General features: G+C 71.0%; 109 protein-coding genes and 1 tRNA gene (1 of these 110 only partly in view). 43 read left to right on the top strand and 67 right to left on the bottom strand.

The genetic code is table 11. The features are described from left to right. The 4 genes in view from J5Y10_RS02920 to aepX are tightly spaced (each overlapping or abutting the next) and all read right to left on the bottom strand, a layout consistent with a single transcriptional unit that may run on beyond the window. Positions 1–762: the 5' portion of a 2-aminoethylphosphonate--pyruvate transaminase gene (locus tag J5Y10_RS02920; protein ID WP_209370531.1), read on the bottom strand. The gene continues 324 nt to the left of window position 1, outside the view; only the first 762 of its 1,086 coding nucleotides appear in the window; it begins with the start codon at positions 760–762; its stop codon lies off the left edge, out of view. Continuing rightward, positions 759–1,748, bottom strand: coding sequence for a lysylphosphatidylglycerol synthase domain-containing protein (locus tag J5Y10_RS02915; RefSeq protein ID WP_209370529.1), 990 nt, complete (start codon positions 1,746–1,748; stop codon positions 759–761). Before J5Y10_RS02915 ends, J5Y10_RS02920 begins: the two co-directional genes overlap by 4 nt. After that, positions 1,745–2,881: a phosphonopyruvate decarboxylase gene (aepY, locus tag J5Y10_RS02910; protein WP_209370527.1), complete on the bottom strand. Its 1,137-nt coding sequence runs from the start codon at positions 2,879–2,881 to the stop codon at positions 1,745–1,747. Before aepY ends, J5Y10_RS02915 begins: the two co-directional genes overlap by 4 nt. Beyond that, a complete protein-coding gene (aepX, locus tag J5Y10_RS02905) occupies positions 2,878–4,524 on the bottom strand; it encodes a phosphoenolpyruvate mutase (protein ID WP_245214265.1) in 1,647 nt (548 codons plus the stop codon). The genes aepY and aepX overlap by 4 nt, the downstream gene beginning before the upstream one ends. 113 nt (positions 4,525–4,637) lie before the next feature. Here aepX and J5Y10_RS02900 point away from each other — a divergent pair, with 113 nt between their 5' ends. The 3 genes from J5Y10_RS02900 to J5Y10_RS02890 all read left to right on the top strand — a co-directional run bounded on the left by J5Y10_RS02900 (position 4,638) and on the right by J5Y10_RS02890 (position 8,850). After that, entirely contained in the window at positions 4,638–5,396 is a 759-nt protein-coding gene (locus tag J5Y10_RS02900; protein ID WP_209370525.1) for a phosphocholine cytidylyltransferase family protein, read from the top strand. A 35-nt stretch (positions 5,397–5,431) separates the two neighbouring features. Beyond that, positions 5,432–8,032 carry a hopanoid transporter HpnN gene (hpnN, locus tag J5Y10_RS02895; protein ID WP_209370523.1) on the top strand — a complete coding sequence of 867 codons (2,601 nt, stop codon included), beginning with the start codon at positions 5,432–5,434 and terminating at the stop codon, positions 8,030–8,032. A 74-nt stretch (positions 8,033–8,106) separates the two neighbouring features. Continuing rightward, a complete protein-coding gene (locus J5Y10_RS02890) occupies positions 8,107–8,850 on the top strand; it encodes an MlaA family lipoprotein (protein ID WP_209370521.1) in 744 nt (247 codons plus the stop codon). Positions 8,851–8,863: 13 nt separating this feature from the next. Here J5Y10_RS02890 and J5Y10_RS02885 read toward each other — a convergent pair whose 3' ends face one another. Next, a complete protein-coding gene (locus J5Y10_RS02885) occupies positions 8,864–9,478 on the bottom strand; it encodes an ABC transporter substrate-binding protein (RefSeq protein WP_209370520.1) in 615 nt (204 codons plus the stop codon). A 52-nt stretch (positions 9,479–9,530) separates the two neighbouring features. Beyond that, complete coding sequence (locus J5Y10_RS02880) at positions 9,531–10,496, bottom strand: Bug family tripartite tricarboxylate transporter substrate binding protein (RefSeq protein ID WP_209370518.1); 966 nt, start codon at positions 10,494–10,496, stop codon at positions 9,531–9,533. A gap of 137 nt (positions 10,497–10,633) precedes the next feature. Here J5Y10_RS02880 and J5Y10_RS02875 point away from each other — a divergent pair, with 137 nt between their 5' ends. Continuing rightward, positions 10,634–11,605 (top strand): Bug family tripartite tricarboxylate transporter substrate binding protein, encoded by a 972-nt coding sequence (locus J5Y10_RS02875; protein WP_209370516.1) that lies wholly within the window; start codon positions 10,634–10,636, stop codon positions 11,603–11,605. 8 nt (positions 11,606–11,613) lie between these two features. Here J5Y10_RS02875 and J5Y10_RS02870 read toward each other — a convergent pair whose 3' ends face one another. The 3 genes from J5Y10_RS02870 to tcuA form a co-directional block, all read right to left on the bottom strand. Further along, positions 11,614–12,405, bottom strand: a complete 792-nt coding sequence (locus tag J5Y10_RS02870) for a class II aldolase/adducin family protein (RefSeq protein ID WP_245214264.1) — start codon at positions 12,403–12,405, stop codon at positions 11,614–11,616. Between the two features lie 80 nt (positions 12,406–12,485). Continuing rightward, complete coding sequence (gene tcuB / locus J5Y10_RS02865; RefSeq protein ID WP_209370515.1) at positions 12,486–13,631, bottom strand: tricarballylate utilization 4Fe-4S protein TcuB; 1,146 nt, start codon at positions 13,629–13,631, stop codon at positions 12,486–12,488. After that, a complete protein-coding gene (gene tcuA / locus J5Y10_RS02860) occupies positions 13,618–15,015 on the bottom strand; it encodes an FAD-dependent tricarballylate dehydrogenase TcuA (protein WP_209370513.1) in 1,398 nt (465 codons plus the stop codon). Before tcuA ends, tcuB begins: the two co-directional genes overlap by 14 nt. Before the next feature lie 138 nt (positions 15,016–15,153). Between tcuA and J5Y10_RS28690 the strand changes: the two genes are divergently transcribed. Then, the gene (locus J5Y10_RS28690) at positions 15,154–15,507 is read left to right on the top strand and encodes a DUF1428 domain-containing protein (protein ID WP_342452820.1); all 354 of its coding nucleotides are present in this window, start codon (positions 15,154–15,156) and stop codon (positions 15,505–15,507) included. 21 nt (positions 15,508–15,528) lie between these two features. Here the strand turns inward: J5Y10_RS28690 and J5Y10_RS02850 are convergent, their stop codons facing one another. Genes J5Y10_RS02850 through J5Y10_RS02835 form a run of 4 tightly spaced genes read right to left on the bottom strand, consistent with a single transcriptional unit; the run spans position 15,529 to position 19,121 of the window. Next, positions 15,529–16,191 (bottom strand): GntR family transcriptional regulator, encoded by a 663-nt coding sequence (locus tag J5Y10_RS02850; protein WP_342452819.1) that lies wholly within the window; start codon positions 16,189–16,191, stop codon positions 15,529–15,531. Then, entirely contained in the window at positions 16,188–16,943 is a 756-nt protein-coding gene (locus J5Y10_RS02845) for an ABC transporter ATP-binding protein (RefSeq protein WP_209370511.1), read from the bottom strand. The genes J5Y10_RS02850 and J5Y10_RS02845 overlap by 4 nt, the downstream gene beginning before the upstream one ends. A 43-nt stretch (positions 16,944–16,986) precedes the next feature. Continuing rightward, positions 16,987–18,201 carry a hypothetical protein gene (locus J5Y10_RS28315; RefSeq protein WP_209370509.1) on the bottom strand — a complete coding sequence of 405 codons (1,215 nt, stop codon included), beginning with the start codon at positions 18,199–18,201 and terminating at the stop codon, positions 16,987–16,989. Continuing rightward, entirely contained in the window at positions 18,198–19,121 is a 924-nt protein-coding gene (locus tag J5Y10_RS02835; RefSeq protein ID WP_209370507.1) for a hypothetical protein, read from the bottom strand. The genes J5Y10_RS28315 and J5Y10_RS02835 overlap by 4 nt, the downstream gene beginning before the upstream one ends. A gap of 145 nt (positions 19,122–19,266) precedes the next feature. On the opposite strand from J5Y10_RS02835, the gene J5Y10_RS02830 reads away from it, so the two are divergent. Next, positions 19,267–20,724 (top strand): PfkB family carbohydrate kinase, encoded by a 1,458-nt coding sequence (locus J5Y10_RS02830; RefSeq protein WP_245214305.1) that lies wholly within the window; start codon positions 19,267–19,269, stop codon positions 20,722–20,724. Positions 20,725–20,798: 74 nt separating this feature from the next. Here J5Y10_RS02830 and J5Y10_RS02825 read toward each other — a convergent pair whose 3' ends face one another. Together J5Y10_RS02825 and J5Y10_RS02820 are read right to left on the bottom strand one after the other, a co-directional pair. Beyond that, entirely contained in the window at positions 20,799–21,341 is a 543-nt protein-coding gene (locus J5Y10_RS02825; protein ID WP_209370504.1) for a DUF4142 domain-containing protein, read from the bottom strand. A 95-nt stretch (positions 21,342–21,436) separates the two neighbouring features. Further along, entirely contained in the window at positions 21,437–21,910 is a 474-nt protein-coding gene (locus J5Y10_RS02820; RefSeq protein WP_209370502.1) for an MmcB family DNA repair protein, read from the bottom strand. Positions 21,911–21,983: 73 nt separating this feature from the next. On the opposite strand from J5Y10_RS02820, the gene J5Y10_RS02815 reads away from it, so the two are divergent. Genes J5Y10_RS02815 through J5Y10_RS02805 form a run of 3 tightly spaced genes read left to right on the top strand, consistent with a single transcriptional unit; the run spans position 21,984 to position 23,777 of the window. Next, entirely contained in the window at positions 21,984–22,502 is a 519-nt protein-coding gene (locus tag J5Y10_RS02815) for a YcgN family cysteine cluster protein (RefSeq protein WP_209370500.1), read from the top strand. Next, the gene (locus J5Y10_RS02810) at positions 22,499–23,443 is read left to right on the top strand and encodes a dihydrodipicolinate synthase family protein (RefSeq protein WP_209370498.1); all 945 of its coding nucleotides are present in this window, start codon (positions 22,499–22,501) and stop codon (positions 23,441–23,443) included. The genes J5Y10_RS02815 and J5Y10_RS02810 overlap by 4 nt, the downstream gene beginning before the upstream one ends. 19 nt (positions 23,444–23,462) lie before the next feature. Beyond that, entirely contained in the window at positions 23,463–23,777 is a 315-nt protein-coding gene (locus J5Y10_RS02805) for a cupin domain-containing protein (protein WP_209370497.1), read from the top strand. A 4-nt stretch (positions 23,778–23,781) separates the two neighbouring features. Here J5Y10_RS02805 and J5Y10_RS28685 read toward each other — a convergent pair whose 3' ends face one another. From J5Y10_RS28685 to J5Y10_RS02790, 3 genes are read right to left on the bottom strand one after another with little or no spacing between them, the layout of a single operon-like run. Then, the gene (locus tag J5Y10_RS28685) at positions 23,782–24,231 is read right to left on the bottom strand and encodes a DUF421 domain-containing protein (RefSeq protein ID WP_209370495.1); all 450 of its coding nucleotides are present in this window, start codon (positions 24,229–24,231) and stop codon (positions 23,782–23,784) included. After that, a complete protein-coding gene (locus J5Y10_RS02795) occupies positions 24,228–24,734 on the bottom strand; it encodes a hypothetical protein (protein ID WP_209370493.1) in 507 nt (168 codons plus the stop codon). Before J5Y10_RS02795 ends, J5Y10_RS28685 begins: the two co-directional genes overlap by 4 nt. 43 nt (positions 24,735–24,777) lie before the next feature. After that, complete coding sequence (locus J5Y10_RS02790; protein ID WP_209370491.1) at positions 24,778–25,872, bottom strand: acyltransferase family protein; 1,095 nt, start codon at positions 25,870–25,872, stop codon at positions 24,778–24,780. A 103-nt stretch (positions 25,873–25,975) separates the two neighbouring features. Between J5Y10_RS02790 and J5Y10_RS02785 the strand changes: the two genes are divergently transcribed. The 3 genes from J5Y10_RS02785 to J5Y10_RS02775 all read left to right on the top strand — a co-directional run bounded on the left by J5Y10_RS02785 (position 25,976) and on the right by J5Y10_RS02775 (position 29,767). After that, complete coding sequence (locus tag J5Y10_RS02785; RefSeq protein WP_209370490.1) at positions 25,976–26,695, top strand: M48 family metallopeptidase; 720 nt, start codon at positions 25,976–25,978, stop codon at positions 26,693–26,695. Between the two features lie 128 nt (positions 26,696–26,823). Beyond that, positions 26,824–28,080, top strand: a complete 1,257-nt coding sequence (locus tag J5Y10_RS02780; RefSeq protein ID WP_245214262.1) for a dicarboxylate/amino acid:cation symporter — start codon at positions 26,824–26,826, stop codon at positions 28,078–28,080. A 97-nt stretch (positions 28,081–28,177) separates the two neighbouring features. Then, on the top strand, positions 28,178–29,767 hold the full coding sequence (locus J5Y10_RS02775) for a Na+/H+ antiporter (RefSeq protein ID WP_209370487.1): 1,590 nt from the start codon (positions 28,178–28,180) through the stop codon (positions 29,765–29,767). Positions 29,768–29,770: 3 nt separating this feature from the next. Here J5Y10_RS02775 and J5Y10_RS02770 read toward each other — a convergent pair whose 3' ends face one another. The 3 genes from J5Y10_RS02770 to J5Y10_RS02760 all read right to left on the bottom strand — a co-directional run bounded on the left by J5Y10_RS02770 (position 29,771) and on the right by J5Y10_RS02760 (position 32,873). Then, on the bottom strand, positions 29,771–30,751 hold the full coding sequence (locus J5Y10_RS02770) for a Bug family tripartite tricarboxylate transporter substrate binding protein (protein WP_209370485.1): 981 nt from the start codon (positions 30,749–30,751) through the stop codon (positions 29,771–29,773). 71 nt (positions 30,752–30,822) lie between these two features. Next, on the bottom strand, positions 30,823–31,638 hold the full coding sequence (locus J5Y10_RS02765; RefSeq protein ID WP_209370477.1) for an enoyl-CoA hydratase: 816 nt from the start codon (positions 31,636–31,638) through the stop codon (positions 30,823–30,825). 23 nt (positions 31,639–31,661) lie between these two features. Then, on the bottom strand, positions 31,662–32,873 hold the full coding sequence (locus tag J5Y10_RS02760) for a CaiB/BaiF CoA transferase family protein (RefSeq protein ID WP_209370475.1): 1,212 nt from the start codon (positions 32,871–32,873) through the stop codon (positions 31,662–31,664). Between the two features lie 92 nt (positions 32,874–32,965). Between J5Y10_RS02760 and J5Y10_RS02755 the strand changes: the two genes are divergently transcribed. Beyond that, the gene (locus J5Y10_RS02755; protein ID WP_209370473.1) at positions 32,966–33,655 is read left to right on the top strand and encodes a GntR family transcriptional regulator; all 690 of its coding nucleotides are present in this window, start codon (positions 32,966–32,968) and stop codon (positions 33,653–33,655) included. 43 nt (positions 33,656–33,698) lie between these two features. Here the strand turns inward: J5Y10_RS02755 and J5Y10_RS02750 are convergent, their stop codons facing one another. Further along, complete coding sequence (locus J5Y10_RS02750) at positions 33,699–34,454, bottom strand: substrate-binding periplasmic protein (RefSeq protein WP_209370471.1); 756 nt, start codon at positions 34,452–34,454, stop codon at positions 33,699–33,701. Between the two features lie 142 nt (positions 34,455–34,596). Between J5Y10_RS02750 and J5Y10_RS02745 the strand changes: the two genes are divergently transcribed. Then, positions 34,597–37,212 (top strand): hybrid sensor histidine kinase/response regulator, encoded by a 2,616-nt coding sequence (locus J5Y10_RS02745; RefSeq protein WP_209370469.1) that lies wholly within the window; start codon positions 34,597–34,599, stop codon positions 37,210–37,212. Between the two features lie 30 nt (positions 37,213–37,242). Here J5Y10_RS02745 and J5Y10_RS28305 read toward each other — a convergent pair whose 3' ends face one another. Then, the gene (locus tag J5Y10_RS28305; protein ID WP_209370467.1) at positions 37,243–37,584 is read right to left on the bottom strand and encodes an Hpt domain-containing protein; all 342 of its coding nucleotides are present in this window, start codon (positions 37,582–37,584) and stop codon (positions 37,243–37,245) included. A gap of 237 nt (positions 37,585–37,821) precedes the next feature. Between J5Y10_RS28305 and J5Y10_RS02735 the strand changes: the two genes are divergently transcribed. Together J5Y10_RS02735 and J5Y10_RS02730 are read left to right on the top strand one after the other, a co-directional pair. After that, positions 37,822–38,886 carry a family 8 glycosyl hydrolase gene (locus J5Y10_RS02735; RefSeq protein ID WP_209370465.1) on the top strand — a complete coding sequence of 355 codons (1,065 nt, stop codon included), beginning with the start codon at positions 37,822–37,824 and terminating at the stop codon, positions 38,884–38,886. 84 nt (positions 38,887–38,970) lie between these two features. Continuing rightward, a complete protein-coding gene (locus J5Y10_RS02730) occupies positions 38,971–39,183 on the top strand; it encodes a hypothetical protein (RefSeq protein WP_209370463.1) in 213 nt (70 codons plus the stop codon). A 263-nt stretch (positions 39,184–39,446) separates the two neighbouring features. Here the strand turns inward: J5Y10_RS02730 and J5Y10_RS02725 are convergent, their stop codons facing one another. After that, positions 39,447–40,304, bottom strand: a complete 858-nt coding sequence (locus tag J5Y10_RS02725) for a TIGR01459 family HAD-type hydrolase (protein ID WP_209370461.1) — start codon at positions 40,302–40,304, stop codon at positions 39,447–39,449. Next, a complete protein-coding gene (locus tag J5Y10_RS02720; RefSeq protein ID WP_209370459.1) occupies positions 40,304–41,362 on the bottom strand; it encodes a quinone-dependent dihydroorotate dehydrogenase in 1,059 nt (352 codons plus the stop codon). Before J5Y10_RS02720 ends, J5Y10_RS02725 begins: the two co-directional genes overlap by 1 nt. A gap of 121 nt (positions 41,363–41,483) precedes the next feature. Here J5Y10_RS02720 and J5Y10_RS02715 point away from each other — a divergent pair, with 121 nt between their 5' ends. After that, on the top strand, positions 41,484–42,329 hold the full coding sequence (locus tag J5Y10_RS02715; RefSeq protein ID WP_245214261.1) for a DMT family transporter: 846 nt from the start codon (positions 41,484–41,486) through the stop codon (positions 42,327–42,329). 6 nt (positions 42,330–42,335) lie between these two features. On the opposite strand, the gene J5Y10_RS02710 is transcribed toward J5Y10_RS02715, so the two are convergent. From J5Y10_RS02710 to J5Y10_RS02700, 3 genes are read right to left on the bottom strand one after another with little or no spacing between them, the layout of a single operon-like run. Then, complete coding sequence (locus tag J5Y10_RS02710) at positions 42,336–42,704, bottom strand: DUF952 domain-containing protein (protein ID WP_209370457.1); 369 nt, start codon at positions 42,702–42,704, stop codon at positions 42,336–42,338. A 38-nt stretch (positions 42,705–42,742) separates the two neighbouring features. Next, complete coding sequence (locus J5Y10_RS02705) at positions 42,743–43,249, bottom strand: cell wall hydrolase (protein WP_209370455.1); 507 nt, start codon at positions 43,247–43,249, stop codon at positions 42,743–42,745. A gap of 4 nt (positions 43,250–43,253) precedes the next feature. Next, a complete protein-coding gene (locus J5Y10_RS02700) occupies positions 43,254–43,634 on the bottom strand; it encodes a hypothetical protein (RefSeq protein WP_209370453.1) in 381 nt (126 codons plus the stop codon). A gap of 99 nt (positions 43,635–43,733) precedes the next feature. Here J5Y10_RS02700 and J5Y10_RS02695 point away from each other — a divergent pair, with 99 nt between their 5' ends. Continuing rightward, positions 43,734–43,955 (top strand): hypothetical protein, encoded by a 222-nt coding sequence (locus J5Y10_RS02695; protein ID WP_209371216.1) that lies wholly within the window; start codon positions 43,734–43,736, stop codon positions 43,953–43,955. A gap of 7 nt (positions 43,956–43,962) precedes the next feature. On the opposite strand, the gene terL is transcribed toward J5Y10_RS02695, so the two are convergent. The 11 genes from terL to J5Y10_RS02640 form a co-directional block, all read right to left on the bottom strand. Next, positions 43,963–45,408, bottom strand: a complete 1,446-nt coding sequence (gene terL, locus J5Y10_RS02690) for a phage terminase large subunit (protein ID WP_209370451.1) — start codon at positions 45,406–45,408, stop codon at positions 43,963–43,965. Then, a complete protein-coding gene (locus J5Y10_RS02685) occupies positions 45,392–45,697 on the bottom strand; it encodes a hypothetical protein (protein ID WP_209370449.1) in 306 nt (101 codons plus the stop codon). Before J5Y10_RS02685 ends, terL begins: the two co-directional genes overlap by 17 nt. Next, the gene (locus tag J5Y10_RS02680; RefSeq protein ID WP_209370447.1) at positions 45,694–47,976 is read right to left on the bottom strand and encodes a hydrolase; all 2,283 of its coding nucleotides are present in this window, start codon (positions 47,974–47,976) and stop codon (positions 45,694–45,696) included. The genes J5Y10_RS02685 and J5Y10_RS02680 overlap by 4 nt, the downstream gene beginning before the upstream one ends. Positions 47,977–48,013: 37 nt before the next feature. After that, the gene (locus tag J5Y10_RS02675) at positions 48,014–48,454 is read right to left on the bottom strand and encodes a hypothetical protein (protein WP_209370445.1); all 441 of its coding nucleotides are present in this window, start codon (positions 48,452–48,454) and stop codon (positions 48,014–48,016) included. Further along, positions 48,454–50,334: a phage tail protein gene (locus J5Y10_RS02670; RefSeq protein WP_209370443.1), complete on the bottom strand. Its 1,881-nt coding sequence runs from the start codon at positions 50,332–50,334 to the stop codon at positions 48,454–48,456. Before J5Y10_RS02670 ends, J5Y10_RS02675 begins: the two co-directional genes overlap by 1 nt. A gap of 6 nt (positions 50,335–50,340) precedes the next feature. After that, on the bottom strand, positions 50,341–50,907 hold the full coding sequence (locus J5Y10_RS02665) for a phage connector family protein (protein ID WP_209370441.1): 567 nt from the start codon (positions 50,905–50,907) through the stop codon (positions 50,341–50,343). 241 nt (positions 50,908–51,148) lie between these two features. After that, on the bottom strand, positions 51,149–51,982 hold the full coding sequence (locus tag J5Y10_RS02660; protein ID WP_209370439.1) for a phage capsid protein: 834 nt from the start codon (positions 51,980–51,982) through the stop codon (positions 51,149–51,151). Between the two features lie 419 nt (positions 51,983–52,401). After that, complete coding sequence (locus J5Y10_RS02655) at positions 52,402–53,148, bottom strand: capsid assembly protein (protein ID WP_209370437.1); 747 nt, start codon at positions 53,146–53,148, stop codon at positions 52,402–52,404. Then, entirely contained in the window at positions 53,145–54,563 is a 1,419-nt protein-coding gene (locus J5Y10_RS02650; protein WP_209370430.1) for a portal protein, read from the bottom strand. Before J5Y10_RS02650 ends, J5Y10_RS02655 begins: the two co-directional genes overlap by 4 nt. Before the next feature lie 193 nt (positions 54,564–54,756). Further along, on the bottom strand, positions 54,757–55,287 hold the full coding sequence (locus J5Y10_RS02645) for a hypothetical protein (RefSeq protein WP_209370428.1): 531 nt from the start codon (positions 55,285–55,287) through the stop codon (positions 54,757–54,759). 7 nt (positions 55,288–55,294) lie between these two features. Then, positions 55,295–55,729 carry a hypothetical protein gene (locus J5Y10_RS02640; RefSeq protein ID WP_209370426.1) on the bottom strand — a complete coding sequence of 145 codons (435 nt, stop codon included), beginning with the start codon at positions 55,727–55,729 and terminating at the stop codon, positions 55,295–55,297. 125 nt (positions 55,730–55,854) lie between these two features. Here J5Y10_RS02640 and J5Y10_RS02635 point away from each other — a divergent pair, with 125 nt between their 5' ends. Beyond that, positions 55,855–56,490: a S24 family peptidase gene (locus J5Y10_RS02635; protein ID WP_209370424.1), complete on the top strand. Its 636-nt coding sequence runs from the start codon at positions 55,855–55,857 to the stop codon at positions 56,488–56,490. Positions 56,491–56,625: 135 nt separating this feature from the next. Here J5Y10_RS02635 and J5Y10_RS02630 read toward each other — a convergent pair whose 3' ends face one another. Next, positions 56,626–58,557, bottom strand: a complete 1,932-nt coding sequence (locus J5Y10_RS02630) for a lysylphosphatidylglycerol synthase domain-containing protein (RefSeq protein ID WP_209370422.1) — start codon at positions 58,555–58,557, stop codon at positions 56,626–56,628. Then, positions 58,554–60,185, bottom strand: a complete 1,632-nt coding sequence (locus J5Y10_RS02625; protein WP_209370414.1) for a lysine--tRNA ligase — start codon at positions 60,183–60,185, stop codon at positions 58,554–58,556. The genes J5Y10_RS02630 and J5Y10_RS02625 overlap by 4 nt, the downstream gene beginning before the upstream one ends. 210 nt (positions 60,186–60,395) lie before the next feature. Between J5Y10_RS02625 and J5Y10_RS02620 the strand changes: the two genes are divergently transcribed. Both J5Y10_RS02620 and J5Y10_RS02615 read left to right on the top strand, forming a co-directional pair. Next, the gene (locus tag J5Y10_RS02620; RefSeq protein ID WP_209370412.1) at positions 60,396–61,403 is read left to right on the top strand and encodes an aspartate-semialdehyde dehydrogenase; all 1,008 of its coding nucleotides are present in this window, start codon (positions 60,396–60,398) and stop codon (positions 61,401–61,403) included. A gap of 128 nt (positions 61,404–61,531) precedes the next feature. Continuing rightward, the gene (locus tag J5Y10_RS02615) at positions 61,532–62,299 is read left to right on the top strand and encodes a phosphatase PAP2 family protein (RefSeq protein ID WP_245214260.1); all 768 of its coding nucleotides are present in this window, start codon (positions 61,532–61,534) and stop codon (positions 62,297–62,299) included. Here the strand turns inward: J5Y10_RS02615 and J5Y10_RS02610 are convergent. Next, complete coding sequence (locus J5Y10_RS02610; RefSeq protein ID WP_245214259.1) at positions 62,265–63,197, bottom strand: lipid kinase; 933 nt, start codon at positions 63,195–63,197, stop codon at positions 62,265–62,267. The genes J5Y10_RS02615 and J5Y10_RS02610 overlap by 35 nt on opposite strands. A 138-nt stretch (positions 63,198–63,335) precedes the next feature. On the opposite strand from J5Y10_RS02610, the gene J5Y10_RS02605 reads away from it, so the two are divergent. Further along, complete coding sequence (locus tag J5Y10_RS02605) at positions 63,336–64,172, top strand: DUF1206 domain-containing protein (protein WP_209370404.1); 837 nt, start codon at positions 63,336–63,338, stop codon at positions 64,170–64,172. 61 nt (positions 64,173–64,233) lie between these two features. On the opposite strand, the gene J5Y10_RS02600 is transcribed toward J5Y10_RS02605, so the two are convergent. Both J5Y10_RS02600 and fbaA read right to left on the bottom strand, forming a co-directional pair. Beyond that, complete coding sequence (locus J5Y10_RS02600) at positions 64,234–65,736, bottom strand: catalase (RefSeq protein WP_209370403.1); 1,503 nt, start codon at positions 65,734–65,736, stop codon at positions 64,234–64,236. A gap of 169 nt (positions 65,737–65,905) precedes the next feature. Continuing rightward, positions 65,906–67,003, bottom strand: a complete 1,098-nt coding sequence (fbaA, locus tag J5Y10_RS02595; protein ID WP_209370401.1) for a class II fructose-bisphosphate aldolase — start codon at positions 67,001–67,003, stop codon at positions 65,906–65,908. Between the two features lie 146 nt (positions 67,004–67,149). On the opposite strand from fbaA, the gene J5Y10_RS02590 reads away from it, so the two are divergent. The 3 genes from J5Y10_RS02590 (at position 67,150) to J5Y10_RS02580 (ending at position 71,052) form a co-directional block, all read left to right on the top strand. Next, positions 67,150–69,990: an ATP-dependent DNA helicase gene (locus J5Y10_RS02590; protein ID WP_209370399.1), complete on the top strand. Its 2,841-nt coding sequence runs from the start codon at positions 67,150–67,152 to the stop codon at positions 69,988–69,990. 36 nt (positions 69,991–70,026) lie between these two features. Then, on the top strand, positions 70,027–70,476 hold the full coding sequence (locus tag J5Y10_RS02585; protein WP_245214258.1) for a tellurite resistance TerB family protein: 450 nt from the start codon (positions 70,027–70,029) through the stop codon (positions 70,474–70,476). An 84-nt stretch (positions 70,477–70,560) separates the two neighbouring features. Next, entirely contained in the window at positions 70,561–71,052 is a 492-nt protein-coding gene (locus J5Y10_RS02580) for a hypothetical protein (RefSeq protein WP_209370398.1), read from the top strand. Positions 71,053–71,056: 4 nt separating this feature from the next. Here J5Y10_RS02580 and J5Y10_RS02575 read toward each other — a convergent pair whose 3' ends face one another. The 3 genes from J5Y10_RS02575 to groES all read right to left on the bottom strand — a co-directional run bounded on the left by J5Y10_RS02575 (position 71,057) and on the right by groES (position 73,412). Then, entirely contained in the window at positions 71,057–71,266 is a 210-nt protein-coding gene (locus J5Y10_RS02575) for a cold-shock protein (protein WP_209370396.1), read from the bottom strand. 146 nt (positions 71,267–71,412) lie between these two features. Further along, positions 71,413–73,059 carry a chaperonin GroEL gene (gene groL / locus J5Y10_RS02570; RefSeq protein ID WP_209370395.1) on the bottom strand — a complete coding sequence of 549 codons (1,647 nt, stop codon included), beginning with the start codon at positions 73,057–73,059 and terminating at the stop codon, positions 71,413–71,415. Positions 73,060–73,112: 53 nt separating this feature from the next. Next, the gene (gene groES / locus J5Y10_RS02565; RefSeq protein ID WP_209370393.1) at positions 73,113–73,412 is read right to left on the bottom strand and encodes a co-chaperone GroES; all 300 of its coding nucleotides are present in this window, start codon (positions 73,410–73,412) and stop codon (positions 73,113–73,115) included. A 242-nt stretch (positions 73,413–73,654) separates the two neighbouring features. Between groES and J5Y10_RS02560 the strand changes: the two genes are divergently transcribed. Then, positions 73,655–73,930: an usg protein gene (locus J5Y10_RS02560; protein WP_209370392.1), complete on the top strand. Its 276-nt coding sequence runs from the start codon at positions 73,655–73,657 to the stop codon at positions 73,928–73,930. On the opposite strand, the gene J5Y10_RS28680 is transcribed toward J5Y10_RS02560, so the two are convergent. Genes J5Y10_RS28680 through J5Y10_RS02545 form a run of 3 tightly spaced genes read right to left on the bottom strand, consistent with a single transcriptional unit; the run spans position 73,927 to position 76,384 of the window. Further along, positions 73,927–74,859, bottom strand: coding sequence for an AEC family transporter (locus J5Y10_RS28680; RefSeq protein ID WP_209370390.1), 933 nt, complete (start codon positions 74,857–74,859; stop codon positions 73,927–73,929). The genes J5Y10_RS02560 and J5Y10_RS28680 overlap by 4 nt on opposite strands. Beyond that, positions 74,859–75,473, bottom strand: coding sequence for a guanylate kinase (gmk, locus tag J5Y10_RS02550; protein ID WP_245214257.1), 615 nt, complete (start codon positions 75,471–75,473; stop codon positions 74,859–74,861). Before gmk ends, J5Y10_RS28680 begins: the two co-directional genes overlap by 1 nt. A gap of 17 nt (positions 75,474–75,490) precedes the next feature. After that, a complete protein-coding gene (locus tag J5Y10_RS02545) occupies positions 75,491–76,384 on the bottom strand; it encodes a YicC/YloC family endoribonuclease (RefSeq protein WP_209370387.1) in 894 nt (297 codons plus the stop codon). Positions 76,385–76,411: 27 nt separating this feature from the next. On the opposite strand from J5Y10_RS02545, the gene J5Y10_RS02540 reads away from it, so the two are divergent. Then, positions 76,412–77,227, top strand: coding sequence for an SDR family NAD(P)-dependent oxidoreductase (locus J5Y10_RS02540; protein WP_342452817.1), 816 nt, complete (start codon positions 76,412–76,414; stop codon positions 77,225–77,227). Here the strand turns inward: J5Y10_RS02540 and J5Y10_RS02535 are convergent. Beyond that, positions 77,166–77,984, bottom strand: a complete 819-nt coding sequence (locus J5Y10_RS02535; protein ID WP_209370386.1) for a TerC family protein — start codon at positions 77,982–77,984, stop codon at positions 77,166–77,168. The genes J5Y10_RS02540 and J5Y10_RS02535 overlap by 62 nt on opposite strands. A 196-nt stretch (positions 77,985–78,180) precedes the next feature. Between J5Y10_RS02535 and rutA the strand changes: the two genes are divergently transcribed. Beyond that, complete coding sequence (rutA, locus tag J5Y10_RS02530; protein ID WP_209370384.1) at positions 78,181–79,266, top strand: pyrimidine utilization protein A; 1,086 nt, start codon at positions 78,181–78,183, stop codon at positions 79,264–79,266. A gap of 40 nt (positions 79,267–79,306) precedes the next feature. Here rutA and J5Y10_RS02525 read toward each other — a convergent pair whose 3' ends face one another. From J5Y10_RS02525 to J5Y10_RS02490, 8 genes are all read right to left on the bottom strand, one after another. Continuing rightward, positions 79,307–80,191 (bottom strand): DMT family transporter, encoded by an 885-nt coding sequence (locus tag J5Y10_RS02525; protein ID WP_209370383.1) that lies wholly within the window; start codon positions 80,189–80,191, stop codon positions 79,307–79,309. Positions 80,192–80,227: 36 nt separating this feature from the next. After that, positions 80,228–81,262 (bottom strand): endolytic transglycosylase MltG, encoded by a 1,035-nt coding sequence (mltG, locus tag J5Y10_RS02520; protein ID WP_209370381.1) that lies wholly within the window; start codon positions 81,260–81,262, stop codon positions 80,228–80,230. 36 nt (positions 81,263–81,298) lie between these two features. Next, complete coding sequence (fabF, locus tag J5Y10_RS02515; protein ID WP_209370379.1) at positions 81,299–82,582, bottom strand: beta-ketoacyl-ACP synthase II; 1,284 nt, start codon at positions 82,580–82,582, stop codon at positions 81,299–81,301. A gap of 148 nt (positions 82,583–82,730) precedes the next feature. Next, the gene (locus J5Y10_RS02510; RefSeq protein WP_043830727.1) at positions 82,731–82,970 is read right to left on the bottom strand and encodes an acyl carrier protein; all 240 of its coding nucleotides are present in this window, start codon (positions 82,968–82,970) and stop codon (positions 82,731–82,733) included. Positions 82,971–83,174: 204 nt separating this feature from the next. Further along, entirely contained in the window at positions 83,175–83,912 is a 738-nt protein-coding gene (gene fabG / locus J5Y10_RS02505; protein ID WP_209370377.1) for a 3-oxoacyl-[acyl-carrier-protein] reductase, read from the bottom strand. Beyond that, positions 83,912–84,367, bottom strand: a complete 456-nt coding sequence (locus J5Y10_RS02500) for a GNAT family N-acetyltransferase (RefSeq protein WP_209370370.1) — start codon at positions 84,365–84,367, stop codon at positions 83,912–83,914. Before J5Y10_RS02500 ends, fabG begins: the two co-directional genes overlap by 1 nt. A gap of 8 nt (positions 84,368–84,375) precedes the next feature. Next, a complete protein-coding gene (gene fabD, locus J5Y10_RS02495) occupies positions 84,376–85,335 on the bottom strand; it encodes an ACP S-malonyltransferase (RefSeq protein ID WP_209370369.1) in 960 nt (319 codons plus the stop codon). Positions 85,336–85,449: 114 nt separating this feature from the next. After that, positions 85,450–85,713: a hypothetical protein gene (locus J5Y10_RS02490; protein ID WP_209370367.1), complete on the bottom strand. Its 264-nt coding sequence runs from the start codon at positions 85,711–85,713 to the stop codon at positions 85,450–85,452. 296 nt (positions 85,714–86,009) lie between these two features. Here J5Y10_RS02490 and J5Y10_RS02485 point away from each other — a divergent pair, with 296 nt between their 5' ends. The 12 genes from J5Y10_RS02485 to J5Y10_RS02430 all read left to right on the top strand — a co-directional run bounded on the left by J5Y10_RS02485 (position 86,010) and on the right by J5Y10_RS02430 (position 98,960). Next, complete coding sequence (locus J5Y10_RS02485; RefSeq protein WP_245214256.1) at positions 86,010–88,268, top strand: TonB-dependent receptor; 2,259 nt, start codon at positions 86,010–86,012, stop codon at positions 88,266–88,268. Positions 88,269–88,447: 179 nt separating this feature from the next. After that, the gene (locus J5Y10_RS02480) at positions 88,448–90,706 is read left to right on the top strand and encodes a TonB-dependent receptor (RefSeq protein WP_209370365.1); all 2,259 of its coding nucleotides are present in this window, start codon (positions 88,448–88,450) and stop codon (positions 90,704–90,706) included. A 112-nt stretch (positions 90,707–90,818) separates the two neighbouring features. Beyond that, entirely contained in the window at positions 90,819–91,502 is a 684-nt protein-coding gene (locus J5Y10_RS02475; protein WP_209370363.1) for a Fe2+-dependent dioxygenase, read from the top strand. A gap of 67 nt (positions 91,503–91,569) precedes the next feature. Continuing rightward, on the top strand, positions 91,570–91,782 hold the full coding sequence (locus J5Y10_RS02470; RefSeq protein WP_209370361.1) for a hypothetical protein: 213 nt from the start codon (positions 91,570–91,572) through the stop codon (positions 91,780–91,782). Between the two features lie 164 nt (positions 91,783–91,946). Beyond that, on the top strand, positions 91,947–92,426 hold the full coding sequence (gene rpsF, locus J5Y10_RS02465) for a 30S ribosomal protein S6 (RefSeq protein WP_209370359.1): 480 nt from the start codon (positions 91,947–91,949) through the stop codon (positions 92,424–92,426). 6 nt (positions 92,427–92,432) lie between these two features. After that, positions 92,433–92,711 (top strand): 30S ribosomal protein S18, encoded by a 279-nt coding sequence (gene rpsR / locus J5Y10_RS02460; protein WP_043830720.1) that lies wholly within the window; start codon positions 92,433–92,435, stop codon positions 92,709–92,711. A 15-nt stretch (positions 92,712–92,726) separates the two neighbouring features. Next, positions 92,727–93,293, top strand: coding sequence for a 50S ribosomal protein L9 (gene rplI / locus J5Y10_RS02455; protein WP_209370357.1), 567 nt, complete (start codon positions 92,727–92,729; stop codon positions 93,291–93,293). A gap of 154 nt (positions 93,294–93,447) precedes the next feature. Then, positions 93,448–94,746, top strand: coding sequence for an SAM-dependent methyltransferase (locus J5Y10_RS02450; RefSeq protein WP_245214255.1), 1,299 nt, complete (start codon positions 93,448–93,450; stop codon positions 94,744–94,746). Positions 94,747–94,755: 9 nt separating this feature from the next. Beyond that, on the top strand, positions 94,756–96,288 hold the full coding sequence (locus tag J5Y10_RS02445; protein ID WP_209370354.1) for a replicative DNA helicase: 1,533 nt from the start codon (positions 94,756–94,758) through the stop codon (positions 96,286–96,288). Next, positions 96,285–97,367 (top strand): alanine racemase, encoded by a 1,083-nt coding sequence (gene alr / locus J5Y10_RS02440; protein WP_209370352.1) that lies wholly within the window; start codon positions 96,285–96,287, stop codon positions 97,365–97,367. Before J5Y10_RS02445 ends, alr begins: the two co-directional genes overlap by 4 nt. A 10-nt stretch (positions 97,368–97,377) precedes the next feature. Then, positions 97,378–98,184: an MlaE family ABC transporter permease gene (locus J5Y10_RS02435; RefSeq protein ID WP_342452816.1), complete on the top strand. Its 807-nt coding sequence runs from the start codon at positions 97,378–97,380 to the stop codon at positions 98,182–98,184. Further along, positions 98,181–98,960, top strand: coding sequence for an ABC transporter ATP-binding protein (locus tag J5Y10_RS02430; RefSeq protein ID WP_209370350.1), 780 nt, complete (start codon positions 98,181–98,183; stop codon positions 98,958–98,960). The genes J5Y10_RS02435 and J5Y10_RS02430 overlap by 4 nt, the downstream gene beginning before the upstream one ends. Positions 98,961–99,235: 275 nt before the next feature. Here J5Y10_RS02430 and J5Y10_RS02425 read toward each other — a convergent pair whose 3' ends face one another. Beyond that, entirely contained in the window at positions 99,236–100,201 is a 966-nt protein-coding gene (locus J5Y10_RS02425; protein WP_245214254.1) for a pirin family protein, read from the bottom strand. A 241-nt stretch (positions 100,202–100,442) separates the two neighbouring features. Between J5Y10_RS02425 and J5Y10_RS02420 the strand changes: the two genes are divergently transcribed. Next, complete coding sequence (locus J5Y10_RS02420; protein WP_209370348.1) at positions 100,443–100,646, top strand: hypothetical protein; 204 nt, start codon at positions 100,443–100,445, stop codon at positions 100,644–100,646. A gap of 15 nt (positions 100,647–100,661) precedes the next feature. On the opposite strand, the gene J5Y10_RS02415 is transcribed toward J5Y10_RS02420, so the two are convergent. From J5Y10_RS02415 to J5Y10_RS02385, 7 genes are all read right to left on the bottom strand, one after another. Further along, positions 100,662–101,657 (bottom strand): Bug family tripartite tricarboxylate transporter substrate binding protein, encoded by a 996-nt coding sequence (locus J5Y10_RS02415; RefSeq protein WP_209370346.1) that lies wholly within the window; start codon positions 101,655–101,657, stop codon positions 100,662–100,664. Then, positions 101,657–102,622 (bottom strand): MBL fold metallo-hydrolase, encoded by a 966-nt coding sequence (locus J5Y10_RS02410; protein ID WP_209370345.1) that lies wholly within the window; start codon positions 102,620–102,622, stop codon positions 101,657–101,659. The genes J5Y10_RS02415 and J5Y10_RS02410 overlap by 1 nt, the downstream gene beginning before the upstream one ends. A 22-nt stretch (positions 102,623–102,644) precedes the next feature. Further along, on the bottom strand, positions 102,645–103,658 hold the full coding sequence (locus J5Y10_RS02405; protein ID WP_245214253.1) for a Bug family tripartite tricarboxylate transporter substrate binding protein: 1,014 nt from the start codon (positions 103,656–103,658) through the stop codon (positions 102,645–102,647). A 135-nt stretch (positions 103,659–103,793) separates the two neighbouring features. Further along, a complete protein-coding gene (locus J5Y10_RS02400) occupies positions 103,794–104,768 on the bottom strand; it encodes a Bug family tripartite tricarboxylate transporter substrate binding protein (RefSeq protein ID WP_209370343.1) in 975 nt (324 codons plus the stop codon). A 90-nt stretch (positions 104,769–104,858) separates the two neighbouring features. After that, the gene (locus tag J5Y10_RS02395) at positions 104,859–105,848 is read right to left on the bottom strand and encodes a Bug family tripartite tricarboxylate transporter substrate binding protein (protein ID WP_209370341.1); all 990 of its coding nucleotides are present in this window, start codon (positions 105,846–105,848) and stop codon (positions 104,859–104,861) included. A 153-nt stretch (positions 105,849–106,001) separates the two neighbouring features. Beyond that, positions 106,002–106,769 (bottom strand): DUF3891 family protein, encoded by a 768-nt coding sequence (locus J5Y10_RS02390; protein WP_209370339.1) that lies wholly within the window; start codon positions 106,767–106,769, stop codon positions 106,002–106,004. Between the two features lie 170 nt (positions 106,770–106,939). Then, positions 106,940–107,013, bottom strand: a tRNA-Arg gene (locus J5Y10_RS02385). Positions 107,014–107,118: 105 nt separating this feature from the next. Between J5Y10_RS02385 and J5Y10_RS02380 the strand changes: the two genes are divergently transcribed. Together J5Y10_RS02380 and J5Y10_RS02375 are read left to right on the top strand one after the other, a co-directional pair. Next, positions 107,119–108,423: a tyrosine-type recombinase/integrase gene (locus tag J5Y10_RS02380; protein WP_209370338.1), complete on the top strand. Its 1,305-nt coding sequence runs from the start codon at positions 107,119–107,121 to the stop codon at positions 108,421–108,423. 424 nt (positions 108,424–108,847) lie between these two features. Further along, positions 108,848–109,381 carry a hypothetical protein gene (locus J5Y10_RS02375; RefSeq protein WP_209370336.1) on the top strand — a complete coding sequence of 178 codons (534 nt, stop codon included), beginning with the start codon at positions 108,848–108,850 and terminating at the stop codon, positions 109,379–109,381. Positions 109,382–109,464 lie beyond the last annotated feature (83 nt).

Raw genomic sequence — 109,464 nt, 5'->3', positions numbered from 1 at the left:
CCGCAGCGCCTCCACCAGGGCCGCCACCACCTGCACGGGCGGGGTGAAGCGCCACTGGCCGTCCTTCTCGAAGCCCTTCCACTGGGCGTGCAGGTCGAAGGAGAGCAAGGGGCTCCTCCCCGCCGCCGCCTCCAGCGCCGCGGGCGTGACAAGCGCGAAGCCGATCCCCGGCACCCCCTCCAGGCACTTGTTCGAGGAGGCGAGGACGGCGGTGACGGGCGTGGCCGAGAGATCGAGCGGCAAGGCCCCGAAGCTGCTCATCGCGTCCAGCAGGAAGGCGCGCCCGGCCTCGGCGACGGCGGCCGCCACGTCCTCCACCGGGTTCAGCAGGCCCGTCGTCGTCTCGCAATGCACCAGCGCGACATGGGTGATGGAGGGATCGGCCCGCAGCGCCTCCGCCACGCGCGCCGCCTCCACGGGGCGGTCCTCCGGCCAGCGCAGCGCCTCCACGGCGCGGCCCATCCGCTTGGCGATGGTCACCATCCGCTCGCCATAGGCGCCGTTTATCAGCACCAGCAGCTTGTCCTGCGGCCCGACCAGGGTGGCGATCGCCGCCTCCACGATGAAGGTGCCGGAACCCTGGAGCGGCACGGCGACGTGCGTCCCCTCCCCCTTCGCCACGCGCAGCAGCCCGGCGCGCAGTTCCGCGGTGAGTGCGATGAAAGCCGGATCGCGCGATCCCCAGTCCCGCAGCATGGCGCGGCGGGTCTCGATGGCAGTCGTCAGCGGCCCGGGGGTGAGGAGGATGGGGCTGTCGCTCATGTCGCGCCTCTCGCTTCGGCCGCGGGCCGCGCGCCCGCCACGCTCAGGCGCCAGGCGATCACGCCCGGCACGCCGAGGATGATGTCGCGAATCCGCCGGATCAGCACCAGCGCGATCGCCTTGTCCGGCGGGATGCCGAAGAGGGCGCAGATCAGCACGTAGCCGCCCTCCTGCACGCCCAGCGCGCCGGGGATGAAGAAGCCGGCGCTGCGCACGGCCTGGCCGAGGCTCTCGATCACCAGCGCCTCCGCCAGCCCGGCCTCGATGCCCACGGCCCGCATCGCCGCCCAGGTCTCCACCACGCCGATCAGCCAGGAGACCATGTGCCACCCCCCGCTGCGCCAGAGCCGCCCGGGCTGGGCATAGAGGTGCTGCACCGTGTCGTTCAGCCCGGAGAGCTCGCCGAGGGAGGTCCAGCCCACCCGCGCCGCCAGCTTCGGCAGCATCGTCTCCACCACCTTGAACAGCCCCCAGCGCTGGGCGGCGATGAAGAAGCCCGTCACCCCCGCCCCCAGCGCCGTGCCAGCCACCGCCCAGAAAGTGGCGGAGGTGCCGGCGGCGTGCGGGATCAGCAGCAGCGCCGCCAGCCCCATGAGGGAAAAGACGATCTGGGAGGCCATCTCCGTGCCCAGGTCGATGGCGAGGCTGGCGATCACGCGCACCTTCGCCACGCCCATCCGCACGAGAAGCTGCGCCCGGATCAGCTCCCCCATCGCCTGCACGATCGGCAGCAGCGCGTTGGTGGAGACACGGATCCAGCGCAGGAAGGCCAGTCCCATCACCCCCGGCCTCCGCGGATCCTCGATCAGCGGTCCCCAGCCGAGGCCGGAGGCGAAGATCTGGGCCACGTTCAGCCCCAGCACCGCCGCCATCCACCAGCCGGTCTGCAGGATCAGGTGCAGGATCGCGTGCGGGTCATTGGTCGCGATCAGCGCGACGGCGATGGCCAGGCCGATGAGCAGGCTGACAATGGTGGAGAGGATCACGCCGTGACGAAGTCCCGGAACCGCCGCGCGACATCCGCCGGCTTCACCGTCGGCCGCCCCAGCACCTTCATGGAGCCGGGCGCGATCCGCAAATGGATCATCGCCGGGCCGCCGGCCGCCAGGGCCGTGCGGAAGGCGGCCTCGAAACCGTCCAGTGAGGAGGCGGAGGCGGCGTAGCGGTAGCCGCAGGCGAGCGCAATGGCCGCGAAGTCCACGGAAGGCGAGACGGTGGCCTGCCCGCCCGTGGAGTCATGCACGCCATTGTCCAGCAGCACATGCACCAGCCGGCGCGGGCCATAGGCGCCGACGGTGGCGAAGGTGCCGAGCTTCATCAGCGCCGCGCCGTCGCCATCCAGCACCACCACGGGCTTGTCCGTGTTCAGCGCCACGCCGAGGCCCATGCCGCTGGCGCCGCCCATGGAGCCGACCTGGTAGAGGTGCTGCTTCCGGTCTGCCAGCGTGAAGAGTTCCCGCCCGCACTTGCCGGTGGTGGCGATCACCGCCGCCTCCTCCGGCACGACCGAGAGGAACCGCTCCAGAACCGCCGCGCGGGCCGGGCGCTCACCGGAGGCCGGGAAGTCCTCGCGCCGCCCCGGCGACGACAGGGCGCGCGGGGCCTGGTCCAGATCCCGCTCCTCCACGTCGTCCTTCCGCACCACGAAGGCGTAGGGCAGGCCCGTCTCCTCCATCCGCGCGGCGGCATGGTCCAGCGCCGGGCCCAGCGCCTGCCGCGCCTGCGGGAAGGGCGCCTGCTCCAGCCGCATCAGCGCGATCAGGTCCTGGGTGATCTGCCCCATGATCTCGTGCTGCGGCTCGTCGGGGATGCCGGGCTCGCCGCGCCAGGTCGTCAGGAACAGGGTGGGGATGCGGAAGGGGTGGTTGAGCGAGGTCAGCGGGTTGACCGCGTTCCCCAGCCCCGAGTTCTGGCACATCACCACCGTCCGCCGCCCAGCCAGCCAGGCGCCGGAGGCGATGGCCACCGCCTCCCCCTCGCTCGCCGCGCCCACGTAGTTCAGCGCGGGCGTGGAGAGCACGCCGTTGATGAGCGGCGTCAGGAAGCTGCAGGGCACGCCCGTGTAGAAGTCGAAGCCGGCGCGCCCCGCTTCCTCGATGAAGTCGTCAGCCTTGATCATGTGAAGTTACGGGCTTCCGCCAGGTCCGTCAGGGTGTCCACGTCCAGCCAGTGGCCGGTGAAGTACTTCACGCGCACCGGGTGCTTGGCCGCGATGCGGGTGAGCAGCAGCGGCATGTCCGCCCCTTCCAGCACCCCCTCGGCCTCCATCGCCGCGATTTCCTCCTGCAGCCATCCCGCCCCGCGCGCGGTGAAGCGGGCCAGGCCCATCCACTCGCCGTGGCACTCCGCGGCCGGCACGTCGCCGGCCAGCCGCACCAGGTGCGCGGGCCGGTCGTCCAGGTAGTCGCCGGAGAAGCGGCGGTCCGCCGTCACAAGGTCGCGGTTCCCCGGGCGGGGCTGCGCACCCAGCGTGTCCACGGCCACCACCACGTCGGCGCTGCTCGTCAGCAGGCTGTCCAGGATGTAGCGGCGGAACAGCACGTCGCCATAGGCCACCACCGTCTCACCCTTGATCGCATCCCGCGCGCAGGCCAGCGACATGGCCTCCCCCGTGCTGGCGTGGCGGTCGTTGTCGACCATCCGCACGCCCTGCAGCGTCACGGCCTCCTTGTGCTGGCCGCGCACCACGGAGACGTCGCGAACCCCGCTCTCGCGCAGCGTGCCCACCAGCCGCTGCAGCAGGGACTGGCCGCGGATGTCCAGCATGCATTTCGGCTGGTCCGTCGTCATCCCGCCCAGCTCGCCGCCGCCGGCGGCCAGCACCACGGCGGAGGGCGCGGGCTTGCTCGGCAGGTAGCGGCGCTCGGCCTCCTCCAGCTCGGCATTGCCCATCAGCCGGAAGATGTCCTTCACGGTGGAGACGCTGCCCTCCACGCGCATCAGGGACTCGTCCTCGTGGATGCGCGCCGCCGTCTCCCGCATCGCGGCCATGGAGGCGCGCAGCAGGTGGTTGGCCCAGATGATGGTGGAGATGCCGGCCTGCCGATACAGGTCCGTCGGCGTGGCGTAGTACATGGTCGGCACGATCACCAGCGGAGCGCGATTGCCCCAGCGCTCCGCGAAGGTGAAGATCTCGTCCGCGTTGGACTTCTTGGAGTGGATGAGGATCGCATCGGCGCCTGCCGCATGATAGGCCTCCGCGCGCCGCAGCGCCTCCTCCATGGAATGGCCGGAGATGAGAGCCTCCACGCGGGCCACCAGCACGAAGTCATCGTCCGTCTGGCTGTCCTTGCCCGCCTTGATGCGGCCGCAGAACTCGTCCACGTCGGCCAGCGGCTGCGCCTCCCCGATGAAGGAGTTGGTCTTGGGGAAGAGCTTGTCCTCGATGCAGACGCCGGCGATGCCGCGCTCGCAGAGCTTGCGGACGAAGCGGCGGACATTGTTGAAGTTGCCGTGCCCCGTGTCGCCATCCACCAGGATGGGCAGGGTGGTGGCGTCCGCCATGTATTCCAGCACCTCCAGCACCTGGGTCCAGGACGCCTCGTTGCTGTCGCGCAGGCCAAGCGCCGCGGAGGTGGTCAGGCCGGAGGCCCAGACGCCGCGGAAGCCCGCCTCCTGCACGATCTTGGCGGAGAGCCCGTCATGCGCCTCCATCAGGAAGGAGAGGGAGGAGGAGGTGATCTCGCGCCGGAGCGCGGCGAAGCGGGTGGACGCGGCAGGTGCATCCCCGGGGCGTGTGCCCGGCAGGCTGGCGTGACTCAAAGCGTGTTCCCCCTCGGAAGGCACGATCGGAAAGCCCGAAAATGGCCGCCCTTGTCGGGCTTCCCTAGTAACTTTACCTTCACACAGGTAGGCCGCCTATCGGGAACCCTGTCTTGCACGTCCATGCTCCCGCCCCGACCGCGATCATCCTGGCTGCGGGGGTAGGGCGCCGGCTCGGCACGGCGCATGACGGGCCAAAGATCCTGCTGGAGTTCGGCGGCCGCACCCTCCTCCACCGCCATCTGGACGCGCTGGCGGCGAACGGCATCCGCCAGGTCAGCATGACCGTCGGATACGAGCACGGGCTGATCGAGGCGGAGGTGGCCCGGATCGGCTGGGCGGACCGTGTCTCCTTCATCGAGAACCCCCATTTCAGGCAGGGCAGCCTCGTCTCTCTCGCGGTGCAGGACGCGGTGCTGCGCGCGGGCAACCCCGTGCTGCTCATGGACGGGGACGTGCTCTACGACTCCCGCATGATCGGTGCCCTGCTCGACGCGCCCGGTGAGAACATCCTGCTGTTGGACCGGGAAATCGAGCCGGGCGACGAGCCCGTGAAGATCTGCTTCAGGGATGGCACCATCGTGGACTTTCGCAAAGTTCCGGAGCACGCGCATGACCGGCACGGCGAGTCCGTAGGCTTCTTCCGCTTCTCCGCCGAGACCGCCACCGCCCTGGCCGATCGCTGCCGCTTCCACGTCGCGGCCGAACACACGAAGCTGGAATACGAGGAGGCGATCCGGGACCTGATCCTGGCCGAGCCCGCCCGCTTCCAGGCGCATGACATCACCGCCCTGCCCTGGGTCGAGATCGATTTCGAGGAGGATATCCTCCGCGCACGGCGCGATATCCTGCCGCAGCTCAACGCCGCCTGATTTCCTGGGGCGGCCAACCCCGCTAAGGGGGAGGCGTGACACCCCGCTCCTCCCTCACCGGGCGCATCGTTGCCCTCAGCGCCGCGCGCCCCTGGGCAGTCCTCCTCCTCGGGCTGATCCTGGCCGCGAGCGCCATGCACTACGCCGCCCGGCACTTCGCCATGACCACGGACACGGCGGAGCTGATCTCCACCGACCTTGTCTGGCGCCAGCGGGAGATCGCCTACGACAAGGCCTTTCCCGGGCAGGAGGACCTGATCGTCGCCGTGGTGGACGGCGCCACGCCCGAAATCGCCGAGAGCGCCGCCGCCCGGCTGGCCGAGGCCCTCTCCACCAGCCCCGACCGCTTCCGCAGTGTCCGCCGCCCCGATGGCGGCCCCTTCTTCGACCGGAACGGCCTCCTCCTCCTGCCGCTGGAAGAGGTGCAGGCGAATACGGAGGGCCTGATCCGCGCCCAGCCCTTCCTCGGCCCGCTGGCGGCCGACCCCAGCCTGCGCGGCGTGGCCGGCGCCCTGTCCACCGTGCTGGAAGGCGTGGCGCGCGGCCAGGCGGGGCTGGCCGACATCCAGCCCGCCGCCACCGCCCTGGCCGCGACCTTCGAGTCGGTGCTCGCCGGCCGCCCCGCCTTCTTCTCCTGGCGGGCCCTGTTTGCGGGAACCCCGCCCGGCCCGCGGGAACTCCGCCGGTTCGTGCTTGTGCAGCCGGTGATGGACTACACCGCCCTCCAGCCCGGGCAGGCCGGCAGCCGCGCCCTACGGGAGACGGCGGCGCGGCTGGGCTTGGACCCCGCCCATGGCGTGACGGTTCGCCTGACCGGCCCCGTTCCCCTCGCGGACGAGGAATTCGCCAGCCTCGCGGAGGACGCGGACGTTGTGGCCGCCGCGATGGTGCTGGCGCTGGTGGGCATCGTCTGGTTCGCCGTGCGCTCTGCCCGCTTCATGGTGGCCATCCTGCTCACCACCCTTATCGGCCTCGTCATCACCGCCGGGGTGGGGCTGCTGGCCATCGGGCGCTTCAACCTCATCTCCGTCGCCTTCATCCCCCTTTTCGTGGGGCTGGGCGTGGATTTCAGCATCCAGCTCTCCATGCGCACCCTGGCGGAGCGGCTGCACCACCCCGACCTGCGGGACGCCCTGGCCGAGGCCGGGCGCGGCGTCGGGCGCGGGCTGGCCCTGGCCGCGGCCGCCATCGCGGCGGGGTTCTTCGCCTTCCTCCCCACTTCCTATGTCGGCGTGGCGGAATTGGGCGCCATCGCCGGGCTGGGCATGGGGATCGCCTTCCTGCTCACCGTCACCCTGCTGCCGGCGCTGCTGGTGCTGCTGCGCCCCCCGGCCGGCGGGCGGGCGGAGCTCGGCTACGCCGCCCTGGCCCCGGTGGAGCGCCTGCTGGAGCGGGAGCGCCGGCCCGTCCTGATCGGCGCCGCGGCCGTGGCCCTGGCCTGCCTGGCGACGCTGCCCTTCGTGCATTTCGACTTCAACCCGCTGCACCTGCGCAACCCGCGCGCGGAATCCATGGTCACCCTGCGGGACATCTCGGCCGATGCGGACCGCACGCCGAACACGATCAGCGTCCTCCTTCCCGCCCGGGCGGAGGCGGAGGCGATGGCGAAGCGGCTGGAAGCCCTGCCGGAAGTTCTGCGGACGGTCAGCCTCGCCACGTTCATCCCGACCGGCCAGGAAGAAAAGCTGGCCTTCGTGCAGGACGCCGCCGGCCTCCTCGGCCCCGTGCTGGAAGGGGTGCAGCCCCTGCCCCCGCCGGACGACGCGGCGCGCATCCGCGCCCTCGGCGCCACCGCGGAGGCCCTGCGCCGCGCGGCGGGGGACGCGGGGGATCTTTCCGCCGTGACCGCCCGCCGGCTGGCGGATGCCATGGCCCGCCTGGCCGGCGGCAGTCCGGACGGGCGCGCCGCGGCGGACGAGGCTGTCTCCGCCCCGCTCCGCGTGCTGCTCGGGCAGATCCGCGCCCTCCTGTCCGCGGGGCCGGTGACGGAAGCCGACCTGCCGCGCGACCTCGTCGCGGACTGGCGCACCGTCGATGGCCGCTGGCGGGTGGAGGCCTATCCGCGCGGCAACCCCAACGACAACGACAACCTCGTCCGCTTCTCCGACGCCGTGCTGGCGGTGGCGCCGGAGGCGGTGGGCCCGCCCATCTCCATCCAGGCGGCGGGCGGCATGGTCGTCTCCGCCTTTATCCAGGCCGGACTCCTCTCCTTCGTCGCGGTCACCGCCCTGCTGGCCCTGGTGCTGCGCCGCGTGCGGGACGTGGTGCTGACGATGCTGCCAGTGCTGCTCAGCGGTCTCCTCACCCTCGCCACCTGCGCCGCGCTGGGCCTGCCCCTGAACTTCGCCAACATCATCGCCCTGCCCCTGCTGTTCGGCATCGGCGTGGCCTTCAACGTCTACTTCGTCGTCGCCTGGCGTTCGGGGGAGCACCACCTGCTGCAATCCAGCCTCATGCGGGCGGTGGTCTTCAGCGCGCTGACCACGGCCACAGCCTTCGGCGCCCTCTGGCTTTCCACCCATCCCGGCACCGCCAGCATGGGGCGGCTGCTGATGATCTCCCTGGGGTGGGAGCTGTTCGTCACCCTTCTCATCCGCCCGGCCCTGCTGGCCCGGCCACCCGAGGGGGCCTCCTAGGGCCGCCTGATTTCACAGGCTCGTGCTGGAATCGGCGCTGGGCGGCCATGGCCGGCGCCGCCTATGCTTCCACGATGTTTCAAGCCTCGATTCGCGTCCTGGTCTGCCTGGGCGCCCTCTCCCTAGGCGCCTGCGCCTCCCGGAACGCCGATCTCCAGGCCTCCGCCACCCCGGGCGACCCCTGGGAGGCGACGAACCGCGACGTGCTGGACGCCAACCTGGCGGTGGACGACGCCGTGCTGAAGCCGGTGGCCCAGGGCTACCGCGCGGTGGTGCCGGAGCCCATCCGCACCGGCGTCCGCAACGTGCTGGACAATATCCAGGAGCCGCGGATCTTCGTGAACAACGTCCTCCAGGGCCGCTTCCTGGATGCCGGGCATACGACGATGCGCTTCTTCTTCAATTCCACGGTCGGGCTGGGCGGCATCTTCGACGTGGCGACCGATTTCGGCATCGCCCGCCGCACCGGCGACTTCGGCCAGACCCTTTACTCCTGGGGGCTGGATGACGGCCCCTTCGTGATGCTTCCCCTCGCCGGCCCTTCCAACGTGCGGGACACGGTCGGGCTCGTGGCGGACGGCTTCACCAACCCGCTCACCTACCTCATTCCTTTCGAGGGCAACGTGGCCCGCGCGGTGGTCGGCGGCGTGGACCTGCGCGAGCAGAATATCGAGAACCTGGACGCTCTCCGCAGCGGCTCGCTGGACTTCTACGCGCGGCTGCGCAGCGTGTGGCAGCAGCGCCGCGATGCGGAGCTGGGCCGCAGCGGCGCCGTGGGTGACCGGCTCGACGTGCTGGAGGATCCGGGGGCGAAGTAGCCCCCGGTTCTCCTTATCCCTGCAGCATCGTCGCCGTGCGGCGCTGCAGGTCGGACACCAGCCTCTCCGCCCCGCCATCCCGCAGCAGCGCCGTGAACTCGGAGCGGCGGGAGGCAAGCTCGCTGATCGTGCCCGTCAGGTACACGTCCACGACGCGGTACCCCGCGCTTCCCTGCCGCATGAGGTAGTTCAGCTGCACCGGCGCGTCGCTCACGCGGTTCAGCACCGTCCGCACCAGCCGGTCCCCGTTCTGCAGGGTCTGCTCGCCCTGGGTGGCGAAGCTCTCGCCTGAGTAGCCCTTGAACTGGCTGGCGTAGTTGGCCGTCGTCCAGTCGGAGAAGGCCTGCACCAACTTCGCCTGCTGGTCGGGCGCGATCCCGCTCCAGGCCGGGCCAACCGCGATGCGGGTCATGGCCGGCAGGTCGAAGGTGGCTTCCATGGCCGGGCGCAGCCGCTCGTAGCGCCCGCGCACGCCGAGTTGGCCGGCGTTGCGCATCATCTCGATCAGCGTGGCGTGGAAGCGCTCCACCACCGCGCGCGGGTCGGCCGCCTGGGCAAGGGCGACGCCCGGCGCGGCAGCGGCCAGGGCACCGAGGAGCAGGCGGCGGGAAGGGCGGAAATCGTGCATGGCTGGAATCATAGCACGGCCCCTGCCCGCCCCGCCCATCAACGCCGCGCTATCATTGCGCGGTCACCTTCGCCGCCCGGATCACGGGCGTCCAGAGGTCGAACTCCGCCCGCACAAAGCGGTCCAGCTCATCGGGCGCGGAAGGCTCGGCCTCCGTCCCCAGTTCCGCCAGTCGTGCCTTCACGCCGGCATCGCCCAGGATCTCCCGCAGCGCCGCGTTGAAGCGCGCCACGATCTCCGGCGCGGTCGCGCGCGGGGCGAAGGCGGCGGTCCAGGACCGCACGGCAAAGCCGGGCACGCCGGATTCCGCCACCGTGGGGATGTCCGGCTTCAGGGCGGACCGCTTCTCCCCCGCCACCGCCAGGATCCGCACCGTCCCGGCCTCGCCCTGCGGCAGCGCCGTGGGCAGGTTCAGGAAGGCCATGGAGACCTGCCCCGCCACGAGGTCGTTCAGCGCCGGCCCGCCGCCGCGATAGGGCACGTGGTCGATGTCCACGCCCGCCGTCATCTTGAACAGCTCCCCCGCCAGATGCTGCGACCCGCCGACGCCGGAGGAGGCGAAGGAGTGCTTGCCCGGCTCGCGCTTCAGCAGGGCCAGAAGCCCGCGCAGGTCGTTCACGCCCAGCCGGTTCGCCACCGTCAGCGCCAGCGGCACGTCCACCAGCATGGAGACGCCGGAAAAGGCCTCGCGCGGGTCAGGCACCGTGCCGGGCGCGACGATCGGGTACATCACGTGGTTGCTGGCGGAGGAGATGAGGAACAGCGTGCCGTCCGACGCCCCGCGCGCAACGGCCGCCATGCCGATCGATCCGCCCGCGCCCGTGCGGTTCTCCACCACGAAGGATTGGCCGAGCGCCGCCTGCAGTTTCGGCGCCAGCAGCCGCGCCACCACGTCGTTGGAGCCGCCCGCGGCATAGGGCACCAGCAGCGTCACCGGACGATCCGGCCAGCCGCGCTGCGCGATCGCGGGCGCCGCCAGCACAACGGTGGATGTGGCCAGAAGGCCACGACGCGACATCTCTCTCATCTGTTTCCTCCACTCGGGTTTCTTCAAATCATCCGCTTCCGCCGGGTGATCCGGTCTTGCGCCGCCGGCCCCGTGCTTGTCACGATGCCCGCAAGACGCCGCCACGATGCGGCGGAACGGAGGACTCCATGAAAGCAACGCGCCGCGGCCTCCTGGCCGCGCCTCTTCTCACCATCCCTGCGCTGCGCACGGCCCGTGCGGCGGGATGGCCGGATCGCCCCGTGCGCATCGTCGTCTCCTTCACTGCGGGCGGCACCACGGACATCATCGCCCGCCTCGTCGGCGCGCGCCTGTCGGAGCTCTGGGGCCAGCCCGTGGTGATCGAGAACCGGCCGGGCGCGGGCGGCAATATCGGCACGGAATACGTCGCGCGTTCCACGCCGGACGGCTACACGTTGCTCGTCGCCTCCGTGGGCCCGCTCGCGGTCAACATGTCGCTCTACAAGACCATGCCTTACGACTCCCGCAAGGACCTGGCGGCGGTCACGCTGCTGGCGGGCGTGCCGAACATCCTCGTCGTCGCACCGGACTTTCCGGCCCGCAGCGTGGCGGATCTGGTGGCGCTGGCGAAGGCCAAGCCCAACGGCCTCTCCTACGGCTCCACCGGCGTCGGCACATCGTCCCACCTCTCGGGTGCGCTGATGGACCAGATGGCCGGCGTCCAGACCACCCACGTGCCCTATCGCGGCGCGGTGGCGCTGAACGACCTGCTGACGGGGCGCATCGACTTCATGTTCGCCACCATCCCCAGCGTGATCGAGCAGATCCGCGCGGGCAAGCTGCGGGCCATGGCCGTCTCCAGCCTGCACCGCTCCCGCTCGGCGCCCGATGTGCCAGCCATGGCGGAGCTGGGCTTCCCCGGCTTTGACGCCTCCTCCTGGTTCGGCATGGTGGCTCCGGCGGGCACGCCGCCGGATCTCGTGCGGAAGATCTCCGCCGACGCCGCCTCCATCCTGAAGCGCCCGGACATCGAGCGGCAGATGGTGGACCAGGGCGCGGACCCGGTGGGCAACAGCCCCGCCGAGTTCGCCACCTTCATCAGCGCCGAGATCGATCGCTGGGCCGAGGTCGTCCGCCGCTCCGGCGCATCGCCGGAGTAGCACGCGCCCTACTCGGCGTAGGTGGGGTCCAGCCGGTCCAGCATCCGCAGCAGGGCCGGCCACTCCATCACGCCATAGGGGCGCCGCACGTTGGGCTGGTAGTTCTGGAAGGTCTCGTCCAGCACCTTCTGCGGCACGGGGTGCAGCGGCGTGTTGCAGGACATGGCCGCGATCTGCGCCTTGCAGGACAGTTCCAGCCGGTGCAGCGCGTTGAAAGCCTCGCCGACCGTGCGGCCCACCGTCAGCAGCCCGTGGTTGCGCAGGATCATCGCGTTGTTGTCGCCGAGATTGGCGAGAAGCCGCGCCTGCTCATCCGTGTTCAACACCACGCCCTCGTACTCGTGGTAGCTGATCCGGGTGAAGCGCATGGCCGTCTGCGTCATCGGCAGCAGCCCGCACTCCAGGGAGGAGATCGCCATGCCCGGCCAGGTATGGGTGTGGATCACGCACTCGATCTCGGGCTTGGCGTGGTGCACCGCGGAGTGGATCACGTAGCCCGCGCGGTTGATGCCGAAATCGAAGTCGCCGTAATCCGGCTTGCCCAGGATGTTCCCCTCGATATCGACCTTGATGAGGGCAGAGGCCGTCATTTCCTCGTACATCATGCCATAGGGGTTGATGAGGAAGCTCTCCTCCCCCGGCACGCGAACGGAGATGTGGTTCGCCATCATGTCGGCCATGCCGTAATGCGCGACGAGGCGGTAGCAGGCCGCGCAGTCGATCCGCGCCTGCCACTCGGCCGGCGAGACCTTGTCCTGCATGGAACTGATCCGCAGCGTCTTCCTGGATTTTTCCAGCATCACCGATCCTCCTGCACCCAGGGCGGCTTATCCGCCGCCTCCGGCATGTTCCGCCCCCGAACCGCGCCGGGCCAGCGCTTTTACGCGGCCGAGCCGAGCGCCCGGTCGGATGGCTTGTTCCCAGGCGGCGGCGTGGGCCGGCGCTCCAGCGCGTGGCGGAACAGCGCCGCCGAACGGTAAACGCCGTGCACCATCTTCGAGTAGGGAATCACCGCGAAGAGGGTGAAGATCACGCCCAGGTGAACCGCCAGCAGCACGCCCATGGCCCCAGTGTCCCGCAGGCCCAGCAGCAGCAGGCCCGTGGCCGCCGCCATCAGCAGCAGGACCAGCAGGGCGTAGTCCGAGCCCAGCAGGTTGCGCGCGGCGGGCGCGGGATCGGAGACGATCTTCGTCCAGATCAGCCCGGCCGTGCCGATCACCATGCCCACGCCGCCCCAGAAGCCGAGCTGCACGGGCAGGCTCAGGAAGGGATAGGGCGCCTCATGCCCGAGGAAGTGGTCATAGAAGGTGGCCGAGGTGGTTGAGGCGAAGCAGAGCAGAAAGCCGTAGAACATGAAGTGGTGGAAGCGCCGCCGGACCTGGGAGAAACCCTCGTCCACGTCGTTGCAGCCGCCGCCCCCGCCGCCGAGGTTCTTCAGCGTGAGGATGTCGTGCAGCGCGACGGCCAGCGGACGCCCCGGCCGCAACTCGTCCGCCCGCCCGCCCGTGTCGCGCCAGAAGTTCCGGAAACCCATCACCAGCGCCAGCACGGCGAAGAGCGAGGTGCCGCCGGCCAGCGTCACCATCAGCCACCAGGGGATCACGCGGTAGAAGGCACCCGGCCCCTGCTGCGGGGTGTAGAGGATGCTGGGGTCCACCAGCGCCATGGTCAGGATCAGCGCCAGCGCGATCCCCGCGATCATGGCCAGCGACACGATGGTGCCATTCCGCTTGAATAGCCCGGCCAGCGGGCCCGGCCAGGCGTATTCCTCGTAGGTCTCGGCCCGCACCTGGGCCAGCACCTGCGGCACGTTGATGTTCCAGGGGTGCGGCGGCGCGTACTGGCAGGAGTAGTAGCAGCCCCGGCAGTTGTGGCAGAGATTGGCAAGGTAGCTCAGGTCGCCGGATGTGAATTCCCGGCGCAGCGTCATCGCGGGGAAGACGGCGCAGAAGCCCTCGCAGTAGCGGCAGGCGTTGCAGACCTCGAGCGCGCGACGGGCGTCGGCGGTGGCCTCAGTTTCGCGCATTCTTCGCGGCCTCCCTGCCCGCGATCCGTCCGAAGACGGAGCCGATCGCCATCCCGAAGCCGGCCAGGTAGCCCTTGCCGAGGATGGAGCCGGCCATGATCTCGCCCGAGGCGAAAAGGTTCGCGCTCGGCCTGCCATCGTCCATGCGGACGCGGGCGTTCTCGTCCACCTTCACGCCGAGATAGGTGAAGGTGATCCCCGGCCGCAGCGGATAGCCGATGAAGGGCGCCTCCGTGATCGGACGCGCCCAGTGCGTCTTCGGTGGGGTCAGCCCCTCCGTCCGGCAGCCGTCCAGGCGGGTGGAGTTGAACTCGCCGGGCACGCAGGCCGCGTTGAACTCGGCGACCGTCGCCTCGACCTTCGCGGGGTCCAGGCCCAGCTTCACGGCCAGCTCCCCGACCGTGTCCGCCTTGATGGCGGGGAACACGCTCGGCATGAACAGCTTCTCGCTCTTGGCATCAATGATGGCGTAGCCCACCTGGTCCGGCTGCTGCGCCACCAGGCGGCCCCAGATGGCGTAGCGCTTGGGCCAGACATCCTCGCCCTCGTCGTAGAAGCGCTCGCCGTCCTTGTTCACCACGATGGAGAAGGGCACGCAGTCCAGCCGCGTCGCGATGCCCCCGTCGAACTTCGGGGCGCGGCCATCGATTGCAACCGCGTGGCACTGGGTGGGATCGCCCACGGAGGCCACGCCCTGGTCCAGCAGGTTCCGCAGCACCACGCCCTTCGCGTAGGGCGTACCGCGGATGAGGAAGTTGCGCGCCGCCGGCCCCCAGCCCTTCTCCAGCCAGTCCAGGTCGGCCTGGAAACCGCCGGAGGAGGCCACCACCGTCTTGGCACGCACCGTCTCGGGGAAGCCGCGATGCGTGATCGCCACTTCCCGGACGAAGCCGTCATCCATCTTCAGGTCCACCGCCTCGGTGTCGTAGAGGATGTCGATCCCCAGGCGCTCGGCCAGCGCGAAATAGGCATTCACCAGCGCCTTGCCCCCGCCAAGGAAGAAGGCATTGGTGCGGGAGAGGCTGAGCGTGCCGGAGAGGGAGGGCTGGAACCGCACCCCGCTCGCCTCCATGAAGCGCAGCGCGTCCGTGGTCAGCCGGATCGTCATCCGCGCCAGGTGCTCGTCCGTCTGCCCGCCCGTCACGCGCAGCAGGTCGTCCCAGTACTCATCCTCGAGATAGGCCTCGGTCAGCACCGAGGTCGGCTCGGGGTGCATCGTCCGCATGTTGCGGGTGTGGCGGGAATTGCCGCCCCGGAAAGCCTTGGGCGCGCTCTCGATGAGCAGGACGGAGCACCCGGCCTGCCGCGCGGTCACGGCGGCGCAGAGGGCCGCGTTGCCGCCCCCGATCACCAGCACGTCCCATACCCGCGAGAAGTCCGGCATCGCTCGCGCCACCCTCCAGAACTGTATACGGCGGGATACGATTATCCTGCGTTCCGCACAAGGGAAGCGGTGCCGGAGCCTCCCGTGCAAGATGCCAGAACGTTCATCATCGAAGGGGAAACACAGGAGGACCGGTCCGTGCCCTACGTGGACAGCTTCGTGCTCGCCGTGCCGAAGGCGGGGATGGAGGAATACAAGGCCCTGGCCCGCCTCGGTGCCGAGGTCTGGAAGGAGCATGGCGCCCTCTCCTACGTGGAGTGCGTCGCGGACGACGTGCCCTACGGCACCCTCACCTCCTTCCCCCGCGCTGTCATGGCGACGGAGGAGGAAACGGTCGTCCTCTCCTGGATCACCTATGAAAGCCGCGCGGCCCGGGACGCCGCCATGGCGAAGGTCATGGCCGACCCCCGCCTGAAGGCGGCCATGGCGAATGCCCCCTTCGATGGGAAGCGGATGATCTTCGGCGGGTTCCAGATCCTGGTCGAGGCCTGAGCGCCGCCAGGGCAGCGGGGTTCAGCCCTCGCTGCCGGCGTGCTCCAGCCGGATGCGCGCCTTAAAGGCGTTCCGCATGTGGCGCCGCGCGGCCTCCTCGGCCCGCGCGGCATCCCGCGCCTCGATCGCGTCCACGATCGCCGCGTGCTCCTCCACGGATTCCGCCCCGCGCCGCGGCGCTGCCAGCGTGGTCCGCGCCAGCAGCGCGAGGGAGATGCGCATGGTCTCCAGGGACGTGTTCAGGAAGCGGTTCCGGGCGGAGAGGCGAATCTGCCGGTGGAAGGCGCGGTTGGTCGCCGCCAGCGCCGCCGGGTCCTCCAGAAGTCCCCGGTCCCGCTCCACCATCTCCCGCAGGATCTCCATTTCCGTCCCCGTCGCATGCGTCGCGGCAAGTCCGGCGGCGGTGCCCTCCAGCACCTCCCGCATGTGGTACAATTCCGTCATCTGCCCGTAGTCCAGGCTCGCCACCACCGCGCCGTGGTGTGGCTCGTGCAGCACCAGCCCCTGCGCCTCAAGCCGCTTCAAGGCCTCCCGCACAGGGGTGCGGCTGATGCCGAAGCGCTCCGCCAGCTCCGCTTCCCGCAGCCGCGTTCCCGCCGGGAGGGCGCCGGCCTCCATGGCCTCCAGCAGCAGCTCGTAGGCCCCGGCGCCGGAGGACCGGCCCGGTCGCATCCCCTCGCTCACGGCGCCCGCCGATCCCGGGCGATGTCCAGGAACACCTCCTCCAGATCGTCCCGGCCGTAGCGCTCCAGCAGGTCGGCCGGGGAGCCGCTGTCTACCAGCCGCCCCCTCTTCAGCATGAGGACATGGCCACAGAGCCGCTCCACCTCCGCCATGTTGTGGGAGGCCAGGAGGATGGCGCAGCCGCTCTCCTCCCGGTAGCGCTCCAGCCAGCCTCGGACGAAATCGGCGGTGTCCGGGTCCAGGCTCGCCGTCGGCTCGTCCAGCAGCAGCACGTCCGGGCGATTGATGAGGGACTTGGCCAGGGCCACCCGCGTCTTCTGCCCGGCCGAGAGGTCGCCCGCCGGCCGGTCCAGCAGCTCGCCGAGGCTCAGCTGCTCGGCCAGTTCCGCGATCCGCCCCTCCCCGTCCGGCACGTCGTAGAGATGGGCGTAGACGCGCAGGTTCTCCGCCACGCTCAGCCGGTGCGGCAGGGCGATGTAGGGGGAGGAGAAGTTGGCCCGCGCCAGCGCCGTGAAGCGGTCCCGCGCCATGTCGTGCCCCAGCACCCGCACCCGCCCGGCGCTGGGGATCAGCAGCCCCAGCATCATGGCGATGGTCGTGCTCTTCCCCGCCCCGTTGCCGCCGAGCAGCCCGAAGGTGGCCCCGCGCGGCAGGGTGAAGCTGAGGGAATCCACCGCCACCACCAAGCCGTAGCGCTTGGTCAGGCCCTCGGCCGCGATGGCGGGGGCGTCGGGATCCGGGGCGGCGCGCATGACAGGGGAATATAGGTCGCCGCGCCGCGCCGCCAGGGAAGGGTCAGCGACGCAGATGCCGGTCCGTGGCACGCCCCTGGAACAGGGTGATCCCGTTCTCCCATCCCCAGGCGATGGCGGCGCTGCGGTCCGCCCCCGTTAGCACCACCGCAACCCCGGCACCGGCCAGCGTGGCTACCGGCCCGGGATCGGCCGGCAGCGCCTCGGACCAGGCGAGCCGCACCATGCCCGCCCCGATCCGCGCCGGCGGCAGGAGGGCGAGCGCCGGGCCGCCCGGCGCCTCCAACGCCAGGGCGTATCCACGGCTGGCCGCCAGGTCCCGCCCCAGGGCGAAGCCCGCCGGGTCCGCCAGCACCTCCGCCGCGGGCACCCCCAGTGTCAGCATCGGCCGCACCGCCCCTGGCAGCCGCCCATCCAGCGCGAGAAAGGCCTCAGAGGTTAGGGAGGCGACGGAGAGCGACAGGTGCAGCGGCCAGGGCGAGGCCAGCCATTCCGGCCACGCGACGCCCGCCAGCATCCGCAGCTCCAGGGCGAGCCGCAGCCGCGCCGCCAGCGCCGGCACCGCCTCCAGCCCGCGCCCCGGCAGAAGCCGGTCCCGCAGCGCCCCGGGCATGGGAGCGATGGATTCCGCCTCCACGGCGGACTCTCCCTCCGGCGTCAGGCGCAGGACGGGCTGGCGGCGCAGATAGGGGGCGGGATCGGCCCGCGTCAGGGCGGGCAGCACGGCGGCCAGGGCCTCCGCCTCCAGCGGAGGCAGCGCGGGGCCGGCGGGCGGGGTCGGTGGGGCGAGGCCGAGGCTCTCCTCCAGCCCCGCCAGCAACGCGCCCGCCTCCTCCGGCAGGCGCAGGCCGCGCACCACCTCCGCGATCGCGGCCTCCTCCACCGCGCCGTCCAGTACGCGCAGCACGGCGGGACGCAGCGTATCCGGCGGGGCTGTGGCCACGGCCATGTCGCCGTCCGGCAGGTGGAAGACCCTCGCGCGGCGGGCGTGCTGTGGCAGGGCCAGCGCCTCCCGCAGCAGGCGGCGGTGATGGGGCCGGTCCAGCCCCCTCGGCAGGCGGGAGAGCCGGAGCCAGAGGATGTCCCGCACGGAGCCGGAGGCAAGGCAGAGCCGCACCAGCGCCGCCAGATCCGCCACGGTCCCGTCCGGCCCGGTCAGCGCCGGTGGATCGACCAGCCCGGCCGCGTCGCGCGCCGCCTCAGGCCGGATGGCGCGCAGCGCCGGCCTTCCAGGGCCGGGATCCGGCGCGGCCCTCATCCGCGGGCCCGCCGCAGCGCGGCCAGCAATCCGTCCACCTTGGGCCCAGCAAAGCGCCCGATGCCGCGCGCCAGACCCCATTCCAGCCCGGCGGTGTCCGTCACCCCCTCCAACACCACGCGGCCGGGTCCGATCGCCCCCCAGAAGCCTGCCGGCAGAAGGGTCAGCGCCGGATCCCAGGCCAGGTGCAGCGCCGCGCCGGGCAGCGCGGCCGGGTCGAGCAGCGCCAGCACCGCCTGCGACGGCCCGTCCACGCCGAAGCGGCAGCCCGGCGGGCTGGCAAGCGCGGGGGGCGGCAGGACGGGCAGGCGCCAGGAGAGGGACTCGGCCGGCAGCGCCTCCGGCGGCAGGTCGAGGTGGAGAAGGCCCTCCGCCGGTTCCGGCAGGACCAGGGCGCGGCGGGCGACCAGGCCCCATCCATGCGCCTGCCACGGCGCCCCCGCCCATCGCGGCCCGAGCGCGGCCGCGATGGCGGGGGCGGAGGGCCGCACCCGCATCCCGGCCGGGCGCGGCGCCCCGCCGCGGCCGAAGCCCAGGATATCCCGCCGCTCAATCAGGGTTTCCAACGGCAGGGCGGAAAGGATCGCCTCCGGCCCTGTCCCGGCCGGGACCGGCGCGGCCGGGACCGGGGCCGCCAGCGCCTCCGTCACCAGCACCGCATCCCGCCCGTTCAGCACGGCCGAGAGCGCGCGCCGCGCCATCTCCAGCGCCGGCGGCGCGGCCACCAGCCGCCAGGTGCCGTCCTCGGCCGAGGAGACGCGGCCGCCGCGGTTGCGCGCCGCGTCCTCCAGCAGGGCGCGGGCGACCCGGTGCGCCTCCGGCGCCAGGCCGGGGCCGGGACGGAACAGCAAGGCCCCCGGCGCGGGGCCGGGAAGCGGAAGGGAGAACCCATCTTGGGCCGGATGCGTGACGGCGATCATCGCGCTCCCCGAATCTGCATCCCTAATGTCACGGCAGGGGGTTAACCCTCCGTCACCAGCGGAAACGCCCGGTTGCCACCCGCACCATTCAGGGGCTACGCGGGGAAGGATGACCGGCCCCGTGCCCGAAACACCCGCTCCCCCTATGGGCCCTGCCGACCTGGCGGAGGCCGTCCGGGCCCTCCGGCGCGCCTCCGTGCTCGTGGTGGGCGACGCCATGCTGGACCGCACGGTCTACGGCCGCGTCTCCCGGATCTCGCCCGAGGCACCCGTGCCCGTGCTGGCGGTGGACCGGGAGGTGGCCATGCCCGGCGGCGCGGGAAACGTGGTGCGGAACCTCACCGCGCTCGGCACCTCCGTCGCCTTCCTCTCGGTCGTGGGGGACGATCAGGCCGGCTCCGACCTCACCGGCCTCATCGGCGGGCAGCCGGGGGTGGAGCCCTGGCTGCTGGTGCAGGGCGGCCGCGCCACCACCACCAAGACCCGCTTCATCGCCTCCGGCCAGCAGCTGCTGCGGGCGGACCACGAGGTGGCGCAGCCCATCCATCCGCGCCTGGCGGACCGGATGATCCGCATCGCGCAGGATACGGTGGCCGCCACGAAGGTCATGGTCCTCTCGGACTATCGAAAGGGCGTGCTGGCGGGGGATGTCTCGCCCCGCCTGATCGCCGCCGCCCATGCCGCCGGCCGGCGCGTGGTGGTGGATCCCAAGGGCGAGGACTTCGCCATGTATGCCGGCGCCGACCTGATCGTGCCGAACCGGGCGGAGCTGCACCGGGCGACCGGCATGGACGTGGACGGGGAGGCCGCGGTGGTCGCCGCCGCCCGCGTCCTGCGGGACCGCCACGGCTTCGGCGCCGTGCTCGTCACGCGCGGGCAGCACGGCATGGCGCTGCTGGACGGCGACGGGCTGCACCATTTCCCGGCCGAGGCGGCGGAGGTGGCGGACATCTCCGGCGCCGGGGACACGGTGGTGGCGGTGGTGGCGGCAGCCCTGGCCGCCGGACTTCCCATGCCGGTCGCGGCGCGGCTCTCGAACGTCGCGGCGGGGCTTGTGGTCGGCAAGCTCGGCACGGCGGTGGCCCAGGACACGGAACTGCTCGAGGCGCTTGGCGGACGGCACGGCGCGCTGCGCAAGATCGTCTCCCGCGGGCACGCGGCCGAGCAGGCGGAGCGCTGGCGCCGCCGCGGCTGGCGCGTGGGCTTCACCGACGGGCATTTCGACCTGCTGCATCCCGGCCACCTCCATCTGCTGGAGCAGGCGCGGCGCTGGTGCGACCGGCTGGTGGTGGGCGTCCATGTGGACGACGCGGTTCGCCGGATGAAGGGCCCCACCCGCCCGGTGCAGGCGGAGGCGACGCGGGCGGCCGTCCTCGCCTCCCTTCCCTCCGTGGATCTCGTGACCTTCTTCGAGGAGGACACGCCGCTCGCCCTCATCGAGGCCCTGCGCCCGGACGTGCTGGTCAAGGGCGCGGACAACCGGGTGGACCAGATCCCCGGGGGGCTGCTGCTGCAGGAATGGGGCGGCGTCGTGCGCCTGGCAGACCTGCTGCCGGATGCGGACGCCACGGTGGCGCGGCTGGGTCTCGGCCTGAAAGGCTGACAGAGGCGGCGGCCCGGGGCCGTCCCCCTCTGAAGGAGGGCCACGGCGGCCCGAAGACCGCCGTGGCAAGGGGCTTAGCGGCGGCCCATCATCTGCCCGATCAGGATCAGGTGCTCCTTGATCTGGCCGTTCGCCAGCAGGGCCGTGATCTTGTCCGGCGCCGGGGCCGTGCTGTTCATCAGGGCCGTGGTCAGGCTCAGCAGCTCCTGATGGCCCTGCTCCTGCACCTGCAGGAACATGCGGTCGAACTCGGCGCCGCTGGCCGCCTGCAGCTTCTGCAGCGCCTGCGCCTTCTCGCCGGCCGGGGCATGGTCGGGAAAGTTGTGGCCGGCCAGCTTCATGGCCTGGGCCACGCCCTCCTGCTCCGTCACCTCGAAGTTGGCGAAGCGCTTCACGTCGGGGTTCGTGGCCTTCTCCACGCCGATCCGGGCCGTCATGAGGGAGAAGGAGCCGGCCTCATGCGTCTGCAGGGCCAGCTGGTCGGGCGACATCCCGGCCATGCGGGACGGCGCGGTGCCGGCCTGCGGGTTGGCACTGCCCATGGGGGCCTGCGCGCGGGCCATGGCGGGGATGAGTGCGGCGCCCGCGAGGGCGAGGGGAATATGGCGGCGGAACATGGCTGGTCTTTCTCCCGTTGGCGCCCCTTGGGGCACGCCGGGGAAGAACGGCGGAAGCGGGGGAGGGTTCCGCCCGACGAAATGTTACACCCATCCTACTCGCAGAGCAGCGCGGCCCGCATCTCCTGTGCCCCCACCGGATCGCAGGCGGCGGCCAGGCGCCCCGCCGCCAGCACGGCGTAGCGGTGCATCAGGGATTTCCGCCTTGCCCCGGCCAGGGCCTTGTGGGCCGTGTCCCGCACCATCACCGCATCGAAGCCATCGGAGACGATGAGCCCCACCTCCTCCGGGATCAGATCCTGCGGGAAATCGATGTCGACGGCGAAGTAGAGCCGGTCGCACCAGTCCCGGTACTCGTGCCACTTGTTGTCGGAGAGGAAGTCGCGCGGGCCGGACTTCACCTCGATCGCGTAGAGGCAGCCCTCGGGGGTCAAGGCCATGATGTCCAGGCGCCGGCCGCAGGGGATGGGCATCTCGGCCAGGGGCGCCCAGCGGTTGCGGGCGCAGAAGCGCATGGCGGCGCGGCAGGTGGTGGCCGTGCGCTCGGGGATGGTCAGGTCCAAAGGCATCGGCCGGATTCACGCCGAGTCGGGAAGCAGGTCAAGCTTCCAGTTGGCCCGCCCGGGGGTGTAGAGGAGCGCCGTGTCCGACCCCATCCCCTTCTGGAAGCGCAAGTCCCTCTCCGCCATGACGCGCGCGGAGTGGGAAAGCCTGTGCGACGGCTGCGGCCGCTGCTGCCTGCACAAGATCCGCAACGACGAGACGGAGGAGATCCACTTCACCAACGTCGCCTGCCGGATGCTCGACACGCAGGGCTGCGGCTGCCGCGACTACGTGAACCGGCGGGACCACGTGCCGGACTGCGTGCAGCTGAAGGCGAAGATGCTGCCTGCGCTGGACTGGCTGCCGCCCACCTGCGCCTACCACCTCCTCGCCCGCGGCGAGGACCTGCCGGAGTGGCACCCGCTGGTCTCGGGCGATCCGGACAGCGTCCACCGCGCCGGCATTTCCGTGCGCGGCCGCGTGATCCCGGAGCGGGAGGCGGGCGCGCTGGAGGACCATGTGGTGGAATGGCCGGGTCGCTGGCCCGCGGCGTCCCGCAAGGGACGCGTGCCGCGCGCGGCGGCCGCGGCACGGAAACGGGAGAGGAAGACGGGATGACGGGCGCTCTCTACGCCGGCGTGAACGCGGCGCTGATCACGGCGGTGAAGGCGGACCTCTCGCCGGACCACGCCCGCACGGTCCGGCTCGCGAAGTGGCTGCTCTCGCATGGCTGCAACGGGCTCGGCGTGCTCGGCACCACGGGGGAAGCGGCCTCCTTCGGCCTTTCCGAACGGCGCGGCGTGCTGGAGGCGCTGGTGGGCGCCGGCGTCCCCGCGGCGCGGCTGATGCCCGGCACCGGCCTGCCGAACATCAGGGACACGGTGGAGCTCTCCCGCCACGCGCGGGAGGTGGGCTGCCCCGGCGTGCTCGTGCTGCCGCCCTACTACTACAAGGCCCCGACCGATGACGGCCTCTTCGCCTACTATGCCGAGGTGATCGAGCGGACCGGCCCCGGCCTGGCCTTCTATCTCTACCACTTCCCCGCCCAGTCGGCCGTGCCGCTCTCCGTGGATCTGGTGGGGCGGCTGATCGAGGCCTTCCCCGGAACCATGCGCGGCATCAAGGACAGCACGGGGGATGCGGCGCAGGCCGAGGCCTATCTCCGCGCCTTCGCCGCGGGCGGCTTCGAGGTCTATCCGGGCGGGGACAGCCTGTTCCAGCGGATGCTGGGCCTCGGGGCGGCCGGCTGCATCACGGCGGCCACGAACCTGAGCTGCGGCTTCGCGCAGACCGTCTATTCCCGGCGCACGGGGCCGGAGGCGGACGCGGCCCAGGCCATGATGAACGCCTGCCGCGCCGCGGCCGCCACCGTGCCGCTGATCCCCGGCCTGCGGGAGATCATCGCCCGCAGCACGGGCGACGAGGGCTGGCGCCACATCCGCCCGCCGCACACGCCGCTGACGGCGGAGGAAGGCGACCGCGCCTGGGCCGCCTGGACGGCCACCGGCGCCCTGCCCCTGCCGGGGCTGGCCGAGATCGGCATGGCGCTCGCGGCCTGAGGCTTGCAAGCTGACATCCATGTCCGAACCGCTCCGCTGCCGCATCCCCGCCACCGCCACCGTCCAGGCCGATGACGCCATCGCCCGCGTCACCCGCTGGGACTTCCCGCCGGGGGCGGAGACGGGCTGGCACCGCCATGGCTGGGCCTATCTCGTCGTGCCCGTGACGGACGGGACCATGACGCTGGAGGAGCCGGGCGGCGCGACCCGCCAGGCCAGCATCACCGCCGGCGTCTCCTACACCCGCCCGCCGGGGGTGGAGCACAACGTGATCAATGAGGGCACCGTGCCGTTCTCCTTCGTGGAGATCGAGTTCAAGGCCCATCCGGGCTGAGGCGTCAGCCCTTTGCGGCGGGGATGATGCTGATCTCCCCGCCGGTTTCCAGCACGGCGAAGCGCACCTCCCGCAGTTCCACCAGGCCGTTCCGCCGCGCCGCCTCCATCACCTCGTCCATGCCGACCCGGGCGGCCCGCATCTGCGCCTCGTCCGGCACGCCGTTCCGCACCAGCACCGTGGGCACGCCCTCCACCGCGCGCACCAGCCGCGGCCAGCGGGACTTCGCCCCGGCATAGCCGACAATCAGCAGCAGCAGCGTCACCACCACGACGAAGCCGCTGGTCATGCTGAAATCCTCGCCAAGCAGGCTCTGCTGGATCATGTCGCCCATGATGAGCAGCACGACGAAGTCCACAGGGCTCATCTCGCCGAGGGTGCGGCGGCCGGAGAGGCGGATCAGGACCACCAGCCCCAGCCAGGCCAGGGCGGTGCGGAGGATTGTCTCCGTCACGGCCAGACCGCGGCGCTGACGGGCAGGGGCGCGCGGCCCGGGCGGTAGATGGCGCCTTCCATGCCGAAGCCGCTCGTCCGCGGCGCGGCCCAGAGGCGCAGCACCGCCGGGCGCACCGCCGGGTCCGCCAGGAAATGGCCGCACAGGTCCTCGCCCCGCGCCTCCTCGCGGTCGGGGGCCGGCTCGAAGCGCGAGATCCGCCACTCCTTCAGGAAGGGGCGATCGAAGCACAGCACAACCTCCCCCCCCTCCCCCGGATCGTCGAGCACAAGGGTGAAGAGGTTCACGGCGTCGGCGCGCTGGAAACGGTCGTAGCGCAGGTGGAGGGAGGCGTCGGGGGCGCTCGCCTCCGCCTCCGCGATCGTCCCGTCCCCGAAGAGCCCGGCGGCGCCGAGGAGCAGCGCGGCGGCCATGGCCGCCCAGGCAATGCGGGAGGCGAGCCAGATCCGCCTCTGGACAGCGGCCTCGGCGTCGATCTCCTGGATCGGGGGCGGGATGTCCATGGTTCGGGGAACGTGGCCCGGCCCGCCCCGTTGCGGCGCGGCGCTACCGCCCGAGCCGGTGCGCCGCACGCTGGGTCGGGCGTTCCACCAGCCGGTGCAGCAGCCAGGCCGCCAGGAAAGCCAGGGCCGTGGCGGCGAGGATGGCGGCGCCCGGCCCCCACCCCGCCTCCAGCAGCAGCCGCATCACGGCGAAGCCCGCCACCCCGTGCACGACGTAGAGCGGGTAGCTGATCCGGGCGAGCGCATCGAGCGGCCCCGGCACCCGCCGGATGCGGTGCCGCGCGGCAAAGAGGGCCGCGAAGAGGCCCAGCGCCGCCGCGTAGGAGAGCAGGCCCGGCACCAGCGCATCCCGCATCCCGCCCACGGCCCATTGCGCGGCAAAAAGCGCCAGCAGGACCGCCCCGGCGGCCAGGAGGGCCCGCCGCGCCTCCGTGCCGCGGTGCCAGGCGTGGAAGACGGTGCCGACGAGCATGAAGGTGATCATCTGCGCGCTGATGGCCAGTTCCGTCAGCGCCACCAGCCCGCCTTCTGACAGGGGCAGCGCGGAGACCGCCCCGATCGTGCCGGGCATGACGAGCCCGGCCGTGACCAGCGGCGCCACCCGTCCCGCCCGCAGCGCCGGGGCGAGGAGAAGGCAGAGGAGGTAGAACCGCACCTCCACCTCCAGCGTCCAGACGATGCCGTCGATGGAAGGAAGCCCCAGCAGGTCCCGGATGAAGAGGAGCTGGGTGGCCCATTGCGCCACGCCGAAGGGCACGGGCTGGCCGAAATGCCGGGCACAGGCCAGGACCGCCAGCATGGTGACGGAGAGCCCCGCCGCGTAGGTCGGCAGGATCCGTAGCACCCTTCCCAGGGCGAAGGTGCCCCGCCCCCGGTCCAGCAGGGAGAAGGGAATGACGAAGCCGCTGATGAGGAAGAACAAGGCCACCCCGAAATGCCCGGCAAAACCCTCCGGCAGCCAGCGGTGGACCTCCAGCACGGCCGGGGCCGGGCCCGTCCAGTTCGGCAGGCCCAGGAAGTTGGCGGCCGTGCCGCGACGGTCCCAGAAGAACTGGGTGTAGTGGCTCAGCAGCACGGAAAGCGCGGCCAGGCCGCGCAGGCCCTGGGCGAAGGCGATCCTTCCTGAATCCACCGGCACTGGGCTGTTCTCGTGTCCTTTGTGCACCGCATCCACCACGGGATCATCCCCGCCCCTGTCAAGCCGTTGAACCGGACCCCGCCGCGGGTCCATTCTCCCGTCCATGGAACAGAACGAGACCGAGAGCGTTCCCCTCCGCGCCCACCCGCTGGCTCTCCCGACACCGACGCCGGTGCGCTGGAACCGCTCCGCCCGGGCGCGCCGGGTCTCGCTGCGGATCGATCCGCGGGCCGGAGAGGTGGTGGTGACCCTGCCGCCGCGCTCAGGCCGGAAGGCGGGCATGGCGCTGCTGAACACCCATGCGACCTGGGTGAAGGAACGCCTCAGCAGCCTCTCCCCCGCTATCCCCTTCCGGGAGGGGGAGCGTATCCCCCTGGGCGGCATTCCCCATGCCATCCGCCACGACCCTACGGCGCGCGGCCCGGCCATCCTGTGGAATGGGGAAATCGTGGTGGCGGGGGACGCCGCCTTCCTCACGCGCCGCGTGGGCGACTTCATGAAGGCGGAGGCGAAGCGCCGGATCGCCGTGCTGGCGGCGGGGCATGCGGTCACGCTCGGCGTGAAGGTCCGCCGCATCACGCTGAAGGACACGCGTTCCCGCTGGGGAAGCTGCGCCCCGGACGGCACCCTTGCCTTCTCCTGGCGGCTGGTGATGGCCCCGGATTGGGTGCTGGACTACGTGGTGGCGCATGAGGTGGCCCATCTGCGGGAACTGAACCATTCCGACCGCTTCTGGGCCCATGTGTCCCGCCTGACCCCGCACCGGGAGGCCGCGCAGGACTGGCTGCGGCGGCATGGGCCGACCCTGCTGCGCGTGGGATAGCACGCCGCACCGCCACCCCGCGCCTGGGCCGCTCATAACGGCAACTTAACTGACGTATTGCGGGCGATGCATGCAACCTGCTGGCACCCATCGCCATGCAGAGGCCCGTTTTCATGAAATCAAGCCGGATGACCACTTACATCCTGATCGCTATGCTGCTGGGGATCGGGGCCGGCGCGCTGATCCACAACACGGTCGCGGACCCCGCCACTCAGAAGCAGATCGCCGGCTACGTCTCCATCGGCAGCACGATCTTCCTGCGGCTGATCAAGATGATCATCGCCCCGCTCGTCTTCTCCACCCTTGTCGCGGGCATCGGGCACATGGCGGATGCGGGAACGGTCGGCCGCGTGGGCGGCAAGGCGATGCTGTGGTTCGTCTGCGCCTCCCTCGTCTCCCTCACCCTCGGCCTTGTGCTGGTGAACCTGTTCGAGCCGGGGGTGGGTATCCACAAGGTCGCCACCGGCGCCAGCTCTGGCATCAACGCCAACGCCATGTCGGTGGCGGGCTTCGTCACCCACGTCTTCCCGGATTCCGCCATCCGCCCGATGGTGGAGAACGAGATCCTCCAGATCGTTGTCTTCTCCCTCTTCTTCGGCGTCGCCTGCGCCTCCATGGGGGAACGGGCGCGCGCGGTGGTGGAGAGCATCGAGAGCCTGTCCCACATCATCCTGCGCGTCACGGGCTACGTGATGAAGCTGGCCCCGCTCGCCGTGCTCTGCGCAATGACATCCACGATCGCCACCAACGGGCTGAGCATCCTGGTGAACTACGCGAAGTTCATGGGCGAATTCTACTTCGGCCTCGTCTGCCTCTGGCTCGTGCTGGTGCTGGCGGGCTTCCTTATCCTCGGGCCGAGCATCACGCGGCTGGTCGGTCTGGTGCGGGAGCCCTTCCTGATTGCTTTCTCCACCGCGAGCTCGGAGGCCGCCTACCCGAAGATGCTGGAGCAGCTGGCGAAGTTCCCGATCGCCCGCCGGATCTCCTCCTTCGTGCTGCCGCTGGGCTACTCCTTCAACCTCGACGGCACGATGATGTACTGCACCTTCGCCTCCGTCTTCATCGCCCAGGCCTACGACATCCCGCTGGGCTTCGGCACGCAGGTGGCGATGCTGCTGACGCTGATGCTCACCAGCAAGGGCGTGGCGGGCGTGCCGCGCGCCTCCCTCGTCGTCATCGCCGCCACGCTGTCGCAGTTCAGCCTGCCGGAGGAAGGGCTGCTGCTGATCCTCGGCATCGACACCTTCCTCGACATGGGCCGCTCCGCCACCAACGTCATCGGCAATTCCCTCGCCACCGCCGTGGTGGCGAAGTGGGAAGGGCAGCTGGTAGCCGACGAGGAAACGCGGGAGATGATCGAGGAGGTGGAGCTGGAGCCGGTCTGAGCCGCCGGCCCGCATCGCCGGCAAGACCCGCCGGGCCGCCATCCCGGCCCGGCAGGCTTGATGCTAGGTTGGTCCCTCGCGCCAGCCCGGGGGATGCATGTCACCGACCGCCCAGTTCGAGTTCATCCTGCTCCTCCTCGTCGCGGTGGTGTGCCTGGAGGCACTTGCGCGATGGCTGCGCCTGCCGCCCGCCACGGCGCTCATCCTCGGCGGCGGCGTCCTCACCTTCATCCCCGGCATGCCCGCGCTGAGCCTGGACCCGGAGCTGGTCCTGCTGCTCTTCCTCCCGCCCCTCCTCATGGCCAGTGCCTACTTCACCCCCTGGCGGGAGTTCCGGGCTCAGCTGGACGGCATCCTGGCGCTGGCGGTCGGCGCGGTGCTCTTCACCACCCTCGCGGTCGGGGTCGTCGTGCGCTGGGCGGTGCCGGAGCTGCCCTGGGCCGCCTGCTTCGCCCTCGGCGCGGTCGTCTCCCCGCCCGATGCGGTGGCGGCGAAAGCGGTGCTGCAACGGGTCCGCCTGCCCCGCCGCACGATGATGCTGCTGGAGGGAGAGAGCCTGCTGAACGACGCGGCGGGGATCGTGCTGTTCCGCTTCGCGGTGGCGGCGGCGCTGACCGGGACCTTCAGCCTGTGGGACGCGACCGTCAGCTTCGCCGTCCTCTCCGTCGGCGGGATCGTCGCCGGGCTGGCGGTCGGGGCGGCGGGCGTGCGGCTGCTGGGGCTGTTCCGGTCCATGGAGCTGGGGATCATCACCACCCTGCTCATGCCCTGGGCCGCCTATATCCTGGCGGAGGAGCTTCACGCCTCCGGCGTGATCGCCGCCGTCGTCGCGGGAATGGTGCTGGGCTGGTACCAGCACGAGATCTTCACGGCCGCCGGGCGCCGCACCGGCACCGCGGTGTGGGAAATCATGACCCACCTGCTGGAAGCCCTGGTCTTCGTCCTCATCGGCCTGTCGCTGCGCGGCGTGCTGCTGCGGCTGGGCGGCGCGGAGGACGCGGTGCAGAACCTGGGAGGGCCGGTGCTGGCGGTCATCGTCGCCGTGATCCTCTCGCGCTTCGCCTTCGTCTTCGGCTCCGGCCTCCTCGTGCGCGGACTGGACCGGCTGCGCGGGCACGAGGCGCCGAGGCTGGATGCCCGCGCCTCAGCCGTGATCGGCTGGGCGGGGATGCGCGGTGTGGTGACGCTGGCCGTGGCCCTCTCCGTGCCGGAGGAGATGGCCGGGCGCGACCTGATCCTCGTCAGCGCCTTCGCCGTCATCCTCGTCACCGTTCTGGTCCAGGGCACCACGCTGGGGTGGGTGATCCGGCTGCTCGGCCTGGGAATGCAGGAGGAGGAGGGCGGCACGCAGCTCACGCATCACCAGGCCGAGGCGCTGGTGGCCGAGACCCAGCTCGCCACGGTGGAGGCGCTCGCCCGCGCCCCGGACGGGACGATCCGCCATCCCCGCCTGCTGGAGCAGTACGGCTACCGCGCCCGCGCCGCCGCCCGTTTCAGCGAGGCCTCGGAGGAGCTGCAGGGCGCCCGGGACGATCATTTCAACGTGGTGCTGGCGGCCGTGGCCGCCGGCCGGGCGGAGGTCCTGCGCCTCCACCGGGCCGGGTGCCTGCAGGACGAGGTGCTGCACGCGCTGGAGCACGACCTCGACCTGCAGGAGCTGATGGCCGGGCGCCTGCGCGGGGGCTGATACCTATTCCGGCTTCGCGCCCGTCGCCTTCACGATGGGGGCCCACTTCGCCGTCTCCTCGCGGATGAAGCGGGCCAGGTCCTCGGGCGAGCTGGGCAGGGGCTCCACCCCCTGCCCTTCCAGCGAGGCGGAGACCTGCGGGTCGGCCAGGGCCTCCCGCATCACGGCGTTCATCTTCGCCACGATCTCCGGCGGCAGGCCCTTCGGCCCGACCAGCGCGTACCAGTTCTGCACCTCGTAGCCCGGCAGGGTCTCCGCCACCGCCGGCGTGTCCGGCATCGAACGGATCCGGCGGGCGGTGGGAACGGCCAGCAGCCGCAGCCGGCCGGACTGCACCTGGGGCAGCGCCGTGGGCGCGGTGGAGAAGGCGTAGTCCACCTTGCCGCCGATCAGGTCCGTCATCATCGGCCCGCCGCCGCGATAGGGCACGTGGACCGTCTTGTTCCCCGTCATCTGGTCCATCAGCGCGCCCGCCAGGTGCCCCGCGCCGCCGACGCCGGAGGAACCGTAGGTGATGGTGTCCGGCCGCGCCTTCGCCGCCGCGATCAGGTCCGCCACGCTCCGCCAGGGCCGGTCCGCGGGCACGACGAGGACGTTCAGCACGTTCCCCGCCATGGCGACGGGGACGAGATCGGTCTGCGGGTCGAAGTTGAGGTTGCTGTAGAGGCTGGGATTGATCGCCAGCGCGCCGATCGTGCCCATCAGGAAGGTGCTGCCATCCGGCTGAGCGTGCACGACGAGGTCGGTGGCGAGGTTGCCGCCCGCGCCGGGGCGGTTGTCGATCACCACGGGCTGGCCGAGCAGCGCGGTGAGCTTGGGCTGCATCACCCGCGTGCTGATGTCGGTGGCGCCGCCGGCGGCGAAGCCCACGACGATTCGGATGGGCTTGCTCGGCCAGGACTCCTGGGCGGCGGCGCGGATCGCCGGAAGGGACAGGGCGCAGCCCGCCATCCCGGCGCCCAGCAGGACGCGACGGTGGATCATCTCGGACTCCTCTCCTGCGGCGCCCCGGGGCCCGTCTGTCGCGGGTCTCTCCGGGGGCCGGATCGTCGGGCTTAGCGGCCTTTGAACTGCGGCGGCCGCTTCTCCATGAAGGCGCGGCGGCCCTCGATGTAGTCCTCGCTGGCGAAGCACCCGGCCACCAGACGGTCGCACAGCGCCTCGTCGGGCTCGGCCTTCAGCGCCTCGCCGACGATGGCCTTCACGGAGCCGACGGTCAGCGGCGCATTACCGGCGATGGTGCCCGCGTAGTCGGTGATCGTGGCTTCCAGCGCGTCATCGGCCACCACGCGGTTCACCAGCCCCATGATCCGGGCGTCCTCCGCGGAAAACCGCTTGGCGGTGAAGAAGAGCTCCTTCGCGAAGGAGGGGCCGACGAGGTGCACCAGCCGCCGGATGCCCTTCAGCGGATAGCCCAGGCCGAGCTTGGCGGCCGGGATGCCGAAGGAGGACTTCTCCGTGCAGATCCGCAGGTCGCAGCAGACCGCCAGCGCGGAGCCGCCGCCAATGCAGTGGCCGCGGATCGCGGCGATGGTCGGCTTCGGAAAGTCCGAGAGGGCGTCGTAGACCTTCGCCGTCTGCGCCTGGTAGGCGTCCACCGCCTCCTTGCTGCTGCGCTCGCTCTCGAACTTCGAGATGTCGGCGCCGGAGACGAAGGCCTTGCCGCCCGCGCCCGTGACGACCACGACGCGGACCTCTGGATCGGCCTGGAAGTCGGCCAGGATCTTTTCCGCCGCCTCCCACATCTCCATGGAGACGGCGTTGTGGCGCTCGGGGTTGTTGAAGATCATCCAGCCGACGCCGCCCTCCTTGCGGGAGAGCATCTTGTCGGTGCCGAGGGCAGGGTTCGCCGGGGGAAGCGCGTCGGGCATGTCTGGTCCTAGATCGCTCGTTCTCAGATCACTTGGCGGGACTTGAGGCCCGCGATCTCGTCTTCGGGGACACCCATCTCCGCCATAATTTCCGCCGAGTGCTGGCCGATGGCGGGCGGGTGGCTGGTGATGCGGCTGGGCGTGCGGGAAAGGGTGAATGGCTGGCCGACATAGGTCTGGCTCTTCGTCCCGTCATCCAGGGTCGTCGCGATGCCCAGGTGCTTCACCTGCACGTCACCGAACATCTGGTCGATGGAGTAGATCGGGCCCGCCGGCACGCCGGCCTCGTTCAGCGCCGTCACCCACTCCTCGCTCGTGCGCTCGGCGATCTTGGCGTCGATCAGCGCGTTCAGCGCATCACGGTTCTCCGAGCGGGAGGCGGAGTCCTTGAAGCGCGGGTCCTCCAGCCATTCCGGTGCGCCAGCAGCGATGGCGAAGCGCTTCCAGATCGCGTTGCCGGTGGCGGCGATGTTGATGTGCCCGTCCTTCGTCTTGAAGACGCCGGTGGGGATGGAGGTCGGGTGGTTGTTGCCGGCCTGCTTCGGCACCTCGCCGGCCTGGAGCCAGCGCGCGGCCTGGAAGTCCAGCATGAAGGCCTGGGCCTGCAGCAGGGAGGTCTGCACCCACTGGCCCTTGCCCGAGACCTCGCGCTCCAGCAGGGCCACCATGATGCCCTGGGCGGCAAACAGCCCGGCGCAAAGATCGGCGATGGGGATGCCCACACGCACCGGGCCCTGGCCGGGCAGGCCGGTGATGGACATCAGCCCGCCCATGCCCTGGGCGATCTGGTCGAAGCCCGGTCGGCCGGCATAGGGGCCGTCCTGCCCGAAGCCGGAGATGGAGGCGTAGACGAGGCGCGGGTTCACCGCTGCCAGGTCCTCGTAGCCGATGCCCAGCCGGTCCTTCACATCCGGGCGGAAGTTCTCCACCACCACATCGGCCTCGGCGGCGAGCTTCTTCAGGATCGCCACGCCCTCGGGCGACTTCAGGTTCAGCGTCAGCCCGCGCTTGTTGCGGTGCAGGTTCTGGAAGTCCGGGCCGCCGCGCGGGCCGCCCATCGGGTCGCCCTGGTCCAGCCCCTCCGGCATCTCGATCTTAATCACCTTCGCGCCCCAGTCCGCCAGCTGGCGGACGCAGGTGGGGCCGGAGCGGACGCGGGTGAGGTCCAGCACGGTGAAGCGGGAGAGGGCGCCGGCAGAGGTCCCTGTCTCGGCAGGGTTCGTGGCATCGAGCATGGCAAGTCCTCCTGCGGCGCAGGCTGATCCGGGCGGGCCGCCCTGTCAACAGGCTGTTGACAGGCCACGCGCGGCCGTGATGCCCTCCGCCCATGGATCTGCCACCCCCGCCGGCCCCGCCTTCCGCCCTGTTGGCCGAGCGTGCCCGCGCCGGGCTGGAGGAACTCATCCTCTCCGGCGAGCTGGCGCCGGGAGCCCGGCTGAACGAGGTGGCGCTGGCCGCGCGCCTCGGCCTCTCCCGCGGGCCGCTGCGGGAGGCGCTGCGCGGGTTAGAGCGGGAGGGGCTTGTGGCGGCCGGGCCCGCCGGCCAGGGCATGAGCGTTCGGCGGCTGGAACCCGAGGAAGTGGCCGAGCTCTACGACATGCGCGCCCTGCTCCAGGGCTTCGTGCTCGGCCGCATCGCGGAACGGGCGGCGGCGGGCACGCTGCCGCCCGGCACGATGGAAGGGCTCCGGGCGCAGGTCGCGGCGATGGAGGCCGATGCCGGCGCGGGTGAAGCCGCCGGCTACTACGCCGGCAACCTCGCCTTCCACGAGGCGCTGCTGGAGGCGGCCGGGCACCGCCGCGCGGCGGGCCTCTACGGTTCCCTGTTGAAGGAGAGCCACCTCGCCCGCCAGCGCTCGCTCGCCCGGCCGGCGGCCATGCGGGAGAGCAACGCGGAGCACGCGGCGATGCTGGACGCGGCGGCGGCCGGCGACGCCCCCCGTGCCCGCGCCCTGGGGGAGGCCCATGTGGCCGGGGGCGGCAAGCGGCGCTGGCTGGAGACGCTGGGCGGGATCTAGGTCACCTGGACGACTGCCCTGGGGCAGATCGCCGCCCGGCCGCCTAGTTCACCAGCACGTCGCGCAGGGCCCAGCGCTCGGCCGCCCGCGCCAGCGTGCCGTCCCCCTTCAGCGCCGAGAGGAAGCGGTTCAGTTCCGCCAGCCAGGCCACGTCACCCTTCGGCACGGCGTAGGCGTAGAGCGTCTCCCCCACCGTGCGCGGCGCGTCGGTGACGCGCCAGGCATCGTCCTCCCGCAGCCGGCGGGCGTCGGCGTAGTCCGTCACGAAGACATCCGCCCGGCCGGCGCCGGTCTCCTGCTCCGGGTTCAGCGGCGGGGAGACCGAGAAGAGCTCCGCCTGGCGCAGCCGCTGGCGCATCACCTCCTCCGCCACGGAGCCGGCGAGCACGGCCACGACCACCCCTTCGCGGTCCATCTCCCGCCAGCCCGGCACGCGCTGGCTTACCTGCTGGCTGACCGCCGCCAGCGGGCCGGAGAGGAAGGGCTTGGTGAAGGCCACCCGCTCCGCCCGGGCGGGGGTGATGCCCAGCCCGCCCATGCCCACGTCGCAACTCCCGCGCTCGATCAGGCCGACGATCGCGCCCGGCAGGGTCTCCACGAAAACCGGGCGCACCCGGAGCCGCGCGGCCAGGTACCGCGCCATGTCGGCGTCCAGTCCCTCCAGTTCGCCGTTCCGGGCGTTCCGCCAGGAAAGGGAAGGCAGGTCCGGCACGGTGCAGATCAGCAGCTCCCGCCGCGCGCGGATGAGGGAGAGGCGGTCCATCGGCGGGTCCGGCGGCGATTCCGCCGGCTTGTCCACGGGTTGGTCCAGGGGCTTGTCCGCCGGTCTGGCCGCAATGGGCGGCGCCCCGTTCCGCCGGTTCAATGACTGCGCGAGGGCCGGGCCATCCGATGCGGTCTCGCAAAAGAGACAAAGTGCTGCGATGATGGCCGCACCGCGCATGAACACGTCGCCAACTCCCTTCGACCGGCTGCTGAGGCACGGCCCCGCCAGGCCTGCCACCCCTCGACCCTGGCGGCTGTTCGCGGCAACCGTTCTGATCGTGGGCGTCTGCTTCGCCGCTGTTTATCTCATTTTATTCGACCGGGGCCAGCGCGAGGCGGCGAATGACGCGGAGCGTCTGACCATGGGCGTGACCGCCGCCATGGCCGACCAGCTCGCCCGCGCCATCCAGACCGTGGACTTCGTCCTGCTGGACATGGCGGAGCGCACCGCCGACCCAGACCCCGCCGGCACGACGCGTTCCCTCGCCGGGCGGATCCGCGACGTGCCCCAGTTGCGGGCGGTGCTGGTAGTGGACGCCAACGGCATCGTCACCGCCTCCACGGTGGAGAGCCTGCGCGGCGCCTCGGTGGCGGACCGGGACTGGTTCCGGGTGCTGCGGCTGGGCGGCCCCGCGCTGCGCCTGGGCGCGCCTGAGGCGGGGCGCTTCCTCGGCGGCTCCGCCTCCATGCAGGCGCGCGCCATCCAGGCGGCAGGCATCTGGTCCATTCCGCTCGCCCGCGGGCTGCGGACCCCGGGCGGGGAGTTCAACGGCGCGGCCGTGGCCCTGCTGAACCCGGACTACCTCATCTCCATCGGCCGCCGCCACGCCGAGGCCTTCGGGGTGACGGTGCGGATTCACTCCCTGAACGGCCTCCTCCTCGCCCGCTCCGACGGGCGGGTAGACGGGATCGGGGAGGCCAACCCCTCGGCCTGGCTGTTCCGCGACTTCCTGCCGCGGCGGGAGACCGGCACCTTCTCCGGCCAGGACCAGGACGGGCAGAACGTCTTCGCCTCCTTCTCCACCATCCGCCAGGGCACGATGGTGATCGAGGCGGCGCGGCCCCGGCGCGCGGCCTTCGAGGGGGTGGAGCGGCTGGGGGCCCTGCTGATCGGCGGCGGCGTCGCGATCGCGGCCATCATGCTCGTCGCCCTCTGGCTCATGTCCCGCCAGGCGGCGCTGCTGAAGGCGCAGGGCGACGCCCTGCAGGAGAGCGAGCGCGAGGCGCGGGCCGCCACGCGGGCCAAGGAGGAATTCCTGGCCGCGATGAGCCACGAGATCCGCACGCCGATGAACGGCGTGATCGGGATGACCGGGCTGCTGCTGGATTCCAACCTGGACCCGATCCAGCGCCGCTACGGCGAGACCATCCAGGGCAGCGCGGAGCACCTGTTGATGGTGCTGAACGACATCCTCGACTTCTCCAAGCTGGAGGCGGGGATGATCGAGCACGAGCACATCCCCTTCACGCTGGAGAACGAGATCGCCACCATCGTGGAGCTCTTTGCGGCCCGGGCGGCCTCTAAGGGTGTTGAGATGGTCGCCTCCCTGCCGCCGGAGATGCCGCGGCAGGTGCTCGGCGATCCCGGGCGCTTCCGGCAGATCCTGTTCAACCTTGTCGGCAATGCCATCAAGTTCACCGAGAGCGGCTGGATCGAGGTCTCGATCAGCGCCGCGCCGCTGGAGGACGAGCCGGGCGCGCTCCGCCTCAACGTCGCGGTCGCCGATACCGGGATCGGCGTGGACCCTGCCAAGGTGCCGATCCTGTTCGAGCGCTTCACCCAGGCCGATGCCTCCATCAGCCGCAAATACGGCGGAACCGGGCTGGGCCTGGCGATCTGCCGCAAGCTGGCCGAGCAGATGGACGGCGGGATCGAGGCGACGCCGCGCAAGGGCGGCGGCAGCGTGTTCCGCTTCTGGATCGTGGTGGGCGCGATGCCCCAGCCCGAGCCCGTGCGGCCGCCGCTGGCCGGGCGCCGCATCCTCGTGGTGGACGACCTGTTGCTGAACCGCGAGGTGATGGTGCGCCAGTTCACCGCCTTCGGCGCCTCGGCAATGGCGACGGAGGGCGGGGCGGCGGCCCTGCACCTGCTGCGCCTGGCGGCGCGGCGCGGCACCGCCTTTCACGCCGCGGTACTGGATGGCGCCATGCCGGGGATGGGGGGGATCGAGGTCGCCCGCCAGATCCGGGCGGAGGCGGCGGCGCTGGGCAACCCCGCCCTCGTCCTCTGCTCCTTCGGGGTGGAGGCGCAGGCGATGCCCCTGGGCGCCCCGCCGCCCGGGCTGATCGACGCCATGCTGCTGAAGCCGGCCCTGCCCAGCCGGCTGCTGGAGGCCTTGCTGGGGGCCCTGGCCCCAGCCGGCGCCGCGGCCGCGCCGGAGCCCGCCCGCGAGCCCGAGCCTTCCCGCCCGCAGCGCCTGCTTCTGGTGGAGGACAACGCCACGAACCAGCTCCTCATGCGCGCCCTGCTGGCGCGGATCGGGGCCGAGGTGACGGTGGCGGGCAATGGGGCCGAGGCGGTGGAGGCCTGCCGCGCCGCCCGCTTCGACGTGATCCTGATGGACCTGCAGATGCCCGTGATGGACGGGCTGGAGGCGACGCGGGCCATCCGCGCGGCGGGGCTCAACCGGGAGACCCGGATCGTCGGCCTCACCGCCGCCGTCGGTCCGCAGTTCGAGCGCCAGTGCCGGGAGGCGGGAATGGACGACTACCTGTCCAAGCCCGTGCAGCGGGAGCAGCTCATGCGCGCGATCGGCTTCACCCCGCGCGTGGTGGAGCCGGCGGGGGAGTAAGGCCGGCCCTCCGGCCACCGGGCAGGAGGATCAGCCGCCGTTCTCGGCCGCCAGGGCCGCCAGCTCCACGAGCGCCGCCTTCGCCTCTTGCCCGATGCCGAGGATCATCTGCTGGGCCGGGGTGCGGTCGTCCGAGCGCATGGCCTGCCGGGCCAGCGCTTCCAGCGCCTTGGCGCCGATGGAGCCGGCTGCGCCCGCCAGGCTATGGGCGGCCCGGCGGTATTCCTCCGTGTTTCCCGCCCGCACGGCATCGATCATCTGCCGCACCAGCCGCGCGAGGTCCTGCTCGAAGGTCCGCACGATCCCCACGAAGACGTCGCGTGGAAGCTCTGCGGCCAGCTGGCCTGCTACGTCCGGGTCGATGGCGCTCACGCGCGCAGACTGCTCGCCCTGCCCGGCAGGGTCAACACAGGCAAACCGGCCGTTATTGCCCAAAGGCCACAGGAGTGTGTTCTACGTGATGCACCACTTCGAGATGCGCTTGACGATTGTAGACAACTTATGCGTGCATCGTTCCGTTAACACACCGCACACTCTTTGGGCATTGCGACGATGGAATCCTCTGCCGACCCCAACGCTGCCCTTCGCACCGCCGGAAGTCGTCGTGCCATGCTGGGGCTGCTTGCCGCCCCTGCCCTCCTCGGACTGCCGCGCAGTGTCCGGGCGCAGGGCATGCCCGAGTGGCTGGCCGAGCTGAAGACCGAATGGGCCGCCTTCCGCGGCCGCTACGTCACCCGCGAGGGCCGGGTCCTCGATACCGGCAAGGGTGACGAGACCCATACGGAGGGGCAGGGCTTCGGCCTTCTCTTCGCCGCCGAGGCCGGGGACACCGCCACCTTCGACCGAATCTGGGACTGGACGCGCCGCTACCTGCGCCACCGGCGGGACAACCTGCACGCGTGGCGCTACCGCGGCGACTCCGTGGATCCGGTGGGCGACCAGAACAACGCCACGGACGGCGACATCCTGATCGCCTGGGGCCTGATGCGCGGTGCCGACCTTTTTACCCGCCCTAACCTGGAGCGGGAGGCGGCCCTGATTGCCCGCGACATCCTAACGCTTTGCACGCGGGAAGTGGCCGGCAAGCTGGTGCTGCTGCCGGCCCAGGGCGGTTTCGAGAAGCGGGACCACGTGGTGGTGAACCCTTCCTACTATGTCTTCCCCGCGCTGACGGCCTTTGAGCGGCTGGTGCCCGGCCCGCAGTGGCGGCGCCTGGTTTCGGACGGGCTGGACCTGTGCTGCCGGGAGGCGCGCTTCGGACGCTGGGGCCTGCCCGCCGACTGGATCGAGGTGCCGCGGGAAAGCAGCTTCAAGCCCCGCCTGGCCGCCAGCTGGCCCACCCGCTTCTCCTGGGATGCGGTGCGCGTGCCCCTCTACCTCGCCTGGGCCGGGCAGAAGGACAACCCAGCGCTGCAGGCCTGCGCCAGCTTCTGGACCCGCCCCACCGCCGAGGTGCCGGCCTGGACGGACCTGCGGAACAACAGTCTCGCGCCCTATCCCGGACATGCCGGAATCCAGGCTGTCGCCATGCTGGCCCGCGCCACGCAGGACCCGCGCCGCCGCATCCAGGAACTGCCGCGCGTGGCCCAGGCGCCCGACTACTACGGCGCCTCGCTCATCATGCTCTCCCGGATCGCGTGGCAGGAGGCCCGGGCGGGCGCCCCGACCGTCTGATCCGGCGGGCCTGTGCCCGCTGGCGGCCCGGATGGTGGGGCGGCATCCTGCCCGCTCCGCCATTCCCGTCCGGAGTCCTGGCCGATGCGCCGTCCCCTCCCCTTCCTGCTGCCCCTGGTTGCAGCGCAGTTGCTCCTGGCCTGCTCGCCGGACACGGGGGAACGGGCCGGTCGCTCCATGGACCGGGCAGCAGAACGGACGGGCGATGCCCTAGGCGGCGCGGCGCGTGACACCGGTGCGGCGCTGAACCGGGCCGGGAACTGGGTGGGAGACCGCGTGGAGCCGGGACGGCGCTGAGGCGATCTGAGCGATTGGTGCTTGTGGCCCCAGGGAAGCTCTGCCTCCCTGGACCCTCCGCCAGGAGCCTGAGGCTCCTGGACCTACCCTGGGCTGCCGCGGATGCGATGATCGAAGGGCGGCGCTGAAGGGCTGAGTGACACCGTGTCAGCCCGAGCCGCGCTGTCAATCGCCAGCGAAGCACTCCGCGGCAGCCCGATAGAAGAAGATGAGAGGGGGTCCAGGGAAAGAGAATTCCTTCTCTCCTCCTGAGGCCACGAGAACTACCAGCGCAAGGCGCGCAACGCGGCGATCGGGGAAACGCCTTCAGCGGTCGCGCGGGCGACCAGGGTGGCCGAATCGGCGTCAGCCAGGCCTTCCTCGGCCGCCAGCCCGCCCAGGGCCCAGACCGCGTCCAGGCCTGCTGCCTGGGCGCCCGCCAGGTCGGTATGCGGGCTGTCGCCGATGGCCACCACCTGGTCGCGTGGCAGGTCCAGCAGCTGCAGCACGGGCTCGTAGGCGTCCGGGTCGGGCTTGCCGATTTCCAGCGTGCGGCCGCCAAGCGCGGCGTAGCGCTCGGAAAGGGCGCCAGCGCAGATGATACGGCGGCCGCCCACGACCACCTCGCGGTCCGGGTTCACGCAGATCATGGGCAGGTCGCGCGCGAGGGCGGCTTGCAGGGCGGGTTCGAAGGCCGTGACGCCCGCCCGGGCCCCCTCGGGGTCGGGGCCGGTGTTGAGGAGCCAGTCGGCCTCCTCTGCCCGGTCCGTCAGGGTGATGCCGAGGTCTTCCACCACGGAGTGGTCGCGCGCGGTGCCGATGAACATGGCGCGGGTGCCGAGCGGCTGGATGAAGGGGTGGGTGCGGTCCCGCAGCATCCGCCACGTGATCTCGCCGGAGGACATGGCGTGGTCGTAGAGGGCGCGGTCCACGCCGAAGCGCGTCAGCTGCGCCTCGATCACGTGGGACCGGCGCGGGGCGTTGGAGAGGAAGACGATGCGGGCGCCGGATGCCTTCATGCGGGCCAGCGCTTCGGCCACGCCGGGGAAGGCGGCCTGCCCGTCATGCACGACGCCCCAGAGGTCCAGCACGAAGCCGCGGTAGCGGGCGGCAAGGCCCGCCACGCCGTCGAGGATCTCCATCAGGCGTCAGCTCCGATCGCGTCCGAGAGGCTCTTCACCCCGTCCCGCCGCAGCAGGGCGGCGAGGTCCCGCCGGATGCGGGGAATGAGGGCGGGGCCGGCATAGGCGAAGCCGGCATAGGTCTGCACCAGCGTCGCGCCGGCCCGGATCTTGGCATAGGCCGTCTCGCCGCTCTCCACCCCACCCGCGCCGACGAGCACCAGCTGCCCGCGCGAGAGGCGGTGGATGCGGCGGAGGAGCTCCGTGGAGGGCTCGAAGAGGGGTCGGCCGGACAGGCCCCCGGCCTCCACCGCCTTGCCGGAGCGCAGCGTGGCCGGGCGGGCGATCGTGGTGTTGGAGACGATGAGGCCGGCGACGTCGCGGTCCAGGCAGGCTCCCACGATTGCCTCCACGGCCGCCTCCGCGAGGTCGGGCGCGATCTTCACCAGCACGGGCGGGCGGCGCTTCAGCTCGGACCGCGCCGCGAGGGTGGCGTCCAGGATGGCGGCGAGGCGGACCTCGCCCTGAAGGTCCCGCAGCCCCGGCGTGTTGGGGGAGGAGACGTTGATCGTCACGTAGTCGGCGAGGGATGCCACGCGGCGATAGAGGGCGGGGTAGTCCGCCTCCGGCGTCGTGCTGTCCTTGTTGATGCCGATATTGGCGCCCAGCACGGCGGGCAACGGGCGGGGCAGTGCCTCCAGCCGCGCCGCATAGGCCTCGATCCCCTCGTTGTTGAAGCCGAAGCGGTTGATGACGCCGCGGTCCTCCTCCAGCCGGAAGAGGCGGGGGCGCGGGTTGCCGGCCTGGGGACGCGGGGTGGCCGTGCCGCATTCCACCAGGCCGAAGCCCAGCCGCATCAGGGGCAGCACCGCCACCGCGTTCTTGTCAAAGCCGGCGGCAAGGCCAATGGGGTTGCGGAAATCCAACCCCATCGCGTGCAGGGCCAGGATTGGGTCATCCGTTTCCCGGTCCCGTCCGGCCAGGCCAAATTGCAGGGCCCGCAGCGCCATCTCGTGCGCGCGCTCGGGGTCTAGGCCCCGGACGAGCGGCATGAGGGCTGAGGCGATGGAGGGAAGCATCGCCGCCGCTTTTGCCGCAGCGCGGCAGGAAGGGCCAGAGCCAGAGGCGCCGCCCGCCGCGTTGACGCGCGCGTGGCGGGCGGGGAGAAGCGGCGCGAACCGGATCGGGGGGAGGCGCTGCTTGCGCGGGCCGTTGCTGCTGCTGGGCTCGCTCGCGCTCTTCGCGGTGCTGGACGCCAACTCGAAGCTTCTCTCGGGCGGCTACCATGTCAGCCAGGTGCTGGCATTCCGCTATGCCGTGCTGCTGGCGCTGCTGGTGCTGGCGGGGCTGCTGGGGCTGGTGCGGGCGGATGGGCCGACCGGGCTGACCTCGCGCCGGCCCCGGGCGCAGCTGTTCCGCGCGGCGCTGATGGTGGGGTCGGGGGCGGGGTTCTTCCTCTCGCTCCGCAGCCTGCCGATGGCAGAGGGCTACCTCGTCTACTTCACCGCGCCCTTCATGGTGCTGGGGCTGTTCCGGCTGATCCTGAAGGAGCCGGTGCCCGGGCGGGCCTGGATCTGGTGCGGGGTGGGGTTCCTGGGCGTGCTCGTCGCGCTCTCGCCGGGGATCTCGGCCGGGGCGCCCTGGGCCGCCTATGGCTGGGGGCTCTTCGGCTCCCTCTGCCACGCCATGATCATGGTGATGAACCGCAGCCTCAGGCACGAGCCGGGAATGGCGCGGCTGACGCTCTGGAGTGCCGGCCCTGCCCTGCCCCTTCTGCTGCCCTGGGCGGCGGTGGAATGGCGGACGCCGAGCCTTTCTGATGCGCTGGCCCTCTCGGCCAACGGCGTGCTGGCGGGCGGGGCGATGGTGGGGCTGGCGGCGGCCTTCCGCCACGCCAGCGCCGGGCGGCTGGCGCCGCTGGAGTTCACCGCGCTGCTCTTCGCCGTGGCGGCGGACGTGCTGGTCTGGGGGGTCTGGCCGCCGGCCGTGGTGTGGCTGGGGGCCGCGATCGTGGCCTTCGCGGGGGTGATGGCGCAGCGGCGCTGAGCGGCTCTAGGGCACCCAGGCAGGGAAGCGGTGCAGGCCGTCCTCGTCCAACGGCAGGAAGACGGCACCGCGCACGGCGGTGAGCGGCAGCGGCGCGTAGAGGTGGGGAAAGAGGCCGGGTCGTTTGCCGCCGGCGGCCGGTTCCCAGCGCAGGGCCTCGCCCAGGGCGGCGCTCTCGGCGCTGACGAGCCAAAGGTCGGGCTCGCCGGCACGGTGCTTCGCGGCGCTGGCGCGCAGTTGGGCGGCGCTGGAGAAGTGCAGGAAGCCGTCGCGCCGGTCGTCGGCGCTGCCGTGATAGGCGCCGGCGGCCTGGGCGGCGCGCCAGTCGGCGCCGCGCATCAGCGTATGGATCAGGGGCTCGGGCGCGGCGGTCATGCCCCGCTTCAAGCGCGGCGAGGGGCCGGCGTCCAGCATCAGGCGGCCACCAGCGCGGGCGCGGCCGGGGCGGCCGGGCGGGCGCCGGTGTCCAGGCGGTAGAAGAGCAGCCCGCCAACCTCCTCTACCGGCATTTGCGCCACGGCCCAGGCGGGCAGGTCCTCGGACGGGTGCCAGTGGGTCGCGCCGCCCGTGGGGTCGCCCAGGGTGCCGCAGATCGCGCGAACGGCGATCCGGCGGCAGATCGCCAGGGCCGGGTCGGCCACCGGCGGCGCTTGCAACAGCGTGTGGGCAGTATGGCGCGGGTTGTGGCTGGGGAAGAGGAAGGGGTCGCGGCAGATCGCGGCGATTTCTCGCGCGCCCGGTTCCGGCAGGCGGGCATGGCCGCCGCGGGCGAAGGGCGCCGCCCCGGGGGTGCGGGGCGGGCGGGGCACGGCGGCGCGGGCGCGATTCACGGCCAGCGCCGCCAGGGCCTCGATCGCCCGCACGGGGCGGCGCCCGGCCTCGGCGTAAAGGGTCCGGGCCAGGATATCGGTGGCATCCATGTCGTCAGCGGTCCTCGGCGAGCACGCGCATCTGGGCGGCGGTGCTGTGGGCGGCGCGCGTGGCCTCGTCGAGCTTCTGCTCGATGCGGATGAGGTGCGCGGTCAGGCGCCCGTCCACGTCGCGGATGAGGGAAAGGGGGACGTAGGTGCGCGCCACCTCCAGCTTGAAGGCGGCCAGGTCGTCCCGCGTCCGCTCCAGCGCCGCGTGCTGCTGGGTGGCCTCGGAGCCGGGCTGGGTCGCCAGGGGTGGGGGCGAGGGCGGCAGGATCTCGGGCGGCTGCGCGATGCTGCGGCGAAGCGAGTGCAGCATCCAGGCCAGCACCGCCATGAGCGGGGTCTCCACCGCGGCGGAGATCCACTGGGGATCGGGGGAAAAGGACGGCATGGGTCCTCCTTCGGGCCAGGGGCCGGAACAGCCGGGGTTGAAGCGGTGGTGCCCCGCCCCGACTTGCCGGGGCGGGGCGAGGGGTGCTTTGAGCGGGCGATGTGGAACGAGCCGTATCTTGAGACCTGCTGCCGGGCGGCCCTTCACCGCCTATTCCTGACGCATGGCGGAACCCGCCCGGCGGGGCTGCCGGACGAGGCCTGCCTGCGCCGCCTCTGCGGGATGGGCTTCGCCGAGGAGGTGGCGCCCGGGCGTTTCGAGATGACCGGGGCGGGCGCGGCCCGGCACGCGAGCGAGGTGCTGAAGAAGTCCGCGGCCTGAAACGCCTTCAGGCACCCCGCCAGGACGCCCCGCGCGGCGCCGGGGGAAGCCCGGGCATCCGCACCGGCTCCGCCAGAAGGCAGCCCGCCACGGCGTCCAGCGCATCGTCCCGCACGCCCGCCGTGCCGGGCTTCCACTCCATCATTTCCTGCGGGAAGGCCGTTCGGAACACCGCCTCATGCGCGTGCAGGCGGCGCGCGGCCATCACCGGGTCCAGCGCGCCGAGGATGCGCTCGTGCTTCGCCTTGTGGCTGTGGTATTCCATCACGGTGCAGGCCGCGCCGGCGCGCGCCATCTCCCGCCGCAGAAGGGGCGGCAGGAACTTGCCGATCCCGTTCGTCTCCACCCGCACCACCGGCAGCAACAGCTCCTTCGCGATCTGCGCCACGCGGCGGCACTGCTGCGTGGCGGGATCGGGCTGCGCCTCAGGGTCCTGGGTGATGTAGGCCAAGCGGTGCAGGTAGTGGTTGCCCTCCCCGTCGCAGAAGGTGGCGGCGAGAACGCTGGCATCCCCCTTCCCTTCCCGCCCATAGGCGGGATCCCAGAAGCCGCCGCCGGAGACGAGGCGGCGCCCGAGCAGGGAGAGGACGGGCCGCCCGTTCGCCTCGCGGTAGTTCGGCTCCTCGCCGTAGCGGACGAGAAGCGCGGGATCGAGCCGCGCGGCGCCGGAGGAGGCGCATTCCAGCATCATCTGCCGCCGGAACTGCAGCGGCCCCACGCGGTCCTGCAGGGCGCGGATCATCTCGCGCGGGAAGCGTTCCGGCCAGGCGCTGCGGCCGCCCGTGTTCATCACGGGGATGCGGAGGCGCCGATAGGTGGCGAGGTAAGCGCCCTCCGCCTCAGCCGGCGCGTAGAGGCTCTCCGCGCAGTGTGGCGTGCCGACGAAGAGGATGGTGCCGCCCGGCGTCAGGATGAACTCGCACTCGGAGAGCCGCTCGCGCAGCTCCTCCCGCTTGCCGGGCGTATCGCAGTTCCCCGCAACCTCCACGTCGTCGCAGACGATCAGCTCGGCCCGCGATCCCGTCACGTTGCCGCCGATGCCCTGGGCGAGCATGGAGGGCTCGCGGATGGCACCCTTGCGGCGCACGGTGAAGCGGTCCGTGGCCCACATCCCGTCGCCGCCGAGGAGATGGCGGCAGAGCGGGTGGCGCTCCACGATCCTGCGCACCGTCGCCACCATGCGCGCCGCCAGCGCGTGATCGGCGGCGAGCACGAGGATGCGGAGCTCCGGCTGCACGGAGAGGCGCCAGGCGCACCACAGCCCCACCAGGGTGGACTTGCCGCAGCCGCGGAACGCCATCAGCAGCAGGCGCCTGTCCTCCCCCGCTTGGCGCGCCATCAGCCAGCGCGCCACGCGGCGGTGCACGCCGGGGGTGTTTATCCCGGCGCGCAGGTTCCAGGCATAGAGGAATTCCAGGAAGTCGGGCTGGAGCTCATCAGGCGGCGTCGTCATCCTCCGGTCTCTCCTCGCCTTCTTCCTGTTCAGCCAACTGGATGGAGCGGCGGGCCTCCGCGATCAGCGCGCCCGTTTCCGCCACCGCGTCCGGCTCCACCTGCCCCTTGTCGAGCTTCATCAGGTGCTCGAGATGCGCGAGCGCGGAGCGCGCCGCCGCGTGATGGGCGGTGAAGGCTTTCGGGTCCTCGTGCGTGCCGGGGGCCGGCCCGCGCGCGACGAAGGCCTCGTAATCCGCCACCACCTTGCGGATGGCGCGGTGCAGTTCCTCCGGCGTCAGCGGGTTCAAGACTTCACCGCCCGCACGCGCACCGTGCCCGCGTTCAGGTCGATCGCCGCCGCGCTGCGGTTCCAGGCCGTGACGGTGATCACGTCCTGCGCGCCGACCTGCGCGAGGAACATCACGCCCGACGAGGAAAGGCTGAAGGCCGCCTGCACGAAGTCGCCGGGCCGCACCCCCGTGCAGGGCACATTGAGCGAGGCCGAGCCGCCCGCCGCGATGGAGGGCGGGTCCCAGGCCATCTCAGCCTTCAGTTCCCGCGCGCCGTGCGGCAGCTCCGGCGTGCCGTAGAGCACCGCCGGGCTCTGTGAGGGGTCGCAGGCCAAGCGCATGCTCCGCACCTCGTAATCCGTGCCCACGCGCGCCACGCCGATGATCGCGGTCTGCACCTGCGGCGCCAGCCGCACCACCTGCAGCCGCGTCAGCCCGGCGTCGTTGCTGTCCGCATTGCCCTGCCACCATCGCGGCCCGTCCACATAGGTCAGCGACATGCCGGAGGCCCGGACCATCACCCCGTCTGCCGCCGTCAGCAGCGCGTTCCCCGCGCCGAAGCACTGGATGATCATGCGGGGGTCGTCGGCATCGACGGCCAGTGCGAACTCCTTGCACTTCCGCGCATCCACCACGAAGCCGAGGCCACGCCCACCCGGCAGGATCACGCCGCGATCCGTCAGCACATAGCTGTCCAGCGCCTGGAAGGCGAATTGCGGTAGCAGGGTTGGCGCGTTGCCGACATTGGTGGAGAGGCAGGCCAGCTTCTCGAAGCCGATCTCCGCCGCGTTCCACCGGATCGCGGCCGCGCGCAGATTCGGCACCTCCGCCAGCGTTCGGGTTGATTCCCGGTGCGCCGCCGCCTGGTGCAAGCAGCGCACCACGCTGCCAACGCGGGTCGCCGTGGCCGTGTAGTCGATGTCCACGCCATAGGCCTGGCTGGCCCAGGCCACCTCGTAGAGGTGATCCTGCGCGCCGGCGGTGTGGCGGGCCACGAAGGCGTCGCAGCCCTCCATGCGGATGTTGCGGGCCACCACCGCGCGCGAGTTCACCCCGATCAGGAAGGGGATCCCGTCAATCGGCCGGTCCCGCGCCTGCAGCTCGAAGGCCGGCCCATCGAAGACGTGACGGTTGTGCGCGACATAAGCGCCGGGCGCGGCGGAGAGCCGGATGCCGTAGCGGTCCTTGTCGGGATAGGTCGCCAGCGACATGGCGAAGTGCCCGCCGTAGTAGCGCACCGAGGTGTTCCACGCCGCCGCGCTCGCCGTCCGCACATCAAGCCCGTAGCGGTTGTCCACGATGCGGCCGAGATAGAGCACGCTGTCCTCGAAGCCGCGCTCCACGCCCAGGGTCTGCACGCCGATGGTGAACATCTCCACTTGGCGGATGTCGATCAAGCCGGAGTCCTGGTTCCGGATGAGGATGCCGACGTCCCGCTCATCCTCCCAGGAGGAGAGACCGGCGCGCAGCACCCGCAGCCCCTGGTAGATCTTCGCGCGGTTCCGCACGTTGCCGCCGTCACCGAGCGTCAGCGCCGCCTCCCCGCCCGCGCCGGCATAGAGGATGGCACCCCGCATGGAGAGGCCCGCGGCGGCACCCGGAAGGGTCAGCGGGATGGTGGTGCGAAAGGTTCCCTCTCCGATGTCCAGGAACTTGCCCGAGGCGGCCGCCGCGTTCATCGCCGCCTGCAGCGCCGGGCCGTCATCGGCCACGCCGTTCCCGGTCGCCCCGAAGTCGCGGGCGGAGAGGCGTTCGGAGAGCTTGTCCTCCACCGTGCGTGGGATCGCTCCGGGGAAGGGCGCGGAGAGCGTCGCCTCCCCGCGGGAGAAGGTGGCGATGTCGCCAAGGCTGTCGAAGCCCAGAAGTCGGTTGGCACGGGCGGCGCGCTGCGGCAGCTCGAACCGCCCGCCCGCCTCGCCCGGCCCCTGGCGGATGGTTCCCGTCGCCTCCTCCCTCACCTCCTGAAGGGCGGCCATCTGGCGGTCCAGCTCGTCGTTCAGCGTGTTGGCCCGCAGCACGCCGTTGGGCTGGTAGTCCGTCACCCGCTGCATCACCAGGTGGCGCCGCAGCACCACCCTGGCGCCGGCGGCCGGGGCCCGGGCGAAGGTGACGAGACCGCCCTCCGAATTGCCGGCGCCGGAGACGGCGTAGCCGGCGGCCATGGGCAGCGCATCGACATGCACGGCGATGTCGTCGGCCTGGAAGACGGGAAAAGGATAGACGAAGGCGGTCTGCGCGCCATCGGCCACGTACTGCACGCGCGGCGCGATGTCGCCGATGCGGATGTGCTCGGCCATCAGGATTCTCCGGTTCCGCCGCGTGGGCGTGAGGTTGTCAGTCCAGCAGGCTCTTCACGGCGCGGCCGAGGCCCTGCCCCGCGCGTACCCAGTTGTTGAGCGATGAGTCCCCGTCCAGCAGCGACTTCCGGTTAGCCGAGAGCCGCGCGGCATAGACCGCGTCGTTGGTGCCCTGCGCCGCCGCCGCGGCACCGCGCAGCCCGGCCGCCATGGCGGCGCCGGATCCCTCGTCCGGGTTCACGCCGCCCGCGGCCAGGCGCGCGCGGGAGGAGGCGATCGTCCTGTCCAGCGCGCGCTGCCGCTCGGCGGTGTCCTGCGCGGCCTGCGCGGCCAGGACCTGTTCCTGCGCCGCCTGCTGCACCTGCGCGTTCTGTTGCTGGGCCTGCGCGTTCTTCTTCTGCCGCTTCGCCGTCTCCATCTGCGAGTAGATGGAGGCGCCGGTGGCGGCGAGCGTCACGACGGGGGCAAGCTGTGCCATCAGTCGGTCGTCCTCGTCTCGGTGGTCACGGAAAGCAGGGTAAAGGGCAGCGGCGCCGGATCCTCGATGCGCCAGAGCGGCGCGACGGAATCCCGGCGCCAGCCGAAGGCCCGCAGCGTCACATCACCCGTGAAGGCCGCCGGCGCCGCGTCCAGCAGCGGCGAGTCCAGCCGGCGGAAGGGCACGGGCCGCACGCCGCGCCCGGTATCCACCGCCAGCGTGCCCGTCCCCAGCAGACGGAAGGTGATGGAGACCAGCCGCACCGGCCCCATCCTTGCGCCGGCGGCGGAGATCGTCTCCGGCGGCATCGGCTCCACCACGTGGGTGAAGGGAAGCCCGGCCTGCACGGCGCCCGCCGCGGGATCGACCGTGATCGCGCCGCCCACCACCGTCGCGGCATCGCGCGGCGCGCCATCGGCCACCACGGCGACGATCCGTCCCTCCAGGTGATCGAGCCCGGACCAGACGGTGCCCGCGGCACTGCCGGTCGGGGTCTCCGCGGCGTCCAGCGTCAGCGCATCGTCGAAGCGCTCCAGGCGGAAGCTGCCGGCGCGCTCCACCACGGCGTAGACAGCGCCCTCAATCTCGGCAAGCGAGCGAAAGGCCCCGTCCGTCTCCTGCCGCGTCCAGCCCGTGACGCCCTCGGCCCGGTAGATCGTCAGCGTCGCCAGGCCGCCATCCGCCATCGCCAGGTGCAGCAGCCGCCGGCGCGAGTCGTAGGCCATGGCCACGGGTGAGACGATCAGGTGCCGCGCCACCAGCGCCAGGTCGTCCGCCTGATAGGCCTGCTGCAGGTCGGTGTAGGAGAATTCGTGCACCGCCCGCCCGGAGCGCCCGACGAAGACGGTGGACCCATCGACGTCGAGGGGCGGCACGCTGCGGTCCGCCAGCGATCCCACGCGGGTCTGCCGCGTCACCTGGATGGAAGCGGGGGTGAGCGGATCGCCCGTTACCATCCACTCCGCGCCAGAGGTGAAGACCTGCAGGTGCCGCCCCGCGAAGACGGCGCGGATCGCGTTCAGCTGGTCCGAGACGAGGCTGAAGGCGATCGCCTGATCGTCCAGCCCTTCGCCGAGGTCGAAGTTGAACGGGTCGGCGGTGCGGGAGAACCACAGCCAGTTCGGCAGGCTCCGCGCCCCGCCCAGCACCAGCCTTCCCTGGTGGAAGCAGGCGCTGGCGGGCCAGCCTCGCGCGGCCCCGAAGGCGCTCTCGTCCCACGAAGCGGTCGCGTCCGTGCCGGACAGCGCATCCTGCACTGTCGCGGTGACAACGGTCGGGGATGCATACCCCGTGACGAGAACGCGCCGCCCCTCCAGCCGCAGTCGCGCCCCCACATGCCCGGCCTCGAACACGGCTACGGAAGCCGTGACCGTCACGCTCCCCGTTGTCGCGCTGGGTGTCAGCGTCACTCCGGCCGGCGCGTAGCGGTAGAATGGCTCTCCGCTGAACTCCACCGGCCGCACGGACCACTCGCCGGACGCCGTGCGGGCGGCGACCTGCGGCCGCATCTCCCGGTGCAGCAGCAGCAGCATCTCCGCGTTCTGCGTGAATACGATCTGCGACAGCATGCCTGCCGTCCAGGGGCCGCCCAGCTCGACGACCGGGGTGTCGCCCTGGAACACGCGCAAGGCGCCCTCACGCAGCGCGAGCAGATAGGTCTGCTCCGTGCTCACCTCGAAGGGCACCAGGCGCGAGCGTCCCGCCAGGGTGGCGATGTGGCGCAGCCCCGGCCGGCGCTGCACGCCGCCCGTGGGCTGGATGAAGATGTTGCGGAGCCGGGCGGCGCCGTTGCCCCAGGCCGGCACGTCGCCGCGCCCCAGCAGCTCCGGTGCCAGCTCCCCGGCCGTGAAGGCCGTCTTGGCGCGCTTGATGACGGGCATGGCGTATCAGCCCCGCGCGCCGATCAGCGTGAAGCCGTCGATGGCCTTCGGCGTCGCCTGCTGGCTGTCCGCCAGCCGAGCCTGGCGCAGCTCCGTCTCCGCGATCCGGTGCAGCATGTCCGCGCGGGAGGTGCTCTCCGTCAGCGGCAGGCAGAACTCCGCCGCCAGCCGCGCGACCAGGGCCGCCGCGAAGAAGGGCGGGAACTCGGCCTCCGCCGGGCGGACCACGTAGGTCAGGGTCACCTGATAGGGATCGGCTTGCAGCCGGCCCTCCTGGATCCGGTAGACGATCCCCCGCCCGCGCCCGCTGCCGGCGGAGATCACGCGCAGCAGCCCCGCCGGCAGCTGGAACGCGTTGGAGAGATCGGCCACCGGCACCGCATCGAGCCGGTTCAGCTCGGCCTGCCCCGTCGCGAAGGACCAGGGATGGCAGGAGAGCAGCGCGTCCCGCGTGCCCGGGTAGAGGTTGGCCGCGACCTCCGCCTCGGCGGTTCCTTCTTCGAGGGAGGCGATGGGCTGCGCGCCGACCTTGAGCAGCGCGCGCGAGCAGAGGGCGAGGGCGGACAGCGCCATCGGTTCGGTGCCTCCAGTTCAGGAATGAGGAAGGGATTGCGCGGGGGCCGGCGCCGGTGCGGCCGCGAACGTCGCGCCAGAGCGGGCGCGGAACAGGCGGTGCACCGCAAGCACCGGCCCCACGCGCCGCGCGCACCGGCTCCCCGGCAGGCAAGGGGGGCAGCAGCGCGCGCGTTGTCTCGTGAGGGAGGAAAGGCCGCGCGGCATCGCCGCGCGGCCCCTCGTCAGGGCGTCGGGCCGGTCACTCCGCCGCGCGCATCCGCACGACGCCGACGCCGTCGATCAGCACCGCGCCCTGGCTCATCATATTGTTCACGAAATGCGCGGCGCGGTCGCCGTGCCAGGTGATGTCGGTCATCACGTCCTGCGCCACGGCATGGCCGAGCGCCGTGCGGTGGTAGAAGTAGCAGAAGCGCAGGTTACCGCTCTTCGTCAGGCCGGAATGCGGCATCCACAGCGCGCCGAGCCAGCGCTTGGCCTGCATGCCCTTCCAGGGCAGGTCCGCCTCGCCGACGTAGTCGGAATTGGCGAACTCCTCGATCTGCAGCAGCTGGCTCCACTGCTTCCAGCCCACCACGGCGTAGCGGTTGCCGTCATCCGGCACATCGGCGGCGCCCAGCGCCTCGAAGGCCAGCAGCACCTTCGCCTTCGTCAGCCCGTCCGTATCGGTCGTGCCGGCCGCGGTGCCCACCGCCTCCTGAGTCGCGGTGTCGAGGGCGGCGATGATCAGCTCGTCCGTCTTGCGGCCCAGCGCATAGGCACCGGCATTCGCCACCACCGCGCGCTCATCCACGCTGGACTTCACGTCGTCGAGCTTATCCACCCACTCGCCGGCGTAGTAGTCCTGCAGGAAGCACTCCACCGCGGAGTAGTCGAGGTTCATCACCGGCACCACGCCGTTGCGCGCCTTCGCCGCCGCGGTGCCCTTGCCGACGCGCGGGAAGACGGTGGAGGCACCGTGGATGCCTGTCTTGGAGCGCACGGTCGGGCGAAGCTTGCTGCCCTGGCGCTGATAGGCCTCGTGCACCTCGGCCTGGAACTGCTTCACGAAAGCCTGGTCGATCGTGGCGGACACGCGGTCCTCCTTCGGATGGGGTTCTGGGGCGCAGGCGTGCGGCCGACCGGTTGGCACGGCGAACCGGGGCCGGGCGGCGCGCGGAACGGCGCGCGCCCGCCGCGGCCCGATAGGGCCGGGCAGGTTGGTCGCGCCGGAAAGGGGATAAGAACGAAGAAGGGCCCCGCCCCGCGATGCGGAGGGGGCCCTTTCGGGAAGTAGGACGGGGGCAGGCGGCACCAGGGGGAAGTAGGGTGCCGCCCGCCCCCGCAGCCGGCCCGCACGAGGGGGGATGCGGGACCGGCGCGGACGGGAGCCACCCTTGGGGGGATGCAGTCGGTGACTGCCCGTCGCATGAAGGTATCGGGAAAACGCCGCTTCCCGATTCCGGTTTCAGTAGCTTAGCCAGAAAACCTGAAGATCAGGTTGAGAGTCTTGCATCACCCTCCCGTGAGCCGCCGAAAGCCTTCAGTCACCTTCTTCACGAAGTCCGGCTCCCGGCTTCGCCAGTAGCGGGGATCGCGCATCATTTTGCGCAGCCCCGCCTCGTCCATTGGCTCCGGGGCCGCCCCCTGCCGCGCCAGGACGGGCTCACCTTTCTCCATCATGCGGTGCAGCGCGATCACCCCGTCCGCAGTGGTCGAAAGCGCGGCCACCACTTCGGCAGGCAGGTTGGCGCGGCCCCAAGCGGCGATCTGCTTCGCCGTGCGCCGAAACCGCTCCTCCCCGCCGAACTCGGCCCGCAGCCGGTCCCGCTGGCGCTCCGCCTCGAACTGCCCCGCCGCCTCGGCCACGATCGGCAGCAGCCGATCCGCCGCCAGGTCGTAGACCACCTGCACCTGCGCCGGGGTGAAACCCGCCTTATGCGACATGGCGTTCACCTCGGGGTCGGCACCCACCAGCTCGTGGCGCTGCTCCACCACATACTCCTCGGCCGTCTCCGGCACGCCGATGGCCCGGCGGAAGCGCTGGCGCTCCTCCTCCGGCGCGTCCTCGCCCGGCGGCGCGAGGCGGGCGGAAAGCTTCCGCTCCAGCTCGCGGTAGGACTTCAGCAGCGCCTCCGTCCGCAGCGCGCCGCGCTCAGCGTCCCAGAACTTCTCCGGCACCTCCTCCGGTCGCTCTAGACGCTCGGGCACTGCCTCCGCCTCCTCGGGATCGGTCTCGATCTCCAGCAGGTTCTCGCTCATGCGCTGGGCTCCTGTTCGGGCATCGGGTTGGGCGCGGGCGCCAGGATGGCGGCCGGGGCGGCAAGGGTGCGGGCCAGGTGCCGGGCCGCCGCGGGCAGGTCCACGACCCCCGCCGCCCCCGGCCCCAGCGCCGCCACGGCCTGAAGGAACAACAGGGTGTTGGAGGCATCCGCCCGCCCCTGCACCCGCGCCAGCGGCGACTGGTAGGCGATCCGCGCCTCCGCCCCGTCCAGCAGGATCGGCGGCACCTCCCCGCGCCGCCGCAGGATCGACAGGCAGCGCGCCACCAGCGGCGTCAGCAGCTCCGCCTGCAGCCGGCCATAGGTCGCGCCGAGCAGCCGCGCCGTCTCCGCGCTCCGCTCCAGCACCTCCGTCGCGGTCATCCCCGGCTGCTGCGGAACGGAGAGCCGGTCCGCCAGCAGCGCGGCGCGAATTCGCGCCCGCATGTCCGTCAGCACCAGCTGCGACACGTCGAAGGACCCCGGCGCCGCCAGCGGCGTTAGCCCCGCCGAGCCGACCGCTTTCGGGATGATGCTTCCCGGCTCCAGCCGCACCGTCGCCGGGTTCAGCACCCCGTCGTCATCGGCCTGCCAGATCCCGGTCGCGGCGATGGAGGCGTTCTTCAGCACCAACTCCACCACCTTGTTCGCCGTGCGGATATCCGGCAGCGCCTTCATCACGGGACCGCGGCCATAGGTCTCGCCCGGCGCCTTCAGCCAGCGGAAGGCGAGGAAGGGGCTCTCCTCGAACCGCCCGCTCGCCAGCAGCGTCCCGCGCCCGTCCCACTCCAGCACCGCCGCGAAGCGCGGCCCGGAACGCCCCGGCCACACCGCTTCGATCACCTTGTGCGTCGCCTCGACATCGCCGGACTGGAAGATCCCGGCCGGCAGGACCGCTTCCGGGTAGCGCGCCGCCATCGCGTCCGCCGTCATCCGCACGAGACGGAACACCGTGTCCAGCCGCCCGGTCGCGCCCTCTTCCAGCACCGCCTCTCGCAGCGGCACCGCCGTAAAGCGCAGGGCGGAGGGCTCGCCCGGCGCCGCCTCCTCCACGAACACCACGCCCGTCCCGGCCACCACGAGGTCCAGGAAGGCCTGGTGCATCTCGAGCGCGAAGTTGGACTGGTCCAGATGCCCCTGCAGCACCTCCGCCGCCCGCTCCAGAACCTCCGGGTCCATCCCCTCGTCCACGGGCGAGAGACCGAACCAGCGCGACCAGGGCGGCGTTAACTCGGCCAGCAGGGAGGCCGCCAGATGCTCCGCCGCATCCGCCGCCGTCCCGTCATACAGCGCGGGGCCGCCCGAGCCCGGCGTGCCCGCCAGGACGTGGTCGTAGCAGTCCCGCCAAACACCCTCCCAGGGCCGCCGGCGCTCCAGGGCGCGCTCGGCGCGCAGGATGATCTCGTCGGGCGTCATGCCGCCATCTCCCCCTCGGGGTGCGGCGGGAAAGGGATGCTCTCGCCCATGCGCCGGCCTGCTCCTCTGCTCGGAACCCCCGGCCCGCAAACGAACAGGCCCGGCGCCGGAAGGATCCGGGCCGGGCCTGCGAAGGTTTGGTGCATCGGGGGAGGAAGCCACCGGGCGCAACTCACCCGTTGACAAGAGGGGTCTAGCCGGCCACGACGCCTTCGTCAAGAACATTTTCCTTTTGTTGGGAAAGTTTATCCAGACGTTGAAACAGCCCATAGGGCGTCAGCGCGAAGGGTGCGCGGGGCCCCAGCACCGCCCGGCACATCGACACGCAGGAGAGCGGAACCACCTCCGGCAGGCGCCGCGCCGGCGCACCCGGCACGAAAGGCCCGAGCACCCGACACCCCGCCCGCCGCCAGAACCCCGGCAGGTCGAACCCGGGATCGACCGCCAGCCGCGTCACCAGCAGCCGGCCCGAGAGAGGGTCCAGCACGGTCCATCCCGCCTCGTCCCACAGCCCCGCGAAGCAGTGCCGGAACCCCGGCCGAAGCAGCCGTGCCCAGCCCTGGTCCGCCCCGCCACCGAAGGCGATCCACAGAGCCTGCGGCCGCGAATCGGCCGCGCGGCGATGCCCCGCCCCGGCGGGTCCGGCCCGCGAACGACGATCGCCGCCCCGGTTTCCCGTGGCGGCGATCAGGTCGGGCGCCGGCACGGTCGGCACGTGAATCATGAGCGATTCAGGCCTTCGGGAAGGCGACGACGTCGCCCTCGGCCCCGCCCGGTGCGGGACCGGCAACGATCCCCTTCATCCGCAGCGGCCAGTCCAGCCGCTCCATCGCCTCGCGCCACAGCCGATAGTCGCCGCGCTCGCGCAGGGCCCTCGGGTCGGGCGCCACGCCGCGCTCTCCCCAGATTCGCATGATGCGCGCATGGGCCAGGTCGATCCGGCGCTGCCGGTACAGCCGGTCCAGGCACTTCACCACGTCATCCGGCTCGCAGGGCCGCGTCACCAGCCCGCGGCCGGAAACGATCCGCGCGCCGTCGCGCCGGGCGACCAGGGCGGCCATGGTCCAGAACCAGGCCTCCTCGGCATCGATGAAAGGTTGGACCTTACCAATGCTCGACAAGGTGGGCGAAGGGGCGCGCAGGGCGCCGGAAACAGGACGGGTCATCGGGGGCTGATCCCTATCGGTTGCGAACACAACGTGAACATCAACCCACGTCGATGTGACCGTCAAGCCGATTCTATGATCGAATTCCTGTTGCCCCCAGATTCCCCACCTATAAGATAGGTGACATGCAGCACAGCGACATCTGGCGCGCGCTCGATGCCCTGGCGGCGGAAAACGGCCTCTCCGCCTCCGGCCTCGCCCGCAGGGCGGGACTCGACCCGACCGCCTTCAACCCCTCGAAGCGCATCGGCCCGGACGGTCGCGCCCGCTGGCCCTCCACCGAGAGCGTGGCGAAGGTCCTCGCCGCCACCGGCTCCGGCATGGACGAGTTCGCCAGCCTCATCACCGGCAACCTCCGCACCGCCACCCGTCCGAGCCGCCGCATCCCCCTCATCGGCCTCGCCCAGGCCGGCAGCTCCGGGTATTTCGACGATGGCGGCTACCCCGTCGGCGGTGGCTGGGACGAGATCAGCCTGCCCGAGGTCGGCGACCCCAATGCCTATGCCCTGGAGATTAGCGGCGACTCCATGGAGCCCGTCTTCCGGGACGGCGACATCATCATCGTCTCCCCTTCCGCCCCCGTCCGTCGCGGCGACCGTGTCGTGGTCCGCACCAAAGGCGGCGAGGTGATGGCGAAGGAACTCCTCCGCCAATCCGCCCGCCGCGTGGAACTCGCCAGCCTCAACCCCGCCCATCCGAACTACAGCTTCGGGCTGGAGGAACTGACCTGGATGCACCGCATCGTCTGGGCCAGCCAGTAACAGCCGGCGCGGCCCGCGGACCAAGCCGGCCTCAGCCTGGAACGATGATGCAGATGGATCCGGGGACGGGGAGAATTCCTTCTCCCCCGCCCTGCACAGGCCATCAGCGAAGAACCGGAACACCCGGCCCGGGCATCAATCCCCGGCGGCGCCATCCGCCAGCAGTCGCAGCACCTTCTTCGGGTCCTGCTCGCCGGAGAGCACCATCACCCGCCCGTCCGGCAGCGTCACCGGCGCCATCCCGGCCTGCTCATAGGCGCGCAGCATACCCTGCCCCACGCCGGCGAAGGCGGGCGCCACCCCGGCCGTGTCGCACAGGTCGCGGAAGCGCCAGATGGCATTGACCCGCGCCTCCGGCGTCCCGACCGGATCGCCCTCCGCCACCCAGATCCCATCCAGCTTGCGGAACGGGAAGCCCGCCCGGTCGCCATCGGCGAAGATCACCCCGTCGGCATGGGCGGGCAGAACCGCCCCCAGTCCCATCAGCCGCGCCTGGGCGGACTCGTCATAGTCATCCGCGCGGATCCGCGCCGGGCGCAGCAGGCGGAACGCGGCGAAGAGCAGCAGGGCCACCGCCGCCACCACGGCGAAGCGCAGCGGTGCCGGCGTCCCGGCCTCCACCACCACCTCCCACCAGGCCGCGGAGGAGAAGCGCCCGTGATAGGCCACCGTCGCCAGGGTCAGTCCGCAGATCACCCCGGCCGCGAGCGAGAAGACCCGGGACCCCGTCAGCGGCTCCCCCGTCAGTCGCGCGTCCCTGTAGAAGGCGTGCCGCATCGCCGCGAGGAACAGCCCGGTGCCGAGATAGCCCACCGCCACCCACCAGGGATCCCCCCGCACCAGCAGGATCCAGACGCCATTGGCCAGCAGGAACAGCCCCGCCCACCAGGCGATCCGAAGCCGCCGCAACATCCCGTAGGAGACGACCAGCAGCAGGGATCCGACGATGGAGGCCGCGAATTGGCTCGCCAGCGCCGCCCATTCCCCGCCCCACAGGGCGATATCCGTCGCCCGCGCCGGCAGCGCGCCCACGAAGAGCAGCACCGCCCCCCCAAGCCCCGTCAGCCCGGACAGCACGGGCACCTCCAGAGCGCCCGTCACCCGGGTTTCCGTCTGCATCCTTCCCGCGGAGGGACGCCTCTGGTTCAGTTCGAAGACCGCGAAGAGCCCACCCGCCAGGAACAGCGGCACGATGTAGTAGAACAGCCGGAACAGCAGCACCGCCCCCACCACCTGGGCGGAGGGCAGATAGGGCTCGAGGCTCAGCAGGATGAAGCCGTCGAACACGCCCAGGCCTCCGGGCACGCTCGCCGCCAGCCCCGCGGTATAGGCCGCGATGTAGATGCCCAGGAACCGCCAGTAGGTCAGCCCCGGCGCTTCCGGCAGCAGCGCGTAGAAGATCGCCGCCGTCACCGCCACGTCCACGCTCGCCAGCACCACCTGCGCCAGCGCCATCCGGAACCCCGGCAGGTCGATCCGGTGCTTGAAGATCGTGAAATGCGGCAGCGCCCGGGACAGCACGAGATAGACGGCCACGATGCACCACATCAGCACGCCGACGGCCTGCGCCACCCAGGCCGGCACCGCCTCCCCCGCTCCCACCCAGGGCAGCACGGAGGGCTCCAGCACCAGCACCAGCCCGCCCAGCGCGAAGCCGCCCAGCCCGAAGGTAAGGGAGGTGAAGGCGATCACCTTCGCGATCTCGACCGGCGTCAGCCCCCAGGCCGCGTAGAACCGGTACCGCACCGCGGCGCCGGATACCGCCGCGAAGCCGATGTTGTGCGCCAGCGTATAGGCGCAGAAGGAAGCCAGCGACGTCCGCAGGTAGGAGATCGGCTTCCCCGCATAGACCGACCCCAGCCGGTCGTAGATGGTGAGCACGGCGTAGGCGAGCAGCGTCCACCCGCCCGCGATCCACAGCGTGCTCCGCTGCGTCCCGTCCAGCGCCCGCCCGACATCCGCCACCGAAAGGTTGCGGAACTCCTTCTGCACGACGTAGAGCGCCCCCACGAGCAGGACCAGCCCGAAGACCGTCGGCCCGTGCTTGCGGATCAGCGCCCAGCTCATGCGGCGGCCACGTCCTTCGCCAGCGTCCCCTCGATCAGCGCCGCCGTTTCCGGGATGCCGTAGAGAGCGACGAATCCGCCGAAGCGCGGCCCCTCCTCCTGCCCCAGCAGCACCTGGTAGATCGCCGCGAACCAGGCCCTGGAAACCCCCGGCCGGGACGGATCCTTGCCCGGCTGCAGGAAGGGCTCCCGCCGCCCGGCGTCATAGACCAGATCCTGGATGGCCCCCGGGCGCTCTGCCGCCGGCAGCGCCTCGATCCGCCCCTGGTTCTCCCGCAGCAGCTCCGCCAGATGCAGCAGCGCTTCCCGCTCCGGCGGGGTGGCCGCCCGGAAGGTCTTCGTCGGCTTCACCACGTCCCGGTAATAGGCGCTGGCCCGCTCCACCAGGGTCGCCAGCATCGGCGAGGCCTCCGGCGTCGCCTCCGGCGCGTGCCGCCGCAGGTAGCCCCACAGCATCTCCGGCGTCTCGGCATTCGCCGCCAGCGCCAGGTTCAGCAGCAGGGTGAAGGTGATCGGGCTCCCCGCCCCGTTCGGCAGCGCCCCGCCATGGATGTGCCAGGCCGGGTTCGCCGGATCATTGGCGGCCCGAAGCTTCTCCACATTCGCCAGGTACTCGTCCGTCGCCCGCGGGATGACGTCGAAGTGCAGCCGCTTCGCCCGGCCGGGTTGCTGGTACATGAACTGGGACAGGCTCTCGGGCGGCGCGTAGCGCAGCCACTCGTCGATGGTCAGCCCGTTGCCCTTGCTCTTGCTGATCTTCTGCCCCTGGGCATCCAGGAACAACTCGTAGGTGAAGCCCACCGGCGGCTCCCCGCCCAGCACCTTGCAGATGCCGGAGGAGAGCTTCACGCTGTCGATCAGGTCCTTGCCGGACATCTCGTAGTCCACGCCCAGCGCGTACCAGCGCAGGGCCCAGTCCGCCTTCCACTGCGCCTTCACATGGCCGCCCGTCACCGGCGTCTCGAAGCGCTCACCCGTTTCCGGGTCCCGCCACACCACCGTCCCGGCCGCCGGCCGCACCTCTTCCATCGGCACCTGCATCACCAGGCCGGTCTTCGGATGAATCGGCAGGAAGGGAGAATAGGTCGCCCGCCGCTCCGCCCCCAGCGTCGGCAGGATCACCTGCCGCACCTCCTCATGCACCGTCAGCATCCGCAGCAGCGCCTCATCGAAGCGGCCGGAGGTGTAGTAGTCGGTGGAGGAGGCGAACTCGAACTCGAAGCCGAAAGCCTCCAGGAAGGCCCGGAGCCGGGCATTGTTGTGCGCCCCATAGCTCTCATGGGTCCCGAAGGGGTCCGGAATCCGGGAGACCGGCTTGCCCAGGTTCGCCCGCAGCAGCTCGGCATTCGGGATGTTGTCCGGCACCTTCCGCAGCGCGTCCATGTCGTCGGAGAAGGCGAGCAGCCGGCCCGGCAACCCCGTCAGCCGCTCGAAGGCCCGCCGCACCCAGGTCGTGCGCGCCACCTCCCCGAAGGTCCCGATATGCGGCAGCCCGGACGGCCCGTAGCCCGTCTCGAACAGCGCCGCCCCCTTGGCTTTCACCGCGGCGCGGTCCGCCACCTTCGCCGCCTCCTCGAAGGGCCAGGCGCGCACGTCGCGGAGGGAGGGGTCGGCGGGGGGACGTTGCATAGCCCGGCCCACATGCCCCCGCGCCCCCTCGGGGTCAACGGAGAGGCACACGGCCCCAAAACAAGGCGCCTCCGCCGCAGGGCGGGTCTGGTCTCCGAAACAAGCGCCTCGCATCAACCAGCACCGCCTGTATAAGCCCCATGCCACACTGGCATGGGTGGGTCTTCAACGACCCGCCCCGGCAACAACGCCTCGAAGGATGAAATGGTCATGCGCGTTGGGGTTTTCGGAGCGACGGGCGCGGTCGGCAAGGAACTGGTGCAGGTCCTGGGTGACCGCGGTTACCCGGTGACCGAGCTGCGCCTCTTCGCCTCCACCCGCAGCGCCGGCACCCGAATTACGACCCCCTTCGGCGAGAAAACGATCGAGGTCTACGACCCGGCCAAGCCCCCGCGCCTGGACTTGGCCCTGCTCGCCGTCTCCGGCGACTGGTCCAAGGCCCATGCGAAGGAGCTGGTGGCCGCCGGCGCCGTGGTGGTGGACAACTCCTCCGCCTTCCGCCTGGACGACGATGTCCCCCTGGTGGTGCCCGAGGTGAACGCCGGGGCCGCCAAGGGCGCCCGCCTGATCGCCAACCCGAACTGCACTACCGCCATCCTGGCCGTGGCCCTGGCGCCGCTGCAGGCCGAGTTCGGCCTGAAGCGCGTCATCGTCTCCACCTACCAGGCCGCCTCCGGCGCGGGCGCCGAGGGCATGGAGGAGCTGGAGACGGGGCTGAAGGAGGTCCTGCTCAACGGCGGCACGGCGAAGAACAGCGTCTTCCGCCACCCGCTGCCGATGAACCTCATTCCCCACATCGATAGCTTCCAGCCCAACGGCTACACGCGGGAGGAAATGAAGGTCACCTGGGAGACCCGGAAGATCATGGGCCTGCCGGACCTCCTCGTTTCCTGCACCGCCGTCCGCGTCCCCACCCTGCGGGCGCACGCGGAGGCCGTGACGATCGAGACGCTGAAGCCGATCACCCCGGAGGCTGCCCGCGCCGCCCTGGCCAACGCCCCCGGCGTGAAGCTGGTGGACGACGTGGCGAACGCCGCCTACCCGATGCCGCTGACCGCCAGCGGCCGCTACGACGTCGAGGCCGGCCGCGTCCGCCAGAGCCTCGTCTTCGGTGACCACGGGATCGACTTCTTCGTGGTGGGCGACCAGCTGCTCAAGGGCGCCGCCCTGAACGCGGTGCAGATCGCCGAGGCCCTGCCGGTCAAGCTGGCCGCCTGAGGGCTAGCCGCCTGAGAGACGGGCGGGGAGGGTCCCACCCTCCCCGTTTCCTCCGGTCGAAATCCGACCGCGCGCGTTAGCCCTTCCGGCCGGCCAGGGGCATGGCCGGGAATCGGAGGGCGGAGACGATGGCAGGACGGAAGGCCTGGCTCTGGGCACTGCCGGAGCGGGTGACGCGGATGGAGCGGTGGACGCTGATCGCCATCGCCCTCACGGCCGTCTCGCTCTTCGCCTTCGTCAACCTCGCGGCCGAGGTGACCGAGGGCGACACCAACGCCTTCGACCGCGCGATCCTGCTGGCGCTCCGCAACCCCGCCGACCTTTCCGACCCGATCGGGCCGCGCTGGCTTGAGGAGATCATGCGCGACCTCACCGCCCTGGGCGGCAACGTCGTGCTCGCCATCCTCTCCCTTTCCATCACCGGCTTCCTGGTCCTCACGGGGAAGCGCCGGGCCGCCGCCATGATCGCGGCCTCCCTCATCACCGGTACGCTGCTGAGCCACGCCCTGAAATGGGGCTTCGACCGGCCGCGCCCCGACCTCGTCCCCCACGGCACCGCGGTCTACACGCAGAGCTTCCCCAGCGCGCACGCGATGCTCTCCGCCATCGTCTATCTCACCCTGGGCGCCCTCCTTGCCCGGGTGCAGGCGGCATGGCCGGTCAAGATCTACCTCCTGGTCGTGGCGGTGTTCCTCACCGTCATCATCGGGCTGAGCCGCGTCTACCTCGGCGTCCACTGGCCAACCGACGTCCTGGCCGGCTGGGCCGTGGGCGCGGCCTGGGCGCTGCTGTGCTGGCTGGTCCTGCTCTCCATCCAGAAGGCCCGCCGCCGGGCCCGGCAAGCGGCCGCCGCGCCCGCCCTCAGGCCTCCGCCGGGGGCGGCACCAGAACGGTGACCGCCCCCGGGAGCACCCGGAACCGCGCCGGCGTCCGCGTCGTCAGCTCCCCGTCCGTGTTGACCGGCCGCGGACGCCGCGTCCGGATCTCCACCTCCTCGGAGCTCGCGGTCCGGACCTCCTGCCGAAGCCCGTGGCGGCCGGAGCGGAAGGCCGGATAGATCATCGCCAGCTTCCAGATCCCCTCGAACTCCAGGCTGTAGAGGTTCAGGCGGCCGTCATCGATCGCGGCCGCCTCGTCGATCGCCATGCCCCCGCCGTAGTAGTGCCCGTTCCCAACCGCCACCTGCAGGGTCCGCACCCTGTGCGACACGCCGTCATGCCGGATCTCCGCACGGAAAGGCCGCATCTTCCAGAGCGCGCGGCAGGTGGCCAGCGCGTAGCCCAACCGCCCCCAGCGCCGCTTCACCTCCCCCGTCAGCTCCCGCGTCACGGCCACGCTCAGCCCGATGCTCGCGACGTTGAAGTAGGGATGGCCGTTGACCTCCCCCAGGTCGATCCGGCGGGGCTGCCCGTCGAGCACCACCCGCACCGCCGCCTCCAGATCAAGGGGGATCCCGAGGGTCCGGGCCAGGTCGTTCGCCGTGCCCAGCGGAAGCAGGCCGAGCGGCAGCCCCGTCTCAATCAGGGCCGGCGCGGCGGAATTCATCGTCCCGTCCCCGCCGCCCAGGATCACCATGTCCACGGAACCGGCCTCGCGGCGGATGGCGGCACGCAGGGATTCCGCATCGGAACAGGGCTCGCGCACCAAGCGGATGCCACCCTGCTCCAGCGCGGCAGCGGCGGCATCGGCCCCCTCCGCCCCCCGGCGGCTCTTTCCATTGGCAACGAACAGGGCGCGCCGCGCCGGACGAGACCCCGCCATCGCGTCCCCAAGGGCATCAGGATCGGCGCTCATCCCGTCCGGCCGCCTCTCACCGCCATCAACATCGTGCAACCCGTCCCACGACCACCTATCGGCCCTGCCGGGACCACCCCGGCCGAACCACTGCCCGCCCCACAACGTTCTTGGCTGGCCTTTCGACGCGGACCGGACATGACGATTTCATACGCTCGCAACCGCCTCGAACTCCTCGCCCGCCTCGGCTATGCGGCCAGGGGCGTCGTGAACCTCCTCATCGGTCTCCTGGCGCTGCTCGCCGCCTTCGGCAGGGGCGGAGAGGTCACGGGCTCGAAGGGCGCCCTGGAGGCCCTGTTCTCCCAGGCCTGGGGGAGCGTGCTGCTCGCGGTCGTGGCGCTCGGCCTCTTCGGCTTCGCTCTCTGGCGCCTGCTGCAATCCCTGCTGGACGCGGACCGGCGCGGCCGCTCCTGGTCCGCCCTCGGCGCCCGCGCCGGCCAATTCGTCTCCGCCATCGTCTACGCCAGCCTCGGGGTCTTCGCCCTCAGCCTTCTTGCCGGCTCCGGCGCGGCCGGCGGCGAGGAACAGGCCGCCCGCGACTGGACGCGCTGGCTCCTCCGCCAGCCCTTCGGCCGCTGGCTGACAGCCGGCGTCGCCCTGGCCGTGCTCGGCGCGGCAATCGGCATGGCGCACAAGGTCTGGACGGCCTCCTTCCGAAAGCACCTCGCCTGCGGGCCGGCGGTGGCGCGCTGGGTGATTCCGCTCGGCCGGATCGGCTACGCGGCCCGTTCCCTGGTCTTCCTGATCATCGCCGCTTTCCTGCTGCTCGCGGCCTGGCAGTCCGATGCGAGGGAGGCGCGCGGCCTGGGTGGCGCCCTGCTTGCCGTGCAGGACCAGCACTTCGGCCCCGTGGTCTTCGGCCTCGTCGCCCTCGGCCTCGCGGCCTTCGGCGCCTTCGAATTCGCCGAGGCGCGATACCGCCACATCGCGGCCCCGACGGAAGCGGAGATCGCGCGGACCGCCCTGCGCCGCTGACAAGAAAAAAGGCGGAGGGACCATGGGTCCCCCGCCTCCTTCAGCCACTGGCCTGCCGGGCCTACTCCGCCGCCTGCTGGCGCTGCGGCATGGAAATACCCAGCCCTTCCGCCACCCGGCGCCCGTACTCGCGATCCGCCTGCATGAAGTAGCAGACCATCTTCTCCCGGATCACCGGCGCGCACTCCGAGAGCGCCCCGACCAGGTTCTTCACCAGATCGTCCCGCTCGAAGTCGCTGAACGCCCGCCACCGCTCCCCGGCCTGCTGGAAGTCATTGGTCCGCTCGATCTTCTGCCGGCCTACCTCGCCCTGCACGAAGACGCGCGGCGGCGGTCCCAGCCGCGGCTGCTCCACCAGACCGTGGAAGTTAGAGGGCTCGTAGTTCACGTGCTTGTTCGCGCCCTGCTCCGCCCCGTCCACGTGGTAGCTCATTTGCCCGCCGCGCTGGTTCGTCGCGAAGGGGCATTTCGGCGCGTTGATCGGCAGTTGCAGGTAGTTCGGCCCCACGCGGTAACGCTGCGTGTCCGAATAGGCGAAGGTCCGCCCCTGCAGCAGCTTGTCGTCGGAGAAGTCGATCCCGTCCACCAGCACGCCCGTGCCGAAGGCCACCTGCTCCACCTCGTTATGGTAGTCCACGGGGTTCCGGTTCAGCTGGATGTGGCCGACATGCAGCAGCGGGAACTGGTCCTCCGGCCAGAGCTTCGTGACATCCAGCGGATCCCAGTCCAGCTCGGGATGCTCGTCGTCGCTCATCACCTGGATGAAGAAGTCCCACTCCGGGAACTCGCCCCGTTCGATCGAATCGTACAGGTCGCCGGTGGCGTGGTTGAAGTCCTTCGCCTGGATCGCGGAGGCCTCATCCGCCGTCAGGTTCCGGATGCCCTGGCGCGGCTGGAAGTGGAACTTGCAGAGCACCGTTCTACCCTCGGGGTCCACCAGCTTGTAGGTGTTCACCCCCGATCCCTGCATCTCCCGATAGGTGGCCGGGATGCCCCAGGGCGAGAACAGCCAGGTGATCATGTGCGTCGCTTCGGGCGTGCAGCTCACGAAGTCGAAGAACCGGTTCATCTGCTGGCGGTTGTGGATCGGGTCCGGCTTGAAGGCATGGACCATGTCCGGGAACTTCAGCGGATCGCGGATGAAAAACACCTTCAGGTTGTTTCCCACCAGATCCCAGTTGCCCGTCTCCGTGTAGAACTTGATCGCGAAACCGCGCGGATCCCGCAGCGTCTCCGGGCTGTGCCCGCCATGGATCACCGTGGAGAAGCGCAGGAAGATCGGCGTTTCCGTGCCGGCGGTGAACACCTTCGCCCGCGTGTATTTCGTGATCGGATCCTCGCCGGCCTTGCCGGTCGGGATGAACACGCCGTGCGCCGCCGCGCCGCGCGCATGCACCACGCGCTCCGGGATCCGCTCCCGGTCGAAATGCGTGATCTTCTCGAGGAACTGATAATCCTCCAGCACCAGCGGGCCGCGCGATCCGACGGTGCGCGAGTTCTGGTTGTCGAAAACCGGATGTCCCTGGCGCGTGGTCAGGCCCACACCTTGCGGCTTGTCCGCCATATCGAATCTCTCCCTGCCAAGTCGCTGAGAAACGCGACCCTAAGGAGGTAGATCGGGCGGATGAAATACAAAGGGCCACCCAGGCCCATAAGGATTGCCTATCAGCTCCGAAGCTTGCCGCAGGCACCACGGATAGCGGGCGGGGGCCGGAACCCCCGCCCGCATCCCGTCACCCGGCCAGCGTGCGCCCGGCCGAACCCAGATCGGCGAAGGCCTCGTCCAGCCGCTTCGCCACGCCCTTCTCGCCGGCCCGCAGCCACTTGCGCGGGTCGTAGAACTTCTTCTGCGGCTTGCCCGTCGCCGGGTCGATCTGGTGCTTGAAGGCCACCGGATTGGCGTCGACATAGGCGCCCACCGGCTCGGAGAAGGCGAACTGCGTGTCCGTGTCGATGTTCATCTTGAACACGCCGTAGGACACCGCCTCCGCGATCTTGTCCTTCTCGGAGCCCGAGCCGCCGTGGAACACGAGGCTCATAGGCTTGTCGCCGCCGCCGAACTTCGCGGACACCGCCTCCTGCGAGGCCTTCAGGATCTCCGGGCGCAGCTTCACGTTGCCCGGCGCATACACGCCGTGCACGTTCCCGAAGGATGCCGCCATGGTGATGTGCCCGATCGGCGAGAGCACTTCCCAGGCCTTCAGCACGTCCTCGGGCTGCGTGTAGAGATGCGCGTTGTCGGCGCTCTCATCCACGTCGTGCCCGATCCCGTCCTCCTCGCCGCCCGTCACGCCGAGCTCGATCTCCAGGCTCATGCCCAGCGGCGCCATGCGCTTCAGGACGGTCGCGCACTCCGCGATGTTCACGTCCAGCGGCTCGGCCGACAGGTCGATCATGTGGGAGGAGTAGAGCGGCTTGCCCGTCCGCTTCATGTGCTCCTCGCCATGGTCGATCAGCTTGTTGATCCAGGGCAGCAGGGACCGGTCCGCGTGGTCGGTGTGCAGGACCACGCAGACGCCGTAGGCAGCCGCCAGCGTGTGCACGTGCTGCGCCGCGGAAACCGCGCCCAGGACCCGCGCCGCATCCGCATCCGGGCAGCCCTCGCCGCCGAAGAAGCGCGCGCCGCCGTTGGAGAGCTGGATGATGACGTCGGACTTGTTCTTCGCCGCCGCCTCCAGCACCGCGTTGATGGAGTTCGTCCCCACCACGTTCACCGCCGGCAGGGCGTAGCCGCCCTCGCGGCAGGCTTCGAGAAGGGTCAGGTAGTCCTGGCCGGTCACGACACCCGGCTTCAGCTTCGTGGTGCTGCCCGACGGCGCAATGTGATTCACGCTTGGCTTTCCTGCGTCTGGTTGATCCGCAATCCCGGATGCCCGCCTTATACAAGCTAAGCGCCGCGCCGAACCCCTCTTCCACAGAAAAGAATTGGAGACGGCGCGGGCTATCCGCTGCGAACAAAGCGGGTATAGACCCGCCGATGCCTCCGCTCCCGGCCCCCTCCGCGGCGCCCGCCTCGGCAACGCCCCGCCTTCTGCTGCCCGAGGCCCCCGCCCTGGTCGCCGGGATCGGCCGCGCCACGATCCTGACGCCCGACGGCGAGATCGAGACCCTTCCCACCGCCGCCCTCGCCGGCCGCCTGTCGGAGCTGCCGCCCCCGCTCCTCGTCCACGCCCCCGCCACGGCCCGCCGCCTCGGCCTGCCGCCCTTCCCCATGGCCTTCGACCTGCTCGAGCTTTTCGCCTTCATCCTCCCCGCCCAGCTCGCCGCCCCCACGCCGCGCGGCCTCGCCATGGTGCTAGAGATGGATCCGCCGAAGGACGACGAGGCCGCCGCGATCCTCCTGCCGGAGATCGCCACCACCCTCCTCCGCCGCCTCGCCTCCACCCGCCACGCGCTGCTGAACCGCGATGCCGGGATGCTCGCCGCCCGGCTGCGCGACGCCTCGGACTGGCCCTGGGCCCCCAGCCTCCTCGCCGCCCTCGGCCAGCCGGAAGCCCGCCCGGGCACGGACGCGCTGAAGGTCTGGCGCCGCCTGCCGGAATGGGAGGAAACGGCGCCCCCCACGCCGCCCGCCTCCATCCCGGTCGCCCCGCTGGAAGCCCGCAGGCGCCTGGCCGAAATCCTCGGCGCGGACGCCGAGACCCGCCCCGCCCAGGCCGACTACGCCTCCGCCGCCTCCCTCGCCTTCGCCCCGCGCGAGGCCGAAGGGCATCCCCAGCTGGTCCTCGCGGAGGCCGGCACGGGCACCGGCAAGACCCTCGGCTATATCGCCCCCGCCTCTCTCTGGGCGGAGCGCAACGGCGCGCCCGTCTGGGTCAGCACCTATACCCGCAACCTCCAGCGCCAGATCGACAGCGAGCTCTTCCGCCTTTTCCCCGACCCGGCGGAGCGCCGCCAGCACGTCGTCATCCGCAAGGGCCGCGAGAACTACCTCTGCCTGCTGAACCACGAGGAAGCGGTGAACGGCGCCATGCCGTCGCGCCTCCTCGCCCTCTCCCTTGTCTCCCGCTGGGCGGCCGCCACGCGGGACGGCGACATGCAGGGCGGTGACTTCCCGGGCTGGATCGCCGAGCTCTTCCCCTGGGGCCACGTCGCCGGCCTGACCGACCGCCGCGGCGAGTGCATCCATTCCGCCTGCCCCCACTGGCGCCGCTGCTTCGTGGAGCACTCCATCCGCCGTGCCCGCACCGCGCGCCTCGTCATCGCCAACCACGCCCTCGTCATGGTCCAGGCGGCATTGGGCGGCGGCGACGACAAGCCGGCCCTCCGCTACGTCTTCGACGAGGGCCACCACCTCTTCGACGCCGCCGACGCCGCCTTCTCCGCCGAGATCTCGGGCGGCGAGATGGCGGAACTCCGCCGCTGGCTCCTCGGCGCCGAAGGCGGCCGCGGCCGCGCCCGCGGGTTGCGCCGGCGCCTGGAGGAGGTCACCGGAGACCATCCCGCCCTCCTCCCGCTAATGGAGGAAGCCCTGCGCCACGCCGGCAGCCTCCCCGGCCCTGGCTGGTCCTCCCGCCTCGGCGAGCCGGAGGAGCACGACCTGGACGCGGAGGACCTCCCCGGCCACCCCGCGAAGACCAATCCCGGTGAGACTTTCCTGCGCAGCGTCATCCTCCAGGTCTTCGCCCGCAGCCCAGAGGCCGATATCGGCTACGATGCCGAGTGCGACCTCCGCCCCCTGAACCCCGGCCTCGCCGAGGCCGGGGCCGCCCTGGAAGACGCCCTCCGCCTCATCGAGACCCCCCTCCAGGCCCTGCACGCCCGCCTCACCGGCCTGCTGGAGGATCCGGACGCGGAGCTTGAAACGGGCGACCGCATCCGCCTGGACACCGCCCGCCGCACCGTGGACCGCCGCGGCCTGCGCCCCCTGGCCGCCTGGCGCGGCATGCTGAAGGCCCTGTCCGACCGCGCGCCGGAGCCGGGCAACCGCCCCCTCCACGTGGATTGGCTCGCCATCACCCGGCGCGAGGGCCGCGTGATCGACGCCGCCCTGCACCGCCACTTCCTGGACCCTACCCAGCCCTTCGCCACGGTCGTCGCCGCCCCCGCCCACGGCCTGCTCATCACCAGCGCCACCCTCCGCGACAGCGGCGAGGGCGACCCCGAATCCGCCTGGGAGGAGGCCGAGGCCCGCACCGGCGCGAACCACATCGCCAGCCCCGCCATCCGCGCCGCCGTTCCCTCCCCCTTCGACTACCCGAGCCAGACCCTGGCCCTCGTCGTCACCGATGTCGCGCGGGACGGCCCGCAGGCCGCCATGGCCATGGAACAGCTCTTCCGCGCCTCCGGCGGCGGCGCCCTCGGCCTCTTCACCGCCATCCGTCGCCTGCGCGACGCCCATTACCGCATGGCCCCCGGGCTGGAGGCCGCCGGCCTCCCCCTCTACGCCCAGCACGTGGACGCGATGGACAACTCCACCCTCGTTGATGTCTTCCGGGCGGAGGAGGACTCCTGCCTGCTGGGCACCGACGCCCTGCGGGACGGCGTGGACGTGCCCGGCCGCTCCCTCCGCCTGCTGGTCTTCGACCGCATCCCCTGGCCCCGCCCGACCATCCTGCACCGTGAGCGCCGGACCCACCTCTCGGGCGGGCGACCGAAATCCTATGACGACGCCATCGCCCGCCACCGCCTGCGCCAGGCCTTCGGCCGCCTGATCCGCCGCGCCGACGACCGCGGCGTCTTCGTGCTGCTGGACTCCCGCGCCCCCACCCGCCTCCTCGCCGGCCTGCCGGAAGGGGTGGCCGTGCACCGGATGGGGCTGGCCGAGGCGGTGCGGGAGACCCGCCGCTTCCTAAATGGTGATCGTCCCGCCGATTGACGGAAGGCCCGTGGCGGAAGAACCCTTCCCCCCACGATGGACACGAACGTCATGGACGCCGCTCCCACCCCCCTGCCCACGCGCCTCACCGCGCAGGAAGCCCTGGTCTGCGCCATGGTGCTGATGGGCGTCAGCGACCGCGGCATGACCGATGCCGAGCTTGCCGCCATGTCCCGCCTGGTGCGGGAACTCCCGGCCTTCGGCGACTTCCACCCGAGCGAGATCGACACGGTCACCGAGGTCGTCCTCGGCCTCCTCGACCAGGCCGATGGGCTGGACCGTGCGAGCGAGATGATCCGCGACGCCCTGCCCCCCCGCCTGCGCGAGACCGCCTACCTCCTGGCCTGCGAGATCGCGGCCGCGGACGGCGATGCCAGCCAGGAGGAGCTCCGCTTCCTGCAGGACTTCCGAATCGCCCTCGACATCGATCGCCTCGTCGCCGGCGCCATCGAGCGGGCGGCCAAGGCGCGCTTCCAGGTTATCTGAGCCGGCCGCCGCCCGGACCGTTCCGGCGGCAACAACCCGGCGCAAGCGGCGTTCCCTGGCAAGGTTAATCCAGAGGAACGCACCATGTCAGATGCACCGCACGCCCAGCGCCAGATCATCGCGAGCTTCGGCACCCATGATGGCGCCGAGCAGGCCATCCAGTACCTGACCGCGGAGGCGATCCCCCGCGACCAGATCTCCATCCGCACCTCCGACACCGGCCTCCAGCCCGTCCAGGCCCCCGGCGAGACGAACGGCGTCGTGCAGGAGGATGAGCAGCGCAACCTCCGCACCATGGGCACGAGCATGGCCTCGGCCGGTGCGGCGATGGCCGCCGCCGGCGTGGTGGTCGCCACGGGCGGCGCCGCCCTGCCGGCTGTCGCCGCCGCGGCCGCGGCCGGCCTCGGCGCCGGCGCGGTCACCCAGGGCGTGAGCAACGCCGCCACCCCGGAAGTGGTCCCGGATTCCGAGAAGGCGGTCGCCGTCCTCACCGTGAACGTCGCCAATGCCGACCAGGCGGAACGCGCCAAGGGCGTGCTCCGCAAGATCTCCGCAATCAAGGTCTGGGAGGAGTAGGCCGCTAGCGGGAGAGGATGCGCGTCACGATCGGCGCCGGCTTCTTCGGAAGCTGCTCCGCCTCGTAGGCAATCTCCTCGCCCTTCTTCAGGTCCCGCCTTCCGGCGGCCTCCACCACCGTTTCGTGAACCATCACATCCGGCCCGCCATCGTCGGGCCGGATGAAGCCGTACCCCTTGTGCGGCTGGTACCAGACCACCGTCCCTGTCGGCATCGCGCCAACCTCCGCGCTGAACATCCCATCCTACAACGAGAAAGGGCGGCCCGTTGCCGGACCGCCCCTCGTCGTCACGAAGACCGAACTTCTGTTGGGGATCGAAGCCGATCCCCAGGGGGAGATCGAAGCCGATCCCCAGGGGATCAGAAGTCCATGTCGCCCATGCCGCCCATGCCGCCGCCGGGGCCACCGGCCGGAGCCGCGGACTTCGCCGGGCGCTCGGCCACCATCGCCTCGGTGGTGATCAGCAGGGAGGCCACGGAAGCGGCGTCCTGCAGGGCGGTGCGAACGACCTTGGTCGGGTCGATGATGCCGGCCTCGACGAGGTTCTTGTACTCGTCGGCCTGCGCGTCATAGCCGTACTCGTAGGCGTCCTGGCGGAGCACCTCACCGGCGATGACCGCGCCGTCCTTGCCGGCGTTCTCGGCGATCTGCTTCAGCGGCACCGCGATGGCGCGCCGAACGATCTCGATCCCGACCTGCTCGTCGTTGTTCAGGCCCTTGAGGTCGGCCAGCTTCAGGCTGGCGCGCAGCAGAGCCACGCCACCACCGGGGACGATGCCTTCCTCAACCGCGGCGCGGGTCGCATGCAGCGCGTCGTCGACGCGGTCCTTGCGCTCCTTCACCTCGACCTCGGAGGAACCGCCGACGCGGATCACGGCGACGCCGCCGGCCAGCTTGGCAAGACGCTCCTGCAGCTTCTCACGGTCGTAGTCCGAGGTGGTCTCCTCGATCTGCGCCTTGATCTGCTCCACGCGACCCTCGATGGCCTCCTTCTCGCCGGCGCCGTCGATGATCGTGGTGTTCTCCTTCTCGATGCGAATGTTCTTCGCACGGCCGAGCTGGTTCAGCGTCACGCTCTCGAGCTTGATGCCGAGGTCCTCGGAGATCACCTCACCACCCGTCAGGATGGCGATGTCCTCGAGCATCGCCTTGCGACGATCGCCGAAGCCCGGGGCCTTCACGGCCGCGATCTTCAGGCCGCCGCGCAGCTTGTTCACCACGAGCGTGGCCAAGGCCTCGCCCTCGATGTCCTCAGCCACGATCACCAGCGGGCGCCCGGACTGAACCACCGCCTCGAGCAGCGGCAGCATCGGCTGCAGCTGGGAGAGCTTCTTCTCGTGGATCAGGATGTACGGGTTCTCGAGCTCGGCAATCATCTTCTCCGCATTCGTGATGAAATACGGGGAGACGTAGCCGCGGTCGAACTGCATGCCCTCGACGACGTCGAGCTCGGTCTGGATGGACTTGGCTTCCTCGACGGTGATGACACCCTCGTTGCCGACCTTCTCCATCGCCTGCGCGATCATCTCGCCGATCTCGGTCTCGCCGTTGGCGGAGAGCGAACCGACCTGGGCAACCTCGGCAGAGGTCGTGATCTTGCGGGTCTTGGACTTGAGGTCCTCGACGATCACGGTCACGGCCTTGTCGACGCCGCGCTTCAGGTCCATCGGGTTGAGCCCGGCGGCCACGGCCTTCGCGCCCTCGCGGATGATGGCCTGGGCCAGCACCGTCGCGGTGGTCGTGCCGTCACCGGCCAGGTCGTTCTGCTTCGAGGCCACTTCGCGCACCATCTGCGCGCCCATGTTCTCGAACTTGTCGGCCAGCTCGATCTCCTTGGCGACGGTCACGCCGTCCTTGGTGATCCGCGGCGCGCCGAAGCTCTTGTCGAGCACCACGTTGCGGCCCTTCGGGCCCAGCGTGACCTTCACGGCATCGGCCAGGATGTCCACGCCGCGCAGCATGCGCTCACGGGCATTGGCGCCGAACTTAACGTCCTTCGCAGCCATCTGAATGTCCTTTCTGGTGTTGGGAAAGCGCCGATCAGCTCCTTACGGAGCGATCAGGCGGCCTTCTCCACGATGCCCATGATGTCGGACTCCTTCATGATCAGGAGCTCCTCACCATCGAGCTTGACCTCGGTGCCCGACCACTTGCCGAACAGGATGCGGTCGCCGGCCTTCACGTCCAGCGCCACGATCTGGCCCGTCTCGTTGCGCGCGCCGGCGCCGACGGACACGACCTCACCCTCCTGGGGCTTCTCCTTGGCGGTGTCCGGAATGATGATGCCGCCAGCGCTCTTCTCTTCGGCCGTCACGCGACGGACGAGAACGCGGTCGTGCAGGGGACGGAACTTCGTCATGCGGTCCTCTCCTGAGCCTTGATGTTGGGTTGACCCCTGCCGGGAGGTTTGTTGGCACTCACCCCCGGCGAGTGCCAGCGATCTAGGAGATCGCCCCCCATGACGTCAAGGGTCCGGCAGCACTCTCAGCCGGAGAGTGCCATTGCATTGATATGAAACATTTTTTGCGCCCGGACATTGCTGCTGCATGGCACCATTCGCCCCGGGCGGCCTCCCCGCCGTCCGGCATCAGGAGGAAGGACATGCATCTGCGGGGCATTGAACGGGTTGTCCGCATCCCCGAATGGCACCTGACCACGGCCGAGATCCTCTACCGCCTGCCCGACCATCCGGCCGTCCTGCAAAGCTTTATCTGGCAGAAGGTGGACCGGGCCCCGACCTTCCCCGAGCTGCACGGCTTCCTCGATTTCTGGCGCAAGGACATCGAGGGCGCCCTCCACTCCGTCCGCGTCGCCTCCGCCGCCCTCTGGAAGCCCGCCGAGTTCACCTACGCGGATGGCGAGCTGCGCCTGCACTAGCGCGCGACGATTCCCAGCACCGCCGTCAGCGTCACCACGGAGGCGATGGTGCCCAGCAGAACCGCCGCTCCCGCTCGCTCCATCCCCACGGCATAGCGGCGGGAGAGGAGGAAGGCGTTTGCCCCCGTCGGCATCGCCGCCATCACCACCACCACGGAGAGCTCCAGCGAGCCCAGCCCCGCCCAGCGCCCGACGGCGAAGACCACGGCCGGCAGCACCGCCAGCTTCGCCACGCTGATCGCCACCGCGTCCCCCCAGTCCCGCCGGATCTGGAAGTCCCGCAGCGAGCCGCCGAGGCAGAACAGAAGCATGGGGCTCATCCCCCCGCCCAGCAGGTGCAGGAAGCTCTGCATCGGGGCCGGCGGAGGCGGCAGCAACAGCGCCCAGAGATTTCCCAGCAGCACCGCCATCACCACGGGGTTCCGCACCACCGACCGCGCGGTGGTCCGCAACACCCGCAGCGGGTGCGCCCCCGCGTTCAGCCCGGCCTCCGCGACGATCGTGGTCAGCGGCAGCATGATGAGGGAGTAGAGGCCGATCACCGCCGTCGCCGGCGCCACCCCCGCCGGCCCGAAGCTCGCCAGCACCACCGGCAGGCCCATCATCAGCGTGTTCCCGAAGGCGCAGTTCAGGGCGAACAGCCCCGATTCCGCCAGCCCCCGCCGCGCCACCACCCGGCACAGCACCAGGCACACGGCATAGACGGCCAGCACGCCGGAGAAGAAGGCGACCTCCAGCCGCGCCCCGTGCGCCGCGAGCCCCCCGCCCGAGGCCGCCGAGACAAACAGCAGCGCCGGCGCGCAGAGCCAGAAGGCGAAGTCGTTGATTCCCCGCATCGCCTCGTCCGAGAGCATCCGCCGCACGCCCGACACGTAGCCGAGGGCGATCAGCAGGAAGACCGGCGCGACGAGGCCGAGGACGCCGAGCACTAGCCCATGCCCGCCACGAAATCCCCCAGCCACAGATTCCGCGTCCGCGCCGTGCGCGCGGCACGCAGGATCGCCTGCACCGTGTCCACCGTCTCCGCGAAGTCGGTGTTGACCAGCACATGGTCGAACTCCCGCCAGTGGGAGGCGTCGTCGCGCGCCTTTCCCATGCGGCGGACGATCTCCTCCTCGCTATCCGTTCCGCGCGCCCGGAGCCGCCGCTCCAGCTCGGGGATGGAGGGGGGCATCAGGAACACCCCCACCACGTCGCCCGGCATCGCCTCCTGCAGCAGCAGGTGCCCCTGCCAGTCCACGTCGAACAGCACGTCCCGCCCGGCGGCAAGGGCCTCCTCTACCGGGGCGCGCGGCGTGCCGTAGCGCCTGCCATAGACATGGGCGGTCTCCAGGAAGTGCCCCGCCGCCTCCATGGCCTCGAACTCCTCCAGCCCATGGAAGAAGTAGTGCACCCCGTGCACCTCCCCCGGCCGCGCCGCCCGGGTGGTGGCGGAGATGGAGAGCGAGAGCTCCTCCTCCCGCCCCAGCAGCGCGCGCGAGACGCTGGTCTTCCCCGCGCCGGAAGGCGCCACCAGAACCAGGCACAAGCCGCGCCGCCGCATGCTCGGATCCTCGGGGGTCATTCCACGTTCGCCGCCTGCTCGCGCAGCCGCTCCACGGCCGCCTTCAACTCCAGGGAGAGCCGCGTCAGCGCCAAGCTGCCCGCCTTGGCGCCCAGCGTGTTCGACTCCCGCCCGAACTCCTGGGTCAGGAACTCCAGCTTGCGCCCCACCGGCGCCGCCTCGGCCAGCAGCGCCCGCGCGGCCTCCACATGGGCGCCCAGCCGGTCCAGCTCCTCCCGCACGTCGGATCGCGCGGCCAGCAGCGCCACCTCGGCCGCCAGCCGCTCCTCCGGCACGCGCCGCTCGCCCTCCAGCAGGTCCCGCAACGAAACCTCCAGCCGCTCCCGGTGCGCCACCGGCTGCCGCGCCGCCTCCTCCACGGCCTGGACGCGCAGGGACTCGATCTCGTCCAGCAGGGTGGAAAGAATGGCGTGCAGCCGCGCGCCCTCCGCCGCACGGGCCGCAAAAAGATCGGCCAGCGCCTCCCCGAATCCCTCGGATACGGCGGCGCGCCGCGCGCCCTCCGCCGCCTCGTCCGGCACCTCCACCTCCGTCCGCAGCACCCCAGGCAGGGCCAGCACCGCCTCTGGCCTGGGGGAAGCTGCCCCCGGCATCCGCGCCGAAAGGTCCATGACCAGCGCAAGCGCCCGCTCCAGCGCCGCCGGGTCCAGCACCAGCCGCGGCGCCCGGTCCTCCCGCTTCACCGTCAGGCTCGCCGAGACGTTGCCCCGCGCGAAGCGCGCCGCCGCCGCCTCCTTCAGGGGCGCCTCCAGCACGTCCAGCCCGCCGGGCAGGCGCAGCCGCACGTCCAGCCCACGGCCGTTGACGCTGCGGAGTTCCCAGGTGAAGGGGGTGCCGTCCGGAAGTGTTCCGGTAGCACGCGCAAAGCCAGTCATGGATCGGATAGCCATGCCCGGCCTTCTGCGGCGGGAGAGGGCATGATGCAAGGCAGCAAAGGCACCTGGCCCTGGCCGCGCGCCGCGATCACCGGCGCCTCCTCCGGCCTTGGCGCCGCCCTGGCGCTGGAACTCGCCACGCCCGGCCGGGTCCTTCACCTCTCCGGCCGGGATCCCGCCCGCCTCGCCGACACCGCCGCCGCCTGCCGCACCCGGGGCGCCACCGTCACGGAGGCCGCCTTCGACGTGCGCGACGCGGAGGCGGCCGCAGCCTGGATCCGCGGCACCGGCGGCCTGGACCTCCTCGTCGCCAATGCCGGCACCTCCGCCGGCACCGGCGGAACGCGGGAGGCACCGGACCAGGTCGCCCGCATCTTCGCCGTGAACCTAACCGGCGCCCTCAACACGATCATGCCCGCACTGGACCTCATGCGGGCCCAGCCCCGTGGCCCGGACGGCGTCCGCGGCCGCGTGGCCGCCATCGCCTCCATCGCGGCCTTCACCGCCTCCCCCGGCGCCCCGGCCTACTGTGCCTCCAAGGCCGCGCTCCAACGCTGGACCGAGGCCACCGACGCCACCGCCCGCGCGGAGGGCATCCGCCTCCACGCCGTCTGTCCGGGCTTCATCCGCACCCCGATGACGGCGCCGAACACCTTCCCCATGCCCTTCCTGATGGAGCCGGTGGAAGCTGCGCGCAGCACGCTGGAAGGGGTGCAAAAAGGAAGGGCCAGGGTCGTCTTTCCCTGGCCCCTTTATGCGGCAGCGCGCCTCGCCGGCGCGCTGCCCGTCTCCTGGCTCAGCCGGCTCCCGGCGAAGGCCGATGCGCGAGAACCTCCGCCGCCACAGCACCCTGGCTGACCGAGGCCTCCCCCGGCGCCGCGAGGCCGGAGGAACCCGGCGACGCCGTGCGATGCCCGTGGGAGCGCCGCGCCCAGATGTTCAGCCCCTCCACCGCCGCCGCGAAGGCCATGGCGACGTAGACGAAGCCCTTCGGCACGTGGAAGCCCAGCCCCTCGCCGATCAGCACCATGCCGATCATGACGAGGAAGGCGAGCGCCAGCATCACCACCGTCGGGTTCTTCTCCATGAAGTTGGAGAGGGCATCCATCGACAGCAGCATGACGGCCACGGAGACGAGGATCGCCACCACGATCACCCACATCACCTGGGTCATGCCGATGGCGGCCAGGATGCTGTCCACGCTGAACACCATGTCGATCAGGATGATCTGCACCACGGTGGTGCCGAACCCCGCCATCGCCTTGTCCGCCACCTTCGCTTCGGCCTGCGCCTCCGGATCCACGCGGTGATGGATCTCCATCACGGCCTTGCCGATCAGGAACAGACCGCCCGAGAGCAGGATCAGGTCCTTGCCGGAAATCTCGTTGCCGAGCACGGAGAACAGCGGCGCCGTCAGCGTCATCAGCCAGCCCACGCCGGCCAGCATGCCCAGCCGCATCAGCACGGCCAGCCCCAGCCCGATCAGCCGCGCCGAGCGCCGCCGCTCCACGGGAAGGCGGTTGGTCAGGATGGCGATGAAGACGAGGTTGTCGATCCCGAGGACCACCTCCATCCCGATCAGCGCCACAAGGGCAACGAGAACCTCGGCTTCCACGGCCTGACATGTCCTTTCTGTAATGTGCGCCAGGGTATGGTGTCGCAGGCCGCCATCTGTAAGGCGTGCCGCTCCGGCCTGGTCCGATTTTCCACTAAATTCAGCCTGGGGTCACGAATTTACGCCGGGCCAGCCGCCATGGAACGGGATTTGCTCGGCCGGAGGGGTTCCGTCTCTCCCAGGGAGCCACCGCATCATGGACGTCGGCGTCTTCATCCCGATCGGCAACAACGGCTGGCTCATCTCGGCCAATGCGCCGCAGTACAAGCCCAGCTTCGAGCTGAACAAGCAGGTCTCGCAGCGCGCCGAGCACTACGGGCTCGACTTCCTTCTCTCCATGATCAAGCTGCGCGGCTTCGGCGGGAAGACGGAGTTCTGGGACTACAACCTGGAATCCTTCACCCTCATGGCCGGCCTCGCCGCCGTCACCAGCCGCATCAAGCTCTTCGCCACGGCGGCGTCCCTGGTGCTGCCCCCGGCCATCATGGCTCGCATGGCCGTGACCATCGATTCCATCGCCCCCGGCCGCTTCGGGGTGAACCTCATCACCGGCTGGCAGCGCCCGGAATACTCGCAGATGGGGCTCTGGCCAGGGGATGAGCACTTCGCCTCCCGCTACGAGCACCTCTCCGAATTCGCCACGATCATCCGGGAGCTCTGGTCCACCGGCCGCTCGGACTTCAAGGGCAACCACTTTCAGATGGACGACTGCCGCCTGCTGCCGAAGCCGACGGGCGACATCAAGATCGTCTGCGCCGGGCAGAGCGCCGCCGGCCTGGAGTTCATGGCGAAATACGCGGACTACAACTTCTGCCTGGGCCAGGGCATCAACACCCCGAAGGCGCTGGCGCCCATGGTCGCCCGCACCGGGGCGGCCGCCGCCGTCACCGGCCGCAAGGTCGGCTCCCTCGCCCTCATCATGCTCATCGCCGACGAGACGGATGAGGCCGCCATGGCCCGGTGGAACCACTACCAGGCCGGCGCGGACCGCGAGGCCATCGCCTGGATGGCCGGCCAGGCCGCCGCCGACACCCGGTCCGGCTCGGACACCAATGCCAAGCAGTACGCGCTGCCGGAAGGTGCCATCAACCTGAACATGGGCACCCTCGTCGGCTCCTACGCCTCCGTCGCGCGCATGCTGGACGAGATGGCGGAGGTTCCCGGCCTGTCGGGCGTCCTGCTCACCTTCGACGACTTCCTCGAGGGCATCGAGGCCTACGGCCAGCACATCCAGCCGCTGATGAAGAGCCGGGCCCACCTGCGGGAACCCGCGCTGTCCTGAACCTCCGGGCTGAACCCTGGCAGGGGCCACCCGGCCCCTGCTACCGCCTCCCGGTCGCCAGCCAGACGCCGAGCAGCACCACCGCCCCGCCCAGCAGGACCCTCGGCTCCGGCCATTCCGCCAGCAGCAGCGCCGCGAAGACGGCGGCGAAGCCGGGCTGCAGATACCCTGTCATAGCCGCATCCGTCGCCCGCGCCCGCTGCGCCAGGGAGAGAAAGAAGGTCAGCGGCAGGGCGGAGGCCACCACCCCCACCCAGAGCACCGCGCCCCAGACCTCGATCGGCTGGTCGAAGGCCCCCGCCGGCTCGAAGAGCAGGGTCATCACCCCCGCCCCCGCCGCGCTGCCGGCCTGCTGCCCGACCGAGAGCGCCACGGGCGAGCCGGGCTGCCGCCGCCGCACATAGACCGTGCCCACGGCGTAGGAGAGCGCCGCCAGCAGCACCAGCCCACCCGCCAGCAACCCGCTTCCACCCAGCAGCGCCTGCGGGCCGAGGATGACCGCGATCCCCGCAAAACCGACCGCCATCCCCGCCAGCGTCCGCAGACCCGGGCGCTCCGTCGGCAGGAAGCCGAAGGCCAGCAGCGCGACGAAGAGCGGCGTGGTGGACTGGATCAGCGACACCGTCGCGGCTCCCAAGGAGACCAGCGCCACCGCGATCAGGCAGTTCGGCAACCATCCATTCGTCGTGCCCAGCAGCGCCCCGTGCCGCCAGAAGCCGCGCCGCAGCCCGCGAAAGGCACCCGTCGCCAGGGCGAAACCCAGCATCACCAGCACCGCCGCCACGCCCCGCCCGAAGGAGAGCGCGAAAGGCGGCATGGAGCGCGTGAGCAGCCGCACGACAGGGAAGGCCGTGGCCCAGAGGGACGAGACCAGCAGCAGCCGCCACCAGAGCGGCCAGCCCGAGAGGGGCAGCGCCTCGCTCAAGCCGCGACCTCGGTCAGGTCGGAGCCTCGGTGGCCCTCATCGTGCCGGGGCCGGATTCGGCGACGCGCCGGGCGCCGGGGCCTGAGCCGGCGCGGCCGGAGCAGCGCGCCCCCGCTCCACCTCCCGCCAGCGCGTCACGTTGCGGTTGTGCTCGTCCAGGGCGCGGGCAAAGGCGTGCCCGCCCGTGCCGTCCGCCACGAAGTAGAGGAAGTCGGTCGCCTCCGGCCGCGTCACAGCCCGCAGCGCCTCCTTGCCCGGGGAAGCGATGGGGCCGGGCGGCAGGCCCCGGTTGCGGTAGGTGTTGAAGGGATGGTCCCGGTCCAGGTCCGCCCGCGTCAGCGCCCGGTCCAGCGCCGCCCCCTCCCCCGCGGCATAGGCCACGGTGGGGTCGGATTGCAGCGGCATCCCCCGCCGCAGCCGGTTGATGAAAACGGAAGCCACGCGCGGCCGCTCCGCCGCAACCCCGGTCTCCCGCTCCACGATGCTCGCCAGCACCAGCGCCTCCCGCGGGGAAGCGAGCGGCAGGTCCTGCGCCCGCCCCGCCCAGGCCTCGCGCAGCGCCTCCTGCATGGCGGCCTCCGCGCGGCGGACGACCGCGGCCCGCGTATCGCCCCACTGGTAGGTATAGGTCTCCGGCAGCAGGTCGCCCTCGTCGATCGGCGGCGTCTCGCCGGTCATGCCCTCCGCCCTGTCGATCAGGGCGGTCATCTGCCGTGCCGTCAGCCCCTCGGCGATCGTCAGGCGGCGCTGAACCGGCCGCGCCGTCCGCAGAACCTCCAGCACGTCGCGCAGCGAGGCCCTGGCCGGAAAGGCGAATTCCCCCGCCCGCAGCGGCCCTTCCCCGCGCGTGACCGTGGCAGCGGCAAGAAAGGCGCGGGCATCGGACACGACCCCGGCACCCTGCAGCGCCGCCCCGATCGCCTCCGTCCCCCCGCGCGGCACCACAAGGTTCCGAGCCTCCGCCAGGGGACCCGGGCTCTCATAGACCTGCCGCGCGTAGAGGAAGGCGCCGCCCCCGGCCAGGCCGAGCAGCAGCACCAGGATCAGCAGCCCACGGATCGCTCGGCCCATCGGCGTGCGGTCCCTTCAGCGGCAGGGGTCAGAGGCTCAGGCGGCCGCCTTGAAGATGATGGAGGCGTTGGTGCCGCCGAAGCCAAAGGAGTTGGACAGCGCCACCTCGATCTTGCGCGGCTGCGCCTCCTTCGCCACCCGGTCGATCACCGAGGGGTGGGAAGGCTCCTCCAGGTTCAGCGTCGGCGGCGCCACGCCGTCGCGGATGGCGAGAAGGGAGAAGATCGCCTCCACCGCCCCCGCAGCGCCCAGCAGGTGCCCGATGGCCGACTTGGTGGAGGACATGGCCACGCCCTTGGCGGCATCGCCGAACAGCCGCTCCACCGCCTGCAGCTCCAGGTCGTCGCCCAGCGGCGTGCTCGTGCCATGGGCGTTGATGTACTGCACGTCTTCCGGCGAGAGGCCGCAGGAGCGGAAGCAGGCCTTCATCGCCCGGTAGGCGCCCTCATGCCCCTCGGCGGGGGCCGTGATGTGATAGGCGTCGCCGGACATGCCGTAGCCGATCACCTCGCCGTAGATCTTCGCGCCGCGCGCCTTGGCGTGCTCGTACTCCTCGAGCACCAGCACCCCGGAGCCCTCGCCCATCACGAAGCCGTCCCGGTCCTTGTCCCAGGGGCGCGACGCCGCGGAGGGCGTATCGTTGAAGGCGGTGGAGAGCGCGCGGGAGGCGGCGAAGCCCGCCATGCCAATCTCGACGACCGCTGCCTCGGCCCCGCCGGCCACCATCACATCGGCATCGCCCAGCGCGATCAGCCGCGCGGCATCGCCCAGCGCGTGCACGCCGGTGGCGCAGGCCGTGACCACCGAGTGGTTCGGGCCCTTGAAGCCGTACTTGATGGAGACGTGCCCGGAGGCGAGGTTGATCAGCGCCGAGGGAATGAAGAAGGGCGAGAGCCGCCGGTGCTTGCCCGCCGCGATCAGCTGCGAAGCCTCGTAGATCGTCTGCAGGCCGCCGATGCCGGAGCCGATCATCACGCCCGTGGCGTAGCGATCCTCCTCGGTCTCCGGCACCCAGCCGGAATCCTCGACCGCCTCGGTGGCCGCCACCAGCGCGAGCTGGATGAAGCGGTCCATCTTTTTCTGGTCCTTGACGGGGATCCACTCCGCCAGGTCCAGCGCGCCATCGGCCTTCGTGCCGGTAGGGACGGTGCCCGCGATCTTCGCGGGCAGGTTGGACACATCGAAGGCCTGGATGGCGGTGATGCCGGATTCCCCGGCCAGCATCCGCTTCCAGACATGTTCCACGCCAAGGCCCAGCGGGCTGGCGATGCCCATGCCGGTGACGACGACGCGGCGCGGGGCCGTGAGCTGACCGAACACTCTCGCTTACTCCCTACCCGCGTCCGGGCCCCAGCGGCTGGTGCGGGGCCGGGCGGCGGCCGGAGGAACCGGCCCCGCCGCGCGCGATCTCATGCTGGCGGTCGGGCCATGCCCCGGAAGGGCCGGCCCGCCGATCCCGATCCGGCCTTCAGGCCGTCTTGTGCGCGTCGATATAGGTGATGGCGTCGCCGACGGTCGTGATCTTCTCGGCCGCGTCGTCCGGGATTTCCACGCCGAAAGCCTCCTCGAAGGCCATGACCAGCTCGACCGTGTCCAGGCTGTCCGCGCCCAGGTCATCGATGAAGGACGCCTCCGGCGTCACCTTCGCCTCCTCGACGCCGAGGTGCTCGACGACGATCTTCTTCACCTTCTCGGCGGTCTCGCTCATTGCGTTTGCTCTCTCTGATGGCGGTTGCCCGCCGGGAAACCTGGTCATGCAACCGGGCGGACATCGCAGGCCCGCGCCCCCGGCACATTGGGCGCGCGCCTTAGCACGCCTCCGTGACGCGGCCTAGGCCAAGGAAGGGACGCCAGAAGCCCGGTTCAAGGACCGTTGTTCCCGCGCCGCACCTTCCCGGCCCCGCATCAGGCCTCAGATCATCGCCATCCCGCCGTTCACGTGCAGGGTCACCCCCGTCACCCAGGCCGCCTCGTCGGAGGCCAGGTAGGCCACGGCGGCGGCAATGTCCTCGGAAGCGCCCATCTTCCCCATGGGGATGCGGCCCATCAGCGCCGCCTTCTGGGCGTCGTTCAGCGCGTCCGTCATGGCGGTCTTGATGAAGCCCGGCGCCACCACGTTCACGGTCACGCCGCGCGGCGCCACCTCCTGCGCCAAGGCCTTGCTCATCCCGATCAGCCCCGCCTTGGCCGCCGCGTAGTTCGCCTGCCCGGGATTGCCGGTGACGCCGACGATGGAGGCGATGGAGACGATCCGGCCGGACCGCCGCTTCATCATCCCCCGCAGGCAGGCCCGCGCCAGGCGGAACGGGGCGGTCAGGTCCACCTCGATCACGTCGGACCAGTCCTTGTCGCCCATCCGCAGCGCCAGCCCGTCCCGCGTCAGCCCGGCATTGTTCACCAGGATGTCCAGCGCCCCGAACTCCGCCTCCACCTTCTCCACCAGCGCGGCGGGCGCCGCCGGGTCGGAAAGGTCTGCCGGCGCCACGAAGGCCCGCTCGCCGAGCTCCCCGGCCAGGGAGGCCAGCTCCGCCTCCCGCCGCCCGGTCAGCGCCACCCGCGCCCCCTGGGCGTGCAGCGCGCGGGCGATGGCCGCGCCGATCCCCCCGGTGGCGCCGGTGACGAGGGCGGTCTTGCCGGTCAGGTCGAACATCACGGGGTCTCCAGGGGCGCGCCGTCGAGGCGCTTGGCAAGGAAATGGCAGGCCTGTCCCGGCGGGCAGCCGGGCAGCACGCCCACGGTGGTGTAGCCCATGCGGGCGTAGAAGCCGGGCGCCTGGAAGGCGTAGGTCTCGAGCCAAACCCCGGCGAGGCCGCGCGCCCGCGCCTCCGCCTCGGCCCGCTCCAGGATCTTCTGCCCCAGTCCCTGGCCGCGGTAGGACTCGGGAATGTGGAACAGTTCCAGATAGAGCCAGCCCGCACGGTGCCGCCCGACCACCCCGCCGACCGGCGCGCCCTCGGCGTCGCGCAGCACCACGAGCAGGGGCTGCCCGGTAAAAGTTCCCGGCGGGGTCCGGGCCGCGTTGTAGGCCATCAGCCCGTCCAGCACCGCCGCCCGGGCCGCCGGGTCCGCCGCATCCTCGACGGTGATGTGGGTTCCGTCGCTCATGCCTTCGTTCACAGGGCCTTCAGCACCGCCTCGATCTCGGCGGGGGTGCCGCAGGCCATGGCGGTGGCATCCGGCGCATTGCGCTTCATCAGCCCCGTCAGCACCTTGCCCGCCCCTACCTCGATGAAGCGGTCGCAGCCCATGGCGGTCATGGCGGCCACACACTCGCGCCAGCGCACCGTGCCTGTCACCTGCCGCACGAGAAGGTCACGGATCGTGTCGGGGTCCGTCGCCTTGGCCGCCGTCACATTGGCCACCACGGGAACCAGCGGCGCCCTCGGCGGATCGCTCTCCAGCGCCTCCGCCATGGCATCCGCGGCCGGGGCCATGAGGGAGGAGTGGAAGGGCGCGGAGACGGGCAGCAGCATCGCGCGCTTCACCCCCTCGGCCTTCGCGATCTCCACCGCCCGCTCCACGGCGGCCTTGTGGCCGGAAATCACCACCTGCCCGCCGCCATTGTCGTTGGCGGCCTCCACCACCTCGCGCTCGCCCGTCACGGGGTCCTCCGCCGCGCGCTCGCAGATGGCGCGCGCCTGCTCCATCTCGGCCCCCAGCAGCGCCGCCATGGCCCCCGTGCCCGCCGGCACGGCCTTCTGCATGGCCTCCCCGCGCAGCCGCAGCAGCCGCGCCGCCTGCGGCACATCGAAGGCCCGCACGGCCGCTAGCGCGCTGTATTCGCCGAGCGAGTGCCCGGCCACCAGCGCCACCTTGTCCTTGATATCGAAGCCGCCCTCGGCCTCCAGCACCCGCAGCACGGCGAGGGAGACGGCCATCAGCGCCGGCTGGGCATTCGCCGTCAGGGTCAGCTCCTCCGCCGGCCCCTCGAACATCAGGCGGGTGAGGTGCTGCTTCAGCGTCTCGTCCACCGCCTCGAACACCTCACGGGCCGGGGCGAAGGCAGCGGCCAGTTCCCGGCCCATGCCGACGGCCTGGCTGCCCTGGCCGGGGAAGACGAGCGCGAGGGCCATGGTGATCTGTTTCCTGCCTGTGGCCCGGCAGGGAGCCGCTACCCCGCCGTGGCGCGGCGGGGTAGCGGCCGTGTCACAACCCTGTCAACCGCGGCACTATAGGCCGCGGGCCGATCAGTAGCGGCCGCGCCCCACCCAGACGCGACGGCAGACCTCGCGGGTCACCCGCATCGGGCGGCCCATGCGGTCCCGCCGGAAGGTCGTCACGGGGCGGCAGCGGTTCACGTAGCGCACCTCCTGCAGCAGGTCGGAGGAGGTGGCGGCGGAGGGACCCGCCAGCATCAGCCCGCCGGAGACCGGCGCCGCATGGGCCGGAGCCAGGGAGGCGCCGCCAGCAAGCAGACCGGCCAGCAGGATCGAACGGGAAAGCCAGGACATACGCGTACCTCCTTCTCTCTGATCGGCCGGTTATCCGGCCGGATCGGCCCTGCACGAAGGCAGGGCAGCGGCAGAATGAAGGCAGCAAGTGACCATCCGTTTCCAAGCGGCGGCCGCTACCAGCGCCCCATGCGGATTACATTCCAGCAATCTTACCGACCGCGTTCCAGAATAGCGGCGAGCAGGGACGGAAACCCACGTTTTCATTGAGAACGCCTCGCACACGCATTCTTGACGGAGTGTAACTAGCCCAAATAAGAACGACTCTCATTATCAAACATTGCAAGGTCGTCCACATGCGCCGCGCCACTTCGGGGAGCCATAGCGCCCCCAGCACTGCCTTGGTCGCCAGCCTCAGTCTCGGCGCCGCCATGGCCGGCGGGGCCGCCCTTGCCCCAGGCTTCGCACAGGAACTGGCCCCGAACGCCACGCCCACCATCCCCGTGCCGGAAGTCGCCGTGACCGGCGCCGCCCCCGCCAACCAGTTGCAGGTCCCCACCGGCGTCAGCCGCCTCCCCTCCACGGTCCAGGACTCGCCCCAGACCATCAACGTCGTCCCACAGGAGATCCTGCAGCAGCAGAACGCCACCACGCTGGAGCAGGCGCTGCGCAACGTCCCCGGCATCACCTCCACCATCGGCGAGGGCGGCGGCGGCGTCAGCGGCGACCAGTTCCGCATCCGCGGCTTCGCGGCCCAGAATGACATCAACGTGGACGGCCTGCGCGACTACGGCTCCTACACGCGCGACGCCTTCACCTTCGAGGACGTGCAGGTGCTAAAGGGCGCTGGCGGCTTCGCCTTCGGCAGCAGCTCCGTCGGCGGTGCCATCAACATCAACAGCAAGTCGCCGACCCTGGAGAACCGCTATCTCGGCACCATCACCGGCGGCATGGGCCCCTTCATCCGCGGCACGCTGGACCTGAACCAGCGCATCAACGAGACGATGGCGGTCCGGCTGAACGTCATGGGCCAGAGCAGCAACCTGGTGGACCGCCAGGACCAGACCACGGACCGCTGGGGCGTCGCCCCTTCCATCGCCCTCGGCCTCGGCACGCCGACCACGCTGACCGTGGAATACCTGCACTACCGCGACCGGAGCACGATCGATGGCGGAACCCCCGTCATCACGCCCTTCACCGGGGTCGGCCGCCCGGTGCCGGAATACGGCCTGAACCGTTCCCTCTTCTTCGGTGTGAAGAACGACATCGACGACGTGAACGTGGACCGGGTCACCGCCCGCCTCTCCCACCGCTTCACCAACTGGCTCACGGTTACCAATGACTTCCGCGCCACCTGGGTGGATCGTCACACCGCGCTGACGCCGCTGTCCTGCGGCACCAGCCAGGTCACCCTCACCTTGTTCAATGCCAGCTGCTCCGGCCAGTTCCTGAACGGGGGGAACCCGCTGGTGAATCCCGGCGGTCCCGGCCCCTACAGCCAACAGAGCTTCGGCATCCAGAACGTGACGACCGCCGTCGCGCGCTTCAACACCGGGCCGCTCCGGCACGAGCTGGTCGGCGGCGTCGACATCTTCCACGAGGACGTGGACCGGACCGGCTATCCCTATGCCCAGACGCGCCCGAGCTTCCTGCTCCGCAACCCCTCCACGCAGAGCACCTACCTGCCCCTCGGCGCCGCCAACAACCAGCGCTCGACCGATGCGACAAGCCTCGGCCTCTTCCTGAACGAGCGCCTGTGGCTGCTGCCCACGCTGTCCATCTACGGCGGCTTCCGCTGGACCGACTACGACCTGGACTACAAGGCCGGCACCCCCGGTCAGGCACTGACCACCAATGTCAGCCTCAGCCGCAACTTCTGGGACCCGCGCGCCGGCGTGATCTGGGAGCCGACGCCGAGCCAGACCTACTATTTCTCCTACTCCACCTCCTCCACCCCGCCCGGCACCTACTTCACCACCATTCCCTCCCAGGCGACGGCCAGCAGCACGGCCTTTGAGCCCGAGCGGAACACCAACTACGAGGTGGGCGCGAAGATCAGCCTCTTCGAGCAGCGCCTGGGCCTGACCGCCGCCCTGTTCCGCTCCGAGAAGAACAACGCCCTCGCCCAGGATCCGAACAACGTCGGCACCTTCATCCAGACCGCCGACCGCCAGCGCATCCAGGGCTTCGAGATCGGCGCCACCGGTCGCATCACGCCGGAGTGGAACGTCCTGGCCAGCTACTCCTACCTGAACAGCGAGACGACGAGCTCCCTGACGCCCGTGAATGTCGGCAAGCGCGTGCAGTTCGTGCCGGACAACGCCGCCACGCTCTGGACCACCTACGACATCGCCCGCGACACGCCCTACAACGCGACCGTCGGCCTCGGGGTCGTCTGGCGCGGCCCCGTCTACCTGAACCAGGCAAATACGGCGGAGGCACCGTCCAACTTCAGCCTGGACGCCCTGGTGCAGCACCGCATCAACGAGAATCTGACCCTGCGGGTGAACGGCTACAACCTGACGGACCGCACCAACTACGCGGGCCTGTTCGGCAACCGCGTGGTGGTCGCGGCCGGCCGCACCGTCCTGGTCTCCGTCGCCGCGGAGTTCTGAGGACTGGGGCATGATCGGCGGCCGACAATTCGACCCCGGTCATGGTGACCGCCGCCCGGCGTGGCTCCCCGGCCACGCTGGGTCCAGCGAATGTGGAGGTTTCGTCACGCATTCTTGACCCCCTCCCCGAAATGCAATTAGGAGCGCTTCGCATTATCAGTATGCGAGGGGGTTCCAGTATGAGTAACGTTCCGAGCCGGGTTCGCGGCGTGCCCAACACCGCCCTCGTCGCCGGCCTGAGCCTCGGTGCGGCCATGGCGGGCGGCACGGCCTTCGCCCAGTCCCCCTTCGCCGCAGATGCCCCGGCCGCCCTCGCGGTCCCCGAGGTCGCCGTCTCCGGCGCACGGCCCGTCAACCAGCTCCTGGCGCCCACCGGCAATCCCCGCCTGCCCAACTCCATCCAGGACACGCCGCAGACCATCAACGTGGTGCCGCAGGAGATCCTGCAGCAGCAGACCGTCACCACGCTGGAGCAGGCGCTCCGCAACGTCCCCGGCATCACCTCCACCATCGGCGAGGGCAATGGCGGCGTCTCGGGCGACCAGTTCCGCATCCGCGGCTTCTCCGCCCAGAACGACGTGCTGGTGGACGGCCTGCGCGACTTCGGCTCCTACTCGCGCGACGCCTTCACCTATGAGGACGTGCAGGTGCTGAAGGGCGCCTCCGGCTTCGCCCTCGGCACCAGCTCGATTGGCGGCGGCATCAACGTGAACAGCAAGCTGCCGACGCTGGAGAACCGCTATTCCGGCGTGGCGACCGGCGGCATGGGCCCCTTCGCCCGCGGCACCCTCGACATCAACCAGCGCATCAGCGAGACGATCGCGGCCCGCATCAACGTCATGGGCCAGTCCAGCAGCCTGGTGGGCCGTGATGACATCGACACGCGCCGCTGGGGCGTCGCGCCCTCCATCGCCTTCGGCCTCGGCACGCCCACGACCTTCTCGCTCGAGTACCTGCACTACCGCGACCGGCACACGATCGATGGCGGCATGCCCATCGTCTTCCGCGGCCCGAATGCCATCGGCCGCCCCGCCTCGGAGTACGGCGTGCGACGCGCCAACTTCTACGGCATCGAGAATGATCTGGACAACGTGACGGTGGACCGCATCACCGGACGCCTGTCCCACCGTTTCAGCAACTGGCTGACGATCACCAACGACACGCGCTACACGCATGTCGACCGCTACACGGCGCTGACGGCCGCCACCTGCGGGGGCCAGACCGCGACGGTCACCTACGCCAACTCGTGCTCCGGCGCATTCTTCCGGGGCCTGAACCCCGCCCTTGCCTATGGCGGCGGCAGCAACGCGCCCTACAACCAGGTGAACGAGGGCATCCAGAACCTCACCACGGCCCTGGCCCGCTTCACCACCGGCCCTTTCCGCCACGAGCTGACGGCCGGCGTGGACATCGCGCATGAGACGGTGGACCGCACCGCCTATCCCTATTCGCCCACCCGCCCTGGCGTCTCGCTGCTCACGCCCTTCACGAACAATGACCTGATGCTCGACACGGGCGCGGCGAACAACGTCCGCAACACGGAATCGACGAATCTCGGCCTGTTCCTGAACGAGCGCTTCTACGTGCTGCCGACGCTGTCGCTCTATGGTGGCTTCCGCTGGACGAATTACGACTTCGACTACAAGGCGGGCACGCCGGGCCTCGCGCCCAGCCAGAACGTCAGCGTCCACGACAGCTTCTTCGACCCGCGCGCCGGCGTGATCTGGGAGCCGACGCCGAGCCAGACCTACTACTACTCCTTCTCCACCTCCACGACGCCGCCGGGCACCTTCTTCACGACCTTCCCCGCCGATACCACCACCTTCAACAGCAACTTCGAGCCGACCCGGAACACCAACCACGAGATCGGCGCGAAGATCAGCCTGCTCGACCAGCGGCTGGGCCTGACCGCCGCGCTCTTCCACTCCGAGCGCAACAACGCCCTGGTTCCCTCGGACACCGTCGTCGGCGATTTCGTGGCCACCAATGACCGGCAGCGGATCAAGGGCGTGGAGCTCGGCGTCACAGGCCGGATCACGCCGGAATGGAACGTCCTGGCGAACTATACCTACCTGGACAGCGAGACGACGCGGTCCTCCACCGCTGCCAATGTGGGCCGGCGCGTGCAGTACGTGCCCAAGCACTCCGCCTCCGTCTGGACCACCTACGATATCGGCCGCGACACGCCGTGGAACGTCACCCTCGGCGCGGGCATCGTCTATCGCAGCCAGGTGTTCGTGGACACGGCCAACACCGCCGAGGTCCCCGACAACTTCAGCCTCGACGCGCTGATCCAGCACCCGGTCAACCAGAACCTGACCGTTCGCGTGAACGGCTACAACCTGACCGACCGCACGAACTACGAAGGGCTGTTCAGCAACCGTGCCGTGGTCTCGGCCGGCCGCACGGTGCTCGTCTCCCTCGCCGCCGATTTCTGAGGGCGGGAACAGCGGGGGTGCCGGAAGGCGCCCCCGGACCTGACGGCGGGCGGCGGCGGTGGCACAAGGCCATCCCCGCCGCCCGCATCCTTTTCTGCCCGGAGCGCCCGCGATGCTCGTCCGCATCCCCCAGGTCCTGACGCAAGCCGAGGTCGCCCTCTGCCGCGAGCGCCTGGAGGCCGCCGCCTGGCAGGACGGCCGCGCCACGGCCGGCGAGCAATCCGCCAAGGTGAAGCACAACCTGCAGATCCCCGTGGATTCCCCCGTGGCGAAGGAACTCGGCGAGCTCGTCCTCCACGCACTCGGCCGCAGCCCGCTCTTCGCCACCGCCGCCCTGCCGCTGCGCGTGCTGCCGCCCATGTTCAACCGCTACGACCCCGGCATGACCTTCCATCCCCATGTGGACAACGCCATCCGCGCCGTGCCCGGCACCGGCCAGCGGATCCGCGCCGACATCTCCTCCACCCTCTTCCTGACCGACCCCGACGCCTATGACGGCGGCGAGTTGGTGGTGCAGGACACCTACGGCACGCAGGAGGTGAAGCTCCCGGCCGGCGACATGGTGGTCTACCCCTCTACCTCCCTGCACCACGTGAACCCCGTGACAGCAGGCAGCCGCTGGGGCTCCTTCTTCTGGACCCAGTCCATGGTGAAGGACGATGCCCAGCGCGCCTTCCTTTATGAAATGGACATGGGGATCATCGCCCTTCGCCAGGACCTGCCGGATGACCACCCGGGGGTCCTCGCCATGACCTCCGGCTACCACAACCTCCTCCGCCGCTGGGTGGAGATCTGAGCCGCCCGGCATACCTCGCCGCCCTCATGCGTTGCTCCCTGGTCCCCAGAGGCAAGGGAGAGAGACCATGAGCGAGAGCAAGGACGGGGCGGGCCAGGACAAGGGCCCGGCACCCACGACGGGGGACGGGACCCACACCGCGGGCGGTGCCCCCACCAACAAGGCCCATCTGGACGATGGAGACGGCACCCTGACCGGATCCGTTCCCGCCGGCCTCACCTCCGAGGAGCTGCGGAAGCTGGCGGAGAGCGACAAGACGGACAACAGCGGAACGGGCTGAGGGCCGGAGCGGGCCGCCGCCGAAACGGCTTGCCCCCACCGGCCCGGGCGGCTATACGCCCCCGCCACCCTGCCGGGCGCGAGGCATCGCGCCCGGCTATGCCCTTTTTCCGGCCGTCGCATCCCGCGCCGGCCTCCGGGGCTGAGACATCCGAAGGGATACAGATGCCGCTCTATGAAACCGTGCTGATCGCGCGGAACGACCTGACGCAGGCGCAGGTCGAGGCCATCGCCGACCAGGTCGGCGAGATCGTCGGCGCCGCCGGCGGCGAGATCCGCAAGCGCGAGTACTGGGGCCTTCGCGGCCTCGCGTACAAGATCAAGAAGAACCGCAAGGCCCACTACATGCTGTTGGGCCTCGACTGCCCGGCCGAGGCCGAGAAGGAGACCGCGCGCCAGCTGGGCCTGCACGAGGACGTGCTGCGCCACATGACGCTGCGGATCGAGACGATCGACGACGCCCCCTCCGCCATCCTCGCCAAGCGCGGCGACGACCGCGAGCGTGACCGCGGCTTCCGCGGCCCCCGCCCGGCCGGCCGCTTCAGCTCCGGCCGCGGCCGCGAGCGCGGCGACGACCGCGAGGAGTTCCGCGCCCGCCCCCGCGACGACGCGGACGGCATGGGTGGCATGGGCGGCGAGGAGTAAGCCAAGATGTCCGACACGACCGACCTGACCCCCGCCGCGCGCCGCCCGGCCGTCGGCGCCCGCCGGCCCTTCTATCGCCGCCGCAAGTCCTGCCCCTTCTCCGGCCCGAACGCGCCGAAGATCGACTACAAGGACGTGCGCCTGCTCTCCCGCTTCCTGAGCGAGCGCGGCAAGATCGTGCCGTCCCGCATCACGGCGGTCTCCGCCAAGAAGCAGCGCGAGCTGGCGAATGCCATCAAGCGCGCCCGCTTCCTGGCGCTGCTGCCCTACGTCATCAACGACTGATCCGGGCATAGCACCATGATCAACGTCATCCTGATGCAGCGGGTCGAGAAGCTCGGCCAGATGGGCGACACCGTGAAGGTGAAGCCCGGCTACGCCCGCAACTTCCTCCTCCCCTCCGGCCGCGCCATCCGCGCGACCGAGACGAACCTCAAGAAGTTCGAGGCCGAGCGCGCGCAGCTCGAGGCCCTGAACATCAAGCGGCGCGAGGAGGCCGAGCGCGTGGCCGAGCGGATGGAGGGCCTGCAGGTCGTCCTGATCCGCTCCGCCGGCGAGAGCGGCGCGCTGTACGGCTCCGTCTCCGGCCGCGACATCGCGGACGCGGTGAAGGACGCCGGCCTGACGATCACCCGCGACCAGGTCGTCCTGGAGCAGCCGATCAAGACGCTGGGCCTCACCACCGTCCGCGTCGCGCTGCACCCGGAGGTCTCGATCCCCGTGATCGTGAACGTCGCCCGCTCCCCCGAAGAGGCGGAGAAGCAGGCGCGCGGCGAGGACCTTCGGGCCGAGCAGGAGGCCGAGGAGGCTTCTCTCGAGGCTGAGCTGGCCGCCGAGCTCTCCGAGCTGGGCGCCGCCAGCGAGTAAGCGACTCGCCGCACAAGCGCGAACCGCGAATGGCCGCCTCCACAAGGGGCGGCCATTTGCATATCTGCACCATCACGTGGGCGTGATGGCCATGGCACGTAATTGAAGCGCCGGCCGGAGAGGGACAGCCTTCGTAACTGAAGGAGGCCCAACGTTGCTTCTCGATCCCATCCTCTCCCGCCTTATCCGCCATGGCACCCTGCGGGTCCGCCGCCCGGACGGCACCTTCCGCATCATGGGCGGCACCAGCCCCGGCCCCACCGCCGCCCTCGCCCTCAAGACCCCGGAGATCGCCCGGCGGCTGCTCTGGGACCCCTCCCTCGGCTTCGGCGAGGGCTACATGGACGGCAGCATCGAGCCCATCGAGGGATCGACCATCTACGACGTGCTGGACGTGCTGATCCTGAACCTGGCCGAGGGCGGCACGCACCCCGCCATGCAGGTCGGTCAGGGCCTTCGCCAGGTCGGGCGCCGGCTGCTGGACCTGAACACGGCGGTGCGCAGCAGGCGCAACGTCGCCCACCACTACGACCTGAACGGCACGCTCTACTCCCTGTTCCTCGACGCCGACCGCCAGTACTCCTGCGCCTACTTCCCCACGGGGGAGGAGACGCTGGAGGAGGCGCAGGTGCTGAAGAAGCGCCATCTCGCCTCCAAGCTGCGGCTGGACCGGCCGGACCTGGAGGTGCTGGACATCGGCTGCGGCTGGGGCGGCCTCGCGCTGACCCTGGCCGGGGAATACGGCGCCCGCGTCACCGGCCTCACCCTCTCGGAGGAGCAGCTGGCCGCGGCGCGCGCGCGGGCGGAGGCCGCCGGCCTAGCGGACCGCGTGAAGTTCGAGCTGATGGACTACCGCGCCTGGAACCGCCCGATGGACCGGATCGTCTCCGTCGGCATGTTCGAGCATGTGGGGATCAACCACTACACGCCCTTCTTCCGCACCGTGAAGGACGCGCTGAAGGAGGACGGGGTGGCGCTGATCCATGCCATCGGCCAGACCGGCGGCCCGGCCACCACCAATCCCTGGATCACGAAGTACATCTTCCCCGGCGGCTACTCCCCCGCCGTGTCGGAGGTGATCCCGGCCATCGAGAAGGCCGGCCTCTGGGTCACGGACCTGGAGATCCTGCGCCTGCATTACGCGCTGACGATCCGCCACTGGCGGGAGCGCTTCGCGGCAAACCGCAACGCAATCAAAGCCATCTACGACGAGCGCTTCTGCCGCATGTTCGAGTTCTACCTGGCCTCATCCGAACTCGCCTTCCGGCGCTGGGGCCACATGAACTGGCAGGTGCAGCTGGCGAAGAAGGTGGACGCCCTGCCGCTGACCCGCGACTACATGTTCGAAACCGAACGGGCGGCGGCGGCGCAGGCGGCTTATCCACATGATCCACCGCCATCCACAGGACCCCGGGAGAAGGTCGGGCAGGACGCGGAGCGCGCCGGGGACTAGACTGTCCCCATGAACGCCTTCGACTCCCTCGTCCAGCCCGGGGCCGAGCCGTCCGGCAACGGGCTGCTGGGCCTCTCCCAACGCCTGCCCCCCTCCAACCTGGAGGCGGAGCAGGCCCTGCTGGGCGCGCTCCTGGCCAACAACAAGGCCTATGAGCGGGTATCGGAGTTCCTGGCGGCGGAACACTTCGCCGACCCGATCCACGGCCGCGTCTTCCACGCCATCCAGCGCCGGGTCGAGGCGGGCCAGCTGGCCGACGTGGTCACGCTGCGCGCGGAGTTCGAGCACTCCGGCCTCCTCGACGAGGTCGGCGGCCCCGCCTACCTGACCCAGCTCCTCACGGCCATGGTCGGCATCATCAATGCCGGCGAGTACGGCCGCGTCATCTTCGACTGCTTCCTCCGCCGCCAGCTGGTGGACCTCGGCGAGGTGGTGGTGAACCGTGCCTTCGGGGCGGAACCCGAGCTGGACGGCAGGATGCAGCTGGAGGCGGCCGAGCAGGCCCTCTTCGACCTGGCGACCGATGGCGGCAGCGAAGGCGGCATGGTCTCCTTCGAGAAGGCGCTGACCGCCGCGGTGGAACTGGCCGAGCGCGCCTTCTCCACCCCCGGCGGCGTCTCCGGCCTTTCCACCGGCCTTCGGGACGTGGACAGCAAGCTCGGTGGCCTGCACCCGTCGGACCTGCTGATCCTCGCGGGCCGCCCGGCCATGGGCAAGACGGCGCTGGCCGTGAAGATCGGCTACGGGGCCGCCCAGGCCGTGAGGCGGGAGGCGCTGGAGAAGGACCCGAACGCCGTGCCGCGCGGCGGCGTCGCCATCTTCTCCCTGGAAATGAGCGCCGACCAGCTCGCCACCCGTATCCTGTCGGAACAGTCCCGCGTCTCCGGCGACCGCATCCGCCGCGGCGACATCTCCCAGCGCGACTTCGACAAGTTCGTGGAGGTGAGCCGGGAGCTCTCCTCCATCCCCCTGTTCATTGACGACACCCCGGCCATTACCATCTCCGCCCTGCGCACACGCTGCCGGCGCCTGATGCGGACGAAGGGGCTGAACCTCATCATCGTGGACTACCTCCAGCTGATGCGGCCCGCCGCCGGCTCCCGGCCCGAGAACCGCGTGCAGGAGATCAGCCAGATCACCCAGGGGCTGAAGGCGATCGCCAAGGAGTTGTCGGTGCCGGTGATCGCCCTCTCCCAGCTCTCCCGACAGGTGGAGAGCCGCGAGGACAAGCGGCCTCAGCTGGCCGACCTCCGCGAATCCGGGTCCATCGAGCAGGACGCCGACGTGGTGATGTTCGTCTATCGCGACGAATACTACCTCGCGCAGAAAATGCCGAAGGAACTGAACTTCGACAACAACGAGAAGTACACGGAATCCCTGGACAAGTGGCAGAAGGACATGGAGCAGGCCCATAACAAGGCCGAGCTCATCATCTCCAAGCAGCGCCACGGCCCCACCGGCACCATCCGTCTCTTCTTCGAGGGCGAGTTCACCCGCTTCGGCGACCTCGACCAGACCCACGACCAGGACCAGTATGAGTGAACCCGGGCACGCCTGAATCCGCGGGCGTCCTGACGGTCGATCTCGACGCCATCGCCTCCAACTGGCGCACCCTGCGGGATCTCCACAGGGAGTCCGGCGGGAGGGAGACGGGCGCCGCGGTGAAGGCCGATGCTTACGGCCTTGGTGCCGCGGTGGTGGCCCCGGCCCTGGCGGCCGCGGGCTGCCGCCACTTCTTCGTCGCCCAGCTCGCCGAGGGCATGGCACTCCGCCCGCTGCTCGGCCCCGGGCCGATGATCGCCGTGCTGAACGGGTTCCCGCCGGGTGCGGACGAGAACGCCGCCCTCACCCCCGTCCTGAACAGCCCCGGCGACATCGCCGCCTGGTCCGGCACCGGGCGGGACGCCATCCTGCACCTGGACACGGGCATGGCCCGGCTGGGCCTCACCCCTGCCGAACTGGACGCGCTGGCGGAGGACCCCTCCCCCCTCCGCGGCTTGCAACTTCTCCTCGTCATGACCCACCTGGCCTGCGCGGACGAGCCGGCCCACCCCTTGAATGCCGCCCAGGCCGCCCGCTTCGCCGCCGCCCGCGCCCGCCTTCCCGCCCTGCCCTTCTCCCTGGCCAATTCGGCGGGGATCTTCCTCGGCCGGGACTTCGCCTCGGACCTCGCCCGGCCGGGCTGCGCGGTCTATGGCCTCAACCCCACTCCGGGGCGCCCCAATCCCATGCGCCCCACCGTCCGCCTGGCCGTGCCCGTCCTGCAGGTGCGGGAAATCCCGGCCGGAACCCCCGTCGGCTACGGCGCGGGATGGACCGCCCAACGCCCCTCGCGGATCGCCACCGTTGCCGCGGGCTACGCCGATGGCTATCTCAGGTCCCTCTCCGGCCGGGCGACTGGCCGCCACAACTGGCACGAAGTGCCCCTGGTCGGCCGGATCTCCATGGACCTCTCCACCTTCGACGTGACCGACCACCCCGCCATCGGCCCCGGCTCGATGATCGAGCTGATCGGCCCCGGCAACTCGCCGGACGACGTCGCCGCCCGGGCCGGCACCATCGGCTACGAGGTGCTGACCGCCCTCGGCGCCCGCTATCGCCGCGCCTATAGCGCCGCCTGAACTGGACCGCGTGATCCCCCCTCTTTCCCCGGCCATTGCGCCGCTCGGGCTGGTGGCTGCCCTCGGCCGCTCCACCCTGAACCTGTGCCAGCGCACCGGCGCGGTCACCCTCTTCGCGCTCACGGCGCTGAGTCACCTGCTGCGCCCGCCCTTCCACCCCCGCCTCTTCCTGCGGGCCTTCCTGGAGATCGCCTGGTTCTCCCTGCCCGTGGTGGGGCTGACGGCGGTGTTCACCGGCATGGTGCTGGCGCTGCAGTCCTTCTCCGGCTTCTCCCGCTTCGGTGCGGAAGGGGCCATCGCCAACGTCGTCGTCCTCTCCATCACGCGGGAACTCGGGCCCGTCCTGGCGGGCCTCATGGTCTCCGGCCGCATCGGCGCCGCCTTCGCGGCGGAAATCGGCACCATGCGCGTGACCGACCAGATCGACGCCCTCACCACCCTTTCCACCAACCCGATGAAGTACCTCGTCACCCCCCGCCTGCTGGCCGGGCTGCTGGCCATGCCGCTGCTCGTGCTGGTGGCGGACATCCTCGGCGTGATGGGCGGCTATCTCATCGGCACCCTCAAGCTCGGCTTCTCCGGCCCCGCCTACCTCAAGGCCACGCTGGACTTCCTGCAGTGGATGGACGTGGTCAGCGGCCTGGCGAAGGCGGCGGTCTTCGGCTTCGTCGTGGCGCTGATGGGCACCTGGTGCGGCTACAACTCCCGCGGCGGCGCGCAGGGCGTGGGGGCGGCCACCACCACGGCCGTCGTCTCCTCCTCCATCCTCATCCTCGCCCTCGACTACGTGCTGACCGAGGCGTTCTTCGCCCGATGAGCAACATGCAGACGCCGAAGATCCGCCTGCGCGGCCTGAAGAAGGCGTTCCAGGGTAAGCCCGTGCTGGACGGGGTGGACCTGGACGTCATGCCCGGCCGCTCCATGGTGATCCTCGGCGGCTCCGGCACCGGCAAGTCCGTCACCATCAAGTGCATCCTCGGCCTGATCGAGCCGGATTCCGGCACGATCGAGATCGACGGCCGGAACGTGCTCACCATGTCCCGGCGCGAGCGGGAGGCGGTGCTGGACCGCACCGGCATGCTCTTCCAGAACGGCGCGCTCTTCGACAGCCTGCCGGTCTGGGAGAATGTCTGCTTCAAGCTCCTCGCCCAGGGCCGCATCTCCCGCGAGAAGGCCCGCCAGCGCGCGGTGGAGGCGCTGGTGGATGTCGGCCTCGGCATGGGCGTGGGGGAACTCTACCCCGCCTCCCTCTCCGGCGGCATGCAGAAGCGCGTGGCCCTCGCCCGCGCCATCGTATCCCAGCCCGACATCATCTTCTTCGACGAGCCGACCACCGGCCTGGACCCCATCATGGGCGCGGTGATCGACGGGCTGATCGTGGACTGCGTGAAGCGCCTGGGCGCCACGGCCGTGACCATCACCCACGACATGGCCAGCGCCCGCCGCATCGGCGACGACGCGGCGATGCTGCACAAGGGCCGCATCGTCTGGACCGGCCCGGCCAACACGCTGGGCGAGACGGGCAATCCCCTGGTGGACCAGTTCGCCCGCGGCGAACGCGAAGGGCCGATCGCCATGGAACTTCGGCGGTAAGCGATCCCGCCCGTGGAGAGGGCGCCGCCCTCTCCACACCTCTCCCGCCAGGAGCCCCGGGGCTCCAGGACCTGCATGGGGCTGCCGCGGAACTGGCCTGCGATCGCGTTTCTGCGCGGCGGGCTTAATCCTGCTCTTGCAATCGCCTCGGCTCGACGAGCCGAGGCGCACCGGCAGCCGGGTCAGACCAACTCCCAGAGAAAGATGATGGAGAGGGGTCCGGGAATAGGAAGAATTCCTTCTTCCTCTCCCCGGGACAGACCGGCAGACGAGGATTAGCTCGTCGGCGACCCGCCGGAGGGCGCCTGCACCTGAGCCCGCACCCGCTCCACCGGAAGCGGGATGAACTCCTTGTCGTCCCCCGGCACGGTGCCGAAGCGCCCCTCGCGCCAGTCGTCCTTCGCCTGCTCGATCCGCTCGCGGGAGGAGGAGACGAAGTTCCAGAACAGGAAGCGCGGCCCGTCCATCGCGGCCCCGCCGAGCATGAGCAGCCGCGCGCCCTTCGGCCCCGCCGTGATCGCCAACCCATCGCCGGCGCGGAACACCAGCATCTGCCCGGCCTCGAAGCGGTCGCCGGCGATCTCCACGGCGCCCTCCACCACATAGGCGCCGCGCTCCTCGTGGTCCGGAAGGGGCAGCGACGCGCCGGGCGCCATCACGGCATCCGCGTAGAACAGCTCGGATGAGGTCACCACGGGGGAGCGCGCGCCCCAGCCCGTGCCCGCGACCAGCCGCAGCTGCAGGCCCCGGTCCTTGATGACCGGCAGGGTGGCGGCGGGGTGGTGCGCGAAGCCCGGCGCCACCTCCTCCTGCGCGCGCGGCAGCGCCACCCAGGACTGGATGCCGTAGAGCGGGTTGGGATGGCTGCGGCGCGCCTCCGCCGTGCGCTCGGAATGGGCGATGCCGCGCCCGGCCGTCATCCAGTTCACGTCGCCCGGCCGGATCGCCAAATCGGAGCCCAGGGTGTCCCGGTGCTGGATCTCGCCCTCGAACAGGTAGGTGACGGTGGAGAGGCCGATATGCGGGTGCGGCCGCACGTCCAGCCCCTGGCCGGTCAGGAACTCACCCGGCCCCATCTGATCGAAGAAGATGAAGGGCCCGACCATCTGCCGCTGCTTCGCGGGCAGGGCGCGGCGAACCTCGAAACCGCCGATGTCGTGCACACGGGGCAGGATCACCTGCCCCACCGGTCCCTCGCCGCATTCGGGCATCAGCCCGGTCGGATCGCCGTCCACACTCATCGCCACCCCCTGTCGTCGGCCATATTCTCGCACGGCGCATGGCCCCCGGTCACCTCACAGGCCGCCCCGGCCGGTGCCAGCCTCCTGCGCCAGGCCGTGAGAGGGTCAGCGGCGTGTCGGGGGTAGCCTGGACCGCGTGGCGCGAGCGACGTTCTCCGCAGAGCGCCGGGAACCAAATTGTTCCTATTTTGTTCTCGTTCGGCTAGGATGAAGCTCTCTGCGGCCCTGCAGGAGTCCCTCCGTGCTGAACCTTCGCCCCTCCCCTCCCCAGCCCGTCACCGCCGATCGCGGGCGGGATGAACTGGTCGCCCTCTGGAACGCGGCCGCGCCCGAGGTGCGGACTCTCATGCTGGCCCAGGTCCGGGCCTGGGCGGAGGTGAAGGGCCGGATGCCCCGCATCAACCATCGGGACGTTCCGGCCGACGCCGCCGCCCGGAACGGCTGAACGCACCGCCCCGGATCACTCCGCGCGGATGGCCGCGCCGCGGATCACGTCGCCCCAGCGCTGCCGGTCGGTCGCGATGGTGGCGCGGAAGGCGGCCCCATCCCCGCCCAGCACCTCCATCCCGTTCTCCGTCACGCGGCGGCGGAACTCCGGGTCGGCCGTCACCTTCGCCAGGGCCGCGTCCCAGGCCGCGACCGATGCCGGCGGCATGGCTGCTGGCCCGGCCAGACCGATCCAACTCGTCACCTCGAACCCTGGAAGCGTATCCCGGATCAGCGGCGTCCCCGGGAACAGCGGCGAGGCCGCGGTGCCACCGAAGGCCAGCAGCCGCAGCCCGCCGTCCCGGATCTGCCCGATGAATTCAGGGAAGTTACCGAGCATCATGTCCACCCGGCCCGCCGCGATGTCCACGATGGCGTTGGAGCCGCCGCGATAGGGCACATGTGTCATCTTGATGCCCGCCTGCCGCGCGAAGAGCTCGCCCGCCAAGTGCTGGCTGGTGCCGTTGCCGGTGGAGGCATAGGTCAGCTTCTCCGGGTTCGCCTTCGCGTAGGCGATGAGGTCCGGCACGGAGCGGAACTGCGACTTCGGCGAGACGACGAGCGCGTTCAGCACCCCCGCGACGTTCCCCACGGGCACGAGGTCGCGCTCCATGTTGATCGGCATGGGCTGGCCGGGAAGCTGCGGCAGCACGACGTAGGCGCTCATCGCCACGACGTAGAGGGTGTGCCCGTCCGGCGGCGCCTTGGCCGCCGCCTCCGCCGCGATCAGGCCGGAGGCGCCGGGGCGGTTCTCCACCACGACGTTCTGCCCGAGCGCCGCGCGCAGCGGGTCCGTCACCAGCCGCGCGACGAGGTCCACGGCGCCGCCGGCGGAAAAGCCGACGAGCAGCCGCACGTCGTGGTCGGGGAAGGCCGCCAGGGCCGGCGAGAAGGGGGCCGCGAAGGGCAGGCCGATCGCCGCCGTGCCGCCGAGCAGGGCGCGGCGGCCGAGAGGGGAAGGCTTCTGCATCAGGCGGTCCAATCGGCGGGAATGAAGCGGAAGCCCTCCCCTTCCCACGCGATGTAGCCATTCGCCGGGAAAGGGAAGTGGTAGCCGGTGACGCGCACGCGGTCCGCCGCGCAGCGGTCCAGCACGCGGCGGCGCGTCGTCTCTGCCATCGCGGGATCGAAGTCGAACATCACGTGAAAGCCGGGGCGGCGCGCGAAAAGTTCCGGCCGGTGCGTCACGTCGCCGAGCACGATGAGCTCCCCATCGCCATCCGCCACGTGCCAGGAGGTATGGCCGGGCGTGTGGCCCGGCGTGGTGATGGCACGGATGCCCGGAAGCGCCTCCTGCCCCTCCTCCACCCGCCGCACGCGCCCCTCATACGGCGCCAGGCGGCGCTTCAGGTTGGCGAAGTTCGGCTTCTGCCGCGCGGGGGCGGAGGTCTCGTTGCCGGCGTCGCTCCAGTAGCGCCACTCGGCCTCGGGGATGACGATCTCGGCGTTGGGGAACACCGCTTTCCCGTCGGCGGTGGCCAGCCCGGTAATGTGGTCGCCGTGCACATGCGTCAGCACGACGAGGTCCACCCGCTCCGGCTCGATCCCGGCGGCGCGCAGGTTTGCCAGCGCCGATCCGGCGGTGGGCGCCAGCTGCCCGCCCGTGCCGGCGTCGAACAGCACCGTGCGCCCGCCCGCCTGCAGAGCGGTGAGGGTATAGGGCGTCACGTAGCGGTCGCGCGGCAGAAAGCTCTCCGCCAGCACGTCGCGCACGGTCTCCACCGGCGCGTTCAGCACGAAGTTCTCCAGCGGCAGGGTCGCCGTACCGTCGAAGACCGTGGTGGCGGTGAAGTTGCCCACGCGGAAGCGGTGGAAGCCCGGTCCGGACGATGCGGCCGGTGCCGCCGGTTGCGGCGCGGTGCCCTGCGCCCGCGCGGCGCCCGCGGCCAGGGTGATGGCGGCCAGCGACAGGCCCGCCTGACGGCGCGTGATCATGACCCTTCCTCCCTTTGTTTTTCTAGTCCGGCTTCAGGTCGGCACGGCGCACCACGTCGCCCCAGCGGGCGCGCTCGGCGGTGATGAAGTCGCGGAAGGCCTCCGGCGTCCCGGGCGCGGCCTCCGCCCCTTCGGATTCCAGGCGCGGGCGCAGCTTCTCGCCTTTCAGGATCCGCGCGCACTCCGCATTCAGCCGGTCTACGATCGGGCGCGGTGTATTGGCGGGGGCGACGAGGCCGTACCACTGGTTCGCCTCGAAGCCCGGCACGCCCTGCTCCGCCACGGTCGGGATGTCCGGCGCGCCGGAGAGGCGATGGTCGGAGGAGACGCCGAGCGCGCGCAGCATCCCCGCGCGCACGGGCGGCAGGATGGGCGGGCCGCCGGTGAAGGTCAGGTCGATAGTGCCGCCGATCAGGTCGTTCATCATCGGCGCGGTGCCGCGATAGGGGATGTGCTCCATCTCCACCCCCGTCGCGAGACAGAAGGCCGCCATGGCGATGTGCGCGGCCGATCCGTTGCCGCCGGATCCATAGGTGAGCGAGCGCGGGCGGCGCTTCGCCATTGCCACCAGTTCCGAGATGCCGCCGGACGGCATCTTCCGGGGGTTCACCACCATCACGTTCGGCACCACGGCTGCCAGGGTGATCGGGGCGAAGGACTGCACCGTGTCATAAGAGAGGTTGCGGTAGAGGGAGGGGTTCACGGCCAGCGTGCCGATATGCCCCATCAGCAGCGTGTAGCCATCGGCCGGCGCGTGGGCGACGACTTCCGTGCCGATGGTGCCGCCGGCGCCGCCGCGGTTCTCCACCACGAAGGGCTGGCCGAGCGTGTCCTGCAGTTCCGCCGCGAGCGCCCGGGCGATGATGTCGGTGGAGCCGCCGGGGGTGAAGGGCACCACGATCCGCACCGGCCGGTCCGGCCAGGCGCCCTGCCCAGCGCCTTGGGCACGGGCGATGCGCGGCGCCGCCAGCGGGGCAAGGAGCAGCCCGCCCAGGGCCGCGCGGCGCGAGATGGCCGGCGATCGCATCGCGCTCATGCAGCGTTCCTCCGCCCCGCTCTCGGGCGGGATGGGCGGAGGCTAGGGCCGCTTCCCCGGCACGTCCTATGGCTTTTTACGGCCCCGGTATAAGCGGCCGGAATAGCTCCGCGCCGATTTCCGAACGCCCGGCGGCTATTCCGCCATGATCCCGCGGCTCTGGATGATGGCGCGCCAGGTGCGGGCATCGGCTTCCATCAGTGCCGCGAGCTCCTCGGCCGAGCCGGTCCGCAGCTCCGCGCCCTGGGCCGTCAGGCGGGTCCGAAGCCCCTCGTCGTCCAGCGCGGTGCGGAGGGCGGCGTTCAGCGGGCCGATCAGCCCGTCCGGCGTCGCGGCCGGGGCGTAGAGTCCGTACCAGGTGCTGTAGCGGAAGCCGGGCAGGCCCTGGCTCTCCACCACCGGCAGGGACTGCAGCTCCGGCACGCGGGTCGGGGCCGTCACGCCGAGCGCGCGGATCCTGCCATCCGCCAGGATCGGCATCAGCCCGCCCGCACTCATGAAGCCGGCCTGCACGCGCCCGGTCATCATGTCCGTCAGCAACTGAGAGCCGTCGCGGTAGGGCACGTGGACGCCCTGGATGCCGGCGACCGACTGGAACAGCTCCGCCCCAAGGTGGGAGACGCCGCCCGCGCCGGGGGAGGCGAAGTTGACCTCACCCGGTCGCGCCTTCGCGTAGGCCACGAACTCCCGCACGTCCTTCACAGGCAGCGCGCCGTGGATGAGCATGACGTGCGGGTTGTCACTCATCTGCCCCACCGGCCGCGCCAGGGCCTCCGTGCCCCGCGCGGCGGCGCTGACCATGGAGTTGATCACCACGTTGCCGAGCGCGGCAAGGAACAGCGTGTGCCCGTCCGGCGCGGCGCGGGCCAGGGTGCGGAGCGCCACCACGCCGGTGCCGCCCGTCACGTTCTCCACCACCACGGGCTGGCCGACCACGGTGCCGAGGCGCTGGCCGAGTTCGCGCGCCAGCACGTCCGCCCCGGTGCCCGTCCCGAAGGCCAGCAGCAGGCGGATGGGGCGGGTGGCGGCGAAGGTCTCCGCCGCCCGGGCCCTGTGCGGCAGGGCGGCGGCCAGAAGCGAGCCCCCGAAGATACGGCGGGACAGGATCATGGCGCTTCCACTCCTCCGGCGCGCCTTACGCGGCACGTCCGGAGCAACGGGAGCGCCGGACCCCACTCCCGTCAAGGGTCAGCCGATCCGTCAGCCGTCGGCGGTGATGCCCAGGCGCCGGATCAGCCCGGCCCAGCGCTGGCGCTCGGCCGCCGTCAGCTCCGTGAAGGCCTGCGGGGTGGAGGCAACCACCTCGAACCCCGCCCCTTCCAGCACGCCGCGCACCCGCGGCTCCGCCAGCGCCGTCCGCGTCTCCGCCGCCAGCCGCGCGGCCACGCCCGCGGGGGTGGCGACCGGGGCGACGAGGCCGATCCAGGCATAGCTCGCCGCGTCCGGCACGCCGGCCTCGGCCAGGGTGGGCACGTCAGGCAGCTTCGCCAGGCGCGCATCCGCCGTCACGGCCAGGGCGCGCGCCTTGCCGTCCTGCACCTGCGGGATGATGCCGGCCGCGATCTGGATCATCGCCTGAATGCGCCCGGCGACGAGGTCCACCGTGGCCTCCGGGAAGCCGCGATAGGGCACGTGGACGAGGTCGATCCCCAGCCGCGCCTTCAGCTCCTCCATCGCCAGGTGCCCGGCCGAGCCGGGGCCGACGGAACCGAAGCTCATCACGCCTGGATTGGCCTTCGCATAGGCGACGAAGGAGGCGAGGTTCTGCGCCGGCACGGAAGGGTGCACCACCAGCAGCTGCGCCCCGCGCACGAGCTGGGAGAGGTAGGTGAGGTCCGCCGCCGGATCGTAGGGCAGGCGGGAGTAGAGGGCCGGGGCGGTTACCAGCGGGCCGTTGATGCTCACCCCGATTGTGTGCCCGTCCCGCGCCTTGGCGATCAGATCCGTGCCGAGATTGCCGCCGGCGCCGGAACGGTTGTCCACCACAAAGGGCTGGCCGAAGGCTTCGGACAAATGCGGCACCAGGGCGCGCGCCGCGGTGTCCGGCGTGCCGCCCGGCGGGAAGGGTACGATCACCCGCACGGGGCGGCTGGGCCAGGTCTCCTGCGCGTGCGCGGCAGGCGCCAGGGCCGCCACCGCCGCGCCGGCGAGCAAGGCGCGCCGGGTCGGCGCGGTGCGATCAGGGCTCATCTCGTTCTCCTCCCGCCGGAGGGGCGTCGTTCCCCTTCCGCAGTCGGTCCGGTCATTCCATTTCGGGGCGGATCGCGCCAGGGGGTTCGCGGCGAGGATGCGCTGCCCGTGGCACGGGCGCCGCGCAGGAGATTCAGGCGACCGCCCGGTTCGTCAGGCCGGGACCAGGGTCTCGGCCATCGTGCTCCAGGTCGCTTCGCGCAGGTCGCGGCGCATCGTCTCCTCGTCGGTCCAGCGTGTCCCGGCGGGCAGGCGGATCGTCTCGCAGCGCAGGGTCAGCATGCCCTCGCGGAAGGGCCAGGGGTCCAGCGACCAGCGGGAGGTTCCCTGCCGCACGAGCCTCATCTTGCGAGTGCTGCCATCCTCCATCGGAGCCTCCCCGGCCTTGTCCGGATCAGCGAAGCAGAGGGCGAGGGAGAGGGCGTCGGTCACCGCGACGAGGGCGGAGTTCCGCTTCACCTGATCGGGTGTGGCGCCCAGCTTCGCGATCCAATCCGCCTGGAGCGCCTCCTCCTTGGCGTTGTTGCGGTCGATCGCGGCCTGGTCCTTCGGCGGCAGCTGCTCCGGGTCCATGTACTGCGTGTAGATCCGCGTGCCGTGCAGGGAGATCAGCAGGGCGGGCCAGAGGCCCCAGGCGCCGCGCGCCATCTCCACGCCGCGCGCCCACATGGGGGCGTGGACCGCCGCGCCGAGCCGGGTGAAGGGATGCGGCAGGCCCGTTTCCCGGTCGAGCGTCGGGGCGGTCTCCCAGGTCAGCCAGGCAATGTCGTGCTGCTCGGCCGCGAGGATCACCTCTGGCGCCGGGTCCGGCCGCGCGAAGCCGGAGGCGCCCCAGGCGGCCATCATCTGTCCGGAGAGCAGGGCGTGGGAGGGCTGGGGAATGAGGAGGCGGATGCCGTCCTCCGGGCTTCGCAGGATCATGCGGCATCAACGCGCGAGCGGGGGCTCGGGACATGGTAAGGCCGGCGATGGGGGCCGGATGACCGCCGAGGAAGTGTCTGTCCTCAGGCTTGCGAGGGGAGCAAGTGGCGACGAGCACCACGATCCCGGGACGATGCCTGGGGCGTCTTCCGCTGAAAAGATGAAGAAATTGGCGGACCCGATACGATTCGAACGTACGACCTTTGCCTTCGGAGGGCAAGAACATGGCCCGCCAGGGACCGCCATCGCCCGACAATACACAACTATAGCAGTATTTTGGCAGCTCGTGGCTTCCCTTGCCGCCCCGTGCCAGGGTAGCCATGGGGTAGCCACACCTCCTAGGTGACCCATGCCGAGCTCACGCCTAACCGAGCGTGCCCTCAATTCCCTCAAGCCTGGCGCGACCTTGTGGGACCAGGAGGTTCGCGGTCTCGGTGCACGCCGGCGGGGCAATGACGGTAGGGTGATCTTCGTCTTCAAGTACCGGAGCCCTATCGACCGGGATGTGACGGGCCGGGGCCGCCAACGCTACATCACCATAGGGCCCTGGGGCCGCGGCGACTGGGGCATCGACGACGCACGCAAGGTCGCTACGGCCCATCGTGACGCACTTCGCCTCGGCCGCGATCCAGCTGCAGATCGTGATCACCGCAAAGCCATGCCCACTGTGGCTGAGCTATGTGACGCCTATCTCGCGGCGGTCCCGAATCTGCTCCTCCGCCGGGAAAGGAGGCCGAAGAAGCCAAGCACGATCGCCACTGACAAGAGCCGCATCGCTGCCCACATTAAACCCCTGCTCGGTTCGATGCCTGTGGACGCGATCTCGCAAAGGGACGTGCAGAGGTTCATGCACGGGATCGCGGCAGGTGCCTCGGCGAAGCGAAGCAAGCTCGGCTCTCGTGCCGTTTCGAACGTACGCGGAGGCCGTGGCGCCGCATCCCGCACGATTGGCCTCCTCGGCAGCATCTTCGCCTACGCAGTGGCCGAAGGGCACCGCCCGGACAATCCCGTCCGGGGCGTTACCCGGTATGCCGACGGCAAGCGGGAGAGGCGGCTCTCCGACGAGGAGTACGCTTTGCTGGCGGCCGGCCTTGTCCGCGCACAGGCTGAGGGCGTCAACCCGTTCGGCATAAGTTGCGTTCGGTTCCTCCTGCTCACCGGCTGGAGGCGCGGCGAGGCTACAGAGTTGCGGTGGTCGGAGGTTGACATTCCGGGCCGTACAGCCAGGCTGTCGGATACAAAAACGGGTGCGAGCATGCGGCCACTAGCCCAGCCCGTGGTCGGCCTGCTTCAGGAACAGACCCGGACCGGAGGTCCCTTTGTCTTCCCCGCAAGGAGCGAGAACAAGGCGCTGCAGGGCCTTCCCAGAATGTGGGCTCGCATTCGCGCATTATCCCAACTCGGGGAGGATATCACCTTACATACCCTTCGCCATTCCTTTGCCTCCCTTGCCGCAGACCTGGGTTATGGCGACGCCGCTATTGCAGCCCTCATCGGCCATTCACGGAGCGGAACCACAGCCCGATATACCCACCGCTCGGACCGGGTCTTGCTGAAGGTGGCCGACGAGGTCGCCTTTGCCACGCTCGACAAACTGCAATACCCGCCCGCGGTAGCGGCCCCGCGGATAGAGCGCGGCTTGGAATGCCCCTAACATCGGAGCGCGCGAGCGAGGTCCCGAAGCCGCTTGAACGGCTTGAGGACTCTCCAACCTTACTGTGGAGATGCGAATGCCCCCGAAACCTAAGGCGAGTAACAAAGCGGAGGCTGCATCGGGCTCGCAGGCTCGGAGGAAGCGTCAGCCGCGCGTCACTGACCTGCCTCGGGTCAGTCCCAACCTGCTCAGCCAAGCGCTCTTGCCGATCCGATTTGGGGAAGCAGACATTGCACGAGTGGTCGCGGCGACTCGGTTGCCTCTTGCGACTGGTATAGCCGGCCAAATCGCTAACGAATTGTCCCGTGCGGGCGAACTCTTTGTAAGGGAGGCCGCTCAGTCCGGGCCGTCTCCTCCTCACAAGCGGGCCAAGTGGGCGCGAGACCTGGAGGACGATTGCCGGCGCATCCTGCAGCGGCTTGGCATGGATCCCGATCAAATTGGTGCAGCACCACCTGAAGATCTGGCGGTCTTGCTGGAGTGGCGCGATCGGCGCCCCTGGATTCTTGACCTGCCCCGACCGCGCCCGATGGTCCCCGGGATGTCGAGCAAGGTCTCAGACGCGGGTGAGGTTCTCTTTCAGGCCCTGGAGAGCGAGGAAACCCAGGTACTTGGCGGCGCCGGCTTGCAGCAGCACGTGGAATGGGCATCGTTGACCGGCGGGAACGTGTTGCAGCCGGATCCGGTGATGGCAGTCCTTAGGCGGACAGCGAACGGCCTCGCCTACCTGATCCAGGCAAGCCGCCTTGCGGCGGAGACGTACTCGTCGGCCTCCCGCCCGATACGCGAACTCCCGCCGGATCGCGTGCTCTTCATCAAATTGTGTGCCGCGTTCGAGCGTGCCTTCGGGCGGGATGCTGCCATCGGCAACAACGCGGCAACCGGAGAGCGCGACGGGCCAACCATCCGATTCTGCCATGTGGATCGGCGTGGAATAGGGACCCTGTTGGAGGGGTGATCGGCGTCCAAACGGGACCCCTCTGACGGCGGGGTTCACGGTGGTTCCCGGGATGATCGGGAGCCTGGGTCGGGATGCTGGTC

The organism is Roseomonas indoligenes (assembly GCF_017813365.1).
Taxonomy (GTDB): Bacteria; Pseudomonadota; Alphaproteobacteria; order Acetobacterales; family Acetobacteraceae; genus Roseomonas; species Roseomonas indoligenes.
This window is presented reverse-complemented; position numbering and strand designations above follow the sequence as displayed.

Coding starts and splice junctions, on each gene's coding strand:
- J5Y10_RS02600 (WP_209370403.1), bottom strand. CDS start 65,736: ATGGCGGACAAGCCGCAAGGTGTGGGCCTGACCACGCGCCAGGGACAT.
- J5Y10_RS02785 (WP_209370490.1), top strand. CDS start 25,976: ATGGAACAGAACGAGACCGAGAGCGTTCCCCTCCGCGCCCACCCGCTG.
- J5Y10_RS02630 (WP_209370422.1), bottom strand. CDS start 58,557: ATGAGCTGGGCGCTGATCCGCAAGCACGGGCCGACGGTCTTCGGGCTG.
- J5Y10_RS02765 (WP_209370477.1), bottom strand. CDS start 31,638: ATGCCCGACGCGCTTCCCCCGGCGAACCCTGCCCTCGGCACCGACAAG.
- tcuB (WP_209370515.1), bottom strand. CDS start 13,631: ATGCGCGAAACTGAGGCCACCGCCGACGCCCGTCGCGCGCTCGAGGTC.
- J5Y10_RS02480 (WP_209370365.1), top strand. CDS start 88,448: ATGAGTAACGTTCCGAGCCGGGTTCGCGGCGTGCCCAACACCGCCCTC.
- J5Y10_RS02375 (WP_209370336.1), top strand. CDS start 108,848: ATGGATCCCGATCAAATTGGTGCAGCACCACCTGAAGATCTGGCGGTC.
- J5Y10_RS02680 (WP_209370447.1), bottom strand. CDS start 47,976: ATGGCCGAGCACATCCGCATCGGCGACATCGCGCCGCGCGTGCAGTAC.
- J5Y10_RS02410 (WP_209370345.1), bottom strand. CDS start 102,622: ATGATCACGCGCCGTCAGGCGGGCCTGTCGCTGGCCGCCATCACCCTG.
- J5Y10_RS02510 (WP_043830727.1), bottom strand. CDS start 82,970: ATGAGCGAGACCGCCGAGAAGGTGAAGAAGATCGTCGTCGAGCACCTC.
- fabG (WP_209370377.1), bottom strand. CDS start 83,912: ATGTTCGACCTGACCGGCAAGACCGCCCTCGTCACCGGCGCCACCGGG.
- J5Y10_RS02810 (WP_209370498.1), top strand. CDS start 22,499: ATGACGGGCGCTCTCTACGCCGGCGTGAACGCGGCGCTGATCACGGCG.
- J5Y10_RS02670 (WP_209370443.1), bottom strand. CDS start 50,334: ATGCCCGTCATCAAGCGCGCCAAGACGGCCTTCACGGCCGGGGAGCTG.
- J5Y10_RS02380 (WP_209370338.1), top strand. CDS start 107,119: ATGCCGAGCTCACGCCTAACCGAGCGTGCCCTCAATTCCCTCAAGCCT.
- J5Y10_RS02475 (WP_209370363.1), top strand. CDS start 90,819: ATGCTCGTCCGCATCCCCCAGGTCCTGACGCAAGCCGAGGTCGCCCTC.
- aepY (WP_209370527.1), bottom strand. CDS start 2,881: ATGATCAAGGCTGACGACTTCATCGAGGAAGCGGGGCGCGCCGGCTTC.
- rplI (WP_209370357.1), top strand. CDS start 92,727: ATGATCAACGTCATCCTGATGCAGCGGGTCGAGAAGCTCGGCCAGATG.
- J5Y10_RS02650 (WP_209370430.1), bottom strand. CDS start 54,563: ATGACGCCCGACGAGATCATCCTGCGCGCCGAGCGCGCCCTGGAGCGC.
- J5Y10_RS02890 (WP_209370521.1), top strand. CDS start 8,107: ATGTTTCAAGCCTCGATTCGCGTCCTGGTCTGCCTGGGCGCCCTCTCC.
- J5Y10_RS02885 (WP_209370520.1), bottom strand. CDS start 9,478: ATGCACGATTTCCGCCCTTCCCGCCGCCTGCTCCTCGGTGCCCTGGCC.
- J5Y10_RS02485 (WP_245214256.1), top strand. CDS start 86,010: ATGCGCCGCGCCACTTCGGGGAGCCATAGCGCCCCCAGCACTGCCTTG.
- J5Y10_RS02830 (WP_245214305.1), top strand. CDS start 19,267: ATGGGCCCTGCCGACCTGGCGGAGGCCGTCCGGGCCCTCCGGCGCGCC.
- J5Y10_RS02405 (WP_245214253.1), bottom strand. CDS start 103,658: ATGAGCGCGATGCGATCGCCGGCCATCTCGCGCCGCGCGGCCCTGGGC.
- J5Y10_RS02490 (WP_209370367.1), bottom strand. CDS start 85,713: ATGTCCTGGCTTTCCCGTTCGATCCTGCTGGCCGGTCTGCTTGCTGGC.
- J5Y10_RS02665 (WP_209370441.1), bottom strand. CDS start 50,907: ATGGCGCTGTCCGCCCTCGCCCTCTGCTCGCGCGCGCTGCTCAAGGTC.
- J5Y10_RS02400 (WP_209370343.1), bottom strand. CDS start 104,768: ATGATCCTGTCCCGCCGTATCTTCGGGGGCTCGCTTCTGGCCGCCGCC.
- J5Y10_RS02730 (WP_209370463.1), top strand. CDS start 38,971: ATGCGCCGTCCCCTCCCCTTCCTGCTGCCCCTGGTTGCAGCGCAGTTG.
- J5Y10_RS02735 (WP_209370465.1), top strand. CDS start 37,822: ATGCTGGGGCTGCTTGCCGCCCCTGCCCTCCTCGGACTGCCGCGCAGT.
- J5Y10_RS02675 (WP_209370445.1), bottom strand. CDS start 48,454: ATGGCACAGCTTGCCCCCGTCGTGACGCTCGCCGCCACCGGCGCCTCC.
- J5Y10_RS02780 (WP_245214262.1), top strand. CDS start 26,824: ATGACCACTTACATCCTGATCGCTATGCTGCTGGGGATCGGGGCCGGC.
- mltG (WP_209370381.1), bottom strand. CDS start 81,262: ATGGGCCGAGCGATCCGTGGGCTGCTGATCCTGGTGCTGCTGCTCGGC.
- J5Y10_RS02705 (WP_209370455.1), bottom strand. CDS start 43,249: ATGGATGCCACCGATATCCTGGCCCGGACCCTTTACGCCGAGGCCGGG.
- J5Y10_RS02560 (WP_209370392.1), top strand. CDS start 73,655: ATGCATCTGCGGGGCATTGAACGGGTTGTCCGCATCCCCGAATGGCAC.
- J5Y10_RS02545 (WP_209370387.1), bottom strand. CDS start 76,384: ATGGCTATCCGATCCATGACTGGCTTTGCGCGTGCTACCGGAACACTT.
- rutA (WP_209370384.1), top strand. CDS start 78,181: ATGGACGTCGGCGTCTTCATCCCGATCGGCAACAACGGCTGGCTCATC.
- J5Y10_RS02805 (WP_209370497.1), top strand. CDS start 23,463: ATGTCCGAACCGCTCCGCTGCCGCATCCCCGCCACCGCCACCGTCCAG.
- J5Y10_RS02695 (WP_209371216.1), top strand. CDS start 43,734: ATGTGGAACGAGCCGTATCTTGAGACCTGCTGCCGGGCGGCCCTTCAC.
- J5Y10_RS02775 (WP_209370487.1), top strand. CDS start 28,178: ATGTCACCGACCGCCCAGTTCGAGTTCATCCTGCTCCTCCTCGTCGCG.
- J5Y10_RS02625 (WP_209370414.1), bottom strand. CDS start 60,185: ATGCAACGTCCCCCCGCCGACCCCTCCCTCCGCGACGTGCGCGCCTGG.
- J5Y10_RS02720 (WP_209370459.1), bottom strand. CDS start 41,362: ATGCTTCCCTCCATCGCCTCAGCCCTCATGCCGCTCGTCCGGGGCCTA.
- J5Y10_RS02725 (WP_209370461.1), bottom strand. CDS start 40,304: ATGGAGATCCTCGACGGCGTGGCGGGCCTTGCCGCCCGCTACCGCGGC.
- J5Y10_RS02880 (WP_209370518.1), bottom strand. CDS start 10,496: ATGTCGCGTCGTGGCCTTCTGGCCACATCCACCGTTGTGCTGGCGGCG.
- groL (WP_209370395.1), bottom strand. CDS start 73,059: ATGGCTGCGAAGGACGTTAAGTTCGGCGCCAATGCCCGTGAGCGCATG.
- J5Y10_RS02430 (WP_209370350.1), top strand. CDS start 98,181: ATGAGCAACATGCAGACGCCGAAGATCCGCCTGCGCGGCCTGAAGAAG.
- J5Y10_RS02760 (WP_209370475.1), bottom strand. CDS start 32,873: ATGCTCGATGCCACGAACCCTGCCGAGACAGGGACCTCTGCCGGCGCC.
- J5Y10_RS02415 (WP_209370346.1), bottom strand. CDS start 101,657: ATGCAGAAGCCTTCCCCTCTCGGCCGCCGCGCCCTGCTCGGCGGCACG.
- terL (WP_209370451.1), bottom strand. CDS start 45,408: ATGACGACGCCGCCTGATGAGCTCCAGCCCGACTTCCTGGAATTCCTC.
- J5Y10_RS02580 (WP_209370398.1), top strand. CDS start 70,561: ATGTCAGATGCACCGCACGCCCAGCGCCAGATCATCGCGAGCTTCGGC.
- J5Y10_RS02590 (WP_209370399.1), top strand. CDS start 67,150: ATGCCTCCGCTCCCGGCCCCCTCCGCGGCGCCCGCCTCGGCAACGCCC.
- J5Y10_RS02645 (WP_209370428.1), bottom strand. CDS start 55,287: ATGATTCACGTGCCGACCGTGCCGGCGCCCGACCTGATCGCCGCCACG.
- J5Y10_RS02870 (WP_245214264.1), bottom strand. CDS start 12,405: ATGCTGGAAAAATCCAGGAAGACGCTGCGGATCAGTTCCATGCAGGAC.
- J5Y10_RS02635 (WP_209370424.1), top strand. CDS start 55,855: ATGCAGCACAGCGACATCTGGCGCGCGCTCGATGCCCTGGCGGCGGAA.
- J5Y10_RS02500 (WP_209370370.1), bottom strand. CDS start 84,367: ATGAGCGACGGAACCCACATCACCGTCGAGGATGCGGCGGACCCGGCG.
- J5Y10_RS02620 (WP_209370412.1), top strand. CDS start 60,396: ATGCGCGTTGGGGTTTTCGGAGCGACGGGCGCGGTCGGCAAGGAACTG.
- J5Y10_RS02835 (WP_209370507.1), bottom strand. CDS start 19,121: ATGATCGCCGTCACGCATCCGGCCCAAGATGGGTTCTCCCTTCCGCTT.
- J5Y10_RS02770 (WP_209370485.1), bottom strand. CDS start 30,751: ATGATCCACCGTCGCGTCCTGCTGGGCGCCGGGATGGCGGGCTGCGCC.
- rpsR (WP_043830720.1), top strand. CDS start 92,433: ATGTCCGACACGACCGACCTGACCCCCGCCGCGCGCCGCCCGGCCGTC.
- J5Y10_RS02745 (WP_209370469.1), top strand. CDS start 34,597: ATGAACACGTCGCCAACTCCCTTCGACCGGCTGCTGAGGCACGGCCCC.
- J5Y10_RS02875 (WP_209370516.1), top strand. CDS start 10,634: ATGAAAGCAACGCGCCGCGGCCTCCTGGCCGCGCCTCTTCTCACCATC.
- gmk (WP_245214257.1), bottom strand. CDS start 75,473: ATGCGGCGGCGCGGCTTGTGCCTGGTTCTGGTGGCGCCTTCCGGCGCG.
- J5Y10_RS28315 (WP_209370509.1), bottom strand. CDS start 18,201: ATGAGGGCCGCGCCGGATCCCGGCCCTGGAAGGCCGGCGCTGCGCGCC.
- J5Y10_RS02575 (WP_209370396.1), bottom strand. CDS start 71,266: ATGCCGACAGGGACGGTGGTCTGGTACCAGCCGCACAAGGGGTACGGC.
- J5Y10_RS02445 (WP_209370354.1), top strand. CDS start 94,756: ATGAACGCCTTCGACTCCCTCGTCCAGCCCGGGGCCGAGCCGTCCGGC.
- tcuA (WP_209370513.1), bottom strand. CDS start 15,015: ATGCCGGACTTCTCGCGGGTATGGGACGTGCTGGTGATCGGGGGCGGC.
- J5Y10_RS02540 (WP_342452817.1), top strand. CDS start 76,412: ATGATGCAAGGCAGCAAAGGCACCTGGCCCTGGCCGCGCGCCGCGATC.
- J5Y10_RS02610 (WP_245214259.1), bottom strand. CDS start 63,197: ATGAGCGCCGATCCTGATGCCCTTGGGGACGCGATGGCGGGGTCTCGT.
- rpsF (WP_209370359.1), top strand. CDS start 91,947: ATGCCGCTCTATGAAACCGTGCTGATCGCGCGGAACGACCTGACGCAG.
- J5Y10_RS02820 (WP_209370502.1), bottom strand. CDS start 21,910: ATGCCTTTGGACCTGACCATCCCCGAGCGCACGGCCACCACCTGCCGC.
- J5Y10_RS02470 (WP_209370361.1), top strand. CDS start 91,570: ATGAGCGAGAGCAAGGACGGGGCGGGCCAGGACAAGGGCCCGGCACCC.
- J5Y10_RS02755 (WP_209370473.1), top strand. CDS start 32,966: ATGGATCTGCCACCCCCGCCGGCCCCGCCTTCCGCCCTGTTGGCCGAG.
- J5Y10_RS02605 (WP_209370404.1), top strand. CDS start 63,336: ATGACGATTTCATACGCTCGCAACCGCCTCGAACTCCTCGCCCGCCTC.
- J5Y10_RS02390 (WP_209370339.1), bottom strand. CDS start 106,769: ATGATCCTGCGAAGCCCGGAGGACGGCATCCGCCTCCTCATTCCCCAG.
- J5Y10_RS02710 (WP_209370457.1), bottom strand. CDS start 42,704: ATGACCGCCGCGCCCGAGCCCCTGATCCATACGCTGATGCGCGGCGCC.
- fabD (WP_209370369.1), bottom strand. CDS start 85,335: ATGGCCCTCGCGCTCGTCTTCCCCGGCCAGGGCAGCCAGGCCGTCGGC.
- J5Y10_RS02615 (WP_245214260.1), top strand. CDS start 61,532: ATGGCAGGACGGAAGGCCTGGCTCTGGGCACTGCCGGAGCGGGTGACG.
- J5Y10_RS02845 (WP_209370511.1), bottom strand. CDS start 16,943: ATGCGCGCCGCCCCGGATCCCGACGCCCCCGCCATCGCGGCCGAGGGC.
- J5Y10_RS02395 (WP_209370341.1), bottom strand. CDS start 105,848: ATGAGCCCTGATCGCACCGCGCCGACCCGGCGCGCCTTGCTCGCCGGC.
- groES (WP_209370393.1), bottom strand. CDS start 73,412: ATGACGAAGTTCCGTCCCCTGCACGACCGCGTTCTCGTCCGTCGCGTG.
- J5Y10_RS02425 (WP_245214254.1), bottom strand. CDS start 100,201: ATGAGTGTGGACGGCGATCCGACCGGGCTGATGCCCGAATGCGGCGAG.
- J5Y10_RS02655 (WP_209370437.1), bottom strand. CDS start 53,148: ATGAGCGAGAACCTGCTGGAGATCGAGACCGATCCCGAGGAGGCGGAG.
- J5Y10_RS02640 (WP_209370426.1), bottom strand. CDS start 55,729: ATGACCCGTCCTGTTTCCGGCGCCCTGCGCGCCCCTTCGCCCACCTTG.
- J5Y10_RS02585 (WP_245214258.1), top strand. CDS start 70,027: ATGGACACGAACGTCATGGACGCCGCTCCCACCCCCCTGCCCACGCGC.
- J5Y10_RS02700 (WP_209370453.1), bottom strand. CDS start 43,634: ATGCCGTCCTTTTCCCCCGATCCCCAGTGGATCTCCGCCGCGGTGGAG.
- J5Y10_RS02795 (WP_209370493.1), bottom strand. CDS start 24,734: ATGGACATCCCGCCCCCGATCCAGGAGATCGACGCCGAGGCCGCTGTC.
- J5Y10_RS02825 (WP_209370504.1), bottom strand. CDS start 21,341: ATGTTCCGCCGCCATATTCCCCTCGCCCTCGCGGGCGCCGCACTCATC.